This is a genomic window from Pseudoalteromonas sp. S4492 (assembly GCF_005886115.1).
Classification (GTDB): domain Bacteria; phylum Pseudomonadota; class Gammaproteobacteria; order Enterobacterales; family Alteromonadaceae; genus Pseudoalteromonas; species Pseudoalteromonas gelatinilytica.
In genome coordinates this window covers 1-115,343 of sequence record NZ_PNCP01000039.1, presented here as the reverse complement: position 1 = coordinate 115,343, position 115,343 = coordinate 1, and the positions used below count along the sequence as shown (strand labels likewise).

At 40.8% G+C, this 115,343-nt stretch carries 96 protein-coding genes (1 of these 96 running past the window's edge); 50 read left to right on the top strand and 46 right to left on the bottom strand.

Annotated elements, in window-relative coordinates:
• The 6 genes in view from CWC28_RS13160 to bcsR are tightly spaced (each overlapping or abutting the next) and all read right to left on the bottom strand, a layout consistent with a single transcriptional unit that may run on beyond the window.
• Positions 1-950: the start of a cellulose synthase subunit BcsC-related outer membrane protein gene (locus tag CWC28_RS13160; protein ID WP_138625252.1), read on the bottom strand. Its footprint begins 2,863 nt before the window's first position; the window shows 950 of its 3,813 coding nt (coding positions 1-950); the start codon lies at positions 948-950; the stop codon falls past the left edge of the window.
• Positions 941-2,056 carry a cellulose synthase complex periplasmic endoglucanase BcsZ gene (gene bcsZ, locus CWC28_RS13155; RefSeq protein ID WP_063700252.1) on the bottom strand — a complete coding sequence of 372 codons (1,116 nt, stop codon included), beginning with the start codon at positions 2,054-2,056 and terminating at the stop codon, positions 941-943. The genes CWC28_RS13160 and bcsZ overlap by 10 nt, the downstream gene beginning before the upstream one ends.
• Positions 2,056-4,305, bottom strand: a complete 2,250-nt coding sequence (bcsB, locus tag CWC28_RS13150; protein ID WP_105181110.1) for a cellulose biosynthesis cyclic di-GMP-binding regulatory protein BcsB — start codon at positions 4,303-4,305, stop codon at positions 2,056-2,058. The genes bcsZ and bcsB overlap by 1 nt, the downstream gene beginning before the upstream one ends.
• Positions 4,302-6,968, bottom strand: a complete 2,667-nt coding sequence (bcsA, locus tag CWC28_RS13145) for a UDP-forming cellulose synthase catalytic subunit (RefSeq protein ID WP_138625251.1) — start codon at positions 6,966-6,968, stop codon at positions 4,302-4,304. The genes bcsB and bcsA overlap by 4 nt, the downstream gene beginning before the upstream one ends.
• On the bottom strand, positions 6,958-7,680 hold the full coding sequence (gene bcsQ / locus CWC28_RS13140) for a cellulose biosynthesis protein BcsQ (RefSeq protein ID WP_063700246.1): 723 nt from the start codon (positions 7,678-7,680) through the stop codon (positions 6,958-6,960). Before bcsQ ends, bcsA begins: the two co-directional genes overlap by 11 nt.
• Complete coding sequence (gene bcsR, locus CWC28_RS13135) at positions 7,677-7,904, bottom strand: BcsR/BcsP family cellulose biosynthesis protein (RefSeq protein ID WP_063700244.1); 228 nt, start codon at positions 7,902-7,904, stop codon at positions 7,677-7,679. Before bcsR ends, bcsQ begins: the two co-directional genes overlap by 4 nt.
• Positions 7,905-8,025: 121 nt before the next feature.
• Between bcsR and bcsE the strand changes: the two genes are divergently transcribed.
• From bcsE to tyrR, 3 genes are all read left to right on the top strand, one after another.
• Positions 8,026-9,651 (top strand): cellulose biosynthesis protein BcsE, encoded by a 1,626-nt coding sequence (gene bcsE, locus CWC28_RS13130; protein ID WP_105174657.1) that lies wholly within the window; start codon positions 8,026-8,028, stop codon positions 9,649-9,651.
• 169 nt (positions 9,652-9,820) lie between these two features.
• On the top strand, positions 9,821-11,401 hold the full coding sequence (gene bcsG, locus CWC28_RS13125) for a cellulose biosynthesis protein BcsG (RefSeq protein WP_063700240.1): 1,581 nt from the start codon (positions 9,821-9,823) through the stop codon (positions 11,399-11,401).
• A gap of 95 nt (positions 11,402-11,496) precedes the next feature.
• Positions 11,497-13,053 (top strand): transcriptional regulator TyrR, encoded by a 1,557-nt coding sequence (gene tyrR / locus CWC28_RS13120; RefSeq protein WP_054561931.1) that lies wholly within the window; start codon positions 11,497-11,499, stop codon positions 13,051-13,053.
• A 66-nt stretch (positions 13,054-13,119) separates the two neighbouring features.
• Here the strand turns inward: tyrR and CWC28_RS13115 are convergent, their stop codons facing one another.
• Complete coding sequence (locus CWC28_RS13115; RefSeq protein WP_054561930.1) at positions 13,120-13,608, bottom strand: hypothetical protein; 489 nt, start codon at positions 13,606-13,608, stop codon at positions 13,120-13,122.
• A 109-nt stretch (positions 13,609-13,717) separates the two neighbouring features.
• Between CWC28_RS13115 and CWC28_RS13110 the strand changes: the two genes are divergently transcribed.
• On the top strand, positions 13,718-14,248 hold the full coding sequence (locus tag CWC28_RS13110; RefSeq protein WP_063700236.1) for a thioesterase family protein: 531 nt from the start codon (positions 13,718-13,720) through the stop codon (positions 14,246-14,248).
• 60 nt (positions 14,249-14,308) lie between these two features.
• Here the strand turns inward: CWC28_RS13110 and CWC28_RS13105 are convergent, their stop codons facing one another.
• The 9 genes from CWC28_RS13105 to CWC28_RS13065 form a co-directional block, all read right to left on the bottom strand.
• Positions 14,309-15,553: a DUF642 domain-containing protein gene (locus tag CWC28_RS13105; protein WP_063700234.1), complete on the bottom strand. Its 1,245-nt coding sequence runs from the start codon at positions 15,551-15,553 to the stop codon at positions 14,309-14,311.
• A 246-nt stretch (positions 15,554-15,799) separates the two neighbouring features.
• A complete protein-coding gene (locus CWC28_RS13100; protein WP_105174655.1) occupies positions 15,800-19,879 on the bottom strand; it encodes a poly-gamma-glutamate synthase PgsB in 4,080 nt (1,359 codons plus the stop codon).
• Positions 19,869-24,101, bottom strand: coding sequence for a hypothetical protein (locus tag CWC28_RS13095; protein WP_138625250.1), 4,233 nt, complete (start codon positions 24,099-24,101; stop codon positions 19,869-19,871). The genes CWC28_RS13100 and CWC28_RS13095 overlap by 11 nt, the downstream gene beginning before the upstream one ends.
• 26 nt (positions 24,102-24,127) lie before the next feature.
• Positions 24,128-24,871 (bottom strand): hypothetical protein, encoded by a 744-nt coding sequence (locus tag CWC28_RS13090; protein WP_105174652.1) that lies wholly within the window; start codon positions 24,869-24,871, stop codon positions 24,128-24,130.
• A complete protein-coding gene (locus tag CWC28_RS13085; protein WP_138625249.1) occupies positions 24,861-27,125 on the bottom strand; it encodes a hypothetical protein in 2,265 nt (754 codons plus the stop codon). The genes CWC28_RS13090 and CWC28_RS13085 overlap by 11 nt, the downstream gene beginning before the upstream one ends.
• Positions 27,112-30,225 carry a poly-gamma-glutamate biosynthesis protein PgsC/CapC gene (locus CWC28_RS13080; RefSeq protein WP_138625248.1) on the bottom strand — a complete coding sequence of 1,038 codons (3,114 nt, stop codon included), beginning with the start codon at positions 30,223-30,225 and terminating at the stop codon, positions 27,112-27,114. Before CWC28_RS13080 ends, CWC28_RS13085 begins: the two co-directional genes overlap by 14 nt.
• A complete protein-coding gene (locus CWC28_RS13075) occupies positions 30,225-32,117 on the bottom strand; it encodes a hypothetical protein (protein WP_063700216.1) in 1,893 nt (630 codons plus the stop codon). The genes CWC28_RS13080 and CWC28_RS13075 overlap by 1 nt, the downstream gene beginning before the upstream one ends.
• 9 nt (positions 32,118-32,126) lie before the next feature.
• Positions 32,127-34,340, bottom strand: coding sequence for a CapA family protein (locus CWC28_RS13070; RefSeq protein ID WP_105174648.1), 2,214 nt, complete (start codon positions 34,338-34,340; stop codon positions 32,127-32,129).
• A gap of 333 nt (positions 34,341-34,673) precedes the next feature.
• A complete protein-coding gene (locus tag CWC28_RS13065) occupies positions 34,674-35,327 on the bottom strand; it encodes an OmpW/AlkL family protein (RefSeq protein WP_105174647.1) in 654 nt (217 codons plus the stop codon).
• A 234-nt stretch (positions 35,328-35,561) separates the two neighbouring features.
• Between CWC28_RS13065 and CWC28_RS13060 the strand changes: the two genes are divergently transcribed.
• Positions 35,562-36,980: an MATE family efflux transporter gene (locus CWC28_RS13060; protein ID WP_105174646.1), complete on the top strand. Its 1,419-nt coding sequence runs from the start codon at positions 35,562-35,564 to the stop codon at positions 36,978-36,980.
• Between the two features lie 70 nt (positions 36,981-37,050).
• Positions 37,051-38,229, top strand: coding sequence for a succinyl-diaminopimelate desuccinylase (gene dapE / locus CWC28_RS13055; protein WP_138625247.1), 1,179 nt, complete (start codon positions 37,051-37,053; stop codon positions 38,227-38,229).
• Positions 38,230-38,284: 55 nt separating this feature from the next.
• On the opposite strand, the gene olsF is transcribed toward dapE, so the two are convergent.
• Positions 38,285-40,003 (bottom strand): bifunctional ornithine lipid synthase OlsF, encoded by a 1,719-nt coding sequence (gene olsF, locus CWC28_RS13050; RefSeq protein WP_063700207.1) that lies wholly within the window; start codon positions 40,001-40,003, stop codon positions 38,285-38,287.
• A 123-nt stretch (positions 40,004-40,126) separates the two neighbouring features.
• Here olsF and CWC28_RS13045 point away from each other — a divergent pair, with 123 nt between their 5' ends.
• Together CWC28_RS13045 and CWC28_RS22660 are read left to right on the top strand one after the other, a co-directional pair.
• Positions 40,127-41,047: a 2-hydroxyacid dehydrogenase gene (locus CWC28_RS13045; RefSeq protein ID WP_063700204.1), complete on the top strand. Its 921-nt coding sequence runs from the start codon at positions 40,127-40,129 to the stop codon at positions 41,045-41,047.
• Between the two features lie 97 nt (positions 41,048-41,144).
• A complete protein-coding gene (locus tag CWC28_RS22660) occupies positions 41,145-41,279 on the top strand; it encodes a hypothetical protein (protein WP_267894573.1) in 135 nt (44 codons plus the stop codon).
• Positions 41,280-41,341: 62 nt separating this feature from the next.
• Here CWC28_RS22660 and smrA read toward each other — a convergent pair whose 3' ends face one another.
• The 3 genes from smrA to CWC28_RS13030 all read right to left on the bottom strand — a co-directional run bounded on the left by smrA (position 41,342) and on the right by CWC28_RS13030 (position 43,124).
• Positions 41,342-41,923, bottom strand: a complete 582-nt coding sequence (gene smrA, locus CWC28_RS13040; protein ID WP_063700202.1) for a DNA endonuclease SmrA — start codon at positions 41,921-41,923, stop codon at positions 41,342-41,344.
• Between the two features lie 411 nt (positions 41,924-42,334).
• Positions 42,335-42,580: a hypothetical protein gene (locus CWC28_RS13035; protein WP_054551958.1), complete on the bottom strand. Its 246-nt coding sequence runs from the start codon at positions 42,578-42,580 to the stop codon at positions 42,335-42,337.
• 100 nt (positions 42,581-42,680) lie between these two features.
• On the bottom strand, positions 42,681-43,124 hold the full coding sequence (locus CWC28_RS13030; RefSeq protein WP_063700200.1) for a hypothetical protein: 444 nt from the start codon (positions 43,122-43,124) through the stop codon (positions 42,681-42,683).
• A gap of 151 nt (positions 43,125-43,275) precedes the next feature.
• Between CWC28_RS13030 and CWC28_RS13025 the strand changes: the two genes are divergently transcribed.
• Complete coding sequence (locus CWC28_RS13025; RefSeq protein WP_054561914.1) at positions 43,276-43,659, top strand: response regulator; 384 nt, start codon at positions 43,276-43,278, stop codon at positions 43,657-43,659.
• 99 nt (positions 43,660-43,758) lie between these two features.
• Here CWC28_RS13025 and rpsT read toward each other — a convergent pair whose 3' ends face one another.
• Positions 43,759-44,019 carry a 30S ribosomal protein S20 gene (gene rpsT, locus CWC28_RS13020; RefSeq protein ID WP_036967030.1) on the bottom strand — a complete coding sequence of 87 codons (261 nt, stop codon included), beginning with the start codon at positions 44,017-44,019 and terminating at the stop codon, positions 43,759-43,761.
• 243 nt (positions 44,020-44,262) lie between these two features.
• Between rpsT and murJ the strand changes: the two genes are divergently transcribed.
• From murJ to CWC28_RS12945, 15 genes are all read left to right on the top strand, one after another.
• The gene (gene murJ, locus CWC28_RS13015) at positions 44,263-45,843 is read left to right on the top strand and encodes a murein biosynthesis integral membrane protein MurJ (RefSeq protein ID WP_267894572.1); all 1,581 of its coding nucleotides are present in this window, start codon (positions 44,263-44,265) and stop codon (positions 45,841-45,843) included.
• A gap of 73 nt (positions 45,844-45,916) precedes the next feature.
• Complete coding sequence (ribF, locus tag CWC28_RS13010; protein WP_138625246.1) at positions 45,917-46,843, top strand: bifunctional riboflavin kinase/FAD synthetase; 927 nt, start codon at positions 45,917-45,919, stop codon at positions 46,841-46,843.
• A gap of 25 nt (positions 46,844-46,868) precedes the next feature.
• On the top strand, positions 46,869-49,694 hold the full coding sequence (gene ileS / locus CWC28_RS13005; RefSeq protein ID WP_063700195.1) for an isoleucine--tRNA ligase: 2,826 nt from the start codon (positions 46,869-46,871) through the stop codon (positions 49,692-49,694).
• A gap of 9 nt (positions 49,695-49,703) precedes the next feature.
• Positions 49,704-50,204, top strand: a complete 501-nt coding sequence (gene lspA / locus CWC28_RS13000; RefSeq protein WP_063700192.1) for a signal peptidase II — start codon at positions 49,704-49,706, stop codon at positions 50,202-50,204.
• Positions 50,201-50,641 (top strand): FKBP-type peptidyl-prolyl cis-trans isomerase, encoded by a 441-nt coding sequence (gene fkpB, locus CWC28_RS12995; protein ID WP_063700190.1) that lies wholly within the window; start codon positions 50,201-50,203, stop codon positions 50,639-50,641. Before lspA ends, fkpB begins: the two co-directional genes overlap by 4 nt.
• A complete protein-coding gene (ispH, locus tag CWC28_RS12990; protein ID WP_063700188.1) occupies positions 50,641-51,570 on the top strand; it encodes a 4-hydroxy-3-methylbut-2-enyl diphosphate reductase in 930 nt (309 codons plus the stop codon). Before fkpB ends, ispH begins: the two co-directional genes overlap by 1 nt.
• A 38-nt stretch (positions 51,571-51,608) precedes the next feature.
• Positions 51,609-52,634 carry a sensor histidine kinase gene (locus tag CWC28_RS12985; RefSeq protein ID WP_063700186.1) on the top strand — a complete coding sequence of 342 codons (1,026 nt, stop codon included), beginning with the start codon at positions 51,609-51,611 and terminating at the stop codon, positions 52,632-52,634.
• Positions 52,631-53,341, top strand: a complete 711-nt coding sequence (locus CWC28_RS12980) for a LytR/AlgR family response regulator transcription factor (protein WP_325051034.1) — start codon at positions 52,631-52,633, stop codon at positions 53,339-53,341. The genes CWC28_RS12985 and CWC28_RS12980 overlap by 4 nt, the downstream gene beginning before the upstream one ends.
• A gap of 180 nt (positions 53,342-53,521) precedes the next feature.
• Complete coding sequence (pilV, locus tag CWC28_RS12975; RefSeq protein ID WP_105174641.1) at positions 53,522-54,076, top strand: type IV pilus modification protein PilV; 555 nt, start codon at positions 53,522-53,524, stop codon at positions 54,074-54,076.
• Between the two features lies 1 nt (position 54,077).
• Positions 54,078-55,067 carry a PilW family protein gene (locus CWC28_RS12970; protein ID WP_063700182.1) on the top strand — a complete coding sequence of 330 codons (990 nt, stop codon included), beginning with the start codon at positions 54,078-54,080 and terminating at the stop codon, positions 55,065-55,067.
• Positions 55,055-55,537 carry a pilus assembly PilX family protein gene (locus tag CWC28_RS12965; RefSeq protein ID WP_058585470.1) on the top strand — a complete coding sequence of 161 codons (483 nt, stop codon included), beginning with the start codon at positions 55,055-55,057 and terminating at the stop codon, positions 55,535-55,537. The genes CWC28_RS12970 and CWC28_RS12965 overlap by 13 nt, the downstream gene beginning before the upstream one ends.
• Positions 55,538-55,552: 15 nt before the next feature.
• Positions 55,553-58,579 carry a PilC/PilY family type IV pilus protein gene (locus CWC28_RS12960; RefSeq protein WP_063700180.1) on the top strand — a complete coding sequence of 1,009 codons (3,027 nt, stop codon included), beginning with the start codon at positions 55,553-55,555 and terminating at the stop codon, positions 58,577-58,579.
• A gap of 430 nt (positions 58,580-59,009) precedes the next feature.
• Positions 59,010-59,522 (top strand): pilus assembly PilX family protein, encoded by a 513-nt coding sequence (locus CWC28_RS12955; RefSeq protein ID WP_233999198.1) that lies wholly within the window; start codon positions 59,010-59,012, stop codon positions 59,520-59,522.
• A gap of 11 nt (positions 59,523-59,533) precedes the next feature.
• Entirely contained in the window at positions 59,534-62,743 is a 3,210-nt protein-coding gene (locus tag CWC28_RS12950; RefSeq protein WP_063700177.1) for a pilus assembly protein, read from the top strand.
• 151 nt (positions 62,744-62,894) lie between these two features.
• Positions 62,895-63,320, top strand: coding sequence for a type IV pilin protein (locus tag CWC28_RS12945; protein WP_063700174.1), 426 nt, complete (start codon positions 62,895-62,897; stop codon positions 63,318-63,320).
• 6 nt (positions 63,321-63,326) lie between these two features.
• Here CWC28_RS12945 and CWC28_RS12940 read toward each other — a convergent pair whose 3' ends face one another.
• Both CWC28_RS12940 and CWC28_RS12935 read right to left on the bottom strand, forming a co-directional pair.
• Positions 63,327-63,866 carry a GspH/FimT family protein gene (locus CWC28_RS12940; RefSeq protein WP_138625245.1) on the bottom strand — a complete coding sequence of 180 codons (540 nt, stop codon included), beginning with the start codon at positions 63,864-63,866 and terminating at the stop codon, positions 63,327-63,329.
• Between the two features lie 72 nt (positions 63,867-63,938).
• Positions 63,939-64,487 (bottom strand): GspH/FimT family pseudopilin, encoded by a 549-nt coding sequence (locus tag CWC28_RS12935; protein WP_138625244.1) that lies wholly within the window; start codon positions 64,485-64,487, stop codon positions 63,939-63,941.
• A gap of 138 nt (positions 64,488-64,625) precedes the next feature.
• On the opposite strand from CWC28_RS12935, the gene CWC28_RS12930 reads away from it, so the two are divergent.
• Positions 64,626-64,964, top strand: a complete 339-nt coding sequence (locus tag CWC28_RS12930; RefSeq protein WP_054551748.1) for a P-II family nitrogen regulator — start codon at positions 64,626-64,628, stop codon at positions 64,962-64,964.
• 58 nt (positions 64,965-65,022) lie between these two features.
• Here the strand turns inward: CWC28_RS12930 and CWC28_RS12925 are convergent, their stop codons facing one another.
• Positions 65,023-65,781 (bottom strand): outer membrane protein assembly factor BamD, encoded by a 759-nt coding sequence (locus tag CWC28_RS12925; RefSeq protein ID WP_054551747.1) that lies wholly within the window; start codon positions 65,779-65,781, stop codon positions 65,023-65,025.
• A gap of 129 nt (positions 65,782-65,910) precedes the next feature.
• On the opposite strand from CWC28_RS12925, the gene rluD reads away from it, so the two are divergent.
• The 3 genes from rluD (at position 65,911) to clpB (ending at position 70,291) form a co-directional block, all read left to right on the top strand.
• A complete protein-coding gene (gene rluD, locus CWC28_RS12920) occupies positions 65,911-66,888 on the top strand; it encodes a 23S rRNA pseudouridine(1911/1915/1917) synthase RluD (protein ID WP_054551746.1) in 978 nt (325 codons plus the stop codon).
• 5 nt (positions 66,889-66,893) lie between these two features.
• Positions 66,894-67,616: a peptidoglycan editing factor PgeF gene (gene pgeF, locus CWC28_RS12915; RefSeq protein ID WP_105181094.1), complete on the top strand. Its 723-nt coding sequence runs from the start codon at positions 66,894-66,896 to the stop codon at positions 67,614-67,616.
• Positions 67,617-67,714: 98 nt separating this feature from the next.
• A complete protein-coding gene (gene clpB, locus CWC28_RS12910; protein WP_063700164.1) occupies positions 67,715-70,291 on the top strand; it encodes an ATP-dependent chaperone ClpB in 2,577 nt (858 codons plus the stop codon).
• A 60-nt stretch (positions 70,292-70,351) separates the two neighbouring features.
• Here the strand turns inward: clpB and CWC28_RS12905 are convergent, their stop codons facing one another.
• Positions 70,352-71,899, bottom strand: a complete 1,548-nt coding sequence (locus CWC28_RS12905; protein ID WP_138625243.1) for a methyl-accepting chemotaxis protein — start codon at positions 71,897-71,899, stop codon at positions 70,352-70,354.
• Positions 71,900-72,291: 392 nt separating this feature from the next.
• On the opposite strand from CWC28_RS12905, the gene gshA reads away from it, so the two are divergent.
• Entirely contained in the window at positions 72,292-73,866 is a 1,575-nt protein-coding gene (gene gshA / locus CWC28_RS12900) for a glutamate--cysteine ligase (protein ID WP_105181092.1), read from the top strand.
• Positions 73,867-74,001: 135 nt separating this feature from the next.
• A complete protein-coding gene (locus CWC28_RS12895; RefSeq protein WP_063700155.1) occupies positions 74,002-74,610 on the top strand; it encodes a transglycosylase SLT domain-containing protein in 609 nt (202 codons plus the stop codon).
• Positions 74,611-74,654: 44 nt separating this feature from the next.
• Here the strand turns inward: CWC28_RS12895 and CWC28_RS12890 are convergent, their stop codons facing one another.
• The 3 genes from CWC28_RS12890 to CWC28_RS12880 form a co-directional block, all read right to left on the bottom strand.
• Entirely contained in the window at positions 74,655-75,494 is an 840-nt protein-coding gene (locus tag CWC28_RS12890; protein WP_063700152.1) for a mechanosensitive ion channel family protein, read from the bottom strand.
• Between the two features lie 176 nt (positions 75,495-75,670).
• On the bottom strand, positions 75,671-76,939 hold the full coding sequence (locus CWC28_RS12885) for an HlyC/CorC family transporter (RefSeq protein WP_138625242.1): 1,269 nt from the start codon (positions 76,937-76,939) through the stop codon (positions 75,671-75,673).
• A 61-nt stretch (positions 76,940-77,000) separates the two neighbouring features.
• Positions 77,001-77,804 carry a cytochrome C assembly family protein gene (locus CWC28_RS12880; protein WP_063700149.1) on the bottom strand — a complete coding sequence of 268 codons (804 nt, stop codon included), beginning with the start codon at positions 77,802-77,804 and terminating at the stop codon, positions 77,001-77,003.
• A gap of 243 nt (positions 77,805-78,047) precedes the next feature.
• On the opposite strand from CWC28_RS12880, the gene ffh reads away from it, so the two are divergent.
• From ffh to tyrA, 6 genes are all read left to right on the top strand, one after another.
• Entirely contained in the window at positions 78,048-79,424 is a 1,377-nt protein-coding gene (gene ffh, locus CWC28_RS12875; protein ID WP_063700147.1) for a signal recognition particle protein, read from the top strand.
• Positions 79,425-79,659: 235 nt separating this feature from the next.
• The gene (gene rpsP, locus CWC28_RS12870) at positions 79,660-79,908 is read left to right on the top strand and encodes a 30S ribosomal protein S16 (RefSeq protein ID WP_063700145.1); all 249 of its coding nucleotides are present in this window, start codon (positions 79,660-79,662) and stop codon (positions 79,906-79,908) included.
• A 17-nt stretch (positions 79,909-79,925) separates the two neighbouring features.
• Positions 79,926-80,459 (top strand): ribosome maturation factor RimM, encoded by a 534-nt coding sequence (rimM, locus tag CWC28_RS12865; RefSeq protein ID WP_063700143.1) that lies wholly within the window; start codon positions 79,926-79,928, stop codon positions 80,457-80,459.
• Positions 80,459-81,226 (top strand): tRNA (guanosine(37)-N1)-methyltransferase TrmD, encoded by a 768-nt coding sequence (gene trmD / locus CWC28_RS12860; protein ID WP_063700141.1) that lies wholly within the window; start codon positions 80,459-80,461, stop codon positions 81,224-81,226. Before rimM ends, trmD begins: the two co-directional genes overlap by 1 nt.
• A gap of 33 nt (positions 81,227-81,259) precedes the next feature.
• A complete protein-coding gene (gene rplS / locus CWC28_RS12855; protein ID WP_063700138.1) occupies positions 81,260-81,619 on the top strand; it encodes a 50S ribosomal protein L19 in 360 nt (119 codons plus the stop codon).
• 458 nt (positions 81,620-82,077) lie between these two features.
• Positions 82,078-83,211, top strand: coding sequence for a bifunctional chorismate mutase/prephenate dehydrogenase (gene tyrA / locus CWC28_RS12850; RefSeq protein ID WP_063700136.1), 1,134 nt, complete (start codon positions 82,078-82,080; stop codon positions 83,209-83,211).
• A gap of 75 nt (positions 83,212-83,286) precedes the next feature.
• Here the strand turns inward: tyrA and nhaB are convergent, their stop codons facing one another.
• On the bottom strand, positions 83,287-84,867 hold the full coding sequence (gene nhaB, locus CWC28_RS12845) for a sodium/proton antiporter NhaB (protein ID WP_063700133.1): 1,581 nt from the start codon (positions 84,865-84,867) through the stop codon (positions 83,287-83,289).
• Positions 84,868-85,135: 268 nt separating this feature from the next.
• Here nhaB and fadR point away from each other — a divergent pair, with 268 nt between their 5' ends.
• Positions 85,136-85,849, top strand: a complete 714-nt coding sequence (gene fadR, locus CWC28_RS12840; RefSeq protein WP_054561887.1) for a fatty acid metabolism transcriptional regulator FadR — start codon at positions 85,136-85,138, stop codon at positions 85,847-85,849.
• Positions 85,850-85,904: 55 nt separating this feature from the next.
• On the opposite strand, the gene CWC28_RS12835 is transcribed toward fadR, so the two are convergent.
• Positions 85,905-86,786, bottom strand: a complete 882-nt coding sequence (locus CWC28_RS12835; RefSeq protein ID WP_138625241.1) for an NAD-dependent epimerase/dehydratase family protein — start codon at positions 86,784-86,786, stop codon at positions 85,905-85,907.
• 281 nt (positions 86,787-87,067) lie between these two features.
• On the opposite strand from CWC28_RS12835, the gene CWC28_RS12830 reads away from it, so the two are divergent.
• Complete coding sequence (locus CWC28_RS12830; RefSeq protein WP_063700129.1) at positions 87,068-87,673, top strand: peroxiredoxin C; 606 nt, start codon at positions 87,068-87,070, stop codon at positions 87,671-87,673.
• 68 nt (positions 87,674-87,741) lie between these two features.
• Here the strand turns inward: CWC28_RS12830 and CWC28_RS12825 are convergent, their stop codons facing one another.
• Positions 87,742-90,267, bottom strand: a complete 2,526-nt coding sequence (locus tag CWC28_RS12825) for a TonB-dependent receptor (RefSeq protein WP_240494345.1) — start codon at positions 90,265-90,267, stop codon at positions 87,742-87,744.
• A 265-nt stretch (positions 90,268-90,532) separates the two neighbouring features.
• Positions 90,533-91,012 carry an SsrA-binding protein SmpB gene (gene smpB, locus CWC28_RS12820; RefSeq protein WP_063700124.1) on the bottom strand — a complete coding sequence of 160 codons (480 nt, stop codon included), beginning with the start codon at positions 91,010-91,012 and terminating at the stop codon, positions 90,533-90,535.
• A gap of 133 nt (positions 91,013-91,145) precedes the next feature.
• Here smpB and CWC28_RS12815 point away from each other — a divergent pair, with 133 nt between their 5' ends.
• Together CWC28_RS12815 and CWC28_RS12810 are read left to right on the top strand one after the other, a co-directional pair.
• Positions 91,146-91,586 (top strand): type II toxin-antitoxin system RatA family toxin, encoded by a 441-nt coding sequence (locus tag CWC28_RS12815; RefSeq protein WP_054551726.1) that lies wholly within the window; start codon positions 91,146-91,148, stop codon positions 91,584-91,586.
• Positions 91,583-91,909, top strand: a complete 327-nt coding sequence (locus CWC28_RS12810; protein WP_063700122.1) for an RnfH family protein — start codon at positions 91,583-91,585, stop codon at positions 91,907-91,909. Before CWC28_RS12815 ends, CWC28_RS12810 begins: the two co-directional genes overlap by 4 nt.
• Positions 91,910-91,951: 42 nt before the next feature.
• Here the strand turns inward: CWC28_RS12810 and CWC28_RS12805 are convergent, their stop codons facing one another.
• Positions 91,952-92,314 carry an outer membrane protein assembly factor BamE gene (locus CWC28_RS12805; RefSeq protein WP_063700119.1) on the bottom strand — a complete coding sequence of 121 codons (363 nt, stop codon included), beginning with the start codon at positions 92,312-92,314 and terminating at the stop codon, positions 91,952-91,954.
• A gap of 117 nt (positions 92,315-92,431) precedes the next feature.
• On the opposite strand from CWC28_RS12805, the gene CWC28_RS12800 reads away from it, so the two are divergent.
• Complete coding sequence (locus CWC28_RS12800) at positions 92,432-92,749, top strand: GIY-YIG nuclease family protein (protein ID WP_063700117.1); 318 nt, start codon at positions 92,432-92,434, stop codon at positions 92,747-92,749.
• On the opposite strand, the gene CWC28_RS12795 is transcribed toward CWC28_RS12800, so the two are convergent.
• The 4 genes from CWC28_RS12795 to ilvC all read right to left on the bottom strand — a co-directional run bounded on the left by CWC28_RS12795 (position 92,750) and on the right by ilvC (position 98,402).
• On the bottom strand, positions 92,750-93,661 hold the full coding sequence (locus tag CWC28_RS12795) for a M20/M25/M40 family metallo-hydrolase (RefSeq protein WP_063700115.1): 912 nt from the start codon (positions 93,659-93,661) through the stop codon (positions 92,750-92,752).
• A complete protein-coding gene (locus CWC28_RS12790) occupies positions 93,603-94,787 on the bottom strand; it encodes a tetratricopeptide repeat protein (protein ID WP_063700113.1) in 1,185 nt (394 codons plus the stop codon). Before CWC28_RS12790 ends, CWC28_RS12795 begins: the two co-directional genes overlap by 59 nt.
• 84 nt (positions 94,788-94,871) lie before the next feature.
• Positions 94,872-96,785, bottom strand: coding sequence for a methyl-accepting chemotaxis protein (locus CWC28_RS12785; protein ID WP_138625240.1), 1,914 nt, complete (start codon positions 96,783-96,785; stop codon positions 94,872-94,874).
• A gap of 144 nt (positions 96,786-96,929) precedes the next feature.
• Complete coding sequence (ilvC, locus tag CWC28_RS12780; RefSeq protein ID WP_063700109.1) at positions 96,930-98,402, bottom strand: ketol-acid reductoisomerase; 1,473 nt, start codon at positions 98,400-98,402, stop codon at positions 96,930-96,932.
• A 146-nt stretch (positions 98,403-98,548) separates the two neighbouring features.
• On the opposite strand from ilvC, the gene ilvY reads away from it, so the two are divergent.
• The 6 genes from ilvY (at position 98,549) to CWC28_RS12750 (ending at position 104,058) form a co-directional block, all read left to right on the top strand.
• The gene (gene ilvY / locus CWC28_RS12775) at positions 98,549-99,451 is read left to right on the top strand and encodes an HTH-type transcriptional activator IlvY (protein ID WP_063700108.1); all 903 of its coding nucleotides are present in this window, start codon (positions 98,549-98,551) and stop codon (positions 99,449-99,451) included.
• Positions 99,452-99,657: 206 nt separating this feature from the next.
• Positions 99,658-100,707 carry a GGDEF domain-containing protein gene (locus CWC28_RS12770; protein ID WP_105174628.1) on the top strand — a complete coding sequence of 350 codons (1,050 nt, stop codon included), beginning with the start codon at positions 99,658-99,660 and terminating at the stop codon, positions 100,705-100,707.
• Between the two features lie 117 nt (positions 100,708-100,824).
• Complete coding sequence (locus CWC28_RS12765; RefSeq protein ID WP_476704243.1) at positions 100,825-101,709, top strand: MipA/OmpV family protein; 885 nt, start codon at positions 100,825-100,827, stop codon at positions 101,707-101,709.
• Position 101,710: 1 nt separating this feature from the next.
• Positions 101,711-102,097, top strand: a complete 387-nt coding sequence (locus CWC28_RS12760) for a DUF3019 domain-containing protein (RefSeq protein WP_063700104.1) — start codon at positions 101,711-101,713, stop codon at positions 102,095-102,097.
• A gap of 14 nt (positions 102,098-102,111) precedes the next feature.
• Positions 102,112-102,804: a response regulator gene (locus tag CWC28_RS12755; protein ID WP_063700102.1), complete on the top strand. Its 693-nt coding sequence runs from the start codon at positions 102,112-102,114 to the stop codon at positions 102,802-102,804.
• Positions 102,805-102,810: 6 nt separating this feature from the next.
• Complete coding sequence (locus CWC28_RS12750; RefSeq protein ID WP_063700099.1) at positions 102,811-104,058, top strand: ATP-binding protein; 1,248 nt, start codon at positions 102,811-102,813, stop codon at positions 104,056-104,058.
• 113 nt (positions 104,059-104,171) lie between these two features.
• Here the strand turns inward: CWC28_RS12750 and CWC28_RS12745 are convergent, their stop codons facing one another.
• The 3 genes from CWC28_RS12745 to CWC28_RS12735 form a co-directional block, all read right to left on the bottom strand.
• Positions 104,172-104,387 carry a DUF3820 family protein gene (locus CWC28_RS12745; RefSeq protein ID WP_062564309.1) on the bottom strand — a complete coding sequence of 72 codons (216 nt, stop codon included), beginning with the start codon at positions 104,385-104,387 and terminating at the stop codon, positions 104,172-104,174.
• Between the two features lie 138 nt (positions 104,388-104,525).
• A complete protein-coding gene (locus CWC28_RS12740) occupies positions 104,526-104,807 on the bottom strand; it encodes a hypothetical protein (RefSeq protein WP_063700098.1) in 282 nt (93 codons plus the stop codon).
• A gap of 284 nt (positions 104,808-105,091) precedes the next feature.
• Positions 105,092-106,663, bottom strand: a complete 1,572-nt coding sequence (locus CWC28_RS12735) for a cation:proton antiporter domain-containing protein (protein ID WP_063700096.1) — start codon at positions 106,661-106,663, stop codon at positions 105,092-105,094.
• A gap of 221 nt (positions 106,664-106,884) precedes the next feature.
• Between CWC28_RS12735 and CWC28_RS12730 the strand changes: the two genes are divergently transcribed.
• Together CWC28_RS12730 and CWC28_RS12725 are read left to right on the top strand one after the other, a co-directional pair.
• Complete coding sequence (locus CWC28_RS12730) at positions 106,885-107,628, top strand: sporulation protein (protein WP_054561870.1); 744 nt, start codon at positions 106,885-106,887, stop codon at positions 107,626-107,628.
• 66 nt (positions 107,629-107,694) lie between these two features.
• The gene (locus tag CWC28_RS12725; RefSeq protein ID WP_063700094.1) at positions 107,695-108,135 is read left to right on the top strand and encodes a GNAT family N-acetyltransferase; all 441 of its coding nucleotides are present in this window, start codon (positions 107,695-107,697) and stop codon (positions 108,133-108,135) included.
• A 30-nt stretch (positions 108,136-108,165) separates the two neighbouring features.
• Here the strand turns inward: CWC28_RS12725 and CWC28_RS12720 are convergent, their stop codons facing one another.
• The 6 genes from CWC28_RS12720 to CWC28_RS12695 all read right to left on the bottom strand — a co-directional run bounded on the left by CWC28_RS12720 (position 108,166) and on the right by CWC28_RS12695 (position 113,918).
• Positions 108,166-109,518 (bottom strand): sodium-dependent transporter, encoded by a 1,353-nt coding sequence (locus CWC28_RS12720; protein ID WP_063700092.1) that lies wholly within the window; start codon positions 109,516-109,518, stop codon positions 108,166-108,168.
• Between the two features lie 173 nt (positions 109,519-109,691).
• Entirely contained in the window at positions 109,692-110,981 is a 1,290-nt protein-coding gene (locus CWC28_RS12715) for a sensor histidine kinase (RefSeq protein WP_063700090.1), read from the bottom strand.
• Between the two features lie 12 nt (positions 110,982-110,993).
• Complete coding sequence (locus CWC28_RS12710) at positions 110,994-111,701, bottom strand: response regulator (RefSeq protein ID WP_063700088.1); 708 nt, start codon at positions 111,699-111,701, stop codon at positions 110,994-110,996.
• Between the two features lie 13 nt (positions 111,702-111,714).
• The gene (locus tag CWC28_RS12705; RefSeq protein WP_063700086.1) at positions 111,715-112,116 is read right to left on the bottom strand and encodes a DUF3019 domain-containing protein; all 402 of its coding nucleotides are present in this window, start codon (positions 112,114-112,116) and stop codon (positions 111,715-111,717) included.
• A complete protein-coding gene (locus tag CWC28_RS12700; RefSeq protein ID WP_063700084.1) occupies positions 112,106-112,945 on the bottom strand; it encodes a MipA/OmpV family protein in 840 nt (279 codons plus the stop codon). Before CWC28_RS12700 ends, CWC28_RS12705 begins: the two co-directional genes overlap by 11 nt.
• Before the next feature lie 166 nt (positions 112,946-113,111).
• Positions 113,112-113,918 (bottom strand): hypothetical protein, encoded by an 807-nt coding sequence (locus CWC28_RS12695; protein WP_063700082.1) that lies wholly within the window; start codon positions 113,916-113,918, stop codon positions 113,112-113,114.
• Positions 113,919-114,033: 115 nt separating this feature from the next.
• On the opposite strand from CWC28_RS12695, the gene CWC28_RS12690 reads away from it, so the two are divergent.
• Positions 114,034-115,185 (top strand): serine hydrolase domain-containing protein, encoded by a 1,152-nt coding sequence (locus tag CWC28_RS12690; RefSeq protein WP_063700080.1) that lies wholly within the window; start codon positions 114,034-114,036, stop codon positions 115,183-115,185.
• The last annotated feature ends 158 nt before the right edge of the window (positions 115,186-115,343 follow it).

Sequence of the window (115,343 nt, the reverse complement as noted above, 5' to 3'; positions counted from 1 at the left end):
AAGTTTAATAAACCTAGGCTATTGTATATTTCAGGATCTTGAGGACGCCCTCGCAGAGCTTTATTGAAGAGCTTTTCTGCCGTATCAAAGTGACGTTTTTCAAGTTCGACACTGCCTTTGAGCCATGCCTGATAAGCAGGATCCGCTTGCTTTTTTTGTTCAGCCAAATGTGCTTTTTTAAAGTCACTAAATTGCAGCTGACCTTTACTGCTTTTAGGGTAGGCAGCAAAGTAGTCTTGATAAGCAAGCTTAGTGTGTTTATTAAGCGGCATGTTTTCAAGCGCTGCAAGCCAAGCAAATTCGGCTTCTACACCATATTGATTGCTGTGTGCATAGTGGCTAAGTAGCTTAATGGCTTCTTTATTCGTTGGGTTCTGTTTTAATAGATGCCTTGCATAGGCAAGCTCAAAACGGCCACTATGAGGGTAGCGTTTCATTAAAGAACGATAACCGCGCAGTGCTTGTTGATACTGACTTGAATCTTGAGCAAGCCAGTTGATGTGCTCAAGCTCATATTCAATATTCGGGTAAGCAGATTTAAATAGGCGGTTGTATATTTGCACTGCTTCGCTGTACTGACCAGCTCTGGCACGAAGCCTGGCTTGTTGAACCACTTCTTTGTCTTGATTATTGACTCGTGCGAGCATAGTTAAGCTTGTTATACACGGATGCGACATCTTACTGAGCTCTGCTAAACGTGCATTGGCTTTATCGACTTCTTTTAGGCTATATAAAACACGCACCTCTGCGCATTGCACTTGGGTGTTTTTAGGTGCAATGCTTTGCAGCTTTTCTAAGCTGTCGCTCATCAATTGATTATCACGCTCAATTTCACCTAGTTGCACTTGGCTAATTAACCAATCAATTGATTGACTATCAAGGTCCTTGTTAACTGCTGCGGATGCACTGGAGCTTGCTAAAACTGCAGCAAGTAGCCACTTTATCGGCATTCATTGCTCCAGTTAGTTGTTAAGGCGCCGTTTTTATCAATACTAAAGCGTTTGTTCAATGCGCTATTACCAAATAAATACAACACGCTGTCGTAATAGCGGCTGGTGGTAAAGCGGGTGTCCATCATAATTTGCTGCTGTAACGCAGTGACAGCTTGTGATGCACTCTCTTCAGCAAGCAGTGGTAATAAAGCAGCAACAAAACCACTTGGGGCATTGCCAGCTGTACTGCCCGTGACGGCATTGGTTTCTAATGGCACTTTGCCTGAAGAGACTATGCTATCAATAAAGGGTTTAAACTGCTTAGCAAGGGCATTTTTATAAGGTGCATCTTCTGCCATCATGCTGGCCCAAAGATAAACGCGGATTGCATTGTAACTACCTGTGGCTGGCGTGCTTTTATCATGATAAAAGCCTTTTTCAACGCTGTAATTAACCCAGTCAGGGCTCATGCCTTTTGGTGCTGTATCTATTAATAACTGCGCCGAGTTATCGTGTAATGTTTGCCAAGGCGAGTGAGGGTATAAATGTGCAAATTGCGCAAAAATAAATAGCGGCGCATAACTTGGATTTAATTTCCAGCTACTGTCTTTTTCAAAGCCTGATGGCCCAGGTAACAAGGTCAGGCCAAGGTTTGGTATCTGCGCGGTTTCTTCACGAATAATGCGCTCAGCAAGCACTGAGCTGAGCACTGCGTAGCGTCTTTCATTCCATAAAATAGCCGCTTGTGACAGGGTATAAGCAATCCATAAATCTGAATCAGAAGCTGGATTAGAATCAATAATTTGCCCTTGGCTTTGTTTAATGCCCCATTGCCATGCTGGTAAACGGGTACTTAAATCACCTTCAGAAAGGTGTACTTCAGTCCATTCAAGTAACTTATCGAAGCTGGCTTTATCATTGGCAAGTAAAGCAAAGAATAACGCATAAGATTGCCCTTCTGAGGTGGTGATGTCGTATTCACTGCCTAAATCAATTACGCGTCCTTCAGGTGTAATGAAGTGGGTTTTAAAGTTATTCCACTGCGGCCAAGCGCTACAGCTTAATTGGGCTAAGGCACTGCTTGAAAAAACAAAAACGAATAGTAAAGAAGCGATAGTTTTCATTATGCCTGATCTCCTTCAGATAAACGTTTTTTGGTCAGTAGCGCAAGCACTCGCCACAACATAAATGAAATAAGTAGTAGTGTAAGTAGCGACAGAATCGCTAACAGGACTGGGCGGTCTGAAAAGTGGAACCAAATAAGTGTATGAATAGGCACATGACCAACAAAATACTGCTCATCTGTTTTAATCGTTTTGATGCCTTGGCTATTGATAATGGCGGAGCTTCCCATTATTTGAGCAGTTTTATCTTCATTTAATAAGGCATCAGTGAGTAGCGCATATGCACTTTCATTACTGGCAATTAAAGATACCACTGAACGGTCTGAATCGAATGGTGACTGAAATCCTGACATCACAGCTAAACGACCAATGCTGCTGATGTTTATTTTAATTTTTTCAGCGCCTTTTGTGTCGTATGCACCATTGTAGATAGCTTGATCAACAATGCGTTGGTTGTTGTTGATAAGCACACTTAGGGCGCTATCTTTGGCAAGGGATGTTAAGAATGAATCAGCCTTACCAATGATAATAATGTCCTTATCGTTTAGCGCTAATTGGTTACTTGGGAATTGAATTTCTAAACGGTGCGCAGGGTAGCCGGTAATAGCGCCTAAATGACCCGCAAAATTAAGCAATAAGCTAATCGCGTTAACCGAGGCGTTAGCTTCCATCACTAAAGTACTTTGGTGTAAATCGGCATATTTTGTAAATGGAAAACCACCACTTGCAAAGGCACGTAAGTTTGGCATGGCAATATAGTGATGGAAGTCACTCACATCAATCGTAGAGCTGCCGTCAATAGCGCCAAATTCACCACCGGCTGGAATGGCACTACATTCACCGGTTTTCACAACAGCAAAGTTAAAGTCATAAGTCAGCTGGTTATTTGTTGTTAAATCTAACCCTGTTAATTCAAAGTCTTGACGAGTTTGAGTTGGATTAAAATCTGATAGAAGCGGCAACAACGTATTGGTTGTTATTGTTTTACCGCCTTCGTTATCAAGAATAAAACCATCCACAAACTTACCGTTGATCAGCATGTTCAAACGCGACAACATGTTTTGTTCAACAGGTGTGTTGCGATAATTCAATGTAATCGGAATACCATTTTCACGCCAAGTAAATAAATCGGGTGCAAAGCGTAAATCTAAACGAACTGGCAGACCGCGATAACCTTCTGACTGCAGTTGAGTAGGGTATTCAATAAACTCATCAAAGCTCACTGGGCGATCAGAGCGCACCCACAGTGGGGCATCGTAGGCTTTTCTAAGTGGTAAATTGCTAATTGCATCAATGGTTGCGCTGCGACCTGTCATCACTTTATAACCAAAGACTAAACCAACAACGGCTTCTTTTAATTGCGCCGTGTCTTTACCTAAAACAAGCAGTACCTTGGCGTAACGGTGAGTTGGGCTGCTGATTATTTCGACTGTTGGTTTATCAACATTAGGGTAATTTAATAAAAAGTCAGGCTTGTTGTCATTGGTGGCAAAAACCACACTATGCTCTGTTGGGGTGGCATTGATTTGCACTGGGAACTGCGCTTTGCGCCATTTTGCTTGCGCGCCAAAAAAGCTTGATAAGGTTGTGGCAGCTTCTAACGTATTTTCATCGGGTTGTGATGCAAAAACGAATGGCAAAGTGACCTTATTGTAGTCGCGAGAGTCAAAAAATGGTGCAGGGAAATACTCTAACAAGCTTTCAAGTGCCAGTGCTTGACGGTCAATAGAAATACGGCTGCTTTTACTCAGCTCAGCCCAAATTGCATTACTATAATCATCCTGACAAACCATGTCGTAATAACCCACTAACTCAAAACGAATTTGGTTAAAGTCTTTAATTAATTTAGGGTTAAGCACGATGCTACGCTCAGCGACAGTGCCGATAGGCGTGTTCTTATCATCGATAGGCAACACAGTAACAAGATTTTCATTTAAGAAAATTTTTAAATGTGACACACGACCTATCAGGGATGGTGACGTGGTATATGAAAAATCGAGGGTTAGTTTTTTACCTAACTTATCAAGACGGTTCGTAAAATCAACGCGGGTACTATTGCTCACACCATCAAGTTTAAACTTGCTTAATCCAAGCTTTTCAAAGCTTAGCGTCATGCTTTCAATTGGCGCTTGTTCAGGATAACCATGATCAAAAATCGCTTTATTAGAAAGAGGCTCAGCACTTATCGCCCAGCCAGATAAGCTGAGTGTGATAACAGCGAATAACAAGGTTAAAAAAGTTCTTATCATGATGTTTTTAGTACTTTTGTTGGTTTTTTGGGTAATAACGACGCCACAAAGTACAAGACTCTTGATGCAAACGCAATCGCGGGTCTTAATTCATTTGGGGCATGGAAAATCAAGTTCTTAAAGCCTTTAATACTGGTATAAAAAACGTGAGAAAAGCTATACGAAGGCTTGTCGTGTTTAAAGTTTTCTTGCCAATCAAGCCAAGCATCAGCACGTGAGAAAGTGCATTGAATAAAGGCTGTTTGTTTTTCTAAATCTAAATCTCTGAGGGTCAGACCCAACTGCTTATCGCGGGTGTTACAAATATAGGTCGGGAATGAAAACTGTTTCAAGCCACGACTCATTAGCAGCTCTACCTTATCATTTACACGGCACAGATGATTGTGTTCAGTTTCAAGACCAACGCCATTATTTGAGTAGTCCGTAATTTTCACTTTAATGGTGCGGCCATTGGCTAGGCGAATAGCCGCAGGGAAATTTGCTTTGATACGGTGTGAGCTACGTACTTGTTTCGCTTCAGCGGCAACAGCCACAGCAGCACCCAAAATTATCACGTTATAGCTTGCCCACAGCATACTAATGACGAGTACGCCTATTTGTGAACTATCGCCGAAAAGCAATCTAAATACGCCGTAGGTCATACCTAACACGTTAACCAGTAACAAGATTATATAAGGCTTCGAAATCGTCCAGTCGTAGTGATCTTGCTTGTTTAAGCCACCTTTTTCGGTCACGTTAAACTTGCCCTTATTCGGGTTGATAAGCGCAACTGTAGTGGGTTTTAAAATATACCAAGCAAGTACTGATTCATAAACTTCGCCCCAAAATGAATAGCGGTACTTTCCTTGAATTCGGGAATTGGTGATTTTTACCTGTAACAGCGTTGGCACAATATAAAGAAAGATAGCAACAAACGGTGCATAGATAATTTGCGCATTGAAATAAATTAATGCCAGCGGCGCGGTTAAAAACACAATGCGCGGGATACCCGATAAAAAGTGCAACATAGCGTTTAAGTAACACAGTCGCTGTGCAATATTTAAGCCCTTACCAAACAGTGGGTTATCTAATCGGAATATTTGCGCCATGCCGCGTGCCCAACGAATACGCTGGCCAACGTGGGCAGATAAGCTGTCAGTGGCAAGGCCTGCAGCTTGCGGAATATTAATGTACGTTGTTTTGTAGCCTGCGCGCTGCATTCTAAGCGCGGTATGGGCGTCTTCTGTGACGGTTTCTACCGCAAAACCACCAATTTCTTCAAGGGCACTACGCCTTAACACAGCACACGAACCACAGAAGAAGGTTGCATCCCACATATCATTACCATCTTGGATTAAACCATAAAACAGCATGTTTTCATTAGGGATTTTTCGATGGTTCTTTAGATTGCGCTCAAATGGATCGGCAGAGAAAAAGTGGTGAGGTGTTTGTACTAAACACACTTTACTATCATTGATGAACTGCCCCATTGTCATCTGTAAAAATGAGCGAGCAGGGATGTGATCACAGTCAAAAATAGCGATGTAGTCACCATTCGTTACTTTCATCGCATGATTCATGTTACCGGCTTTGGCATGTTTGTTATCAGGACGAGTTAAATAACCAACACCAATTTGCTTTGCAAATTCTGCAAATTCAGGGCGCTTACCATCATCTAAAATATAAATATTTAGCTTATCTGCAGGCCAATCAATACTTTGCGCAGCAATCGTGGTGGGTTTTACTACCTCTAATGGCTCATTATAAGTCGGAATATAAATATCAACTGTTGGCCAGTTTGCTGTGTCTTTTCCTAATGCAATGGGCTTGCGGTGCAGTGGATTGATGGTTTGGAAGAAACCTAAGATCAGAACTAACCAAGCGTAACTTTCAGCAAGCAATAAACCAATCCCGAGTGCAAGGGCTAACGGGTCCCCCCAGTTCAGGGTATCTGTGTAGCGCCACCATAGATAACGTGTTGACGTTGTCACAGATAGGGTGATCATCACAATGGTTGCTATTTGTCCTTCAACACGTCTGAGTGAATAAGCAACCACCAAAATTAAACTAATGAACACTGCTTGTGCTTCAATACTAAATGGTACGGTGATAAAAACAGCTACAGCAAAAATAAGTAGGGTTAAAAACGCGACTTTTAAGGTGCTATTTTGCCAAATGGATGAGCGACTCACCGCTTTATATGATTTAGTTTTGGTTTGTTTTTTTGCGACTAACCAAAGTACTTTAAATGAGCGTACAAGCTTGCTGTCTGCCAGTCTTAATAAGCGTGCAGAGCGTGTTATTTTGCGCCAAGTTTTACGCTGTTCAATGGTTATGTGCTGCTGTGAGGTTGTGGTGGTGTTGAATAGCGCAAGATAAATACTTTGCAATACAATTCGAACACAGTTACTCGGTGTCAAAACAGGTTGAGATACATGGGGGTATAAACGCTGTAATTTATGTTTAATTTCTCGTTTTTTGTTGTTATCTAATTTAATAAATAATGACAAAAAAAGCACAAAGAAAGGCAGTAAAAATGCACCCAACAAGCTCATTTTATGTTGATTGTAATAACCATGAAACTTAATGAATACAAACCGTACAAGCGGCTTGGTTAAAACTAAGCTTAATAGCACTTTTAATAAGCGTTGCGATACACTTACAGAACTTATTTTATTGCTCATTCTGACTCGCACGGCTTACAAGCCAACCTGCTAGCGTTTCAAAATCGTCATTAGCAACGCTATACGGTGCACAGTTAATCGCCACATTGCGAAACGCGGTGGCTTCTTTGATCACTTCATCTTTGTTGATATATAAAGGCGCAATTAACGGCAGTTCACTTTGCCAAAGCTGCAATAGATCTGATTCAAGCTCAGAGGCAGAGTTATATTTATTAGTTAAAAAGTAATGCTGCCATGATGACTCTGCCTGTTTAAGTGTGTTTAAACGCTTGAAAGCAAAGCTGTGACAAATAGCATCACAATTAATAATCTCAAGGAATATATCGTCTTCATTTAGCGGGTAGCGATGCACATCGACATGGGCAGGGCAGTCAAATAAAAACCAGCTGTCATCGCTGTCATTAAGTTGCTGACAGCTCTCGATAATGCTCGAAAAGTCTAAGCCTAAGTTCGAGCGGCTACCATAAGGTAAAAACCTTACACCATCGTTATCTTGGTGGAACTGCTCACATGCTGAAGCGAAGTCTGGGTAATCGCTCCAGCCAAGCAGATGCTCCCAGGCAAGTCCAAGGTGTAGGCCTAAGTCGCCTTTAGGGTCTAAATCGATGGCATACACAGGCACATTTGATTTTCTTAAGGCGCAAGCAAGATTGGCCACAATCGATGTTGTACCTGTCCCGCCTTTAATTCCTTTTAAAAAAATCCGCTTCATTTATGAGTCTTTATTGCGCTTTTGTTAATTTTTTTAGTGCTCTGTGTTTGTGTCGTTGCTAATGCAATATCGTTAAGCAAAGGGTATTTTTCAATCGTTTTGCGATTTTTTTCGACATCAACAATTTCAACATAATCTGTTTCCTTGCCACCAAATTGACGTAACAACTTCTCAATATCATATTGAGTTAAGGTGTGTGAATTTTTTACTGCAAAGTCATTCATCTAAAAAACCGTAATGAGAAAAATTAGCTTAAAAATGTTCACGATCCATGGACATAATTTGCATTATATATAGAATAGCGTTTAAAACTAGTACTAAAGTATCTTTTTTAAGGGTTTGTTAGTGCCTCATTTAAATATTACAGGACTAAACGGAGCTTTCTCTGAGCTTAAGCGAGGCGCAAATTATGCTTTACTTGCCCCGCTAGATAATCAGCTATTAGAGTTAACAAGGCATCTTTTAACCAATCATAAAGACTCGGTTTTTTTGCTCTCTGAACAAGTCGAACTATTTTTCGAAGGAGAGGGAAGCGAGTTATTGTTCACTTTGTTCGAACAAGGGGTACTACGTCCTTTCCATTTACATCATAATGAGAATGTATCAAAAAGTTTGCATTTTTCCCGTGGTGTTATTAACGAAATAAAACAGTATGAGCAACTAAAAAACAGTACGGTTATCGTGCATGTCGATTCAGAGCAGTTAGTTTCCTTGAATGAGCAACAGCTTGGTGAAAAACTCAAGCTTTATCTGGCTTTGTCACAGTCAAAAAATGTCACTTTAGTGTTTTTAATGTCAGGAGCCCATGTCAGTGAATTGAGGCGCCAGTTGTTAGCTTTAAACCGTTTCTTTGACGGCTTAATTTACATGACTCAAGAAGCATCTATCCGTACCCTTGAGTATGATTATTGGTGCCACAAAGAAGGTGTCATTGCTGGACGCTCAGTCAATTTGCAGCTTTATGATGGTCAGCTTGCATTAATTGAAGAAGAGCAAGAAGCCGATGAAAAGTCGCAGCCAACGGCTCAAGATTTTGATGAAGACGAGGTATGGCTAACTCGCAGTGCTGTGCCTGAGGGGACAAAGCTCCCTGTTTTTTATAAAATTATTGATGACAATGATGCTCTTTTTTCTAAAGGGCTAACTAAAAAGTCAGCGACCTTAGTATTTGCCGTTAGCCGCTACACTGATTTAAAAGTATTAGCCAAAGATTGCTTCTCTCTTCGTAAAAAATGTGGTCGTCGGTTGAAATTGGTTATTCAAAATGTTGATGGCATTATTCGCCATCAAGATGAGTGCCTATTTTTAACCTTAGGGGTTAATCTTATTTTATATAGTTATTCTGAGCCTTCGCGATTACTGTCACAAATTCAGTCAATTCAAGGGTTTCAGTTTTCAAGACCCCTACCAAAATCGATTGATGATGTTCTAAAATACAGTGAAAATGTATTGGCTAAAGGGTATTTACCTCCTGTTAAATTCGCAGAGCAGGTTGCGAAGCATAGTGATTCTGCTGCCAACCTTGGCGTAAGCGGCGTACTTGTTTTGATGCAGCTTTTGCCACGTATTGATGCGATACACCCATTGCATTTATTCCATGTAAAGCGCGAAGGGGATATTTTTAGTTTTGCTGATGGTACGGTTTATCTTTACCTACATGCTTGTCGAGAACACGATGTTGAAAGCGCAATTAAGCATTTATTTAAATTACAGGTGAGTGACTTCTTTATGTCAAAAAATGTCATTGCTGATCATTTTTATATTCAGCAAGAATGTCGCCGCATGCAACGTCATTTTGCTAATACTGAAATAACAGACTTTACTCAGCAATTACAAGAAAATGTAAGCTATATTTTTGACGCAAAAGCATCAGATATAGCAAGTTTAAACACTGAAACACCGGAATTTAAAAAAGTGATTCGACCTATATCCGAGCCAGTAAAAGTGACCTTAAAAGGTGAACTATCATGAGCTTAAATCAGTTTTTTATAACTTTTATCATCGCAATGTTAATCGGCATTCTGCTGAGTAATACAGGTAAGTTATTGTTTAAAAAAGCAGTCGTGCTATACCGAAAACTAACATTTAGGCATGTATTATTAACGCCTTATACGCCAAGACGACTCAAAAAGGATAACAAGTGAGGCTTTCAGGATTAGGTTTTTGGAATTTATATTTTTTAGTTAAGTTTGTTCTGTATAGCCGAGGTGATATTTCGTTTGATTTATTTGCAAACTTAGCTTTTTTTGCATTTCTTGCTATCTCTTTTCAACATATTTGGTTGGCTCGCATTAAACAGATTCTGAGTGTGGTAATTGGTGTTGCCTTGTTGTATCACGATTCATGGTTGCCCCCGATTTCTCGGCTCACCAAGCAAGCTGGCAATGTACAAGATTTTAGCATCGGCTATTTTTTTGAGATCACGTCGCGCGTTATTAGTTTTGATTTGATTTTTGCGCTTTTCGCTTTGGTGGTTTTTTATTGGTTTACTGTAAAGTGGTTACGTTATACCAGTATTTCTATTATTGGTTTTCTTTATGCGTATTGGCTCGGTGGGTCAGCTGCAGATAATGAGGTTCCACCTCAGGTTGCAACCAATAGCCACGTTGTACAAAAACAAGTTCCCGTTTTAGTCTCTGACACTGCAGCGCAAAAGACGCCAGATCAACAGTTACAAGACTTTTACCAGCAGCAAAATTTATTACAAAGTCAGTTCCCAAATGCATTTAATGGCCAACCATTTGATGTCGTTGTATTGAATATTTGCTCTTTAGCGACAGCAGATTTAAACGCCATCGGTGTCGAACCCCGTAATCTGTTTGCTGATTTTGATATTTTGTTTAGCCAATTTAACTCAGCAACGTCGTACAGTGGTCCTGCTGCAATTCGTTTATTACGAGCAAGTTGTGGGCAGACAAGTCAAGAGCAACTATTCAAACCGGTTGACGAGCAATGCCAACTATTTACTAATCTTGCTGAACTTGGCTATAAAACCAGTGTGGCGCTAAACCACGATGGTCATTTTGATGACTTTATAGGTTTGATCAGGCAGTACGGCGGTGTGTCTGTGCCGAAACTGGATTTTAGTCAATTTAGTGCCGCGCAATATGGTTTTGACGGCAAACCGATTTATTCTGATGCAGATATCCTTACTAATTGGTTGAAAAAGCAAGGTTCTAGTGAGCAACCTAGAGCTCTTTATTACAACACCATTAGCTTACACGATGGCAATCAAATTGCGGGTCGCGAACGGATGAATAGCTTGGCAAGTTATCCGCTTAGACAGCAGCGCTTATTTAGCGATATTGATAAGTTTATAACTGAGTTAGAAGCACAAGGTCGCAACGTGCTGTTGGTGGTTGTGCCAGAGCATGGTGCGGCACTGCAAGGCGATAAACTACAATTTTCTGGATTACGTGAAATCCCGAGTCCATCGATAGTGTCGGTGCCTACGGCAGTAAAATTCATCGGGCCTGACATTAAACATAATGGGCTTAATGTTGTTGATGAGACAATGAGCTATTTTTCTCTTTCAGAATTAATCAATAACACGATGAAGCTCGATTTGTTCACAGGGACGGTACCCATTAATCGCGTGCTTGATAATTTACCGACCTCAGCCAAGGTCGCCGAGAATCAAGATACGGTTATGATGTACATAAAAGGGCAGCCTTACATTCAGTTGGATGGGGGAGAGTGGACCAAGTATCCGACTAATTAAGTTCTTTTGTCCAAAATTGTTTACAATAGACTACCCAGTTGCAGGGAGTTAGCGTATTATTCTCATACTATAGGTTCCCGTTTTTTGAGGATGTAATGCGTTTAGATATCCACTGTGCTGACCGAATTGGTATCGCACAAGAGATTCTCAATATCTTGGTGAGTTACCAGGTTGATTTAAAAGGCATCGAGGTAGATTCGGTTAATTGTCGAATGTACGTCAGCTTTCCGCCTATTGAATTTGAACAATTCCAAAAAATCATGCCATCTATCCGTTTGATAGATGGTGTGAAAGACGTTCGTACGACTGCATTCTTACCTTCTGAGCGAGAGCATAATGAGTTAAATACATTACTGCGTGCCTTACCTGATGGTGTTATATCTATTGATGCTAAGGGCTGGGTGCGTTTATGTAATGATGCTGCGTGTCGTGATCTGCAATTATCTGAAAGCGAAGTGATTGGCGCTAACATCAATAACTTGCTTAAAGGTTTTAACTTTACGCGTTGGCTTGAAGGCAAAGAAGTTCTTGGTCAAACTACCCGAGTTGAAGTCGCAGGTGAGGACTTTATTGCTGATATTCTGCCTATTTCAGTACCACAAGGTGCTGAAGGGGATGTGTTAGCCGGCGCTGTAATCAACATCAAATCACAAAGTCGCCTAGGTCAACAAGTCAGTGCGTTTCGTCGTTATGGCCAAGAAAGCTTTGCAACCATCCATAATTTTAGTACTGCAATGCGCCGTGTGGTTCGTGAAGCGCGTAAAATGGCACAGCTTGAAGCACCAATCCTGATTACTGGCGAAACCGGTACTGGTAAAGAGTTACTTGCTCGTGCTTGTCATTACGCCTCAAACCGCTCAGTAAAACCATTTATCGCTCTGTCGTGTGCTTCATTGCCTGATGATGTCGCTGAGTCTGAGTTATTTGGTTATGCAGGCTATGAAGAAAACGCGGCACCAAAACGTGGCGTTTTAGAGCAAGCTGATGGTGGCACTGTGTTTTTAGACGAAGTTGGTGAAATGTCGACTCAGTTGCAAACTAAGTTACTGCGTTTTTTACAAGACGGTACCTTCCGAAAAGTGGGTGATGAAAACGAAGTAAAAGTAAATGTGCGTATCGTAGCTGCAACACAAAAAGACTTACCTGCAATGGTGCAAGAGGGGACATTTAGAGAAGATCTCTATTACCGAATTAATGTTTTAACCTTAGAGATTGCCCCATTACGTGATAGAAAAGCTGATATTGGTCCGTTAGCAGAGCACTTTATTCAAAAGTATGCCCAGCAAAATGGTCATTCTGTGCCAGTGATGTCTGAAGATTGTTTACGCTTTTTACAAGATTATCCTTGGCCGGGTAACGTGCGCCAATTAGAAAATGCGATTTATCGTGCTGTGTCGTTGTTAGATGATAACGAACTGCGTATTGAGCACTTGCAGTTACCGACATTTACTCATGATCTAGGTTATCTTGAGTCTGACTTTGAAGGAACCTTAGACCAAGCGGTTAAACGTTTTGAGGCGACATTACTTCGCAAGCTTTATCCTGCTTATCCAAGCTCTCGTCAATTAGCGAAAAGGTTAGGTTTGAGCCACACCGCAGTGGCAAACAAGCTGCGCGATTATGGGATTAACCGTAAGACAGTGAAGGTTTAATTATATAGCTTAATTAAGCAAAAAAGGCTTAGGTAAAACCTAAGCCTTTTTCTTTTCGATTAAAAACTATTGCTTGGTACCCATGTCTTTGGTAACACCATCAATGGCGATACTTTTTATACCTTCATCGTCGAACTTAATAACAACACTGATGTTATTGCGGGCAAAAAAGTAGTCTCGATTATCAAGGCTGATAACATAATCACCTTTGACTGAATCGCTGAATTTGCGCTTTTCGAGTTTTAGGGTGTGATCAGCAATCTGCCAGTTGAAGCCTTCAATAAAGCCATTATTAAATTCCTGAACCCATACCTGTTGCTCGTCTTTGCTGAGTGTAATCGCCACTGAGTATGACTCAGGTAATGACATATCATAACTTTTATCACCAATAGTGAACTTTTCAGCATCTTGTTGCCAAGCAAAGCCAAATTTAAAGGCTTTTTCAACACCCGTTGGGTACTTTAAGGTTCCATCCCCAGCAAAGTTAAAATCTGCAAAGGCAGAGCTGGTAAATAAACTGGCTGAGAACAGAGTGACCAAACTAAATAATTTCATTAGGTTATTCTTTTTTTATACTAATATATGCACAGATTAGAGCAGAAAATTCGCCTTAGCAATATGCTGTGATACACTTTGTTCATTATCAACTGGTTAGACCTTTACTGTGAACCTCTATTTTCGACTAATACTGCTGTTTTTTAAAATTAAACGTAATCGTGATTATCAACAATTACTAGACACGATTGATATTGAATTCAAAGCGTTACCGACCGATTGCGATATTAACTTTCATCTGACCAATTCTCGCTACTTAGCAATGATGGATCTTGCCCGTACTTGGATGACTGAGAGAGTGGGCTTGCTAAAGCACATTATGAAGCGCCGCTGGTTCCCAATCGTTAACGCGACAGCTATTACCTACATTCGTGATATTAAACCAATGCAAAAGTACACCGTTAGTACACGCTTGGTTGGTTGGGATCATAAATACTTTTACATTGAGCAAAAGTTTCACTCTGAACGAGGCTTACATGCGATTGCTTATGTGCGCGGTGTATTTAAACGTAAACAAGGTGTTGTCAGCGTTGAAGAGATGCTTGAAGTTGCAGGTTTTAGTGGCGTAGCACCTATTTTGCCCGCAGAAGTGATGCACTGGAAAGAGATGTTAGAACAGAAGAAACTCACAAATAAGTGATACCTCAGGTTAGTTAAAAAAATGCCAGCTAAGCTGGCATTTTATGGCTTTATAAACAGTTTACTCTGCTGCGCAAACTGCTTCACTAACAAACGTTAAGTCGTTTACGTGTGCTGGGCCATCCATTACGAATGTCGCTTCAGCGGTATTTTGATCTAAGGTATAAATTTTCGCGTTTTCGCCGTTTTCTCTACCTGATATGTAAATTGTACCGTCATCTGCAATCGCAATGCCTGACGCCCAGTTTACACCGTGCTCACCGATTTGAGTTAACTCAAGGCTGCCTTCATCTAATGTGTAAAGTGCTTTACCAGTTAATACGTAAAGTACGTTGTAGTCACTTGAATAAGCGATGTCGCCATCAGAGAATGAGTCGCCTTCATACGAAAGCTTACCTAATACCGTTTTCTCGCCTGTAGTTAGGTCAAAATCATACATGTATGTCTTGCTTGTCGCACGTAAAGACAGACCGTCTGCAGTCACTGTTGAGCGGTAAATTGGGAATGATGTCGCATCTGCAACCTCAGCTTGCGTGTCGGTAGCTAAATCTAAGCTATAGATTTTTGACGCTTTGCTGCTGCTATCAAGCTGCTCCATGAAGTACAGCATACCGTCTTTGCTAGCAATATTTGATGCTGTATTGTTTAGACCAGCAACAACCGTTACAGCGCTTGATTCTGGGTTAAAGTGATACACATAGCCTTCAGTCTCAGAACCAAAGTTATTAATACCATATAAACCGGTTACAACTGCACATGGTTCAGGTACCTCAGTTACTACGACGTTATCGATGAATGCACCTACTGAATCAGATGTACCCGCGCCTGCAAAGCTCAACACTGAGCTTGCGCTGTCAGCTTCAACTGTAAAGCTGTATTTAGTCCAGCCTTTTGTGCTGCTGTTGACAACTGCTAATGATTCACCATTCCATAAAACTTCTGCTTTGTTTGTTTCTTCATTACCTACTACACGCGCAGAGTAATAAAAGCTCAATTCGTACTTTTTACCAGCTGCTGTCGCAAGAGCTTGTGTGATGCTGTAGTTAGATCTTGAATCTAGCTCAATGTGCTGCTCACCATCTTGTGCTGGAATAATCCCAAGTTTATTCGTTTGAATTTCAAATCTAGCGTTAGCGCTTCGAGTCCAACCAGGAATTGCATCAAATAACTGCCATTGACCATTGTGATCGGTCACTGTATCTGTATTTTCAAATGATCCGTTTTCTACTAAATTTGTGCCTGCCATTGCAATACCTGACGCAATAGCTAAAGGTAATAATGCTAGTTTAGTAACCAAGCTTTTCATGACACTCTCCGTTATGTGATTAACATAAAATTAATATTGAATAGTATAATTTTACTGCTTTAAAAGGCTTTTGTTCAATTAAGGAACAAGCCGTATTTGCGGTGATTTTACGTTTAATCGGTTAACTTTATGATTTGTAAAAGCTTGTTTTTTGATCGGAAATTTCTGATTTTTCAAGATTTTTTTACAGCTCAAAAAAACCAAACCCTTAAGTGTTAGGGTTTGGTTTTGGCTCTAATTCTAAAGTTAGTCCTGGTTTGACTTGTTCGCGAACCATCCAGACTTTTGATTGCGACTGAGTTTACCTAGTAGCTTAATCGCTCTTTCTAAAGTGATGCGTTGATCTGCAATATCACGATAAATTTGATTTGCGCGCTTTTTGCGTTTTACGGCAGCGCCAGCATCTAAAAATGATTCGATTAGTTGATTAAAGTATTTAACAGGTAATGATTGCTGTTGTTCCTGTTGTTGACTAGATTCATCTTCTTCTAGCTTTTCTAATAGGCTTGATATTTCTGCTTGGCAAAACTCATTTTGCGCAAGATGAGTTTTCTTTAAAACGGCTAACTGTTGTTTCATGTAGTCTATATCTATGAAATTGAAAGCAACAATCATGTTTAGCGTGGTAAGTGCTGTACGAAACTCTTTTGCTGAGCAGCGTTCATCAAATAAATGGCGTATGATTTGATGTATTTTCTGCCATTGTTGCCACGCATACACGTAGTTTAAACCCGCACCTTTAATGTTTTGCATGCCTACAATAACTTGATGTGTATTTGGCAGACCTAATTCGGCGATTGAAGTCGTTAGTTCATCAGCAGATAAATTACTGTTTTCATGCACTGTTAGTTTAGATTTAGTTATAGCTAATAAGCGCTCTTTTATTTCATTCGCATTACCAGCCATATTTTCTTGCAAAGTAGCCAATGCGTTTCGTTGAAACAGGTGACGGAAATTACACAAAATAACACTTATTTGTGAGTCTGAAATATCACCCAAAATTTCTTTTACACACGCTTTATTTAGTGTCCCTTCACTCAACGACATTAATTTATCAGCATTAGCGTGCCCAAAAGCATGTGCAAAACGAGCCTGGACTTGCTCTGTTGTGAGCAAGTTAAGTTGCACCTTCAGGCTTTCGAGATCTTCAATATCATTGTTTTCAATAAGCTTATCAATTCGTTCTGTTAGGGCATGAATAAAATAACTATAAAAGCCATCAACGTTGCTGCCTATCACTACAATTCGGTCAAAACGTAAATCATGGCTCAAAATATTCGCGAATACCTTCGAACGTGCAACACGGTCATTACGATTATTAATCAATGCAATGACTTGTGTTTTGGGGCAATCATTAAGCCTATAAAGGTCAAGTCTTCGCCAATTTTCGAGCGTTGCTAAACGTTCATTAGCAGACATACTATTTACAAAAGACTGCTCTAAATTGTTTATAGGGGCGCGAGGAAAGTGTTGTAATACGCCGATGTCAGGAATAATTCGCGCAGAGGTCTCTTTAAAAACATAGTCTTTACTGAGGCCAATGTGTTTGGCCATTTTGCATACTAAAGCAATATTTGCTGGATGCTCTTGGTATGGATAAAGCGCCCGAATATCATCAGTAATTTGTAAACCATCAGCCCAGTGTACTTGAATTAGGTTAGAATTTTTCTGTTTTGCATTAGTATCAAGTAGCGGCGCCATATTCTGTTCGCTAGTGAATACTAAACTTTTTTCCCCAATGAAATGGCTTGTTTCATTGGCAACATCAATACCTGTTGGCCCTAATATATCTTCATGATCTGGGTATGCATTGGTGATAGTTGAAAAGTTGTCTTGCATCCAATTGCGTAAAATTCTCACATAGCGTGGGGTTAAGCCCATGCATTCCCATAGAAAAACATCAGCTTGTACATTTTTTGCAAAATGTAAAACATCACTTTGCTCCCAAATACTGGCTTTATCAAAAGGTCTAAACAGGGGAATTTCGAATTGTTCACCACTTGCTCTGGCATAGATCATAGTTGCCTCGCAACCCGTCGTTTTACTAACGACTTTTAATGTGAGGCTACTAAATAACGCTGCTTTTAAACGCTCAGTTCCTGATTTTCCTCGTGTACCCCAACCCCCAATTGAAACAGGAATTTGAGCTCTATCAGACTTTATTTGGCGGCTTATCTTCACATGTCTTGCCCAAAAGTAGGCAATAAAGCTAAGCACAAAGAATATAAGCTGGCCTATGCTATTTTGGTAAATCGAATACGCATACTCTTTAAAGCTAGACCAAATATTAAACAGAAAAGGTGTAATTGCGAGCTTGTTGTATAAATGACTGATACTTGCTTCAACGGGGAAGGTGACATCTAGCACGCTGCCATATTGCTGAAATTCCAGCTTAAATCCTTTCTTTTGTAGTATTTCTAAAAAGTGTCTTTGCTCAACTTCAGAGCCATTACGCAACTCGTTTAATTTTTCAAAGTTAAACGATATCCAGCTATAACAGTAAAGTCGTTTAAAAAGGCGCTTTGGAGGCGTGACTATTAGAATACCATCGGGGGTGTAAGTTTTTGCCGACGTTTTTATGTGGTCTTGAGAAAGGCTACTTAATAGAAAGTCGAGTAATGGTAAGTGTTCACGAGCGCTAAATTGTTGTTCATCAAAGCGTGGTTCGCCAGGAACTTCCGTTTGACTAATTTCAGCCACTGTACTGCTAGGCACATGCATAAATGCACTCGGTTTTCTTGCTTGTAAGTGATTGTAGCTTTGGCGTTTATCAGTACTGGGTGTTTTGAATTCATGCCATAGTCGCCAAAAACGAAAGCCACGCTTGTAGCCATGCTGCACTTGCCATGATTTGTTATGCGCATTGACATTGTAGGCTTCGAAATTTTGTGCCTGATTGCTTAATAGCCGACCAAGAACTTGTTCATCCCAATCGGCTAAATTTAGATTATTTTGGGCGCTTAAGTCGACTTCCAACTGAGCCACTTGCTGCTGGTGCATAAAGCTGACAAGTTGTTCCCGTACTCGGCTGATAATTCGACGAATAGCGAGGCTCGGTTCATTTTCTAGGCGCTGATTTAAAAATTCCACAAACGATTTAAATAGGCTATTCGTTTGCTGCTCTGTCTGACAATCCACTTGCAGATTAAACATGATGCGAGGGCTTAATTCGAGTAACAAGCGCTTTTCAGCAAAGCTAACTGTTGCTTTTAATTGTTGCTGCCAAATTTGCAATCCTTGTCGGTGTTCACTAAACCGTGGATCGGCTAATTGTTTAATGAGGGTTAATCGTACAGCTTGCTGTGTTTCATATTGTAAACCCTCTAAGACAAGCTGTTGTGAGCATGACCAAGGTAACACTGCACATTGCTCGTAGACACTTTGTCTTACTCTTGGATATGGATGTTTTGCAAGTAAAAATAATAGTTTAACGTTAACCTCACTGAGGTTAAGTTGTTTGCTTATAATGCTAGCAAAGGCACTGAGTAAAAATAATTGCCTGCGGTCAATTTGCGCGCTGTCAGGTAGCTCCAAATCGATATGAGAGCGCATAAAGTAGCGTGTGAATGTTGGCCTTAAATTAATTAAGATTTCTAAAATATCGACCTTTGCTGCATGCGGTGTGGTAGGCTTTTCAAGAGAATGCAGCAGGTTTTCAACTAAATCTGCATTAAAGTCAGGATCATCCACATATTCACTGAGTAGTTGCACTTGATTAGCCAAAGCGCGAAAAATTGAATTGCGAATTGCTTCATTGTCCGTTTTTTCTAATAACGATAGGAAGAAGCTTTCTAAATTCAGGTTCAGCCATGACTGTGCAATTTCGTCAGCATGAATGCGCAAATATCGATTTGCTAAATCGCCGAGTTTCCCGATTAAAAATTTCAGTGATTGTTCAAGTTCGGAGGTTTTATCTTGGTAGCGATTAATCATTGCACCTTCGTCAAACCAGCGCTGAAAAGCCTCTTGATCTTTTTTGAGCTGTATACGGTCTGCACCTAAAATATATGCGTAATCAAGAATGTGAAACTCACGCTCGGCCTTTAACTCGGCATGGCTTAAGCGCTCTACAAAACGGCGATGATCGGTATCAAGTTTAAGCAGCTGATTCTGTAAAGTGTCAATTTTGTGTGTCAAAAAGGCAATTGCTTGCAGCAAAAGCCAATCATCTTCATCGTCGTCATCAGGTTGGTTTTGTATCAGCTCCCATTGGCTTAATTCATCAACCAGCTCACGATATTTTTGACGGTATAAATCTAACCAAAAACTGGCAATATCCGCAAAAAGCAATGTTTCTAGACGTTGTTTAAGTTGTTTACTGCTCATAATCACTGTGCTCTAGCAAATGGTTAAGTTGAAGTGCAGGGAAAATAATTTCATCATGAGCAAAAGGTGCAAAGCCGGTGTGCTGGTTATTACCCGATGAAAACTCGACACTAATATTATGATTGTTCCAGACCCAGTCTTGCTGCCAACTAAGTTTCAGCCAGCCATTTGTGAAACTGCCTAAATTAACTTGTTTTTGCCATGCAAAGCGAGTGATGTATTGCCACGTCGCAGTGGCTCTATGATCGTCAGCAAAGCGATAGTAGCTATCTAGGCCAACTTGAAAAATGTGGCCATGATAATATTGATTCCAACTTGAGTTGAATTTTAAGTAATCGAGACTTAACCAATCATCATTAGAGCCAGAAGAGACGCCAAAATTAAGGTAGTTATCAACCCAAGGTTGATAACGGTACTGGTAATAACTCAACCAGCCAGATGCATGATTTTCACGGTAGAAGTTGAAAATGCTCGAGTTGAGTTGCTCATCTGCTAGGTAATCATCTAAATCTGCGCTGCTATAGCGAATATAAGGGGTTACTTGCCATTGGTGACGGTGCACGGTATCGCGCTGCCAGGACTGACCAATACTGATACTTGCATCTAATGCATACTGAAGATCAAAGCTGTCATGACTAGGTTGCCAACGTGAGTTGATTTGTGTGTCGATATACCATGGGCTGTTTTCATCTTGCCAAGAGTGGTATCCATTTATGGCAAAAATATCAGCTTGGGTATCGCTCAGTGAGTAATAGCCTTCTAATTGATACCAGTGGTTATCATCATTGACTCGTAAGCGGGCACCTATATCTATTTCTTCACGGGCAGGAATATCTTCGGCACTTTGGAAAATTGTTTGCTGATCGTAGCGAATAAATCCCTGCCAATTTAATTCATCACTATGCAAGTTTACCTGCTCATTGATGATAGATGGCTGCTCTGGGGCTTGATAAGTGATCAGTTCAGGCAGCAAGGTTTTTGCTTGTGAATAAGGCGAAATTTTATTGCTTTGCTCACTCAGCTGCCAGCTATATAGGCGTACGTACTGCAACTTATCAGCAGTAACTTCAACCTTACCCGCAGGGTGGAAGAACCGCCTTTCTGTGCGCTTAAATTCATTCATTTCTTCTAACTTAATGAGTCTGTCAGCAGGTAACTTGGCCATTAAAGGCGTATCAGGTGTCACAGTGTAAAAGAGTAACGTTGTTGGCAGTGCTAAGTGTTGCCAGCGACCTGCAATATATTGCTCAGCTTCGATTGTTAGATGCTGCGATAGATAGGGGTTCAACCACCTGAGCGAAATGATATTGTTATCCAATTCACGTTTGTTAAATGTGAAAGGAATGCTTTGCTGTTCAGTGACTGACCAAATCTTTTGAACACTTGCTAATTGCAATGACAGGTTAGCAACATTTGCACGCGCCAACTCAGCAGTAGAGAAGTTAAATTTAAAACGGATCTGTTGCCCTTCAGTTTGTGCTAAATCAATGTTTAATGTGTGGAATGGGCGCAGTAGAATGCCTTCATTGGAACCTGCCTGTGTATTAAGCAGTGTAAAACGATCGGCAAAACTGCTTTGCGCAGTACTTTGCATATCAAATAATCGCGTACCAGCAAAGTCGAGCAAACTATCTAATGGCTGCCATTGACCATAACTTTCTATTCTGTTTTGTAAAAAGGTTGACTTAGCATCCGCATCTAAGGTTTCTAAGCGCTGTAGAAGTTGTGTGTATTGGTTATTGGTAAGGCGTTTTTTACTGAGTAAATAAAGCCCATTTAGTAGCAGGTCTGCTTGTGTTGCGTCAGCCGAGTAAATGAGCGACATAATATCGTTTGATGTAGATTTATTTGCTGCATCAGATACATAATCGAACTGGCTAAATAAAGACTCAGGAATGAAACTGATATCAAGATAACTCGTATGGTCAGCTGTTATTGTAAGCGCTTCTCCAGCTTGAAGGCGTACTACCAGAGTGGCTGCCACTGACGCTGCTTGTTGGTTTTTAACAAACAAGGTAGTCGCCGGTATATCGCTAAAAATTGGCATAAGTTTATGCTGATATTGGCTCTGTGCCATAAGCCAAGCCGTTTGATACTCACCGTTTTGCTTGGCTGCTGTGCGTGCCTTAATAACTAAATTAATAGGCGTTTGGGCAGTAAAAAACCACGGCATTGCTTCTGTGATGACGGTATTTTGTAATTTACCTTGGCTGTTAATGAAGGTTTCTTGCGAGCCCGCTTTTAGCTGATACCGAGCTTCATCAATAAAGGGGTGTGCACTTAAAGTCTGATAGTTTAGGGCTTTAAAGCTTTCAGAGACTTTAGTTGGCACAGTTGATGAGTAAGCAAGCCACGCAGCCAAACGATGCTTTTGCTGTTTCACAGCTAAATTAATCAAGATAGGCTGGCACTCTTTTATGGTTGTTAAGTTACCTGCACACAGTGCAAATAGTTTAATATCTTGACGTTCTGTTTGATAACTATCAATCAAGGCTCTTGCTGCAAATTGCTTCAGCTCTAATTGCTGTGTACTTTTGTATAACCCTTCTAAATAACTATTTGCTAAATGAAATTGCTGTTGTTCACGTAAAATTGCCACTCGAAGTTGCCAAGCCTGTTCTGCAATTGCTGTATCAGCATTTTGTGTCAGAGGCTTTAAAAATGCTAAGGCATCGAGTGGTGCGCTCGATGCTAAGTCTTTGGCTGTGAGTAATGATTGTTCTGCATTAAAGGCCGTGACGTTTTTACGTGCTGGCGCATAGGGCTCGATGGCCGCTAAATAATCGGCATGTTGTTTGTGTAGGTCATCTGCAATCAATTTTGATATCGCTGGGCGTAGATTCTTAGTACTGACTGCTTGTTGATATATCACTTCATCACTAGGCAGATCGGTCAGTGTTCTTGCATAGAGCGCAAATTCAATTTGATTCGACTGACTACTTAAGCTTTGAATAGTCAAAGACTGGCTGTTAAGCGGCACTGAAATTATTAATGATTGAAAGTCTTCTGTTGCTTTTAGGTTTACTAACCAGCTATTTTCACCTGAAGACAGCTTTAACTGGCTATCTTTAGTGCTTTTAGCAATTAAGGTTAGCCAAGGTGTTGCACGTTTTTTGCTTGATAAATCAAATAGCTGTGCTGACTGATTTAAAGTGGAAATGAGGCGAAGCTGTTGATTTATACGTGGATAAAACTGATCGTCAACTAAGCGTTGTTCAACGAGTTCTGAAACCATACGACTTTTAGTCTCCACTGCGCTAAAAGTGCGGTAACTACCCCAAAGTTGAGATTGCCCAGTCATCATTGATAGCAAGTTATTGTGACGTTTAGTGGCAAGAGGGTTATTTGCTGTAAATACATCATCACTAAATACGTGTAATGAGTGGTCGTTATAAACCGCTGAAATGGCATCATTTGCGACTTGGTACCAATAAGGTAGCAAGTGTTTTTCTTGTTCTTTTTCAGCAACATTATCATCATAAATCGCACGATGACTTTGCTCTAGTTTGATAAAAGCATCGGTTTTACTTTTTATCGTTAAGTATTGCCCCGCAGCAATTGCTAGGTACTCAGTATTTTCAAGGCCTAGCGACTGTTCTTTATATTCTAAGGCTTGACTATTAATGGTATTTATTTTGGCGACCAATTGTTTATCGACATACGCATAAACAACACCTTTTTCATCAGGTTGTTGCATATTTTGACGAACAGATAATTTAAGTTTTTTCGCCGCAGAGAAAAACAAGGTAACTTCGTCATCTTTGTTTAGTTGATAATAACGCTCACTACCTCGGCGATTTTTAGTTACAACGGAGGGCTTAGCAAGCGATAAAGCACGTCTAAAGCTATCTACATTTTGTGGTATATGACCAACCATGGCTGTGAATGTAGTATCTTCATCCAGATGATTTTGGATGGCGACAATTCGGTTATGGCCCATAGCTGGCAGCTGGCAACGTTTCGTATCGCAAAGTAAGTCACGATGCACTTGCAGTCGTTGTTGTATGTATTGTGTATTCCCCGCACTAATAATAAATTTATTAAGGTGATCAGGGGCAATGTCTAGCCAATGCCCTTTAGGAAGCCAAAGGTAGTGATGCTGTTTGGCATTAAAGCGCATATCTTGGCTGGTGGTAAAGGGTGCGAGCTTAGGCGAAGTTTGCAGCCAGATTGCAGGCTCAAGAACACCTCTATTTATATCAACAGCGTATGTAGGCTGCATTGAAAGCAGCAGTAAAATGATAGCAATTATGAAATAAGGCATTGGTTAAACAACTTTAATAGCTGGTTATTAGAAACTAATCGCTCACGCAACTGGCGACTTAACTCGATATGAAAAAATTGGCTGTTCTTTGGGGCCAGTGATGCAAGAATATTTGTCGTACCTCCGAGTTCTTTAACATCCAGGCCGTAAACCATCGCAGTGATCTTTAGCTGCTCGTTTAGACAGGCAGTTATTGCAATCGTCCGTGTACTAGGTATTACATGACCATTACTGATAATGGCATCTGCCTTTTTACCCTCAGGCGTTTTTCTGTTTTCTTTAGCAAAACCATGTAGTTGATAAATAGAGAATGATTCAACATGTTCAGCGTAGGCAAGAATAAAGGCATTACTCGCGCTTTGTTTATACTTTCCAAAGTCAATAAGTTCTCCATGTTCATCACGGGTGTTACGGTGTTTTGTGTTGCTTAAAAAAACTTGGCAGTGATTAAATAGTGCCTTTGCAATAGTATGAGTATGTTTGTCATAGAAGCGATGAGGTGCATAAGCAATACATTGTTCACCTTGCTGTCTATAATGAATTTCGCCGCCCGAATTTAAAGATTCATTAGCAACTAGTGCACCTTGTTTGGTAGTGAAGTGCGCAAGAGGATATTGCTGATCAGCAAGCCATAACTTTAAGTTCAAGGTTAGTTCATTCAAACTAGGTGTTGCGTGGCATGCGGATACAAACAACCACACTGCAATCAGCATCATTTTAGTTTTCATGGTTCCACCACCTTACCTTTTGCTCTTGCAGAGGGTATTCCTCAAGTACAGAAATCCACACTGTGTCAGTTGCTTGTAGTGTTAGTGAATGTAATTCAGCAATGTCATTAGTGATTGTTTGAGTAATACTCGGATAACTTGTTAATTGGCTATTTTTTGGGTGAATTAAAAATGCATCGAGTAATGCAGATTGGTGCAGCATAAAACGTTGCTTGGCGATGCTGTATTCACTGGTGAGCCCTGACTTGTAGTCAGCATTATGTGTGAGCGATAACTCAACCGGTTCGCTGCTATTTGCACGAAAGACTTTAAATACGACGCTCATAGGGCGCTGTTGTGCTGTAAACTCAAGTGTCAAAGGCGCACTTTTATCAAGCTGGTAAATACGTTGCTTAATCCAAGGGCGTTCTCCATACCAGTTTTGATAGATCGTTTTCGCCTGTGATTGCAATTGCTGCAATGTCTCCACCGATAACTCAGACACTGTGACTTCTTTACTGCTGTTGTTAGATAAGCGATAAACTAAGTTGTTGTCCTCAGAATCGTTATAAGGAGAGTAGTTATTTTTTTTGTATAAACCATAGTTAAAGACTTGTGGTGGCAACTTGGGCATAAAGTAGCGATCAGGGCTTAATACTAAAGCGACATTTGACAGAGGCAGTTTGTCAAATAGCTCTTTAGATTGATAAAAAGTTGTCACTAACTCCGGCTCTTTTGGCGGAGTAAAAGTACGAATATTAGTAAAGTGTGCTAACTGCGTTAACTCATAATGATTTGCAGCTCGTTGCTCATACCAAGCGGCAATATCGTAAAAGCCATTTATCGGTTCAGGTAAATATTGATGAGAAATTGCTCGTTGATAATTAAAATCAGCAAATCGAGATTTTAATCGAACGTAGACATCTTTCTCGGCACTAATTTTCAGGTGATGCGCATTATCAGGGGTACGTAAATAGTAGCTGTTGAGCATACCAACACGCTGCCTTTGTGTATTATCGGTGATCACGCGATCAAAATCGGATACGTCGCCTTTTAAAGTGACACTATAGTGCTCAATCGCCTGGTTATGTTCATCATAAATGATTACGCTGAGCTGATTCGTTTGTAAGGCACGAACATCAATATTGAGATTGCTACTTGGCTCTATATCAAAATTTACACTGGCAAATTCATTCACCAAATAGCTGCCTGCATAACTTGTTAAAATTGCGGCGCCTGATGCGGTTCGCCAACTAGTTAGTAATGGCTCTTCACTGCAAATAGTGACTAGCCCAGCATCAATCAGTTCTGTTTTATAATTATTGTTGTTATCAGTTACCGCGAAACTAATCGGTGTTGGCGCTTTAAATTGATGCTTATCGTGCCAAGTTAGCGATGGTAAATACTGATTTGAATTGACTGTGAAATTAAGGCTATCAGTGACATCTAGGCTAATGCTGGCGCATAGACCAAGTTCCGTGTAATAGGCACCTAAGTCGTGCTGCTGCATACTAAAGTCATAGGTCGTGACATTGTATGGCAGGGTTTCATACAAAATGTCAGATTTAAAGTCGATCCCAGGGATCCCTTGAGGTGCAATTTTTTGCCACCAAAATGCCATTGCATTACTAATTTCGGCGTTGGTAAGTGTGTTTTCGCCCATAGTAAGATAATCAGTGGCGCGTCTTCTTCTTTCTAAAGGGCGTTTAAGCCAGCTATTGAGAGGATCGATACTTTGTTCAGGCGTTTTGGCATGGACACGAACAACCACACCTTGTAGTGATTTTTCTTCTGGGATTAATGTTAAATCTAAAGTTTTTGCATTGGGGTAATGAGTAATTGGCAGATAAAAAGATTGTCCAGAAGCAACATTAAGCGATTGCTTATTCTCAATAATTTGTTTGATCTGTTGCTCTTCACTATTGTTAACTAGCTTTGAAGCGTGATGGTAAATTTTATCTAAAATCACATTACCTTTATCGTCATAAAGAACGTATTTAATTGCGTAATTTACCGGTAATTCAAGAAACACGGATTGGTCAAACACGGCATTCGATAGAATTCGTAATGAATGAGTACGCTGGTTAGAAAATGTAAAACGCAGTGGTTTTTCGCTGCTTAACCACTGTACATTAGAACGTGTTTCCGTATTGCTACGCGCATCCACGGGTTCCGCTGAGTCTAACCACACTAAAAAGCTACGCCCTGCAAACAGCACCGTGAAAAGTAATAACAAAATAAGCATTAGGGCGAATAAACGTTTAATTAAATACACGTTGACCTCCTCCCATTAGCTGATTAAATGCATGAACATCAATTAGTTGATTATTCGTCGGGTTGTAGATGGCAAGAATGCTATTGTTTTGCTTTATCATTAGCGCGAATTTATCAAGGTGTTCCAGTTTGATGGTTTGTAAACTACACGCGGTTATTTGGTGACAAAGATCTCGCAATGATGTGAGGCGTTGATTAGCGACATAGTTATTTACAAGTGTTTGTAGCTGTTGGTTTTTATTATGATCCAATGGTTGCCAGTTATAAGGCGATAAAGTAGCAAGGTTGATTACCTTGACCTTAGAGTTACTAGATATGGCTAATAAACGCTGCAACACGCTACTTTGATCCATCGAAAACTGTTGTTTAAAATCAGAAGCAAGCCACAAGGTTGCCAGCTCACTGTTAGCATTAAATTGCTGATAGCCAGATTGCGGTGAACTGCCAATTTCAAGGCCTCGTGTGGCTTGTTGTCCCATGACTGTTTGATAATTGACACCTAAAGCGATGAGCTCATTATCAAGCTGCTTCATTAAAGGAATCGCAGTATCACTTATTTGTGTTGTTGAGAATGCAATTGCATTTGGGCGTATCCATGAAGGTGCACTATGACTGCGAATTTGAATATTCAAACTAGGCTGATTTTGAGTAAAACGTAAGAAGCTTTGGTGAATGATATTGAATAAAGAGTCAACATTATCTGCAGCTAACACATTTGCTTGTGGATGAGCATAAGGGTGAGCACCTGCGACGAGTAAGTTTGCAGCATTCGCTCTGGCAAATAACTCACTAGCAAAGCTTAACGTATTACTTTCAAACAAAGGTCTAGGGACACTTAAGGTAATTGCTTCGTGCTCGGTTAAATTAAACAAGAAAATCCCTTGGCCTTGTTGTAATGCTACAGGAGTATCTAGCGGGCTCAATAGTAAATAACGTCCACTGTTGTTTTTCACAAGCCTCAATTGATAGCTTAAAAGCTGAGCGGTGCCATTAATTTGTTTTAGCTGATTTAGCATATCTTCATTCAGCGCATCTTTTCCGATGCGATCAATCAGCTTATAAAGTGGTGTTAAGACCTCGAACTCCCAAAGCGCTACCTGACTTTTAGAAAGTGGTTGATAGTCAAAACTGCCTTTTTTGCTTATATGGGCAGAAAATTCATCTACTATTTGATTGATTTCTTCATTTAATTCATTGAGTTGTAGGTTGCTGTAATGGAAATTCTCACGGTAAATACTGGCCAAAATGTTGGTGTAATTATCGCCATCTAGAAACATTTCAAACATTGAGCCAGAAAAATTTGAAGAAGGCAGACTGCTACTGGTTGCCGTACCAAAGAAGGTTGTTTCACTACCTACAAAGTCGTGTAGCTCGCGCTGACTAACGGAATGAGGTAATCGGTTGTAAATCCAATATTGACTGCTTGCTTGTGTGGCAGCATCTGAAAACAACGCTGAGGTATGGCGGTTAGCCTCTCTAATTTGTAGTATTTCCGTACCTTCTAATGCAGAAATAAAAGCCTGATAAAATGGGCTTTGTTGGTTTTCTTTTGCTAAGGTTTTTAGTGGTGTTTTACTTGTGCCGAATACCAAGGCCTTACTTTGCAGTTGTTCGAAAATAAGACCAGCAGAGTCACTGGCTAAACTTTCAGTAATGGGAAATGGCACGGTGACCAATAAAGGGGTTTTAGGATGTTTGTTTAAAACAAACAGTCCTCGCTGCCTATCTTCAATTGTATCAATCAGATAAATATAGTTTTCGTCACTTTGTAGTAAAAAGCCTATGCTTGTAAATAGAGGCGTGAGATCAGCAATACCTTGCTGCTCAATGATGGCCTGATCAAGTTTATACACAGCATATTTAAACTCAGAAACCGTTTGATTCGCTTTATAGCTACTGACGCTTACTTTATTACTTCGGCTTGTATATAGGTAACTTTTGTATTGGCTAACTTGCTGATTTAGCGTAATGACATGCATCTGTTCAGTTTCTGGTTTAAGACTCGGCGCAGAGAGCATCGAGGGTAGAAGCATAACGATAAAACCAACAATAATTGCAAGTAACCCACCCACGATAGAGGTTTGCAATGTTGCTCTGACAACAAGACCTAACGCATTCTTTTGATAGATCTTTAATGCCAGTAACGTTGCTAACATATAGCCAAACGCAAAGGTATCAGTCACTTTTATGGTAGGAAAATACCAAACCACAATGTAGTTAAGGATTAGTTTATAAATAAAGCCGATAGTGAAGAACAGCATTAATAATCTGGCACCTTCAATATTGGCGTGTTTAAGTCTGGTAAAGTGAATAAGCGAGCCACCGATTGCTAAAATTATGGCGGTTTCAGCAAATGAAGTCAGTAATTTACTAGGTTGGGTTAATTGCAGTGCCAACAGAGCTGGCAACATGATTCCGTTAAACTCCCAGCCATATTTAATATTTGCGCGAGAGGCTAGAAAAGCAGTAATGACAAGAATGATATAGGCTTTTGGGGCTGCAATGATGGACGCAGCGACTGCTTCGTACATAATACCCAAATTAGCAATACTAAAGTTTGTAAAAGGCATGAGTACAAAACGTACGAGAATAAATGTAATAAGTAACTGAATAAAGGTTACTTTTAAGCCATATTTAAAGCCTCCGTTCCACATTACATTTGCTGTTAAGGCGATAATGATAAGACCAAGCGAATAGAGCTGTGAAGCATAATCAAAGGTGATATCCCAGCGACTCAACTGATTAGCAATCACTGGCCAGAATAAGGTGTCCATACACACACGGACTAGAATACTTAACAATATGATGGCAAAAAAACGGTCACGACCAAACATTTGGCTGTAGCCAAATTTTTCCATCATATAGTGTGCACTGAATCGCATTAAGGCATAGACAACGATAGCTTCAATGATAATAACTGCTGCAGAGGTCGGGCTAATGATAAGCAAAGGGACTATATAACCTGGTACAACAAGACCCGTTAATGGAAAACCGAAGCGCAAGTTAAGCAAGCATACTACTGCGGTACCTACCCAAACTGTTGTGATAACAGATTGACCAAGGCCACTACCGGCAGGGAAGAGTGCTAACACAAAGTCCATTAAACTTGTCCCTCATTGCGAGCTACATGGTTTTCGATAAACTCGAATAATATACCTGACACTTGGAAAGGCTCACCGGAAGCTGCTTGTGAACCATCAGTATGAAGGGCTTTAATATTCAAGGTGTAACTTTGTTCTCCCAACTTTGCGGGTAAGGCTACTTCTGCTTTGTTCAGAGTGATATAACGTAATTTGCCCTTAGCAATTTCAGCGTCTAAGTCGCAGCTTTTGCAAAGTAAATCCAGTGCAGTCATTTCAAAAATGGCGAGTTGGTGCTGTTTGGCAAATTGCTCAAGGGATGCGTTTGTTTGAATCACTTGACCAAACAAATTAAATAGCACGGTTGCAGAGCGGGTGTGATTAAAGACCATTTCTAAGGTTGTTAGCTTTTGCTCCATTTCATTAATAGATTGTTTAACCTGCTCACTAATCGGCTCATGAAGCTTTAAGGTTAGCAACTGATTTAATAGGCTATTGTTACTCGCTTGAGTCGTTTTAAATATATGATAATGGAAAAGCAATTCAGCAACTTGCGCAGCGAATTTATTGACGTTTTTTTCAAACGCTTGCTGGTTGAAGTATTGGTTGGGGATAACAGATAATGCCCAAAAGCCACGGACGTCACCGGCATAAACCAAGGGCGCCATAAATTCGATTTCACCTTCTTTAATATGTGTAAAGAAGGGGCGGGTAATTTGTACAACCCCTAATGATTTTAGAGCTTTGCTGTAAGGTGTGCGCTTGTAATCACGGCGCATTTCTTGAATATCATCTAAATTACAATTAATTGCACGAATTTCAACAACACGATGATCATCTTCTTTTCGAGCAAGGAAAATTGATTTTTCTAAGTCTAATTGTTGGCTAATTAATTGAATGATTGGGTCCCATGGCGAAGCTTGCTCAATAAAGCTTTGTGGGATAAAACGACCCATCATTTTTTGTTGAATATTGTTTACAACGGTGTTCAGTTCATTATCTTCAGACATCTTTCTAACAATAATCACCCAAAATAAGGTGATAAAGGTCAGTACAATATATTGCCCGATAGGGATGAAAAGTTGGTTCATCTCAATGAATACATAACCTATTAAGCACCATAGCAGCACGCTGTTTAAGGCAATAATAAAAGAGTAAATAAGCGACAGCTTTTGAAAGCTAAAAAGCAGTACAAGAACAAGCGCAAGCTCAACGAAAATAGTCAGTAAGCTATTTAACTGTTTTACAGTCGTTTGTTTATCAATACTGTCAGCGAGGTAGGCTATCAGTAATAAAGGATCATTTAGGCCGTCGAGTTTTGGGGCATGAATGAAAACATTAAAAGCGGCCGTTTTTTGGCCAACGATAATGATTTTATTTTCAAGCTGCTCACTCATTACGTCTACATCGAGCACCCGTTCAGCACTAAACTTTGGTAGCGCAGTGACAGCTAAATCAAAGTCGATAAGTTGTACGTGTTCTGCATCGTAATTAAATATCTGCTGCCAAATACTTTTGCATTCAAGCTCATTTGATTGCGGAATGCGCATTTGATAAGTAGCCCAATTATCAATTTTTGGTACGCAAAATTCGTTCCCTGCGTAAGGGTAATAAACATTTTTTTGTTGTACTGCAACTAAAGGTTCATCAGCAAGCACTACAATCGCTCGCGGTTTATATTCAACTAATTTTTCAACGAGTTGCTGGTGATTTTCAGTTAAACTTGCGCTGCTGATCAGGACTACATTGGTTTGCTGAGTGTGACTTAGTGACTCTAAATTTTGATAGAAAAAAGCATTGCTAGCCTGAAAAAGGTTGAACACATTGCTTAACAAGACCACACAAAATAAGCTTAAGGTAAGCCAAAAAGCGCGCACGTTTTTTAAACGCAACAATTGTTGAACAGCAGACACATCTCCTCCTTAATCAAGTATTGTGAATGTAAGTTTTACATTCGTATCATTACTTGCTGAGATCTTTAAAAAGTCAAAACCGTGCATTTTCTCGGTTTGCCATAGTCCATTATCTAAGCTGATAGCATCTTGCCAGCTAATTAGTGCAACATTATCTAAGCGAGAGATTGCTTCACCTGTACTTGGTGCGTAATGCCTAAATTGTAGTTTTACGCCCCTTGGTGGAAGTTCTTTTGGTCCTAAAGTGAATTCATCTGACGGTAAACTAAAGTCATGGCTAAAAGCGTGCCATGCTTGATCACCCCCTTCACTTACATCAATTTTATGCTGTGAAAAAGTAAGGTCGTCAATTTCGGTTGTATAACTCAAAAGCGCATCAATTTTTCCACCGTTTTCTGCTTGTAAATAACCATAAAAAGAGAAGTCTTTACTCAGTAGTGGATCGCCATTTTCATCTGTGAGTTCCATCACTCGCATTGTGTGTCTAAACGGTATTATCGATGGCGTATTATCGAACTCATCTCTACTAGAGCACAGCGCTTGTATGCCTGCATAAGGTTTATCTGTACATGGAAATACACTGTCACTAGTATGATCCCAGCGGCTCACTTCAAATGCTTCGCTGTCGTTATCCCAATCTTCAAAATCGCCAAACACCATTATATCGCGTCCAAATACCGCACTGCTGAGCTCGCCGCTGGTTACTTCTATTGATGATAAAAATGCCGCCGATGAAGGGCTGTATTGTCGTAAGTCAATAATGTCGCTGCTGCCATCTACCTCAATCGTAACGTCAGTTGTGCTCTGTGTTGCTTGGTTTTGGCTGAAATAGACTTCACCATAATTATCACGAGGAATTAAAGTGATATTGTCATCAGAAAACTCAGCAAGGCGTCTTAATAAGTAGTGAGTTAGAAATCCTGTTGTGAACCGTGGTTTATAATCTTCAACAAAAATAGGATAAGCAAAAGCCCGGTTGACGGTTTGCGTATTGGTATTTAAATCGATCATTACTGCAACACCGAGTAAGGTATCAAGGCGAGGTTGATCAAAGACAAAGTTACCCAACCCCAGCACTGCTGGAATATCGTTATAAACAGCAAAACCTTGCGCCACATGAGGGTGATGAGCAATAAGGAGATCTGTATTTTGTTTTGATAATGCTTCAAAGCGACTGCCAATATAGCTTGAAGGTGAGTAGGTGTATTCATCTCCACCATGCATTTGGGCAATGATAAATTGCGAAGAATCCTGTTCTTCTAATGATGATCTAACGGTATCTGAGTTGGTTAAATTTGCAGCCCCGCCTTTTGTTAAATCAGCAATATAACTATATTCATGTTCTTCACCAGTAATCGAGGTAGCGGCAAATAACACCAGAGTTACATTATCGAGCGTTTTACTGACGGTAGTCATTGCTTGACTCTCATCAAGACCTGCACCGCTATGAAGTAAACCTGCATTGCTTACTTCAATGAGGGTATCTTCTAAGCCGGATTGCAAGTAATCGTAGATATGGTTATTTCCAAGACCAACATAATCTATGCCTATCTCAGTGAGCCCTTGTAGTGAGTCTGGTAGACTAAAAAAGCTAAACTCTTTGGTTGGATGGACGGTTGCAGGATTAGTCGTCACTGGCGACTCTAAATTTACAGACGCAAAGTCAGCATTTTGAAATAACGCTGCGACATCCGCAGTAATTGCAATGCTGTCTGCTCCTGCGGTATCTGGGTGGATCAAGGCATCAGTTACATCGGGAATAGACGTGCCCATGGTTTTTAAATTGGGATCTAAATAACGACGGCCAAACATAGTATCGCCAGCAAATAAAAGGCTTTTACTGCTCGATGCTTTAGTTTGGAGTTGAACTGTCTTTGTTGATGAGTCAGGTTGATTAACGACAATACTTGCTCGCGGAAAATATCCCGCTTGCTCAACCATAATCGCATGATTGCCATAAGCAAGGTTACTAATACTTATTGTACCATCGCTATCAGACTGATAGGTTTGCCCTGCTAAGGTAACACTGATATTGCTAAGAGGTGTTTGATTTTCATCGGTGATCGTAAAAGAAATATTTGCACTACCCGCAAGCAGCTTTTCGCGATCGCTGATTGCGACCTGCGTTTGCTCATCTGGTTTATCTTCGTTCGGGTCTTTTACCTTACATGCTGTTAAATTAAGACACGTAAGCAGAACTAAAGAATTAAAAAATATTTTCAACTAACGCCCCTCGTTATCACGCAATTTACATTCTATACGTCAAAATTATTATGGTTATTTTATAATTGCTGGCTAATAGGGACAACAATTGACCAGCTCTGAAAATTCAGATATTGCCTGCTCTTTGGCATTGTTTCGACGATATTTTATACTGGCGACTTAATAACCAATAATAAAGGTGTAGCTTAGTAAGTAAGTGTAGTTCAATTTTATTGGTTGGAGGAATTTGTCTTAGAATTTAGATAAATAGCAATTTGGTACTAGGAAGCGAGCGAAAATAAAAAAGGCCAATAAATGGCCTTTTTGTGCGTATGGGCTTTCACAAAATGAAAGTTAGAATTTGTATTTCACACCGAACATAGCAACAACTGGGTCAATTTTTACTGTTGAAGTTAGCGCTTTTGCACCGTCTGCATAAACAGTTGCGTCAGTTTCGATATCAATAAGTGAAACCATGCCATGCAGACCCCAGTTTTCACTCATCATGTAGTTAAAACCTGCTTGAGCTGCAATGCCGAAAGAGTCATCTAGTTTAACTTCTACATCGTCAGTACCTAGTGTTGCTTTTAAAGCCGCAGAAGGTTGCTCATCAAAGAAAGTTGTATAGTTAAGACCTACACCCACAAATGGACGGAACTTATACGTTGAGTCTAAAAAGTGGTATTGCGCTAAAAGTGTTGGTGGTAAATGCTTGATAGTCGCGATTTTGTTACCAGCTAAACCACCTGCGCCTTGAACATCATGACTAAATGGTGTTGCTGCTACTAATTCAATTACCCAGTTGTCATCAAGCGCGTAATCTACAGTAATACCTAGCTGAGTATCATCATCCGCACGTAGGCCTAACGTTGGCGCTTCATTGATTTTTGAGCTGTCGTTATCAGGGTTTACATTAATTGCACCTACGTTCACGCTTAAGTTTGCGTTTGCAACAGGAGAGAGTGCTAATAGTGAAGTAAGTAATGCAATGCTTAATTTAGTTTTCATGTTGTTCTCCGCGAACTACTTGTCTGATTTGGTTGAGGCTATTATTACCAAGTTGCAGCGGACAAAACCTGTTCTAGATCAAAGTTTCAAAAATGTTTGAACACAGTGAAGTCATTTATTGATTTAGATTAAGTTTTTAAACAGGTACGGCGAAAAAAAGATTGACTGTTATTGACTCTATATTCAGCTACGGCTGTTAAACTAAGGGTGTTGTTTGCTTATTAGGTGTTTTTCATGGCTGATCCTCAGCATTTATTTCTTCATGGCTCGATTTCAAAAGCGTTACTTAAATTAGGTATCCCGATCATCTTAATCAATATTTTGCAGTCTGCTTATCAATTAACAGATGCATTTTGGGTAGGGCGCTTAGGGGCGGAGCAAGTAGCTGCCGTTTCTGTCAGTATGCCTGTTACTTTTTTAGTGATTGCAATTGGTTCAGGTTTAGCGATGGCGGGGGCTATTTTATCTGCTCAGTACATGGGAGCTGGCCAGCAAGATAAGGTTAATCATGTTGCTGCGCAAACCATGTTAATGGTGACGCTTACGGCTTCGATGCTTGGTTTAGCAGGTTATGTGCTATCGCCATACTTTTTGACTTTGTTAGGCGTTGAAGAGCAAGTGTTTGGTGATGCCCTTAAATTTATGCATGTATCCTTTATTGGTGTTGTGTTTGTGTTTATTTATGCCATGTTCCAAGCCTTAATGCGTGGTATCGGGCAAACCAAGGTGCCACTGTATATAGTAAGCGGTACTGTATTACTCAATTTTGTGCTCGACCCATTACTGATTTTTGGGTTTGGTGATTTCTCTGGTTTTGGCGTAATGGGCGCTGCATTAGCCACACTTATCACGCAAAGCTTAGCGGCTGTTATCGGTGTCTGGGTATTTTTGCGGGGGCGTCATGGAATTCAACTTAAACTCTCAAGCTTTAAACCTGACTGGCAATATATGAAGCAAGCCTTCTTTTTAGGGGCACCAGGCTCGGTTGAGCTTTCAGCGAGAGCATTTGGTTTAATCATAATGTCGTTTTTGGTTGCCAGCTTTGGTACGCACACCATTGCTTCTTATGGTGTTGGCTCTAATATTTTGCAAATGGTGATGATCCCTGCAATGGGCCTTTCAATGGCTGTTTCGACCTTGGTGGGTCAAAACATGGGAGCAGGAAACCCGCAGCGTGCGGCACAAATAACACGCTTAGCCTCGCTTTGGGGGTTACTAGGCCTGACATCAGTGGGCGTGATTGCTTATTTGTTTGCTGAATACTTGGTGGCTTTTTTCATTCCTGATGATGAGTTTGTTATTGCTGGTGGCGCAGAGTTTATTCGCGTCATGTGCTTAACTTGGGGCGGAATAGGCGTGCAGCTTTGCGTAGTCGCTGCATTTAGGGCTTCAGGAAACATGCTAAATGCGATGGTTGTGTCACTGCTTTCGCAATGTGTTATTCAATTTCCTGCCGCGTATATTTTGTCTAAGCATACTTCACTGGGACCACAGGGCATATGGTATTCCTTTGCTATCACCAATGTACTTGTGGCAATCATTACTTATCTTTGGTTCGCAGCAGGTCGTTGGCAACGAACACAATTAACCAAAGAAGATAAAGACATAGCCAAGGTGACCCAAGAAACCCTCATTGAAGAAGGAAATCATTAATTTAAGTTTCACACTGCGGTCATAAACTCTCGTTGTAATAACCCAAGCTTTCTAACTGACTAGGGTTATTATGAGTTTGATATCAAATGCAGAGTTAGCAACGCACCTGTCGGTGCAATCTGAGGTGGTTGAAACATTACAAACCTTGCTCCGATTTAAATCGGTCACACCTGCTCAAGCGGGGGCAATTGATTGGCTTGAAAGTAATTTAAGCCAGCTCGGCTTTGATTGTGAGGTATTTAGCTTTAATCATGTTACTAATTTAATTGCTAAAATCACCTTTGGTGAAGGCCCTATCGTTTCTTTTTCTGGTCATATTGATGTGGTACCCGCTGCGCAGGGTGATTGGCGAGTTGATCCTTTTAGTGGCGAGATAGTCGATGGCAGTGTCTATGGCCGTGGCGCAGCAGATATGAAAGGCGGTGTTGCTGCTATGCTTTGCGCAACAAAGCGTTTTTTAGCGCAAAAGAGCAATAAACGCGGCACATTCTACTGGTTAATTACCTCAGATGAAGAAGGTGAGGCTGAATACGGCTCCTTATTGATTGCTGAGCGTCTAGCTAAACAAGGTGTTGTGCTTGATGGTTGCCTAGTTGGCGAACCGACGAGTCATTTGCATGTGGGTGATACCATTAAAAATGGCAGACGGGGGGCGTTGTCGGCTCGATTATCTATTCAAGGTAAAGCTGGGCATGTTGCTTATCCTGAAAACACCATAAACGCAGCACATTTAAGTGCAGAGGTTGTAAAGCGCTTAACGGCAATTAGCTGGCACAAAGATGAAGCCGGTTCGGCAACAACACTACAAGTAACTGGCATTAATATAGCCAATGTGGTGGATAATCTTGTTCCTGCTCAGTGTGAGCTAACGTTTAACGTGCGTTATAGTCATGGCTACAAAAGTAAAGACGTTAAAGAAGAAATTCAGTTTGCGTTGGCAGATTTAGCATCCCAGCTAACGCTTGTTTGGGAGCGCCCGTGCGAATCATTTTATACCTTGCATCAAGCCAGCAATTGCTTGTTGCAGCAGCTTGAACAAGCCGTGCATGAAATCACTGGCAGCTTTCCGATGCTTAGTACTAGTGGTGGCACATCTGATGGCCGCTTTTTTGCTAATGAGCATACTCAGGTGATTGAATGTGGCGTGAGAAACCATACCATTCATCAAGTTAATGAGCATGTCCCAATCGCAGACTTAATCACCATTGAGCAAATATATTCAGCTGCGCTTAGAAATATATTTAGTTAAAAATGAAAAAGTCGGCGAATATGCCGACTTTTTCCTTTTAGTTATTTTATAACGACTATTCTCGTGCCTGTCCTAAGTACCGTTTGGCCTTACTCGCTTTTACTTTATCTAAGTCGACAAGCACTAATCCATCAATGCAGTTATTAAACTCAGGGTCGATGCTAAAACTTAAAAACTGTACGCCACCAGGTTCGCAAAGCTCCGTGTATTGTTTGAATAAGGTAGGGACTTGCGCGCCAATATTGGCAAGTACATGCTTAAGTTCAACAAAGTCTTCTTTAATGTCATCCCCAGCAAATAACTGAGCACATTGTTCTTTTTGTGATTCGGTATGGCGATATTCATTATTGGGGATAGCTAACACTTGTTTAGCACCATAATAATGTTGGTAATAATGAACGAGGAGTGATTTTGCTTGCTCAGGGAGTGCGTTAGACACGCTGACTGCGCCAAACAAATAGCGGTATTGCGGGTATCGGTTCACAAATGCGCCGATGCCAAACCATAAATAATCTAGGCTTTTTCTACCCCAGTATTTGGGTTGCACGAAGCTGCGACCAAGCTCAATGCCTTTTTCAAAATACGGCGTCATAGCATCGCTGTAGCTAAATAGGCTATCGGTGTATAAACCTTTGCGGCCATGTTTTTTTATAATGTCTTGTGCGCAGGCAAGTCGGTATGCGCCAACTAGTTCAAGTTGTTTAGCATCCCAAAGTACAAGGTGTTGATAATCCATGTCGTATTTATCTATATCACGGCGTTTACCACTGCCTTCACCGACTGCACGAAACGCAATTTCACGAAGTCGTCCTAGCTCACGGAAAATCGGTGAGCTACCACAGTATTGGTATAAGTAAATTTTCATACCATCAGAGGTTTCACCTAATAATTCACACTCTTCAATGGCTTTTTTAAGGTCTTTCGTTGCTTCTGGGCTAGCAATGGGAGTTTGCGTTTTTAACGGCAGAGGTTTTTTAGTGATAAGTCGATACAACTGTTTTCTTATCAGCTGAGCTATCTCTTTATCTTTTAAATTCTCGATTAAATATGACTCAGGTGGGATAGATGCGCCAATTTCAAACTCTAATGATTTTTGTCGTTGTTTAAACATCTCTTTGACTAATAGCAAACTGGCTAATGGTTTATAGATCATTGAGGTGCCGTAAAATAACGGGCTGTTTTTCGCTTTGATGTAAATAGGCAAAATAGGTGCGTTGGCTTTTTTTGCCATACGTAAAAAGCCACTGTTCCATTTACAGTCTTTAATTCCCGTTGGACTTAAGCGCGATACCTCACCTGCTGGGAAAATTAATAACGCACCGTCTGATTTTAAGTGCTGTTGGATATTAGCCAGCTCTTTCTTTTTACTCGTTCCTGATAGGTTATCTACGGGAAGGAGTAACGAGTGCATGGGAGTGATAGACATCAGCATGCGGTTTGCAACGACTTTTAAATCAGGGCGCACACTTGATAATACTTTTATCAGCGCTAATGCATCGAGTGAACCAATAGGGTGGTTAGCCACGATGACGATATTGCCTTCACTAGGAATATGTTCCATTTGCTTTGGCTTGTAGCGCGTGTCAAAGTCAAGCTCATCAAGTACTTGCTCTACAAATTCAAGTCCTTGTAAGTGTGGGTATGCATCACCAAAGGCAACAAACTCTTGCTCATGTAATAAATAACCCAGGCCTTTCTTTACTAAGCCTTTTACTTTTGGTGAATTTTCTAACTGTGGTAAATTTGCTTCTATTACTTTATCAACACTGATCATACAAACCTCAAACATAAACGCATTCAGCGATGAGGTTAGGGTAAGAGTTCGCTGTGACAGTTAGGTTGCAGTTGTGTGACTTTTTAAAGAGCGCTTCGAGTACGAGGCAAAATGGAGAAGACAATGATTTTACTTGTAGCTGTAACAGGTCGAGATTGCAGCCAATTAATTGCTCGATTACAAGCGTTACTACCAGAGGTTGACGTGCAGCTTTGGTCTGAGTGCACTGATTATGAAGCTGTTGAGTTTGTACTTGCTTGGAATGCCCCCGCTGATTTATGGCCTAAGTTGGTAAATTTAAAAGCGGTTTCTTCATTTGGTGCAGGCGTTGATAGCATCGACTTAACGAAGGTAGCAGCGCATGTTCCCGTTGTTAGAATTGTTGATGATAACCTTGCTAATGATATGGCAGAGTATGTGTTGAGCCATGTATTAGCACACAAGCTTAGACTTAAAGAATATTATTTAAAACAATCAGCCTGCATGTGGAAGCCAAAGCGAGCGTATTCACATCAACATGTGGGTATCTTAGGTTATGGCGAACTAGGTAAAGCCTGTGCAAAGCGTTTACTCGCGAATGGCTTTAAAGTGAGTGCTTGGTCTAAAAGTGAAAAACACGACGCTGAAGTAAATACCTATTATACACAGCAGGGATTAGATGACATGCTTGGTCAAATTGATTATCTCGTGTGCTTGTTGCCACTTAACCAACACACTCAGGGTATCATTAACAAATCACTGCTAAGTAAATTGCAAAATCATGCGGTGCTTATTAATGTTGCCAGAGGCAAGCATGTTGTCGATGAAGATTTGCTCGAGGCACTTGATAGTGAGCAATTACGTGGCGCTACCCTTGATGTGTTCAGCGAAGAGCCTTTACCTAAGGTGCATCCTTATTGGTTTCATGAAAAGGTGACCTTAACACCTCACTGTGCTGCATTGTCAGATTTAGAGACTGTGACGCTGCAAATCGCGGGTAATGTCAAAAGGTTAATTGAAGGTGAAAGTCTAATAAATCAGGTTGATAGAACAAAAGGTTATTGACACATTACAAATTAGTTTAATATACACCTTGTTAACATCTGTAACTTTGCTATGCTGTTGTTGCTCAATAAAAAAACAATAATAAAAAAGAGGCGTTATGAAATCTAATCAAGGTGGAGCTAAATTTAGTCTAGTCGTAGTGTCAGTAATTGTTCTTGGTGTTTCAGCATGGTTTAATCAAGCGAATGCATCAGATCAGCCAGCTCAGGTTATTGAAGTTAGCCAATCATAACCAACCAATCACAATTAGTATGTGCAGCATGTATTGATGCTGCACTTTAATCCTTTATTCTCTTAACTTCTTTTTGAATGGATTTCTCTGTTCTCGTGTTTCTTCTCGTCTGACTTTTTAATCATCACATACGTTGCACCGCTACCACCATGATGCTTAAGGGCGCTATGAAAGGCTAAAACCGCTGGAATTTCTTGCAGCCACTTATTGGTGTAGCTCTTTAATATGCCCGGTTGAGATTTGTTTTTGATGCCAATCCCATGACGAATAAGCACGACACGAATATTTCGTTTGTGGCAGTCATCTATAAAATTAAATAACGTACTGCGAGCTCGATTGAGAGGTTGGCCATGCAAATCAAGTGTGGCATCGAGTTGATACTTAGCTAAACGAAGGTTTTTGTATACTTGGCCTTGTACGCCATCTTTTTTGAATGCCAGTATTGCATGGGGATCTAATAGCTCAACGAATTCACTGCGTAAATAATTCTCGTCAATTGCTAAATCACACTCAGCTGCTTTGCGTTTTTCTTGCTGAGCTAAAGAAGGGCCTAGTTTTGTAGAATCAAATTGAACAGTGTCATGTTTGAGAGGTTTTACGTCTTCCATTGATGAAAGAAATAAGTCGAAGTCGTTTAATGACATAATGTACCCCAAAATTTTCTATACCCAAACCATCTCAAGGTGCGAGTTTCAGTTGGAATTAAAAGCGATTTAGGCAAGGCATTGATTGCAAATAATAGTGGTTCTATTGTTAAAATCAATAACGCAGTATAAATCCCTTTTAAACCAACCCTCCGGGCGTTTCACAGGCACTCACTCTCATCGTTGTTACTTCTTAAAAGGGACTACCATTCTTGCAAAGTAACGCCTTGATATTAAGCACCTGTGAAACGCTGAATTCTGCATCTTGAGGTGGCTTGGGTATATATACGCCGTTTATGGTATCTCAGTTCAATTATTTTGTAAGTAAAAAAAAGCCCAAGCAGAGGGCTGCTCGGGCATAAAAGCTGATAGATGGGATAGCCTATTCTATCAATTTATCTTAGGAGAAGATTAACCTTGATTGATATTCAACTGGCCAAATGTGTAGACCTTGAATAAATAAAATGTATTGATCAACACCAAGCTCATATTTGAGATAACGCTCGATGACATGAGATCTAAACTAAACGATAAAAATAATAAACTACACGCGCTAATCGCCGCAAAACGCAGTAATGTAAGCTGGTTAATAAAAAATGCACCTAATCCTAGTGCAAGTAACGTTAAGTTTAAAAGCCAATCTAGCTCGTTTAGCATGGTCGTATCTGATCGTGTCTGTGTTGAAAAAGGAGCGCCATTATGGTGATCTTTTACACAGCTTTCAACCAAGTAATTTTTAATTTTCGGATTAGATTTTTTAATCCATTATTAGTTTTTTCATGGCAGCAAAAAATCCACTTTGTTCTGTCACACGATACTTCTGACAGGTGTCTGGGTTACGCTTATCTTGGCATAGGTAAATAACGTTGCGGCTAAGGTCTGCGCGGGGGCTCAGGGTTGAATCAAATAAGTTTGCACCATAGCCAAATACGCCAGGCCAAAATACACTTTGTGAGACCATGCCAAGCTTTTCATAAGTGATTAGCACGGGCTTTGGCGTAATTAGTAGAATTAATACAACCGCGGCAAGTGTATACCAACGTGTTTTGCTTTTTTTAAGTTCGACTTCAGGTGCGGCTTGTTGCCCAGCTTGTGCGCGCGCTTGTTGTTGATTTAAGGGTCTTTGGCGTTTTGCTTGCGTTGGTTTCTTTCGTGCAGGTGCTTTACCAAGTAAAGATTGTTTTTTTATTTTGTTAGACATAAAGCTTATCTGGCCTTTTAAACATAGGTCTCTATAATGAGATTATAACGAAGTTTTTGATATAATAGTCAAATTCAAATCACTTATAGCTTAAATGCGTTACACTCTTCAGTGCAATGAGTGTTTATCTTCATAGTTTAAGAGGAATAGTATGGATACGCAGCTTTCAATTCTTATTGTGGACGACGTAGGCACAGTTCGCAGTTTTTTAAATCAAACATTGATGCACCTAGGTATCGATAATGTGCGTGAGGCTTCTACGGCCGCGCAGTGTTTAAGCGCATGTAAAGAAAAAGAGTTCAATATTATCTTCTTAGATATTGAATTACCCGATGGTGACGGCAAAGAGATTATCTCGCAAATCAACGAAATTTCGCCTGAAGCGAATGTTGTGATGGTTTCGGCTCATTCAACGGTCGAAAACGTTAAAGAAGCGATTGAGAAGGGCGCTAAAGGGTTTGTAGTAAAACCTTTCACACCTAAGAAAATTGCCGCCATGCTGAAAAAGTTTTACCCAGAACTCGAAATTGTCTAGCTAACTGGTTTAATGAGGCATAGTGAAAACGTGCCTTGTTAAATTACAGATAAAAAAAAACCGGCATAAGCCGGTTTTTTTATATTCATCAAAAACAAATTATAGCGCTTTGATTTTAGCTGCTAAACGGCTCTTATGACGAGCTGCTTTGTTCTTGTGGATAAGACCTTTAGTTGCGTAACGGTCTAGGATAGGTGTTGCAACAGCGAATGCTGCTTGTGCAGCTTCTTTGTCGCCCGCTTCAATTGCAGCAACTACTTTTTTGAAGTAAGTGCGCATCATTGAACGACGGCTTGCGTTATGTTGACGATTTTTTTCGCTCGTAATAGCGCGTTTTTTTGCAGACTTGATGTTAGCCAAGGTTTGCTCCTAACAATCTTAAAATAAGCTTAATTTAAAGGCCGTGGAATATGCCTGTTTTTATCATGAATGTCAACGAAAATTTGACATCTCAAGAAAAACTGCTCCTTATAACGAACATCAATTTGCCGCTTTAGCAGTTAATATCGCCATTGTAACAAAGGGTCGGGTTCGAGCCTAGTGCTTTAAAGATATTTTAGGCATAATCGCCCATCTTAAAGGTTTTTTGATAATGGGTTTAAGGTGGCAAAAGGATTATTTCGTTCTGGAATGATTGTTAGTGCAATGACAATGATTTCACGTGTTTTAGGGTTAGTACGAGATGCTGTTGTGGCTAATCTGCTTGGGGCCAGTGCCGCAGCCGATGTGTTTTTATTTGCCAATCGAATTCCTAACTTTTTAAGACGTTTGTTTGCTGAAGGAGCTTTTGCTCAAGCTTTTGTACCGGTTTTATCTGAGATAAAAGAGCAACAAGGTGACGATAAGGTGAGGTTGTTTGTGGCTCAAGCAGCCGGCACCTTAGGCACCATTTTATTGATTGTCACCCTGTTTGGGGTGGTTGCCTCTCCAGTCATCGCAGCATTATTTGGTACCGGTTGGTTTATCGATTGGTGGCAAGGAGGCGAAAATGCCGAAAAGTTCGTACTGGCCAGTGCGCTGCTAAAGCTGACTTTCCCTTATTTGTTTTTTGTGAGTCTGGTTGCCCTGAGCGGTGCGGTTATGAACGTCTATAATCGCTTTGCTGTGGCTGCATTTACGCCTGTGCTGTTGAATGTATCAATTATCACGTGTGCTGTTTTTCTACACGATAAATTTTCGGTAGGGGCATACGCACTTGCCATTGGCGTGTTTGTGGGGGGCTTAGTACAGTTACTGTTTCAGTTGCCATTTTTGTACCGTGCCCGTATGTTGAGCCGCCCTAAATGGGGCTGGCAAGATGAAAACGTTAAGAAAGTTCGAAAGCTCATGCTACCTGCCTTGTTTGGTGTTTCGATAAGCCAAATAAACTTGTTACTCGACACCATGATTGCCTCGATGTTGATGACCGGCTCTATCGCGTGGCTTTACTACTCAGACCGTTTAATTGAGTTTCCTCTTGGCTTATTTGGTATTGGTATCGCGACAGTCATTTTGCCCGCATTATCTAAGTTACATAGCACTAATAGCACAAAAGATTTCCAGCTAACCCTTGATTGGGGTGTGCGCTTTGTTATTTTCTTAGGCTTGCCTGCCATGTTTGGTTTAATGGTGATTAGCCCGCTCATTATTACGGTTTTATTTGACCATGGCGCGTTTCAGGATGGTGAAGTTGATCATGTAAAAGCGGTTAGTTATGGAGTGATGGCCTACTCGGTAGGATTGGTTAGCTTTATGCTAATCAAGGTGTTAGCACCGGGTTTTTATTCACGTCAAGATACTAAAACCCCTGTAAAAATAGGTATTAAAACACTGGTGTTAAATATGGTGTTTAACATTATGTTGGCCCCCTTTATTGGCTATTTGGGGTTAGCGTTAGCAACCGCGATGTCGGCCAGTTGTAATGCCTATTTGTTGTATCATCAATTACGTAAAGATGGCGTCTATCAGTTTTCTGCGATGAGCCTTAGCTTTACCTTTAAGTGTTTGTTTTCAAGTTTATTAATGGCTGCTTCAGTGTGGTATGTTGGCCAGCAATTTGCGTGGAAAACATGGCACTTTAGTGAGCAGGTAGTGCTATTGACGGGGTTATTGGCACTTGCTGCTTTTGTGTACTTTGTAGCCTTGTTCATTTTAGGTGTGCGACTAAATACGATAAAAAGTGTTGCAACTACTGAATCAAACTAAAAAAAAGATTATAATCGGCGCTTCAAGCCCGATATCAATGTTTTGGGCTCGCTGATAAAGGCAAAAAGGTGGCATGGAGTTAATTAGAGGTATTCACAATATTCGCGCGCAGCATTATGGCTGTGTGTTGACCATTGGTAATTTTGATGGCGTGCACTTAGGTCATGCAGAAGTGATTAAAGGCTTGCTGCAAGACGCAGAAAAGCATCAATTGCCAAGTACCGTGATGTTATTTGAGCCTCAGCCACAAGAGTTTTTTGCTAAAGATAATGCACCTGCGCGTTTAACTCGACTACGTGATAAGCTCAGCTTACTAGCAAAGCTAGGTGTTGAGCGGGTGATTTGCATTAGCTTCAATCAGCAATTTGCCAATATGGAAGCAGAGCAGTTTGTCAGCCAAGTTTTGGTTGAAAAGTTAGGCGTTAAAGCGCTGACAGTAGGCGATGACTTTTGCTTTGGGAAACGTCGTCGTGGTGATTTTGCGCTATTAAAAACCATGGGCGCTGAGCTAAATATGGATGTGAAAAGTACTGCAAGTTTTCGTAGACTCAATGATAGAGTGAGCAGTACCCTTATTCGCCATGCGCTTGCTGCAGGGCAATTAGAAGATGCAAAAACCATGTTAGGCCATGGTTATGCAATTTCTGGACGTGTTATTCATGGCTGGGAAAAAGGTCGTGAGTTGGGGTTCAGAACCGCCAATATTGCGTTGAAGCGCCAAGTATGTCCTGTAAATGGTGTATTTGCAGTGCGAGCAACCGTTGGTGAAAAAAAATTATTTGGGGTTGCAAATATTGGCAACAAACCCACATTTAATGGAACACGCGCATTGTTAGAGGTTCATCTTTTCGACTTTGCGAAAGATATTTATGGACAATTTATGCACGTGGAGCTAATCAAGAAGCTTCGCGATGAGAAAAAATTCGAGACATTAACACAATTGACGGCGCAGATTGCAGATGATGTAACCGCCGCTAAACAGTGTTTTGGTTTAAATTAGGTAGCCGATACGGAAAGTAGGATTAATGAGCGACTACAAACATACTTTGAATTTACCGGAAACAGCGTTTCCAATGCGCGGCAATTTGGCACAACGTGAGCCAAACATGCTTAAAACATGGTATGAAGACGATCTTTACGGTCAAATTCGCAGCGCTAAAAAAGGTAAAAAAACCTTCATTTTGCATGACGGCCCTCCGTATGCAAACGGTGATATCCATTTAGGCCACTCGGTAAACAAAATTCTTAAAGATATTATTGTTAAGTCAAAAACCCTGTCTGACTTCGATGCACCTTACGTGCCGGGTTGGGATTGTCATGGTTTACCAATTGAATTAATGGTTGAAAAGAAAGTAGGCAAGCCGGGCGTGAAAGTGTCTGCTGCTGAGTTCCGTGAAAAGTGTCGTGAATACGCTAAAAAGCAAGTTGAAGGTCAAAAAACAGACTTTAAACGTCTAGGTGTATTTGGTGATTGGGACAAGCCTTACTTAACAATGAACTTTGACTTTGAAGCGAATGCGATTCGTGTTCTTGGTCGTATCATTAAAAATGGTCACTTACACAAAGGTGCTAAGCCTGTTCACTGGTGTACAGATTGTGGTTCAGCACTTGCTGAAGCGGAAGTTGAATATCAAGATAAACAGTCTCCAGCAATCGATGTACGCTTCGAATTTGCTGATCAAGATGCTGTAATCAATGCGTTTGAACTAGCTGAAGGCCATACAGGTACTGGTGCAGTGAGTACTGTTATCTGGACGACAACACCTTGGACACTACCTGCTAACCGTGCAGTAGCAGTTCACGAAAAGCTTGAATATGCCCTTGTTCAAATTGACGATGAAGGTGCACAGCAGCGTTTAATCTTAGGTTCTGAGCTAGTTAAAGATGCTATGGACCGTTATGGCTTTAAGCATTACCACGTACTAGGTTATGTGAAAGGTGCGGCACTTGAGAACTTACAGGTTGCTCACCCATTCTATGACTTCACAGTGCCTGTGATTGTTGCTGATCACGTTACAACTGATTCTGGTACTGGTGTTGTTCATACTGCACCTGGTCACGGTCAAGAGGATTTCGCGGCCGGTCTTGCTTATGGTTTAGAAGTGGCTAACCCAGTTGGTGCTAACGGTGTTTACTTACCTGACACACCAATGTTTGCTGGTCAGCACGTATTTAAAGCAAATGCGAGCGTTATTGACGTATTAACTGAAAACAATGCGTTATTACATCACCATGCGCTTACACATAGTTACCCACATTGTTGGCGTCACAAAACGCCAATTATCTTCCGTGCGACGCCACAGTGGTTCGTAAGTATGGACCAAGCTAACCTTCGTCAAGATTCATTAAGAGAAATCAAAAAGACTGAGTGGTTACCTGAGTGGGGCGAAAGCCGCATTGCAAACATGGTTGAAGGTCGTCCTGATTGGTGTATTTCACGTCAACGTACATGGGGTGTGCCAATTGCATTATTCGTTGATAAAGACACGGGTGCACTTCATCCGAATACACAAGAGCTTATCGAAGAAGCTGCAAAACTGGTTGAAAAATCAGGTATTCAAGCGTGGTATGACTTAGAGCCAGCAACTTTACTTGGCGATGATGCTGAGCAGTACATGAAAGTACAAGATACGTTGGATGTATGGTTTGACTCAGGTGTGACACACGCATGTGTGGTTGATGCACGTGAAGATTTAACCGGTCCTGCTGATCTTTACTTAGAAGGTTCTGATCAACACCGTGGTTGGTTTATGTCGTCAATGATGACATCGGTTGCTATCAATGGTCATGCGCCATATAAGCAAGTGCTAACACATGGTTTCACCGTTGATGAAAATGGCCGCAAGATGTCTAAATCATTAGGCAACGTAATTTCGCCACAAAACGTGATGAACAAACTAGGTGCTGACATCTTACGTTTATGGGTTGCATCAACTGATTTTACAGCTGAAATGACTGTATCTGATGAAATCTTTAAACGTTCAGCAGACCGTTATCGTCGTATTCGTAACACGAGCCGTTACTTACTTGCGAATTTAAATGGTTTTGATCCTAAAACGGATCAAGTTGCTATTGAAGACATGGTTGAGCTTGACCGTTGGATTGTGGGCCGCGCAGCTGAGCTTCAAGATGAAATCTTAGCGGCTTATGACAAGTATCAAATGCTACTTGTAACGCAAAAGCTAATGAACTTCTGTACTGGTGAGCTTGGTTCTTTCTACCTAGACGTTATTAAAGACCGTCAATACACAGCGAAAAGCGACAGTCATGCGCGTCGTTCATGTCAAACTGCGCTTTATCACATTGCCGAAGCAATGACGCGTTGGATGGCACCGATCTTAAGCTTCACCGCGCAAGAAATTTGGGAAGCATTACCAGGTGAGCGTGACAAGTTTGTATTCACTTCAGTATGGTACGATGGCTTGCAAGCCTCTTCACAAGGTAAATTCAGCAACGATGATTGGTTAACAATCCTAAACGTGCGTGATGAAGTAAACCGTGTGCTAGAAGCCGCTCGTAAAGAAGAAGTTATTGGTGCAACTCTACAAGCAAACGTAAACATTTATGCAGGTGAAGAGCTAAGCGCGAAATTAGCTGCATTAGGTGATGAACTGCGCTTTGTACTATTAACGTCAGGTGTGACAGTTGAAACTGTGACAGCACAGCCTGAAGGTACTCAAGTGACTGAGATTGATGGTTTATTCATTAAAGTTGCAGCAACAACCGCTGAAAAGTGTGAGCGTTGTTGGCACTACTGTGATGATGTAGGTGCTGATCCTGCACACCCTGAAATCTGTGGCCGTTGTGTAAGCAATGTTGACGGCGATGGTGAACAGCGTCAGTTCGCATAGGAGTTGTTTGTGAGCAAACTAGCCGGAAAAAGTGGCTTGGTTTGGTTATGGCTGAGTCTACTACTTTTAGTAGTAGACCATGCGACAAAAACACTTGTCGTTAGTACCATGGCCTACGAAGAGTCGATTGATATTCTGCCGTTTTTTAATTTCACTTATGTACATAACTATGGTGCGGCCTTTAGCTTTTTAAGTGATTCAGGTGGCTGGCAGCGCTGGTTCTTTAGTTTGATTGCAGTGTCGATCAGTGTGCTTTTAGTGTGGTGGCTGAAACGCTTGCCAGCGTCTAACAAAGTATTATGTTCTGCGTATGCGTTAGTATTAGCCGGTGCGATTGGCAACTTATACGACCGCATCGCTTATGGCTATGTCATTGACTTCCTGCATGTATATTACGAAAACTGGCACTTTCCTGTTTTTAATATTGCCGATTGTGCAATTTGTATCGGTGCCGCATTACTTTTATTTGATGCCTTCACAGGCGAAAGTCCTAAGGAGCAACGAGCATGAGCCAAGCTGTAATTGGTGAAAACTCTGAAGTGATCTTTCATTTCTCAATTAAGTTAGAAGATGGCTCAGCAGCCGATTCAACGAAGGTGCATAATAAACCTGCAAAATTGCGAATGGGTGATGGTAGCCTGACAGAAAATTTTGAAAAGTGTTTACTCGGTTTAATGGCTGGTGACAGCAAGTCATTTGCATTAGAGCCTGAAGATGCATTTGGTCAACCAAATCCAGATAACATTTATTATGTAGACCGCAGCAAGTTTGGTGCTGAGACCCCAGCTGAAGTTGGTAATATTATTGCCTTTACTCAACCTGATGGCACAGAGTTACCAGGTCTTGTTCGTGAAGTTCAAGGTGACTCAGTCACGATTGACTTTAACCACCCACTTGCCGGGCAGCGCTTAACCTTTGAAGTTGATATTTTAGAGGTAACAGGTTAATGGATATTTTATTAGCGAATCCACGCGGCTTTTGTGCTGGCGTTGACCGTGCAATTAGTATTGTGGAGCGCGCACTCGATATCTTTGAAAAGCCAATCTATGTGCGCCATGAAGTCGTTCACAATCGATATGTTGTTGATGGCTTAAAAAATCGTGGTGCTGTGTTTGTTGAAGAGCTAGATCAGGTTCCTGACGACAGCATTGTTATATTCAGTGCGCATGGTGTATCGCAAGCTGTTCGTAGTGAAGCAAAGCGTCGCGACCTTAAAGTGTTCGATGCCACGTGCCCACTGGTAACAAAAGTGCATATGGAAGTAACACGCGCAAGTCGTAAAGGCACTGAGTGCGTGTTAATTGGTCACCATGGCCATCCTGAAGTAGAAGGCACAATGGGGCAGTACGACAACGAAGCGGGTGGTATTTACTTAGTAGAAACCCCTGAAGATGTTGCTGGCCTAACGGTTAAAAACCCTGAAAACCTGTTTTACTGTAGCCAAACGACGTTATCTGTAGATGATACGGCAGATGTGATTGATGCACTTCGTACTAAGTTTCCGGCAATTGATGGCCCGCGTAAAGATGACATTTGTTATGCTACGCAGAACCGTCAAGATGCAGTCCGTGACTTAGCAGATAAAGTGGATGTGCTGCTTGTAGTAGGGGCTAAAAATAGCTCTAACTCAAATCGTTTACGTGAACTTGCTGACAAAATGGGCACCACTGCTTATTTAATTGATGATGCGAGTAATGTTGAAGCGGATTGGTTCAACAGTGTCAATGCAGTGGGTGTGACTGCAGGTGCATCTGCACCAGAAGTTTTAGTTCAACAGGTTATTACTCGTTTAAAAGAACTAGGTGGCAATCAAGTTGTTGAAAATCCTGGTGAAGAAGAGAACATAGTATTTGCCGTTCCTGTTGAGCTACGCTAATCTAAGCAAATAGTAGTCAACAGTTAAAAGAGGAGCCCATGAGCAAACAGCCAAATTCAAACGGCTTGCTGATTGCGGCTCTTTTTCAATCCCGAGGTGTCCTTGCCACCCTGATCGTCAGCCAAGTCATTGCTATTTTGCTCGCCTTCTCACCCATGAGTTTAGGTGATGTTTGGTTACGCCTTGCTATATTTAGCTGCTTTTTACATCTAATCTTTCTTTCTAGCTTGTCGATACTGTATGTGTGCCGAGCCTTACTTACAGAGCTGTCACATTCAAAGCAGCTATTTATTCTGATATTCACATTACTGGCATCAACGTATGTTTTTAGTTGGCTGTTTTTGTCAGTGTTTTCAGATGTGTTCGCTATGGAGTCGAGGGCTAACTTTATTGTCAGCAATTTACTGATCATATTTTTGGTAACGGCGCTATTCAGCCAATTTTTACTTATTCATAATCAAAAAGAGCAGCAAACTAAAGCGTTAGCGCAGGCTGAGCTTGATGCCTTACAAGCCAGAATACGCCCCCACTTTTTGTTTAATAGTTTAAACACAGCTGCTGAGCTGACACATTATGATGCTGAGGCGGCTGAACAAGCAATTTTAGCGCTGGCGGCGCTGTCACAGGCTGCTATGCGCAGTGGTAAAGCCATAAAGCTTGTTGACGAAATTACTTTGTGCCAACAGTATGTAGCCCTTGAACGTTGGCGCTATGGCGAACGCCTAGCATTAAGCTGGCAATTACCTGGCGAGTTGCCAGACATTGATATTCCGTGTTTAACAATACAGCCAATTATTGAAAATGCGGTATTTTATGGCGTCGAGCCAGCAGAACAAGGCAATATTTCTGTTGAAATGCATCAATCGGATAAAGCTTATACCTTTATTATAACGAATCCTGTAGCTGCAGAAGTGAATAACTCACGAACAGGAAATGGGATGGCACTGGATAATATCCGCCAACGTTTGGCGCTTTTCTATCAACAAAAAGCACAGCTGACGACCACAATTCGTGATGATGTATTTAGAGTGAAGCTGGTAATACCAAAGCAGAGGGATGCATGATAAAAGTTTTGATTGCCGATGATGAACCACTAGCAAGGGCACGTATAAAACGTTTATTAGCTGCGTATGAGGGTTGCACTATTGTTGGTGAAGCAAGTAATGGTGAGCAAGCAATTGAACTTTGTAAGCAACTACAGCCCGATTTAGTGATGCTTGATATTAATATGCCTAAGCAGTCTGGCCTTGAAGTGGCCGCAGAGCTAAAACAGTTTTCGATCCCGCCTGCAGTTATGTTTTTAACGGCCCATTCAGAACATGCTCTAACTGCATTTGAGCTCGCTGTTGATGGCTATTTAGTTAAACCTGTTTCTGAGCAAGCATTAGCTAAAGCAATGGCACAACTGAGTAAATTAAACCGTACTCAAGTAACTGCCCCCGAAAATAACTACATTAGTTATCAACTTGCAGGTGTAATACGACGAGTTAATGTAGATGATGTGGTTTGCTGTATCGCAGAGCAAAAATATACTCGAGTAGTGTTTTTTGAAGGTGAGGCACTTGTTGAGCAAAGTTTAAAGCAACTAGAGCAAACCTATCCGCTGCAGCTACTTAGAGTTCACCGTAATACACTTGTGAATAAGCAACATATTGTTAGCCTTAATAGCCCATCTTCAGGTGGGCATACAGTTACGATGAAGCAGTATGAAGAGCCTTTGACAGTTAGTCGCCGAGAGCTTAAAAATGTTAAAGCTGTAATGGGTAAATAATAACAATCTTCATTGCAGCATCTTATCTTCAATAATTACTTTCTTATTAGTCACTATCTAACTTTGAGCAAAGTTTAAGTACCGTTTATCGCGCATTTTGACCGCTCGTCCATATACAGATTGTTATTTATTTTTGCCGTAATATTCTTACGGTATGTAAAAGTATCTATTAACTTCATCATGATTAAACATTCTGAGCAGCAAGGCTTTACGCTTATTGAAGTACTTATTGCCTTTGTTATTTTAAGTTTTGGTTTGTTAGGTGCCGTGGCCCTGCAAGCAAAAGCGAAGCAGGCAAGCTTTGATTCTATGCAGCGTGCAGCTGCTGTAGCACTTGGTAATGACATTATCCAGCGTATGCGAGCGAACGACTCACCTGGCTTTGCAGCGTTATATAATGGCACTTTCGATAGTAATACAGCTCTAAACACAAGTTTGAGTTGCTATAACTCAGCATGTAGTGCTCAACAATTGGCAGAATTAGATAAACAACAATGGGTGCGTGCAATTCAGGCTCGTGAAAACACCGGTGCTTTAGACGATGCAACTGTGTGTATAAATAGCACCCCAGTAGCGGCAGGCAATGCGAGTGAATTTAATATTGAGGTTGTGATCAGTTGGCAAGGCCGTCAAGAGCTTAGTGCTAATAAAGATACCGCTGCAATTGATTGTGGTTCTAAAGGCGATAAGCGACGTTTGATTGTTCTACAAAGCTATATTTATTTAAGGTCTTGATATGAAAAAGCATAATGGATTTACTCTCGTCGAGATGATGGTTGCTTTATTCATCGGAGGTGTGGTGCTCGGCGGGGTGATGTTTACCTATATAAGCATGAAGTCAACGACTCGTGACACGATGACAATTGGAGAGCTACAAGAAACTGGCAGACTGGCTATGAATATCATGCAACGTGATATTGAACAGATTGGTTTTTGGGGCACGTTTTATGAAGACTCTTTCTCAGATGCAAATACAAACAGTTTAGGAAATCCCGGTAATGATTGTTCAGAAGGCCTTAATAATGGCAGCTTTCCAGATACAGCTGCAACCAGTAACTTTCGCTCCGTTTATGCAGTGCAAACAACCGGTAACTCAGCCCTTGGATGTATAAACAATGTTGAGAAAAATACAGATGTACTGCAAATTAAGTTTTTAGAAGGCTTACAAATTCAACCTGCCAATACTAGCGATAACTATTATTATTTCATCGCCGAGCAAGAGCTTGCAGAATTTCAGCGCGGCCCAATCGCGGCAGCGGCTGTAAATGGCAATGCCACGATTTGGCGCTATCGACATCATGTTTATTACATCGCCAAGCAAACTTACACCATTAATGACCAAAGAGTGTCTGTTCCTCTACTTCGACGTAAACGCTTAACTCCGGATGGGGGCATGACAACTGAAACGGTTATGGAAGGGGTAGAAAATATGCACTTTGTGTTTGGTCTTGATACTACAAATAACAGTCGTGTTGATACATATAAAAGTATCAGCCAGATGACCAACACTGATTGGGAAAATCGCCGTGGTATTTTGACAGTGCAAGTATTCTTACTTGTGAGATCGCTTTTACCAGATTCAAACCTTAAGTTGAAAAATCAAACTTATACATTGGGTGAAGACGCAAATAGCCGCGTTCTTACATTTGACGATAACTACCGACGCGCACTATTTACGACCACTATCCGCTTGAACAATGTTGGGGCAAACTTATGGCGCATTTAACTATGATGCATAAGCAACAAGGTGTTGTATTAATCGTTGCTTTGATCATGGTTATTGCGATAACCGGTATTGCTGTGACTTTGATGAGCAGCAGTAGTGTAGATATTAAAATCACAAATGCCGCTCAAGAGAGAGAAGCGGCAGAGAATGAATTAATTGGTGATGTACAAAACGTCATTGCTAATGAAGCAAAAAAATTAGGTAACAGCCGGTTTTTCTTTAGTAGAGGGCAAGTTCCTGAAACAGGCCTAGATCTAGGTAATACAAATGACACATCTAATACCATGTTTAACAAAAATGAAGGCCCTATGGCTTTAAGGTGCCCAAGACGTTTTGATGATACTGCAGGCTTAAGATGCAATATGGTTGAGATTAATTCAGTGATTGAATATGGCTCTAAAAGTAAGCATAACCTCACTATTACAACAGGGATTGCTCAAGAAATGCTGAGCTTAAATAGTGGAAATTAATGGAGTAAGGCGAGTATGAAAATGAAGTTAAACAGCCTATTTTTTATTTTTGCATGTGTATTTTGCCAAAACCTTTATGCTGAAGATATAGATCTATATGTAAATTATGACGTAGCGGAAGACGAAAAATTACGGGTCTTACTTGTTTTTGATACATCAAATAGCATGGCATTCTCTATAGAAACGGGCAAAGCCTGTAGAGATAAAGGAAAACTAATACTATGCCCTGAAGGAAGTCGTTTAGAAGTCGCACAGGAGGCGATGATTAAATTAATCAATGACAATACTGATATTGAGTTTGGTTTAATGCGGCTTATTAAAGGTACTGGTGGTTATATTGTCCATGGGATTGGAACAAATCATAATGCGATTAAAAATACTCTCAGAAATTGGGACATCACTGATCTAGAATTAGGGACCCCATTAGTTGAAACTATTACTGAAACATGGCGATACTTAATAGGAGATGACCTTTTTTTCGCGAATCTGGTTGAACCAGCTAAAAGAGATAGTTCAACAGAATCAAATGGTAAGTATATTTCTCCTTTCAAGCAGAACTTAGGTGATCCAGTACGATGCGATAATAGCGTAAATATTATATTGATGACAGACGGTGAACCTTACTATGATGTCGGTCAGGATAAATATATAGAAAACTTATATAAAAGTATTTATGGCACTTCACCTAAAAAAGTGGGTAATAGTCATTTACCCTCAATGGCAACAATTCTTCATGGTAAAGAGAATGAAAATAGGGATATATACCCTGAAACAAGTGTTGTAGATGGCGCAAATGTTTACACGATTGGTTTTGGTAAAGGCTTAGTTAAAAACGCAGGAGACATTTTACAGGCGACTGCTGATAATGGTGGCGGTAGTTATATTTTCGCAGAATCTGCAAAAGCGCTAAGTGATGCATTTGATAATGTTCTTACCGAGATTAGAGAGGTCAACTCAACTTTTTCTTCACCATCGGTAGCATCAAATAATTCAGATAAATTATCACATCGTGATGCAGTTTATTTTCCTATGTTTTTACCTTCAAACGATGCTCGGTGGCGAGGGAACCTTAAAAAGCTAAAAGTGTCTGGTGGTGTCGTAGTTGATGCCAACCTTGACTCCGCTCTTGGTAATGACGGGGCGATTTTATCAACAGCAAAAACATACTGGCAATCTAATAGCAATCTCATTGCTGATGGTGGATACGTTGAGAAAGGAGGCGTAAATGCTTATTTAGCTGAACAATCGAGTATCCCAAATAATGGCCGAAAAGTAATCACAAATTTATCGGGCGGTCGAATGCTCAATTTTACGGCTTACAGAGTCATAATCCATTATGGAAATCGATTTAAGGCTGCCGTTGATTTTGATTCAGATCCGGATGAAGTCTTTGATCTTATAAATTGGTCTCGTGGACTTGATGTTGATGATGAAGATCAGGACGGTTTAACAGACGATTCTCGTCATGATATTTTTGGTGATGTTCTGCACTCTAAGCCTGTGACGGTAGATTATGGCAACAATGATGTTCGTATTCTTATTGGGACTAATGCCGGTTATTTACATATGTTTCAGGACAAGAACGATGTTTTAAGTGAAAGCTGGGCATTTATGCCTGCGGAACTGTACTCAATTATTAAGCCATTACGCGATAAAAAGTTACACACAAAAGTGTATGGAGTGGATGGCCCAATAACCGTTTATTTTGATGACAAAAATGAAGACGGCATCGTTAATAATGATGACAGGGTATGGGCATTTTTCGGGTTACGTCGAGGTGGTAGTAGCTATTACGGTTTAGATATAACTAACCCTAATTCACCTTCTCTGATGTGGGGAGGGCCATTAAAAAGTAGTGATGGAAAATTTTTAGAACTGGCACAAACATGGTCTAAACCTCAAATTACATTTATCAACCTTAAAGGCTATGAAGATAGACCGCTATTGGTATTTGGTGCCGGCTACGACACGAATAAAGATAATTCAATCTCAGCAGATTCTAAAGGGCGAGGCTTATACATTGTCGATGCAGAAACAGGTAAACAAGTATGGGCGTTAACAAATTCAGAAGGTGGCTTTAAAGGTGAGCATAGTATAGCGTCTGACATACATTTACTCGATTCAGATTACGACGGCTACACTGACAGACTGTATGCAAGTGATACTGGCGGTGGGATCTGGCGAGTTGACTTAGCGACAAACAACCTAAAAAATTGGACGCACTTTCAACTTGCAAAATTAGGCAATAATAACCGCCGCTTTTTTTATGAGCCATATGTTTCAAGAACGTTGTTCAGTAAAGTAACAGAAACAACAATTGACGGTGAAAAAACTTACTCAAGAATTGATACTCCTTTTGATGCGGTATTGATTGGTAGTGGTGATCGTACAGATCCATTGAATTTAAAAGTCAGTGATAAGCTCTATATGATTCGAGATGTAAACACGGTAACTCGAAGCTTTGAAGAGGATGAAATTCCAGATTTAATTTGGCAATCAGATTTAATGAATGTAGATAGTGACCCGTTTGCCAAAGTGACCGACAGTTTGAAAGACTTTGTTGAATTAGAAGCTGATTTAGCTGAAAAAGATGGTTGGTTTTATAATTTAGGGTGGGGTGAAAAGGCAACTTCGAAAGCTACCGTGTTAGGGGGCGTTGCTTACTTTACTACCTATAAACCAGATACCAGTTCTTTATCGGATTCTCAGTGCTCAATTGCAGAAGGTCAAGGTTATCTTTATGCATTTCATCTTCACTATGGGACCAAAGTGTATGATTGGTTAAGAACCCCAACAGCGGCAGAACTACCAGATACACCAACTATGTATGTTGAAGATGGTGATGTGTATATATTTCCATTACCAAATAAAGACCCAAATTGTACTGAAAACTGTGAGAAAATTGAGGCTAAAGTAGTTAATGGGCCTACTCCTAGCGTTGACGAAAATGGCAATGTTCAGCTTTATGATGAGGAGCCACTTAAATTAGAAGTTCATCAAAGTTATATTTATAAGCAAGAACAAAATGATAATAGCCAGTGATTAACTGATTTGTTATTTTATTTTAATTTTAACTGAATCCTTCTTTTTCAACCCAGTTCTTCTGGGTTGATATTTTTATTTGTTTTTACTGTGCGCTGCCTTTATTTATATATTTTTTATAATGTTGTCTTGAAATATTTACAATTAACTTATTGTATATAAATCGCTTTTTACGCCTCTCTTTCCCCTGCTGTTAATTATTTGATTTTTAATGGCTTTTATTTCTTTATTCTTATCTGGTTTCTTGTTTTTAATTGGTAAATATTTTAATAAATAAGTGGAATGATATTGTATATTTATTATAATACTTATTGGTTAGCCTGAATTGGTTGTATGTTTTAAATTTAAAAACACTTTTTACCTGTCTTTTTATGCTGACTTAAATTATTACTAGGCGAAATGTAGATGAAATATCACGCGAAGGTTTGCTATGGAAAACTATCAAATTAATCAAAATGTAAAACACAGTGTTTCAAGTATGCACAAACAAAAAGGTGTTGTTTTGATTATTGCACTAATAATGGTTGTTGCGGTGACTGGTATTGCAGTGACCTTAATGAACAGCAGCAGTGTAGATATTAAAATAACGAACTCAGCGCAAGAGCGTGAAACGGCAGAAAATAGCTTAATTGGTACGGTGCAAAAAGTTATCGCTAATGAAGCTGCAGCAGGTGGCAACAGTGCTTTTTTAATGAAAGCATCTGAAATACCTGAAGGCGGTTATGGCATGGGGGATATGGATGGCGCATCTAACACTATGACAAATTTAAATAATGGTGCGCTAGATTTACCTTGCCCACGTAAATTTAACTTCACTGCTGGTGTGTCTTGTAACATGGTCCAAGTCGATACAACGATTACTTATGGCACTAAGAGTAAACATACCTTAACGATCAGCACAGGTGTTGCCCAAGAAATGGCTAGCCTAAATACGGGCGGTTAGTGGAGAAAGTGATGAATATAGAAAAAATTACTCAACGAATACTGCTATCTTCATTAGCAGTCATTAGTTTTTTGGGCCACGCCGAAGATATTGAGTTATATGTAAACCACAATGTTAACTTGGACGAAAAACCCCGAGTTCTTATAGTTTTCGATACCTCAGGTAGTATGGCATTTTCAACCAGCTCTGGTAACAGCTGTGGCTTCTCAAATGGTTTATATATCCCATGTTCAGATAGTCGCCTAGGGGTTGCACAAGACGCTATTACTAAATTGGTTGATGGTAACGATGACATCGATTTTGGCTTAATGCGTTTTAATAGCACTAATGGTGGCTATGTGCTAGCTGGCATTGGTTCACAAATATCGGCCTTGAAAACCACAATTGCGGGTCTTCCTGCCGATGGCGGGACACCACTGACCGAAACGCTATGGGAAGCTTATCTTTATATAACAGGGCAAAGTCTCTTCTACGGCGAAAAGGTTAATGCTGCTCTTCGTGATACTACAATAGAAAGAGGCACGCCTTATACAACATCAGTGCGAGTCTGCTCTGGTAAAGGTTGGAGTAAAGTTTGTTGGTACGAGCCACGTATTGAGTATACCTATTCCTATATTTCACCATTTGATAATTCAGAAGAAGTAAAACGCTGTGATAATTCAGTAAATATTATCTATATGACTGATGGTGACCCGTCGGCTGGCTCTGATAATGAACAGGACTCTAATATTAGTGCATTACACAAGTCGTACTTTGGTAGCTATTTAAGTGATGATGATAAAATTGCTGGTGTGTATTTACACAAGCTCGCAAAAGTTATTCACGGTACTGATGATGTTGAGGTGGATTTAAGGCCAACGACGACTGATATTCACGAAACAGGACGAGTTTATACCATAGGTTTTGGTAGTGGTATGAGTGATAATGGTAAGCGCTTACTATCTGAAACCGCAGCGGAAGGTGGTGGTAAGTACCTTCATGCTAATACTGCAGAACAACTTTCTGAGGCCCTTAAAAATACCATTACTCAAATTCGAGAAGTGAACGATACGTTCACGGCACCATCAATTGCAAGTAACAATGTTGACCAAACTCGTAGTCGCGAATCGATTTATTATGCGATGTTTTACCCTAAAACAGGTGCTCGTTGGCGTGGAAATCTGAAAAAGCTAAAAGTATCTGGCGACCAAATTACCGATAGAGATGGTAAGCAAGCTCTCAATGAAGATGGTTTAATTGATAAAGATGCAAAAACTTTTTGGCTGCCTAGCGGTGAGAGCGCTGATGGTAATTCAGTTGAGTTAGGTGGTGTAAACCTGTATTTATCTAACTCTTCGAGCGTGCCAAATGAAGGACGCAAAGTACTAACAAATGTCAACGGCCGCATGCTTAACTTTACCCGTTATCGGGTAGTGTTCCATTACGGAACTATAGCCAAGGCTGCCGTTGATTTTGAAGCTGATCCGGATGAAGTTGAAGACCTTATTAATTGGTCAAGAGGCCTAGATATTGATGATGAAGACAAAGATGGATCGACAACGGATTCGCGTAAAGACATCTTCGGTGATCCACTACATTCAAAACCTGTAACAATTGACTATGGTAATGATGATATCCGAGTTTTAATTGGTACTAATGCAGGATACTTGCATATGTTCCAAGATAAAAACGATGTACTGAGCGAAAGCTGGGCGTTTATCCCTCGAAGCTTGTATAAAATAATAAAGCCACTTCGTGATAACCAAGCAGATACCAAGGTTTATGGTGTTGACGGGCCAATCTCTGTATTTTTTGATGATAAAAATAGTGATGGCATCGTAAATGGATCAGACCGTGTTTGGGCATTCTTTGGCCTAAGACGCGGTGGTAATTACTACTACGGACTCGATATAACTAACCCAGACTCGCCAAGTCTGCTGTGGGATCAGCCAATTGTAGGTGGCACAGGTGACTTTAAAGAATTAGGGCAAACCTGGTCTAAACCTTCAGTTACTTATGTGAATCTAGATGGTTATAAAGACAGACCTGTGCTTATTTTTGGTGCTGGTTACGATACTAACAAAGACAATGTTATTCGTACTGATGATTCTCATGGTAGAGGTATTTTTATTGTTGATGCGCAAACAGGCAAAAAAGTGTGGGCATTAACGCCGAGTGAGAATGGCTTTTTAGGAAAACATAGTATCGCGTCAGATATCAGTATCTTAGATTCTGACTATGATGGTTACATTGATAGGCTATATGCAACGGATACGGGCGGTGATGTGTGGCGTGTTGATATGCCTTCTGATAGCCCAACAGATTCAGAAAACCCATGGACACATTTTAAATTAGCAAGTTTAGGGAGTGCGCTTTCAACGCAAGATCGCCGTTTCTTCTATAAGCCTTTGATTGCTAGAACCATGTTTAGCAAAGTTTCAGAAACAACGGTTGATGGGAAGGCAGTAACTACCCGTATTGATACACCATTTGATGCTGTGCTGATAGGCAGTGGTAACCGTTCTAAACCAACCGGTACAGTCACTAATGATCAGCTGTTCATGATCCGTGATATCAATACAGTTACTCAGCCTTTTTTAGGTAATGATGTACCAGCAACCATTACACAAGCTGACTTGATGAATATGGATTCTGATCCATTTGGCAATGCACTGGACGACGTGGATAAATTTACCGATTTAGAAATTGAGTTAGGTGAGTATCATGGTTGGTATTACAACTTATCTTCTGCTGGTGAAAAATCCCTTGCAGCAAGCACTGTGATTGGCGGTGTTGCTTATTTCACCACGTATACGCCTGCTTCAGCGACAGAAACGGCTAATCAGTGCTCACTGACGGGCGGCTCAGGAAGTTTATATGCTTTCCACTTACATTACGGTACAAAGGTGTATGACAGCTTAAAATTTACCACCTCGAATGATGTGCCAGATACGCCTCAACTTTATTTTGGTGTAGGTGACAGCTGTGTAGATGGTAATAGCGATGGTTATTGTGATGACAACACTGATGAAAAGGTTAAAGAACAAAGCCAGTTTTTAACTATAGGTCCAGGTATTAAAGGTGAGCAAAACCCACTGAAAGTACAAGAGATCCAAGGCCCTGGTTTAGTCATCGAAGACGGTAAAATTAAACTAGTTAGTGATGCAGTGCCAATTGGCTTTGGTTTTAAAACACAGCAAACCTTCATCTATAAGCAAGAGATAAACGATAATAGCCAATAATGGATTAAGCGACTGCTCTGCCTTACATGTTAAGGCAGAGCATGTACTGCTATTTGAATACCCGGCTTAATTGCATAATTATTGTTAGGCATCTATGATGAGAACAATGAGAGGTAACTCCTCTAAAAACAACTATATAGGTTTTTAAACTATGAACTTTATAAGAACAAAGGATCATAATGGTTTTACGCTAATCGAGCTGATGATTACCGTAGCTATATTAGGGATTATCGCGAGCATTGCTATTCCTAGTTATTTTGAGCACGTAAAACGTACAGCGCGAACAGAGGCAATTACTTCGTTATTAGATGCAGCTAATAAACAAGAGCAATACTTTGTCGATAATCGTGAATATACAAGCGCAATTGCTGATTTAGGTGTTTCTAGCTCTACAGAAAGTAACTTTTATACGATCACTGTAGAAGTAGACAATAGTGCGGGTACATTTGCATTTAAAGCAACACCTAAATCAGGCCCACCGTTACAAGATACCGAGTGTAAAACATTATCTATATCTGATACGGGTTTAAAAACATCAACAGGGTCTGCTGATTCAAGCACATGTTGGGGTAAATAAGCTTTATCAATTATCAGTTTGGCATTTATCAGTATCAATTAACCTGACCCGTCCAATTGGACTAACGCTTATAGCAAGCCCTTTGAGGCGTGCTTTACTATATTCTGGACAATAGATAAATTTCCCGTTACCTAGCCCCATCGGCATGCCTGATGGGCTAAATGTGACTGAATGACGTGGATAAGTCAGCATATCAAATTTATTAATCGCTTCGATTTCCATTAATTTGGAATCACCACTTTCAAATACACCAAGCTCACCTTTATCAACAAAAACAGTTAAAGATTTATGCCATATTTCCTTGTTGCAACGATTGTTTTTTAACGCGCAAAAGGTGACATGGGCATCATTTGTTTGCGCTTTGAGGCGAGTAAATTGCAAGGCTCTTTTTACCGTCTGCATGTTGCTATCTAAACGGTTTTTGGCCAGAAGTGGTTTATATTCAAATAAGGCGAAATGCAGCAGGAGTGATAAAATTGATAACACTACTAGGCTTTCAATTAACGTCGCTCCGTTGAGGCTGCGCAGAGTTGTAAGTGCCTTCATCCTTGAAGACTCCAAAATTGCGACTGTTTATTTAACTATAATTCGAGAGTGTGGGCTGTCAATTTACAAAGCTTAATTACAGACATCTGTCGTAGTGCCAATATATAAAGCAGTCCCTGAGGTAAATACTTCTAGTTGTTTGTTATTATCGTTATCAGCTTTTGAAGGGCAGTAAGTAAACGTTCCTTGACTTGACGAGAGCATACCGCTGGTATCAAAAATAATAGAATTATCACCAGTGAAATTTAACTGACTATTCTCTGGAACTTCTTCCATGACTCTTAAAATTACATCGCCTACGTTGGGGTTGTAAACACCATTTTGGTTTGAATCAAAGAACACAAAAACGCTGCCATTATCCCAATTTAATAAACAACGAGTGCGTATGTTGGTTTCTATGCTGTTGGTGTTACCACTACAAACAACAATGATCGCATCACTACTTGTTGCTTTTGCGCGTGCAAAACTGAGTGTGCGTTTTAACTCTAATAAATAGCTTTCGGCGCGGTCATTTTCTAGCATGTCAGAGCTATCCCAAAGAGCGATAACAGCAACAATACCGACAATGGCAAGCGTGACCATCAGCTCCAATAATGTAAAACCCCGTTGTAATGATTTCATTGTTGTCTCTATTTTGAATCACTTTGTTTAATAATATCATGATTGCTGATTTAATCACCGTAATTCATAGCTTTGTTTGCCATCAGCAATGGGATTGTCTAAAATCGAGGCAATCGAGAAATAATAAGTAACCCGAAAATGAAAAAAATCGAAGCAATTATTAAACCATTTAAGCTTGATGATGTACGCGAAGCATTATCAGATGTGGGCATCACAGGGATGACGGTAAGTGAAGTAAAAGGCTTTGGCCGTCAAAAAGGGCACACCGAGCTTTATCGTGGTGCTGAGTACATGGTGGACTTTTTACCTAAGGTAAAATTAGATATCGTATTAAGCGACGAAGATGTTGACCGTGCTATCGATGTTATCGTTAAAACATCGCAAACAGGTAAAATTGGTGACGGTAAAATCTTTGTTACTGACGTTGAGCGTGTTGTACGTATTCGTACTGCAGAAGAAGATGAAGACGCGATTTAATACTAATCCACAAACATTAAAAAAGGCGCCTCAGGCGCCTTTTTGCTTTTAGTCTATTTTAACGCTTATTAGCTTCACGTGTTGCTTTAGCGTGTTCACTTAGCTCAGGTAAACCAAGCTTGTTGTAGCTTTTTTCCATGATCTCAAGTGCTTGATCAAGGTAGCTACTTTGTGAGTAGTGCTCAACCACGTATTTACCACGGTTTGCTGCAGCAAGGTATGCCTCACGCTCATAGTAGTATTCAGCAACTTTTAACTCATAGCGAGCCATTTTATTAAGTAACCATACTAAACGTTTTTTCGCTTCTGGCGCATAAGCACTGTTAGGAAAACGTTTTAATAGCGTTGATAAGTCTGTAAATGCGACACGAGTACGGTTTGCATCTCTGTCAGCACGGTCTACACCAAAATATTCTTGGAATGCGTTTTCATCCGCTTTGATGTTTACCAAGCCACGCATGTAGTACATGTAGTCTAAATCTTTATGGTTTGGGTTTAAGCGAATAAAACGGTCGATTGTTGCGAGTGCTTGCTCAGTATTACCTGCTTGATAATGCGCATACACTAAGTCCATTTGTACTTGTTTTGATAAAGGACCAAAAGGGTAGCGAGAATCAATAGCGCTTAATAGCTCAATTGCACGGGCATATAAGCCAGAATCTAATGTTTGTTTTGCATCTTCATATAAAGCTTGCGCAGATTTATTAGGAACGCGTTGGATATCTTCTTGATCGGGTGCTGATGAACAGGCACCTAAGCCAAGTACAGATACTGAAAAAACTATGGCGAACGCACGTTTCCCTATTTTATTTATCATTTTATTTCTTACCTTCGATGTCTTCGGCTAGGCCAAGTGAGGAAAACCGAGTAAACTATACGTATTATATTAAAGCGATTCTAACCCAGTCGAGCACAGCTTGCACTGGTAAATTGGGTAAAGTTACTAATGTCAGAGCAAATTTCTCTCCAAGCCGAGGTTCCAATTGACCTTGGCGGTAAACGTCTAGACCAAGTATTAGCGCAATTGTTCCCTGATTATTCTCGATCACGTATAAAAACGTGGATTTTGGATGATAAAATCACTGTAAACGGTGAAATATTAAACACACCGCGCGAAAAACTACTCGGTGGCGAAATGGTGAGTGTAGAAACAACCATCGAAGCCCCTCGTGAATATGAGGCACAAAATATCAAATTAAACATCGTTTATGAAGACGATGATATTTTGGTAATTAATAAACCAATGGGATTAGTCGTTCATCCAGGTGCGGGTAACCCAGATGGCACGGTATTAAATGCTTTACTGCACCATTATCCTGATATTATTAATGTACCTCGTGCGGGAATTGTGCATCGTCTAGATAAAGACACCACTGGTTTAATGGTGGTGGCGAAAACAATTCCGGCACAAACACATTTAGTGTCTGCGCTACAAAAGCGTGAAAACTTCACCCGTGAATACGAAGCAATTTGTAATGGCACAATGACTGCTGGTGGCATGGTTGAAAAACCAATTGGTCGTCATGCAACAAAACGTACTCACATGGCCGTGCATGAAATGGGCAAACCAGCGGTTACGCATTATCGTGTTGCAGAAAAATTCCGTGCACATACACGCTTACGTTTACGTCTAGAAACAGGCCGTACTCACCAAATCCGTGTACACATGGCTTATTTAAACCACCCATTAGTTGGCGATCAACTGTATGGTGGTCGCCCACGTCCGCCTAAAGGCGCGACGCCAGAGCTGTTTCAAATGCTACGCGACTTTAAACGCCAAGCATTGCATGCTGTAAAACTATCAATTGCACACCCAATTACGGGTGAGTTAATGACCTGGCAAGCCCCTATTCCAGATGATATGGCAGCTATGACAGAAGCATTACGCGCTGATACTAAAGCAAACCCAAATATCGAGTTTTAAGCGTTATGATCACACCAGCATGGACTGCCCCAAACACTGTTAGTGCACTGAGTACGACCCGAAAGGGCGGTGTATCAGTTGCACCCTTTGATAGTTTTAATGTGGGTTTACATGTTGGTGATGATGAGCAAGCCGTGCTTGCAAATCGCGCGTTACTTACAAATCAGCTACCAAACCCCGCTGTGTGGTTAAACCAAACACATAGCAGCGATGTAGTCGTGATTGATGAAGAGTCTGATTTAAGTCTCGTGCGCTCTGCTGATGCGCTCTACACCCGCTTAGTAAAGCAGCCGCTTGCTATAATGACTGCAGACTGTTTGCCGGTACTACTTTGTTCGAGTTCAGGCGATGAAGTCGCCGCAGTACATGGTGGCTGGCGTGGTTTAGCGCAAGGTATAGTGGCAAACACGCTTTCGCATTTTCAAGCGCCAGCGAGCGATATTATTGCTTGGTTAGGCCCTGCCATTGGTCCTTCGCAATTTGAAGTCGGGCAAGAAGTAAAAGACTGTTTTTGTTCGCAAAACCCACTGCATCAACAAGCCTTTATAGCTAAACATGAAAAATACTTGGCTGATATCTACTTACTAGCACGCCAGCAATTGGCACAATTAGGCGTGGTCAAAATACACGGTGGTGAGCACTGTACCGTCACTGATAAATCACAGTTTTTCTCTTATCGACGCGATGGACAAACAGGCCGTATGGCAAGCTTGATCTGGCGCAATTAATACGCCTTTTTTGCGATTAAATTTTCTTCTTTTACTTGAACAAATCACTAAGCATACCCATTAATTAAGCAATTAGATTTTTTAATAGGTAAACCCTTATGCGTTTAGATAGATTTACAAGTAAATTTCAATCTGCGCTTTCAGATGCGCAGTCATTAGCACTTGGGCGCGATCATCAATTTATTGAGCCTGTGCATTTAATGTATTCATTGCTTCAGCAAAATGGTTCAAGTGTGCGTGCACTACTTGCACAAGCAGGTGTGAGTGCTGATGAGTTAAACACCAAGTTATCCCAAGAAATCGAAAAACTGTTTAAAGTTGAAGGTATTGGTGGTGATGTTCAGCTGTCAAATAACCTGATTTCGTTAATTAACTTGTGTGATAAGTATGCTCAAAAGCGAAAAGATAAATTCATTTCGAGTGAGTTATTTGTCCTTGCAGCGTGTGACGATAAAGGTCCATTAGGCGATATTTTTAAAGCGCTGAATATTACTTCTAGCAAAATTGAAGCGGCTATTGAGGCTATTCGTGGTGGTCAGAAGGTTGACGACCCAAATGCTGAAGAAACCCGTCAGGCATTAAAAAAATTCACCATCGATTTAACTGAACGAGCAGAGCAAGGTAAGCTTGACCCTGTTATTGGTCGTGATGACGAAATTCGTCGTACGATCCAAGTATTACAACGCCGTACTAAAAATAATCCGGTATTAATTGGGGAGCCGGGCGTAGGTAAAACAGCGATTGCTGAGGGCCTTGCGCAGCGAATTATCAATGGTGAAGTACCTGAGGGCTTAAAAAACAAGCGAGTATTATCGCTCGATTTAGGTGCGTTGGTTGCCGGTGCTAAATACCGTGGTGAATTTGAAGAGCGTTTAAAATCAGTTTTGAATGAACTAGCCAAAGAAGAAGGCCAAGTCATCCTCTTTATTGATGAAATCCATACCATGGTAGGCGCTGGTAAAACAGATGGCGCAATGGATGCGGGTAATATGTTAAAGCCTGCACTTGCCCGTGGTGAGTTACATTGCGTGGGTGCCACAACACTTGATGAGTATCGTCAATACATTGAAAAAGATGCGGCACTTGAGCGTCGCTTCCAAAAGGTGTTTGTTGATGAGCCATCGGTTGAAGACACTATTGCGATTTTACGTGGCCTAAAAGAGCGTTACGAGCTACATCATTCAGTTGATATTACCGATCCGGCCATTGTTGCTGCGGCGCAGCTGTCACACCGTTACATTAGCGATCGCCAATTACCAGATAAGGCAATTGATTTAATTGACGAAGCGGGTTCTTCGATTCGTTTGCAAATTGACTCAAAACCAGAGTCTTTAGACAAGCTTGAGCGTCGTATTATTCAGTTAAAACTGGAAGACAATGCATTGGCGAAAGAAAAAGACGAAGCGAGTCAAAAGCGCCGCACCGAAATGCAAGAACTGATCACTGAACTTGAAGCGCAATACCGCGAGCTAGACGAAGTGTGGAATGCCGAGAAGGCCTCATTGCAAGGCACGCAAGTAATTAAAGCTGAGCTTGAACAGGCGCGTCTTGATTTGGAGGTGGCACGTCGTGCCAGCGACTTACAACGTATGTCTGAGCTGCAATATGGTCGTATCCCTGAACTTGAGCGCAAACTTGACCTTGCTTCACAAGCTGAAATGCAAGAAATGAGTTTGCTTAAAAACCAAGTAGGTGAAGACGAAATAGCGGAAATTCTATCGCGCTGGACAGGTATCCCGGTATCGAAAATGCTGCAAGGTGAGCGTGAAAAGTTACTGCAAATGGAAGATCAATTACACCACAAAGTGATTGGTCAAGATGAAGCCGTTGTGGCTGTTGCGAATGCAATACGTCGCTCTCGCGCAGGACTTGCTGATCCTAATCGTCCAATCGGTTCATTCTTATTTTTAGGCCCGACAGGGGTGGGTAAAACTGAACTGACTAAAGCACTAGCCAGCTTTATGTTTGACACCGAAGATGCCATGGTTCGCATTGATATGTCGGAGTTTATGGAGAAACACTCAGTGGCACGTTTAGTGGGTGCGCCTCCGGGTTATGTTGGCTATGAAGAAGGTGGCTATTTAACTGAAGCTGTACGCCGTCGTCCATATTCAGTCATTTTATTGGATGAAGTCGAAAAAGCGCATCCTGATGTATTTAACATCTTACTGCAAGTTCTCGATGATGGCCGTTTAACGGATGGGCAGGGGCGTACCGTTGATTTTAAAAATACGGTGATCATTATGACCTCTAACTTGGGTTCAGATATTATCCAAGAGCAAGCGGGTTCAAATGATTATGCTGGGTTAAAAGAAAAAGTGATGGGTGTATTGGTGAGCCAGTTCCGCCCTGAGTTTATTAACCGTATCGACGAAACCGTGGTATTCCATCCGCTTGCTAATGAGCACATTAAAGAAATTGCTGATATTCAGTTAAGTAAGTTACGTGAGCGATTAACGGAAAAAGGCTACATTCTTGAAGTAACGGATGCAGCGCTAAATCGCATCGCTGAAAGTGGTTTTGATCCAGTCTATGGGGCAAGGCCTTTAAAACGTGCTATTCAACATACCATTGAAAACCCATTAGCACAGCGCTTACTTGGTGGGGATTATCAACCGGGTGCTATCATCCATATTGATGCTGACGAGAATGGTCTCGTTTTCTCTAGTCGATAATTGGTATTAAAAACAAAAAGCCGCATCGGTAATGATGCGGCTTTTTTGTATTAATCAGCTTTAAACTTTAAAGGTTAATAGCATATCGTTTACTTTGCGTGAGCCTTCAACAAGTCCCGCTGCATCTTTCGCTACGTTGTAACTATGCTTTAAGTTTTCTTCGCTATGACCTCTGATACTTTCAACATTTTCACGAATATCGGCGCTGACAACTTGTTGTTCCTCAGCAGCTGTTGATATCTCAGTGGCAAGACCTGATATTTCATTGATCTGTGCAAAAATGCTCGCAAGCTCAGTTTGTGTATGGGCGGTGGTATCAACACACGAGTCTGCTTGCTCTTTTGTTGATTGCATCACTTTAGACCAGCTAAATAATGTATCTTGAATCTCTTTAATCGAGCTATGAATTTGTGCTGTCGCATTTTGAGTGCGTGAAGAAAGTGCACGTACTTCATCTGCTACAACCGCAAAGCCTCGGCCATGTTCACCTGCACGTGCTGCTTCAATGGCGGCATTCAGTGCTAATAAGTTTGTTTGTTCGGCAATGCCTTCAATCTCACTCATTACTTGGCCAATTTTGTCTGCTTCGCTAGCAAGAGAATTCGCGGTGCTTGCTGCTTGTTCAACTTGGTTAGCCAGATCAGACACCATACTGCTGTTATCTTCAATATGCAGTTTGATATCGTTACAGCTTTGATAAGTTGTTTTAACCTTATCAGCAGTGTGATGTGTATTTGCAGAAATCTCACCAATAGTTGCACTCATTTGTGTCATTGCTGTAGCAATGTCACTCAACCGTTGTCCTTGTGCCGCAATACCTTGTTCTGTCAATGACGATTGTTTGTCTAAGTTAGTGGCGATATCTTTAAACGAGTACGTAGAGTCTTTCACACGACCTAATACAGTTCTGAGCTTAGCAAACAGCATTTGCTGATTGTAGGCAGCAATACTGAAAGGGTGTGAACCGCAATAGACGTAACGTGAGACAGAATCAAATTCTGCACGTTGCTGCTTTAAATGGTTTGGTGTAACAACGAGTTCGTCATAATTTAAAGCAAAAAGTAGGACGACAAGGGCACAGCCAGCTAAGGTAACCATCCACGAGGTAGTCAGCGCTAATCCAACCACGCCAGCAACCAATAAAATCGCAGACAATAATTGTCTGAGCGAAATATTCTCACGAAATGATGAGATAGATTTTCCATCATTAATTTTAGTGTACAGTGCCATCGCACGGGTTTTTAATTGCTCAGATGGTTTGGTACGTACTGATTGATAGCCAACTAATTGGCCATGTTCATAAATAGGCGTAACAAACGCATCGACCCAATAGTAGCGACCATCTTTACAGAGATTTTTTACCATGCCACGCCATGAGTGACCCTGCTTTAATTTATCCCACATCTCTTTAAATGCCGCTTTAGGCATATCTGGATGGCGTACAATATTATGATTTTTTCCGAGTAACTCTTCTTCGGTATAACCCGCAATAGTACAAAATTCCTTATTTACGTATGTGATTACACCGCGTAAATCTGTGGTAGAGACCAACTCCTGTTTTTCGGAGTATGTCACTTCTTGATTGATGATTTCTTGCCCACGACGCATATGAGTCCTCGAAATATACTTTTTTATGGTGTGCGGATTATAGTCTCAGAAAAATGTAAGGGAAGGGGGAACATATGGTTAACGGTGAAACTTTTAATAATTTCATCTTCCCTTTGATCTAAAACAATATCTTGCCTGAATTATTATGTTTAGCCTCAGTCTTTTATATTAGTTAAAAGGTCTAATATCCTCAAGAAATAAGCCTAAATTGTATTTTTCATGATTTTAGCATCAATGAAGTGCCACCAAAGCAATTGTATAATAGCATCCACAATGGCAAGATTGAGCTTCAAGTGTATAGGTACTGAATGAAACTGATTTTTCGCTCTTGAGTAATTATTTTTTGCCCCCATACACTTAGGATTACAGCCACGCGGCTCGAGGAAGCATTTTTGATAAAACATGATTTAAATAAAACGCTAGAAGCGTTAACGGCACAATTTCCTAACGCAATTAATGGGATTAAACGTGGTATCGAGCGAGAAGCTTTAAGGATCAAACCAAGTGGTGTTATTTCACAACAAGGCCATCCACAAGGCGTGGGTAGTGCTTTAACAAATGATCACGTCACCACCGATTTTTCTGAATCGCTTTTAGAATTTATTACACCGGTTAGTACCTCAGCAGAGCAAACCCTCGCTCAGCTTAAAGACCTGCAAAAGTTCACGCTTTCTCATATGGGCGATGAGCTGCTATGGCCTATCAGTATGCCATGCTTTATTGAACACCAAGATGATATTGTATTGGCGCAATTTGGTGATTCAAATATCGGCCGCATGAAAACACTTTACCGTGAGGGTTTGAAAAATCGCTATGGCAGCATGATGCAAGCGATTGCCGGTGTGCATTTTAATATTTCATTTCCTGAGAGCTTATGGCAAAGCCTGTATAGCTTAAATGGCAGTGAAGGAACACTCGCTGATTCTATTTCAAGTGGCTATTTGGGTCTTATCCGCAACTTTAAGCGCGAACTTTGGTTGATCAGCTTTTTGTTTGGTGCATCGCCAGCATTGTGTAACTCTTTCTTGCAAGGCCGTGAAACTGACTTACCTTTTAAAAAGCTAGGTAAAGGCACGCTTTATTTAGAAGTAGGGACTGCACTTCGTCTTGGTAATTTAGGCTATACCAACAGCGCACAATCGTCTCTACGTGTTATGTATAATTCATTAGAAGAATACGTAGCAGGTTTAAAAGAAGCGATTCATACCTCATCTGATATCTACAGCCATATTGACGATTACACGAGCGCAGAGCCAAAACAGTTAAACAAAAATATTCTGCAAATCGAAAACGAATTTTATTCTCCAATTCGTCCTAAACGAAATGCTGCATCGGGCGAAACCCCGACAGATGCATTACTGCGTGGCGGTATAGAGTACATTGAAGTTCGTGCGCTTGATGTAAACCCATTCAGTGAAACCGGTATCGATTTACAGCAAATTCGCTTCTTAGACGTATTCTTAACATATTGCTTATTGAACGACTCTCCAGAAATGGATTGGCAAGAACAAAAGTTAAGCACAACTAACCTTGATGCCGTTGTTAATGAAGGTCGAAATCCAGAGTTAACCCTCAACAAACAAGGCAACAAGGTTCGTTTGACGGACTGGGCTGCGGCAATTTTTAATGATTTAACAGCCGTTGCGCGTTACATGGATAGTGCATACGGCGTGAGCTATTACAGCGAAACCATTGCTGAGCTTGCAACCTGGGTAAACAGCCCTAGTAAAACTTTCTCTGGCAGATATGTCGGAGCACTGGCAAGTAAAAATCAAGATAATGGGCATTTCGCGTTAGCACTTGCAGAGCAATATAAACAAAATCATCTTGATGCTGAATATCAATTTTATGATCATGCTTTTTTAACCAAACAGGCATCTGACTCTGTACTTAAAGAACGTGAAGTGAAAGCGGCTGACAGTGTGTCTTTTACTGCATTTTTAGATGACTATTTTGCTAAAGCTTAGTAAGGTGAGGCATAAAAAAACGCAGCCTAAGGAGGCTGCGTCAAAGATTCTTCAGGGATGAAACAATGCTATACTGCTGCATTCATAAGTTCAGACTGACCTGATAAGAAAAAGTTCAGCGAGATCCATAAAAAAATGAAAAAAAGTATAATTATTTTATCGCTGGCCGCATCACTGGCTGGTTGTGCAACCGCTCCGCCAGAGCAACCTCATGATATATGTAAGATTTTTGAAGAAAAGCCTGATTGGTATTACGATGCACGTGATGCACAAGAAAAGTGGGGCTCACCTAAACATGTGCTTATGAGCATGATGTATCAAGAAAGCTCATTTCGTCATGATGCAGCGCCGCCAATGGAATATTTCTTATGGGTTATCCCAATCGGTCGTGCAAGCTCTGCCTATGGTTATTCACAAGCAAAAACACCAACGTGGTCAGATTACATCCGTGAAACAGGTAACAGTGGTGCGGATAGGGACGATTTTGACGATGCTATCGACTTTATGGCGTGGTTTGTTTACAAAACACATAAAGTAAATGGGGTATCTAAATGGGATGCCTACGCCCAGTACCTAAACTACCATGAAGGGTGGGGCGGCTACAAACGGGGTACCTATAAAAGCAAAAAATGGCTGATGAATGTGGCAAATAAAGTAAAGCATCGAGCTAGTCGTTATGGTGCACAACTTAAAAAGTGTGAAGCCGATTTAGATAAAAACTGGTTCCAACGTTTATTTAGTTAATGACTAAATAGAAAGCCCGCTTCAATTAGCGGGCTTTTTACTATCTATTTACCAGGAAACTGGTGAATATGGACATCCCTTTGCGGGAATGGAATCGTGATATCAGCGGCGTCAAAGGCAATTTTAACGCGTTCGTATAAGCCAAAATACACCGGCCAGTAGTTATCTGACTCAACCCACGCCCATACCAACATACCAATATGGCTTTCACCATGTTGACTAACATGGACTGTCGGTTTTTTATCTTCAATGTCTTTTAATACCAAATCATAATCATCAAGCACGCTCATTAACACGTCACGGGCTTTATGCACATCATCGCCGTAACTGATACCAAATTCGATAGCAACGCGGTGAGTTGGCTCTGCAAACTTATTTTTAACGCAGCCATTTGATAGCGTGCCATTTGGGATAATAATTTTTTCGTTGTCGTAGGTGAGTAAAACAGTGACAAAAATTTGTATCTCAACCACTTTACCCATGTAGCCTTGTGCTTCGATGACATCGCCGACTTTAAAAGGTTTAAAGAACAAGATAAGCACGCCACCTGCAAAGTTAGCTAGACTGCCTTGAAGAGCCATGCCCACTGCTAGGCCTGCTGCACCCAGCATAGCTATAAATGAGGTTGTTTCTATACCAATCATCGACGCGACAGATATCAGTAACAGTACTTTTAGAATGACTGAGATAAAGGAAACTAAAAAGTGCGTAAGGCCAACTTCGAACTTGACCTTATTCATTGATTTTTCGGCCATATTGGCAATTCTACCAATTAACCACCAACCTATAATTAAAACTAGGATTGCGAGGATAAACTTTGGCCCGTAAAGCATCAGCAATTCGATAGCTTGGTTATAGATTTTTTCGATTGATATTTCGTCCATTTTCATTCCTTGTTATATCAATGTATATGCAAAAGAAATAATAGTAGACGAATAAGGCTGTTGTGTGTGGCTTGCGTGGAGAAATACGAATTTTCAGATATTTTCGATTTGTCAGTAACAAAAAAGGAGTAACTAGCTACTCCTTTTTTCTAATTTAATGCCGGAACTGTTAACGGTTATTCTGTACGTTTACTTGGAATAACTTTAACCAGTTTCACCATATTTTCTTTTATTTCTAACACTTCGATTGGGTAACCCGCAATTCGTAAACTTAAGTTGGTATCTGGAATATCTTCCAAGTACTCAACGATTAAGCCACTGAGGGTTTTTGGACCATCGATCGGTAATTCCCAACCCATTTCTTTGTTTAGATCGCGAATGTTTGCACCCCCATCGACAAGCACTGAACCATCATCTTGCTCTGTCACTTCTTCACTTGGTGTGCGTGATTGTGTTGTCGTAAAGTCACCTACAACTTCTTCAAGGATATCTTCAAGCGTTACTAGACCTTGAATATCACCATATTCATCAACCACTAAGCCAATGCGTTCTTTCGATTGCTGGAACTTAAGTAATTGCGTGTTTAATGATGTACCTTCAGGAATGAAGTAAATTTCACGAACAGCACGCAGTAGTGATGGTTTATCGAACTGCTCTTTCGTTAATAGGCGTAATGCATCACGTGAGTGAATAAAGCCAACAGCATCATCTATTTGGTCACGATACAATAGTACGCGAGTATGCTGTGCATGCGTAAGCTGACGGCTAATAAGTTTCCAATCATCATTGATATCAATAGCAACAATTTCGTTACGCGGGATCATGATATCTTCAACGGTGACTTGTTCTAAATCTAAAATTGAAGTCAGCATGCTTTGGTGGCGAGCAGGTAATAGTGCACCTGATTCATTGACCACTGTTTTTAATTCTTCTTTACTTAAGCTGTGCTCTTCAATTTGTGCTGTTGTGATACCAAACAAGCGTAACATGCCGTTGGTCATCCAGTTTACGACAAGCACAAATGGGAAAAGAATTTTCAAAAGGCCTTTTAATACAATTGAGCTTGGGAAAGCGACCTTTTCTGGATAAAGCGCTGCCAGTGTCTTTGGCGTTACTTCGGCAAAGATTAAAACCACTAAGGTAAGTGCGCCGGTTGCAATGGCAATACCGAGATCACCATATAGGCGAATACCAATAATCGTCGCAACCTGTGCTGCAGCGATATTAACTAAGTTGTTACCAATCAAGATCAGACCAATGAGTCTGTCAGGGCGACTTAAAAGTTTGCTGACACGTTTCGCGGCACGATGATCTTCTTTAGCAAGATGGCGCAAGCGAATACGGTTAATTGACATAATTCCAGTTTCAGAACCAGAAAAATAAGCAGAAATAAGTATCAATAATCCCAGTATAATAAACAGGGAACTAGTCGATATGTCGTCCAACGATGGATCCTTTTTTTATAAATCAGTGCATATTAAGCTAGAGACAGCTTGCTGAGTCAAGTTAAAACTTATTTAGAATCACTTCTTGGATGAAACGGCTGCCAAAATAAGCAAGTGATAAGATAAAAGCGGCTATCATGATCGAAAACACCACAGGCTTACCACGCCAGCCTTGACGCAAATGTCCCACAGTAACAACCGTGAAAATCAGCCATGCAATTAACGATAAAACAGTCTTATGAATAAATTCACTCGCAAACATACCTTCTAAAAAGATAAATCCAGAAAGAAGTGCAAAAGTGAGCAAGATAGTGCCGAGTGTGAGTAATTGATAAAGCTGACGCTCAACCACCATTAAAGGAGGTAAGTGGCTGTGTACAATTGCCAAGTCTTTGCGTTTTAAACGCTTATCAATAAAGTAGAACTGCACGGCGTAGAGTGTTGATATGATCAATACACAATAGGCCAACAGCGATAACGAAATATGAGTGACTAAGCCAAGTTCGACATCGATTGAATGTAAAATCACATGATGCGGTATAAATAAACTGGCTAAAGTTAGTATGGCTGCAAAGCCATAAACTACGGGCAATAATAATGTAGCAGGGAATTTAAGGGATACTGCCGTCACGGAGACCACAATGACCCAACAGGTTAATAGTGCAACGTTGACGATACTCAAATCTTGTCCGTCAGCACGAAATACAGAATTAACCAGCAATAACATATGAGCAAGGATAGCCACAGTGCTGAGTATCACCGTGAGTTTTTGGCTTGGACCTTGTTTGTGGAAAAGACGTGAAAGCACATGCGACGTTGCTAACACATAAAACAAACTAGCAATAATAGTTAAACTAATAATCATCGTGTTTTGGCCACTTAATTTATATCGATAAATCCTTGTCTCTTTGATGCCATTGTATTTTATAGCAAGGAAAAAGCATAGAGTTTGTAAAAAGAAACTCAAACAGCGCACTTGAACACTGTATTGTCGACCACCATTTACGGTATACTGCTAGGAATTAAATTTTAATATTGCCTGTATGGTCGTCAAACTTGTCTGTTTTATGTACATTGCAGGTGAAACACGTTTTATCGGAACCTTTACATGTTTGAGAATCTCCAAGAACGCTTAGGTAAAACCTTAAAAAATATCAGTGGCCGCGGACGCCTAACTGAAGACAATATAAAAGATACATTACGCGAAGTCCGCATGGCATTTTTGGAAGCGGACGTTGCCTTACCTGTTGTTCGTGAGTTTGTTAAGCAAGTTAAAGAGCGCGCAGTTGGTGTTGAAGTAACGAAAAGCTTAAGCCCAGGTCAAGTCTTTATTAAGATTGTTCGTGAAGAACTTGAAAAGGCCATGGGTGAAGCAAATGAAGAACTGAGCCTTAATGCACAGCCGCCAGCGGTAGTGATGATGGCGGGTTTACAAGGTGCGGGTAAAACCACCAGTGTTGGTAAATTAGCTAAATTCTTAAAAGAGCGTAAAAAGAAATCTGTATTAGTTGTGAGTGCCGACGTTTACCGTCCTGCGGCAATTAAACAGCTAGAAACACTTGCGAGTGAAGTGGGTGTTGAGTTCTTCCCAAGTGACATCTCACAAAAGCCAGTCGATATTGCGACGAATGCTATTTCACATGCGAAGAAGAAATTTATTGATGTGGTGCTAGTCGATACCGCAGGTCGTCTACACGTTGATAGCGACATGATGGATGAAATTAAAGCACTACATAGTGCAATTAATCCAATCGAAACTTTATTCGTCGTTGATGCGATGACAGGTCAAGATGCTGCAAACACCGCAAAAGCATTTGACGAAGCGCTGCCGCTAAGTGGTGTGATCTTAACCAAGACTGATGGTGACGCCCGTGGTGGTGCTGCATTATCAATTCGTCACATTACTGGTAAGCCAATTAAATTTATGGGTGTGGGTGAGCGCACTGATGCACTTGAACCATTCCATCCAGACCGTATCGCTTCGCGGATCCTAGGCATGGGTGACGTACTTTCATTAATCGAAGAAGTCGAAATGAAAGTCGATAAAGAGAAAGCGGCTAAAGTTGCAGAGAAAGTATTTAAAGGTGATGGTTTTACATTAGAAGATTTTGCTGAGCAACTTCGTCAGATGAAAAACATGGGCGGTATGATGTCGATGCTTGATAAGTTACCGGGCATGCAAAACCTTCCTGATGCTGTTAAAGGCCAAATGAGTGATAAAACTTTTGTACAAATGGAAGCAATCATTAGCTCTATGACACCAAAAGAGCGTGCTCGCCCTGAAATCATCAAAGGTTCTCGTAAAAAACGTATTGCTGCAGGTTCTGGTACACAGGTGCAAGAAATCAATAAACTGCTTAAACAGTTTACGCAAATGCAGAAGATGATGAAGAAGATGAAAGGTAAAGGCGGCATGATGAAAATGATGCGCGGCATGAAAGGAATGCTTCCGCCGGGAATGCTAGGCGGCGGTCCTAAGTTCTAAGCATTCATGCTTTCATTAAAAAAGGAGCAAGTCGCTCCTTTTTTAATGGATAAATTATGCATAATTGTTACGCTGATGTAATATCTAACGCTCAGATCAGTGTTTAATCAACTTAACTTACATTTTGCCGCAGTTCTTACTTGCAATATTACAAAAAACTCGTACAATTCCCCGGCTTCCCATATTGGGGAGTAAATCTTATTAATGAAAACAGTCAATCTATGTAGAGGACGGTATGGTAACTATTCGTTTGCAACGTGGTGGCGCTAAAAAACGCCCTTTCTATCAAATTGTGGTTGCGGATAGCCGTTTCTCGCGTGACGGTCGCTTCATCGAGAAAGTAGGTTTCTTTAACCCTATCGCTGCAGGTCAGGAAGAAAAAGTACGTTTAGATTTATCTCGTGTTGATCACTGGGTAGGTCAAGGCGCATCTCTTACAGATCGCGTAGCTAAGTTAGTTAAAGACGCTCGTAAAGCGGCTTAATAGGCGTAAGTGTAACCATGAGTCAAGAGAACACCTCGATTATTACAGTAGGAAAGCTCGGTGCCCCATATGGTATAAAGGGCTGGCTTAAGGTGCATTCATTTACTGATGATCCCGAAGGGATCTTCGATTTCAGCCCATGGTTGATAGGGCAACAAGGTAAATGGCAGACCTTAGAAGTGGTCGACTGGCGTCGCCACAACAAAGGCTTTATCGCTAAAGTTGCGCAAGTAAACGACCGAGACGAAGCAATGGCTTTGACCAATGTAGAAATCTCAGTAGATGCAGCGCAGCTACCAGAATTACCGCAAGGTGAGTTCTATTGGCGAGATCTCATCGGCATGTCTGTTGTAACCGATAAAGGTTATGACTTAGGTATTGTTGATGACCTAATGGAGACAGGGTCAAATGACGTTTTGGTTGTGAAAGCAAACAAAAAAGATGCATTTGGCCAAGCAGAACGTTTAATTCCTTTCTTAACAGATTCTGTTATCAAAGAAGTTAAGCATGATGCGAGAGAAATTACCGTAGACTGGGACCCAGGGTTTTAATGTCACAAACGAGTTCATTATGGGTTGGGGTTATTAGCCTTTTCCCGGACATGTTTGATGCGATTACCACCCAAGGTGTTACAGGTCGCGCAGTTAAAAATGGTCTAATCGACTTTAACTGCTGGAATCCACGTGACTATGCGACTGATAAGCATAGAACTGTGGACGATCGTCCTTACGGGGGCGGTCCTGGCATGTTAATGATGGTTGAACCATTGAAACAAGCTATCCTTGACGCTAAAAAGGCGGCAGGTGATGGCGCTAAAGTAATTTATATGTCCCCGCAAGGGCGCAAATTAGATCAGCAAGGTGCAACTGAGCTTGCACAATCAGAAAAGTTGATTCTAATTGCCGGTCGCTATGAAGGTATAGATGAGAGAATCATAGAATCATACGTTGACGAAGAATGGTCAATTGGAGATTTTATTCTGAGTGGTGGTGAATTACCCGCTATGACGCTAATTGATGCAGTAGCACGATTAGTTCCAGGTGTGTTAGGTCACAATCAGTCAGCAGAGCAAGATTCATTTTCGGATGGATTGCTTGATTGTCCACACTATACACGGCCAGAGACATTGGATGATAAACAGGTGCCTGCTGTATTACTCAGTGGAAACCACCAAGAAATCGCTAAGTGGCGCTTAAAGCAATCACTTGGTCGAACTTGGCTTCGTCGTCCTGACTTGTTGCATAACCTAGCTCTGACTGAGGAGCAAGCGGCACTACTTGCAGAATTCAAGCAAGAGTACCAACAAGCTTGTGGCTAGAAGACAGTTACACCTAGGAAAGTGAGAAATATAATGGCAAAAGTAAACCAAAACATTATTAAAGCGCTTGAAGAAGAGCAGCTTAAATCAGACGTACCAGCATTCGGCGCTGGTGATACAGTAGTTGTACAGGTACGTGTTAAAGAAGGCGAGAAAGAGCGTCTACAGGCCTTTGAAGGTGTTGTAATCGCTAAGCGTAATCGTGGTCTTCACTCAGCATTCACAGTTCGTAAAATTTCGAGCGGTGAAGGTGTTGAGCGTGTATTCCAAACGCACAGCCCTCTTATCGATAGTATCTCAGTTAAACGTCGCGGTGCTGTTCGCCGTGCGAAACTTTACTATCTACGTGAGCGTTCTGGTAAATCTGCACGTATTAAAGAGAAACTTAACTAATACGCGCGTTTTTACTACGCAAAATAAAACGGGTTGCAGCCTCTGGTTGCAACCCGTTTTGGTTTTTAAAGCGAAAATTTCTCATCACTCCCTTCTCTATAGCATCTCTGTAAACACTTCGTCTTTGCAGCATTCTATATAATACCAATCCGCAATAATACTTAATCATTTTGAGGGATTAAACCTGTCGCTACCTGCGTTAAAAATTTCTGATTTAGAACAACTAAATAACGAAATTTTTGCCTTGTTATCAACGAGGTTTTATTGCCTCAAAATAGACCACTTTATTAAGCGAATTGGTATAAATCATTTTGTTATTGATTAGCAGCCGGTACATTAGTGTTGTATCTTGCTAGCCCTTTGTACTTCAGTCTTTATCCTGTTACTATAATTCGTATTGAAAGCTTTACTTTTTCGTATATATAAATTTACGTTTTTAGGGTTTGAGGTGTAATAACGTGGTAACAGTGAATGATCTAGCTGATTTAAGAGCTGGAATAGATGAATGTGATGCGCAATTGGTGGCATTACTGGCTAAACGTAATGGTATAACAGAAAAAATTGGGGCAATTAAACAACAAATTGGCGCACCATTACATGCACCTGATCGTGAGGCAGATTTACTTGCTGCTCGTCGACAAGAAGCTGTCGCTCAAGGGGTTAATCCTGAGTTAGTGGAAGATATACTTCGCCGTATGATGCGTGAAGCATATCAAAATCAGCAAGGTAGCCTTGCTTGTGCTGCACCTCAGTTATCGCCGATAGTGATTGTTGGTGGTGAAGGGGCAATGGGCCAGTTATTTGCTCAGCAGTTTAAGCGTTCTGGTTATGAAGTTCGTATTTTAGATAAAGCACAACAAGCACAAAGTGAAGCGATATTAAAAGGGGCTAAATTAGTTCTTGTTAGTGTGCCAATTAATGCGCTTGAGCAAGTTGTTGCCGCATTACCGACGCTTGATGATGATTGTTTGTTAGTTGATATTACCTCGGTTAAACAAAAGCCTTTAAAAGCACTTATGGCAGCTCATAGCGGTCCTGTCGTGGGATTACACCCCATGTTTGGTCCAGATATTTCGCATTGGGTTAAGCAAACGGTCGTTGTCTGTGAGGGACGCAATCATGAAGTAGCGCAAGGTTTATTGGCACAATTACAGGTGTGGGGCTGTCAAGTTGTTGAAATGGATGCTAAAAAACATGATGAAGCAATGCAGATCATTCAGGTAATGCGCCACTTAACGACTTTTGTATACGGGCAGTTTCTTGCAAAGCAAAGTCATACACTCGCAGAGCTTCGTAGCTGTTCATCACCTATATATCAGCTCGAGTTAATGATGGTAGGGCGCTTATTTGCCCAGTCACCTGAGCTTTACTCTGACATTATGCTGGCACAATTCGATGATGTAGAGTCACTACTGGCTAATTACCAAGAAACCTTTGCTGAAACGCTCGAAAAGCTTAAAGCAGGGGATAAAGCATCATTGATTGCAGCCTTTGCTGATGCGAAAGAATACTTCTCAGATGCGACAGCACATTTCTTAACGCAAAGCCGCAGCTTACTCAACAAAGCAAATGACGCAAAGGTACTCGATTAAATAGTGCTAATCGATAAAAAAGCCCGCAACTAAGCGGGCTTTTTATTATTTCAAATTCTCTTGAGTCTCACCAATCTAGTGTCCACTTACTGAGCCGGGTAACGCACCTGTGTGGTGGTTAATTAAGCCCCATTGATACAGCAAGTCCGTCATGTCTGAAAGGCTGAATAAAGTCATACTTAAACCGACAATCGTCAACACGATGGTATAAGGTAGCGCCATGTAAACCATGCGGCCATAAGATAGCCTTAACACAGGGGCTAACGTTGATGTAAGCAAGAATAAGAACGCAGCTTGTCCATTTGGGGTGGCAACACTTGGCAGGTTGGTACCGGTATTGATTGCTACAGCTAACAAATCAAACTGATCACGAGTAATTTGACCTGCCTGTAATGCAGCAGCTACTTCATTGATATACACAGTGCCGACGAAAACGTTATCGCTGACCATCGACAGAATACCGTTGGCTATAAAGAACATCACCAGTTGTAGCTGACCCTCAAAGGTCAGAACCCAAGATATTACAGGCGTGAATAAATGTTGGTCGATAATCACCGCAACAATCGAGAAGAATACGCACAGTAAGGCTGTGAATGGCAAGGCTTCTTCAAATGCTTTACCAAGCTGATGCTCTTCAATGATACCGGCACTGGCTGTTGCAAAAATAATTACAGATAAACCAATTAAACCAACTGTTGCCAAGTGAAGGGCCAGACCAATGATCAACCAAACAGCAATAAAAGCTTGAATAGCTAAGTTCACTTTATCGCGTGTAGTGCGTTTTTTCTCAAGCTTTTTAGCGTGATCAGCTAAAATCGTGTGAATTGGTGCAGGTAGTTTTGCACCATAACCAAATGCTTTAGTCTTTTCGAGTAAAAAGGTTGTAGCAATACCGGCAATCATCACAGGCAATGTGATTGGCAGCATACGGAAGAAAAATTCGCCGAATAACCAGCCAGCACGCTCAGCAATGATTAAATTTTGTGGCTCACCCACCATAGTACATACACCACCTAAAGCTGTACCGATTGATGCATGCATTAATAAGTTACGTAGAAAAGCACGGAACTCTTCAAGTTCTTGACGGTTTACTGGGCGCACTTGGTTGTCATCATTAATATCATGCTCACTGTTTGAGTCTTTACCAGATGCCACCTTATGATAAATGCTGTAAAAACCCATTGCGACCGCAATGACCACAGCCATTACCGTTAACGCATCTAAGAAAGCAGATAAAAATGCGGCTGAAATGGTGAACGACAGTGATAACACGGTTTTACTACGCACCGAGACAACAAGCTTTGTAAAGATATACAAGAGTAAATCTTTCATAAAGTAAATGCCTGCAACCATAAAGATAAGTAGCAGAATTACATCGATATTTTGAACTATTTCATGTTCAACTTGGCCGGCGGTCGTCATCCCAATAAACAACGCCTCTATTGCTAACAAGCCTCCTGGTTGCAGAGGGTAGCATTTCAGTGCCATTGCTAATGTGAATATAAACTCTAAAACTAGCACCCAGCCAGCAACATAGGGATTAAGTTGAAATAAAATAGGGTTAATCAGTAAAAAAGCAACAATGGTGTATTTATACCATTGTGGCGCTGTACCCAAAAAATTCTTAAATATTGCTGTCAAAATGCTTTGTTGCATTGATGTACCCCAAGGTTGAGCTTTATTATTAATGCTAAATTAATGCAGATGTTTCTAGCTGTAAATAGATACTGTTTAATATTTTAGTATATCTAAAGTATTGTTGTTTGGTGCGCTTTTAAGCCAAAAGGTCATTTATTTACCTAGATCTTCTAGATTTTTATGCACACCAGAGTTAGTTTACTTGTTAGTTGCTGATCATCTGGTACAATCAGTGGGTTGATCGCCAAAGGCGGTAAAAGTAGTTGCTAACTCAAGTGGAAATTGAATGAGAATTTTTAAAGCGAAAAGCCCAGCAGGTTTTGCTGAAGAATACATTGTTGAATCTATTTGGAATGGTGACTTTCCGCCTGGCTCAATTCTTCCTGCTGAACGTGAATTGTCAGAACTGATTGGTGTCACACGTACAACGTTACGTGAAGTACTTCAGCGTCTAGCCCGTGACGGTTGGTTAACAATCCAACATGGTAAACCAACTCGGGTAAATAACTTCTGGGAAACTTCAGGTCTTAATATTCTAGAAACGCTAGCACGTCTAGATGAAGACAAAATGCCAGAGCTAACTGATCAATTACTTTCGGCACGTACGAATATCAGCGCGATTTACACTCGTGCAGCAATCAAGCTAGCGCCAGAGCGCGTTATTGAAATTTTATCGCAAAGTGAAGAGCTTGAAGACAGTGCTCAAGCATTTGCTGATTACGATTATAAAGTTCATCACGAATTGGCTGTCGCAGGTAATAACCGCATTTACGTGCTTATCTTAAATGGCTTTAAAGGCTTCTATTCAAAAATTGGCTGCCATTACTTCTCTGATTCACGTACACGTGAATTAGCACGTCAGTTTTATAAAGATTTAACTGAATTGGCAGAGCGCCGTGAACATGACGGTGCGATTTCTATGATGCGTAAATACGGTCATCAAACAGGTGAAATCTGGCAGCAGATCCGTGGTGACATGCCGGAAGATATCATGGACTAAGTGTCTAATATTGATCTATTATTTTAAGAACCCAGCGAAAGCTGGGTTTTTTGTTTTAGTTATTTTTAAGCACCGGAAGCACTTCAGCGCTTTCATCATCAAGCATCGCTAAAACACTGTTAAAATCATGTTTGGGGTACCAGCCTAGTTGCTGCTGCGCTTTAGTTGAATCGTATACTCGGTCCAAACTAGTTGGTAATGGCCAGCCTCGCTGCTTGAAAGCACCTGCTAAAGTAGGGATCCGTTCTGCAATGAGTTTATCTGCTTGCCTATATATTTGCTGGCAATCTTCTTTTGAATAGGGCGTAACGCCGGAAATGATGAAGCGATTAAAACCATTGAGTTTTTTCTCAATCGCACATAAATGTGCATGAGCAACATCACGCGCGTCTATACCTCTACTATTGCGAAATAGCGCCATAATATCAGCAGGTTCAGGAAAGCAGCGAGACATTTGTAAAACCGTGATAGGCAATGTGTGCTTTATTGAAATCGCCTCAAGTTTGGCTTCTGCGGCAATTTTAGTTTTATGATAAATAGATTTTGGCTTTGGTATAACCTGTTCGGTTATCCAGCCAGTTTTACCTAATGGTGTGGATGCTGAACCATAAAGCGCTGTGGTGCTGGTAAAAATAAACTGTTTTACACCAGCTTCTATTCCTAACAATGCAAGTTGTTCGGTCGCGTCCACATTTATAGTGTAAAAATTATCATCAGAGTGCAAGCCAACATGTGGGGCATGTAAAGCAGCTGTGTGTATTATCACATCTACGCCATCTAGCGCTTGTTTAATTAAATCATGATCACGTATATCCCCCACATAATCAGCAGTGGAGCAGGGAGTTTTATCTAAACCAACCACATCATAACTTGTCATTAACTTAATATAGATTGCACGTCCAACATGACCTGCTGAACCTGTGAGCAGGACTTTTATTTTCCTACCTAGTGATTCGCGTCATGCATATTTTATCAGATCTTAGCCGCTGATTTTGCAGCTATTGGCTACTGTTCTATTTTGGGAATCGCTCAATATGGTTACGAATCAATTTTTCCGATTGAGCATATCGCTTTTTTCGATTGTTCATTTGTCTGTAACCTCATTAAACTATCTTGCAAATTATCAATGCTTACTCTTGGTTTTTGCTATTTAGTAACCATATCTAAGTGAGTATTGCATAGGCAATTGGAAATAAACTCAAATATTTGGAGATAAAAATGGGTGTATTAGTTGGCCGTCAGGCACCAGACTTTACTGCAGCAGCTGTTCTTGGTAACGGTGAAATCGTTGAAAACTTCAACCTAAAAGAAACTATCAAAGGTAAAAAAGCAGTTATCTTCTTTTACCCGTTAGACTTCACTTTCGTATGTCCTTCTGAGCTAATCGCTTTCGACAAACGTTTTGAAGAGTTCCAAAAGCGTGGCGTTGAAGTAATCGGTGTTTCTATCGATTCACAATTCTCACACAATGCATGGCGTAACACTGCCGTTGCTGACGGTGGTATTGGTCAAGTTAAATATGCACTAGTTGCAGACGTTAAACACGAAATCTGTCAAGCATACGACGTTGAGCACCCAGAAGCTGGTGTTGCTTTCCGTGGTTCTTTCCTAATCGACGAAGAAGGTAACGTACGTCACCAAGTAGTTAACGACCTTCCTCTAGGCCGTAACATCGACGAAATGCTTCGCATGGTTGATGCACTAGCGTTCCACAGCGAGCACGGTGAAGTATGTCCAGCTGGTTGGACTGAAGGTAAAAAAGGTATGGACGCAAGCCCTGCAGGTGTTGCTAAATTCCTTTCTGAAAACGAAGGCGACCTATAATTTAGGCCTAAGTTAAAGAATTAAAAAAACCCGCCAATTGGCGGGTTTTTGATTTAAGCTCAACGAGGTTAATTAAAACGCATTGTTAGTTTAGTATAGAAATAACGACCACGTGGGTTATGTACGCTTGATACATAGCCATATAAATCGCTATCACCATCACCGATTGCAAACGGAGGATCTTCATCAAATACGTTGTTAATACCAACAGATAACTTTAACTTCTCAGAAAAGTTATACGCAGTTTGGAAGTCCACCAATGTTTGTGAGTCGACAGTTCGAGATGTATTGCTATCAAAATCTAGATTACCATCGAAATCAATGTCAGGAGTGTCTTCAAATTCACCAATGTAACTTACATTAATGTTTGTATTGAAATCACCCATTTCCCAGTTTGTTGAGAAAATCCAACGGTTTTCAGGGTAACGATACTCGCCAGTGTAATCACGGCCATCTTTCTTAAATTCGTTTTGGTAAGCCCACTCTAAGTTGAATTTTAAGAAGCCGTAATCGTTCATTGCATGTGTATAGTTTGCTGATACATCGACACCAGACACTTCTTGTGATGATACGTTCTCGAAGGTACTGTAAACCTTTTGAATTACACCTAAACTTAAACCATTTTGCGGCGCTAAACGCACACAAACAGTGCTGTTTTGATCGTTACAGTTTTCATCATAGATTGGGCCAAACTCTTGTTCGTCGATCTTGTTGTCTTGCGTTATGCTCCATACATCGATACCGAAGCCAAATTCAGCAGTTGGTGCCCAAATGAATCCCACATTCCAAGACTCTGATTCTTCAGCTTCAAGGTTCGGGTTACCCGCAAATTGGATATTGTAATCTAGGGCGTTACAGTCAAGTCCAGTTGCCTGACAGCGGTAAGTATCTACAAAGAACTGACTTTCTTCCGACGGACCTAAACCAATTTGTGCCAGTGAAGGCGCGCGGAAACCTTGAGCCCACGAACCACGAACAGTGATCGAATCTGTTGGTGCCCAACGAACAGCCACTTTAGGGTTTGTTGTTGAGCCAAAATCGCTGTAGTCATCGTATCGACCTGCTAATTGAAGCTCTAGGTTATCAGCTAACGGAATTGAAAACTCAATATAAGCTGCGTATTGGTCGCGTTCAGCAGCGGCTGATACAGACTCAGTACCAAAGATTAAACCACGTTGGAATTGATCGTCTGGAATATCGCTTACATCTTCTTCACGGTATTCAATACCAGCAGCCATCATTACTACATCATCGCCAAAGCTAAATGCTTCGCCACTGATATTTGCATCAAATGAGGTCATATGAGACTCACCACGGCGTACTAAGCTTGTAGTAATACGGTCAATAACTGCTTGGTCATTATAGGTGCCACCAAATGGGTTATAGTTACCTGCATCGATTTCTTGTTGCAAGAAATCAGTGCGCACCCAACCTTGGCTTCTGTCACCCGTTTGCATTGATTTACTGCGACCTTTTTGAACTGCAGCTTCCCAGCTCCAATCACTGATCTCACCTTTTAAGCCTGCAACAAAACGCAGCGTATCTGATTCAATATCCCATTGACGAGGGCCGGCGTCTACGGTTCTATAACGACCAATTTCGATATCTTGGCCAAATGGGTTATTTGGATGACTTGCTGGTACGGTTAAACCGGCATCTTCATCAAGAGGCGTCGGTGCACCTGCAGCTTGCGAACTATTGTGTTGTACTGCAACCTCTAAGAATGCCGATATGCCATTATCAAAGTTATATTCAAACTGTGAAATAGCACCAACACGTTCAGATGCAGGGGTTACGTAACCATACGGGCCGTAGTCAAATAAGCAGCTGCCACTTGCAGTTGCATTTTCTGCCGGACAGGCCGGATCAATGGTTTTTTCGCCATCTACATAAAAGTAGCCCGGGAAACCACGCGATGAGCGAAAATCCATACCACCGTATGGTTCTTGATTTGCTGTGCCCAGACGACCCATTTCATCAGAAGAGAGTGCGGTGTTGTTGAAGTAATCAATAATAATTGATGCGCTGCTTTTCTCTGTACTGGTACCCCAAACTAGGCTTGCTGTTTTTTCTTCATAACTCGGTCCATCAGTGCCACCATATCCAAGGTTAACCTCTAGACCGTTAATATCTTTCTTTAAGATAATATTAACTACACCTGCAACTGCATCAGAACCATAAATAGCTGATGCGCCATCCTTTAAAATATCGATACGCTCAATCGCAGAGACAGGGATTGAGTTGATATCAACAAATGAATTAGTAATGCTTTCAGCAAAAGCGCTAATAGATACACGACGGCCATTAATAAGTACCAATGTTGCGTCTGAGCCTAAGCCCCGAAGGCTGACAGCAGCAGCACCATTAGCTGTAGAGTCTTGGTTATTACCGCGAGTAGAGAAAGTACCATTACCGGCAACAGGCATACGCTCTAATAGTTGTTGTAGGTTGTCGTAGCCCATGTTATCGATGTCTGCACGACTGATTGATTGAACCGGTGATGGCCCTTCAATATCAGAGCGCTTAATGCGAGAACCTGTAACTTCAATACGTTCGACCTTTTCAGCTCCGTCTGACTCTGCAGCAGCAGACATAAAACTTGTGCCTGCTAATGCTGCAACTGTAAATGCATAGAGAGGTCGTTGTATAAAGCGATGAGTGTTCTTCATATATTTCAATCCTTGTATAATTGTGAAAGTATTGTGAATTAATCACAGCAAAGATTGATATCATGTAAATGTAGGTGATTGAAATAGCAAAAAAGTATGGGTTTATTAAAGGGGTAGGGTTCTTAAGTAGGGAAAGTCAGGACTGGTAAGGGGTACGAGCCTACCAAAAAGGTTAGGCTCATTTCATATATTAAGCTTTATGCTTCATTAGGCGTTCTTTTTCACGTGCCCAATCTTTATTTTTTCCGTCTTCACGTTTGTCGTGCATCTTTTTACCTTTAGCAAGGTGGAACTCCAACTTCACCCAGCATTTTTTCCAGTACATTGCAGTAGCGATTAATGAAAATCCGTCGCGTTCTGTTGCACCGATTAGACGATCGATTTCACGCTTATTTAAAAGTAACTTACGATAACGAAGTGGATCGCAGATTACATGAGTAGAAGCACTGTTGAGAGGCTGAATTTGACTGCCAAGTAAAAATGCTTCGCCGTTTTTAATGTGAATATAAGTCTCAGAGATGTTTACTTTACCAGCTCGGATACTTTTTACTTCCCAGCCCTGTAGTTCAACCCCTGCTTCGAACTTATCGTGTAAAAAATACTCATGACGCGCTTTTTTGTTAAGCGCGATGGTATTACTTGTCGATTTAGATGATTTTTTCTTAGCCATAGTGGCTCATATTATACGTAAAAACAGCGTTTTTACATCGCTTTTTTAAGGCTTTGCAGAAATTTTCGCATCACTAAAATTTGGGGAAATAGCTAAAGCTTGCTAAAATTCGCCGACAAAGTTGGGAGTGAATATGCCGCAGATAGAAAAAAGTGCGCTGGTAATGTATAGCAGCAAAGAAATGTTTGATTTAGTGAATGATGTTGATGCTTATCCTGAGTTTTTACCACATTGTTCAGATGCAAAAATCATTACTCAGCAAGCCAGTGGCATGACGGCCAGTTTGGAGATCTCAAAAGCGGGTTTAAAAAAGTGGTTCACGACTGAAAATACTTTTATTGACGAACAAACGGTTGCCCTTCGCTTAGTTGATGGCCCTTTTAAAAAGTTGCAGGGTAAATGGCACTTTTTACCGCTGGACGATAAAGCATGTAAAGTGCAGCTTCACCTAGAATTTGAATTTGCCAGTAAACTCATTGAGCTTGCGTTTGGCAAAGTGTTTAACGAAGTGGCTAAGAACATGGTTAATGCATTTACACAACGCGCTAAAACGGTATACGGAGTTCGCCCATGATAACGGTAGAAGTGGTGTTTGCTTTACCAACAACAGCAACCAGTTTATTAGTAGAAGTGCCAGTAGGTACTACTGCTGAGCAGGCGGTTATTAAATCTGGTATTATCGAGAAGTGCCCTGAAATTGATGCAAATGATTTAACTCTGGGTATTTGGAATCGCACATGTAAGCTTAATCAAGAAGTGAAGCAAGGGGATCGTATTGAGATTTATCGACCTCTTATTGCGGATCCGAAGGATGCACGTAGACGCCGAGCTGAAAAAGCCAAAGAAGAAGGCCGAGCTAATAAAATTACAGGCGGGCGCCCACTTAATAAGGCATAAAAAAGGGTAGCTTAGGCTACCCTTAATTAATTCGAATTAATATTACTCTTGTTCTAACGGTGTATTAAATTCGCTAGGTTGCTCATAATCACCCGATAATGAAACAAGCTTATCATTTTCAAAGTTAATAACGAGCGATTTACGCTGTTCGTTACTACGGTCGATATTAAATACATACAGGTAATGCCAAGTATTGTTATCGAAAGAGTCTTCAGCGACAGGCTTTCCTAGTACGTAAAGAACTTGCTCGCGAGTCATATTAACACGTAGCTTATCTACATCTGATTGCTCTAAGAAGTTACCTTGTGGAATATTGATACGGTAAACCCAGCTTGAACACCCTGCTGTAGCACTTAAAGTAAGGGTAAGTACTAACCAAAAAGAAAAAGTTTTAAACGACTGCATTATTTGTTTGAATCCTTATTTTTTATACACTGCATGATACCGATTAGTCACAGAAGGTAAAACCCTTTTCAGTAATTGTTTTTACTGAAATGCGATTAACAATCACGAGGCACAGATTTGACCACAACAAACCCAGAAAGTTTACAGCAGCCTATAAAAAACAACGATAATTCAGAGACTCTGTGGCATTTGTATATAGTGCAAACACGTTTAGGTCATTGGTACACTGGGATCAGCACCAATGTTGAAAAGCGTTTTATGCAGCATCAAGCAGGGAAAGGAGCTAAAAATCTAAAGGGAAAAGGGCCTTTAACACTTGTCTATCAACAACAAGTGGGCAACCGAAGTGAAGCTACTAGATTAGAAATTAACGTAAAAAAACTCAATAAAGCGCAAAAGAAGCAGTTCGTCTTAACATCTGAACTACCGAAGTAACTAGCTAGGTAGCTTTTCGACAAATTCAGCTATTTTTTTCATCGCAGATTCAAATAGAGTAAAGTCGATGTGCGCCGTTGTGTCGGTACTTTGGTGATGGTGTTTGTCATGCCCTATGCCAAAGTAAATGTAAGGGATCCCCGCCTTAGCGAATGAATAATGATCGCTTGCTCTGCGCCAATCGACATTGAGGTCAAATAACCGATTTAGTCTTGCAGATGAACTTGTTGCCATAAAGGTTATTTGTTTATCCGATAGGGTTTTAATGTCAGTTTGATATTGTGCTAATGATTGATTATCTAAAAACGCATAGATACGTGGCTTTCTTGGGTTCACAACGAGCATATCTAAATTGATATTAAGTTTTATCTCGTCTTTATTAAGCGTTGATACTAAATATTCGCTACCGTGCAGGCCATTTTCTTCTGCGTCGGTTGCTACAAAAACTAACTGATATTGTTTAGGCTTTTCTGCAAAGTAACTGGCTAAATACAATAAAGCAGCAACACCGCTGGCATTGTCATTGGCGCCCGGGTAAAGCCGACTTCCTTTTTGCCCTAAGTGATCATAATGGGCTGTAAAAATGATTTTTTCACACTTCTCGCAATGACTACTTTTGGTCGCAACAACGTTCCGCCCAAAAGCCTTGCCAAAGAGCCCTGACTGATAAGCAAATGTTTGCTCATCAACAGTGTAACCAAGTGAAATAAAACGCTCAGAAATAAACTCAGCGGCTAACTGAGCGCCTTGAGTCGCCGTTTTTCGCCCTGTAAATTGAGCTGATGTTAGCGTGACGACGTCTTGCTCTAAGTTTGTATTGGCAAAAGCTTGCCCGCAGTGAAGCAGCAGGGCACTACTGGTAATGAGTAAGCTTAGCTGTATGCGAGCGAAGCGCTTGTAATTTACCTTCATAACGCTGTTTATCATGATCAAAGTCTGCTTTGTCGTTTGCTAATGTTAAGTGCTTTTTAGCAAGCTTTAGGTCACCTAATTGGTAATAGGTACGTGCTAAACCAAAATCAGTATCATGCAGAGTGGGGTTTAAGTCACGGGCTTTTTTGTAGTGCTTAATGGCATCTTGATAACGGGCTGTTGTATAGGCGTCATTACCTAAAGAAATATGATAATAGGGGTTTGCTTGGCGCTTTTTATCAAGCTTGGCTAATATTGCTTGGCCGAGGTCTTGGCGATCAGTGAGGTTATAGAGCCTTGCTAAATTACCCAATGCGGTGTTGTTATCTGGATCTAAACTAATCGCGTATTGGTAGGCCGTTTCAGCATTTTCATAATCATTTGTTAATCTGAATAACACCCCGAGGTTGCCCCAAGCGCCTGAATAGTTGCTATCAATATCCACAGCCGCTTTGTAATAGCTAAAAGCAATATCATAATCATGCTTTAACATCGCTGCTGCGCCTTTATTGTTATAAAACATCGCTGTGATGCGGGCTTTATTAATGTTACTGGTTTTAAATGCTTCTTGGCGGCTATTTGGGTCAAAATCTATGATTAAAGAGCGTTCTTCTGGATAAATGACTTTACGATTTACCACTTGTTTCTCAGACTCTCTTACTTTTAAGTTGATATGACCGGTAAGTAAATTAAAGCCATTATCAAGTGCCCAATACTCTGGAATGTGTACTTTTTGAAATTGCCCATCAAGGCCAAGGTATTCCGCAAGGCTATACGCTAAAATCGATAACGATAAACAGTTGGCGTTTAAATTTGAATAGGCTTGAGTGGCCGTTAAGGTAGCGCCAGATTGATAGGACAACGAAGCATCACCATTTTGCAACAAAAATTTGAGTAAACGCTTAGTGCTTTGCAGTGACCGACTGTCTTTTGGAAAGGCACTATCAAGTTGTGTCCGAACATGTTCGCTCAGAGCAAAGATCTCTTCTTGAGTTTCAACCTCAATGGGACTGAATTCAGTACTTTGCGTTAAAGCTAGTGGGGGAGGTGCTGATTTATTTTCTGTGCTACTACACGCGGTTAATAAGCAAAAGCTTGATACTAAAACGATGGTAAATGATTTCATCTGACCCTCTTAATTCTTGGCCTAATACCATTTAAGTATAGGCCGTGAATGAAAAAGGGTCAGTGTTAACTGTTACAAAACGTGTCAGCGTTTATCGAAGGTAGCAACAAGGTCGTCAAGGGTTTGCGCACTGTTCGCTAAGTCTTTGATTGCTTGCTCACTGTCGATTTGTTCACGCATAACATTGTCACTAATATCACTTATTTGCTCAATGTTACGGCCCACATCTGCCACTACGTTACTTTGCTCTTCGGTCGCAGTTGCTATTAATGTCGCCATATCGTTTATTTCATTAGCAGCATCGTTGATGGCATTGAGTAATTCAACTGAACTTTGCATTGCATCAACACTCAATTGAGCTTGCGATTTCGAGTGGTTGATGTGATTAACCACTAAATCAGACGTGTTCGTTAGCTCACTGATCATGGTTTGAATTTCAGTTGTTGACTGTGACGTGCGATTTGCAAGTGCTCTTACTTCATCTGCGACAACAGCAAAGCCTCGACCATGCTCACCGGCACGAGCAGACTCAATCGCCGCATTAAGTGCTAATAGATTAGTTTGCTCAGAAATCCCTCGGATAGAGTCAACGATACTAGCAATAGCTTGCGTTTTGTTGGCCAGCTCGTTTACTTGCTCGGTGATATTATCGATATCACATGCCAGCTCTATTATTGCTTCTTTACTTTGCGTTACCTGAGTATGGCTTTGTTCAGTGTTCTGCTTACTATTCTCAGTGAGCTTAGCCGTGTTCGCTGCACTTGAGGCAATTTCTTGCACTGTCGCACCCATTTCATTAATCGCCGCAGCAACCGAGATAGTTTGCTCTTTTTGATTATCAAGCGCTTCAGAGTTCTTCTGTGCTTGTTTAAATACATGCGCTGCACTTTGTCGGATTTCACTACTTTCTTGGGCAACTTGGCTGATTGCAGTTTCAATTTTAGAGATAAATTGGTTAAAGCCTGCAGATAAGTTAGCAAGTTCAGGCTGCTCGGAAGCAGGTAAACGATAAGCTAAGTTTGCATCGCCTGAACCTAAACGCGTAAATAACTCAGCCATTTTCGACAGCGGCGATGAAAGCGTACGAGCAAGCACTAAACCGGCAAAGCTTGCGATCAGCGCAATGACGATTGCAAAGCTAATAATTTGCCATTGTAAAACTTGGATACTCGAAAACACTTCATGCTTAGGTACTTGGGCAATAACAAATAAATCCGTGTTTTGAATTGGGCTTGCTGCCACTAAGGTTGCTTCACCATTAAGATCAATTTCTTGTAAATTGAAGTCGCTTTGCGTTAGCAGTGTACGCGTGATGCCCGGTTTATAAACGTCATCCAATTTAGCTTTAGCGACTTTGTTCTCGTCTTTATGAAGTTGAATTAGCCCGTTTTTGTCTGCAACAAATACAAAGCCTGTTTTTTCAATTTGGAAGCGTTTTAGCATGGCCTGCATATCGTCAATGCTTTTAGCAAGACCTGCTAAACCAATGCCATTAGTTTGCTGGTGGTTAACAAACATTTTTACATCAGTGGGTGATTCTTGATAAATACTGATAGAAAAAGGCTGCGCAGTTTTGGTAAACGCAAAAAACCAGCCATCTTGCTCTTGCGTTAAAACACGTAAGAAGCCGTCTTGGTTCCAATATTGTGCCGTTTCACGATTAGCCCACGAAGCAGTTGCTAAATCGTATTGCTTAACAAGTCGGTTAAGCTCTTTTAGCAGTGTTTTATCATCAGTATTGCCTGAACGCGCCCACTCTAATACAAATTCGTTACTAGAGAGTTGCTCAGCGGCACTGATCATTTGATTTATATCGTGAGTAATATAGTTATCAATTGCTTGAAGTTTGCTAGGTAGCTCAGATTCAATCATTCGTTGTTCGATGATTTGTTTTGCACTGTATATCGCTGTTGCGCCGATTAACGCAGCAACAATGAGCGCAATTGAACTGCCAAGCAGTGTAATTTTTTTAGTAATGGTGAGTTGATTTAACGCCATGAAAGTGTCTTAGTTTACAACATTTAAGTCAGTAATTTTAGCATACACTTTATAGATGACGAATCAATGTAGGGACAAAAAAAAAGCCCAAAGCATATAAGCAATTGGGCTTGGTTTCTAACAAGCGAAACTTACTTTCCAGGGTTAAACAATTTTCTTCATTGCTGACATGTAACCACGTAGCTTGCTACCAATGATTTCAACCGGGTGCTCGCGTAGTGCTTTATTCACGGCAATCAAGGTTTGGTTATCAACTTGGTTGCTAGCACTATCAAGACCTTTACCAATCACATCAGTGTCGATGTCTTTCATAAAGTCTTGTAGAAGCGGTAAACACGCGTGGTTGTATAAGTAACAGCCATACTCTGCAGTATCTGAAATAGTTCGGTTCATTTCGAAAAGCTTCTTACGCGCAATAGTGTTTGCGATAAGCGGCGTTTCGTGTAGTGATTCATAGTAAGCAGATTCAGCGATGATACCTGCTGCAGTCATGGTTTCGAAGGCAAGTTCAACACCTGCTTTAACCATGGCAACCATTAAAATACCTTGGTCGAAGAATGCTTGCTCGCTGATTTCTTGGTCAGTATTTTGTTGCTTTTCGAATGCAGTTTCAGCTGTTTCTGCGCGCCATGCTAGTAATTTTGCGTCATCTTCAGCCCAGTCAGCCATCATACCGCGTGAGAATTCGCCGCTGATGATATCGTCCATATGCTTGTTATAAAGTGGGCGCATTATTGTTTTAAGCTCTTCACTTAATTCAAATGCTTTCACTTTTGCTGGGTTAGATAAACGGTCAAGCATGTTAGTCACACCACCATACTTAAGTGCTTCAGTGATCACTTCCCAACCATATTGGATTAGTTTTGATGCGTAACTTGCATCAATGCCTTTTTCGACCATTTTATCGAAGCAAAGTAGTGAACCTGTTTGTAACATGCCACATAGAATCGTTTGCTCACCCATTAAGTCAGACTTAACTTCTGCAATAAATGATGATTTTAGTACACCCGCACGATGGCCACCGGTACCTGCTGCATATGCTTTCGCTTGCGCTAAACCATGACCTTGAGGGTCGTTTTCTGGGTGAACAGCAATTAATGTTGGTACACCAAAGCCACGTTTGTATTCTTCACGTACTTCTGAACCAGGGCACTTAGGTGCAACCATGATCACTGTTAAGTCTTCACGGATCTGCATGCCTTCTTCAACAATGTTGAAACCGTGTGAATAAGCAAGTGTTGCGCCTTGTTTCATTAACGGCATGATGGCATTAACAACAGCCGTATGTTGTTTATCAGGTGTTAGGTTTAATACTACATCTGCTGTTGGGATAAGCTCTTCATAAGTACCTACGGTAAAACCATTTTCAGATGCGTTTAAGAAAGATTGACGACGCTCAGCAATCGCTGATTCACGTAATGTGTAAGAAACATCTAAGCCCGAGTCACGTAAATTTAAACCTTGGTTAAGGCCTTGTGCGCCACAACCGACAATAACGAGTTTTTTCCCTTTTAAAGCATCTACGCCATCAGCAAATTCTGATGGGTCCATGAATTCACATTGCGCTAATTGCGCTAACTGCTCTCTTAAAGGAAGAGTATTAAAATAATTCGCCATTGTTAGTGTCCTATAAATACAAGTTTGTTAGAAAATCAAAGAACCGACGTAGTGTTCTTTGTATGTGTTAACACTATGCAATTTTTAACCTTGCGTAAAATGATATATTTGAATTAAAGTATTTCATAAAATGAAATGGTGACCGTATGGATCATAAACATCTTAATTATTTTTTAGCTTTAGCTAAGACGCTGCACTTTGCCAGAGCGAGTGAGCTTTGCCATATCAGTGCGCCAACCTTGAGCCGTAACATCAAACAACTCGAAGAAGAGGTTGGGGTGGTATTGTTCAATCGGGATAATCGTACGGTTAAATTAACCCGCGAGGGAGAGTCATTTATTGAATACGCCAATGCGACGCTCGCTAACTGGCATCGTTTCAAAGCAAATGTACAAGAGCCGCAACAACATATTTATGGCAATGTCAGTATTTATTGTTCCGTGACAGCCTCATATAGCTTTTTGCATCAAATACTCGAGCAACTGCGAATGCAACACCCACATATAGAGATAACTCTCAATACCGGTGATCCCGCTCTTGCCATAAACCGCGTATTAGATGGTCATGAAGCGATGGCGATTGCCGCTAAACCAACAAAGTTGCCAGGGCAAATAGCGTTCACCAGTATTGGCTATTCGCCTTTGGTTTTGATTGCACCCAAAATTGCTTGTCCAATTAGCGATAAGCTTTCAGCAAGTGAGCCAATTGATTGGTCAGATTTAGAATTTATTGTTGCAGAGCAAGGTTTATCAAGGCAGCGGCTTGAGCAATGGTGGCGTAAAAAAAATATTCACGGTCGAATTTACGCGCAGGTTGCAGGCCATGAAGCCATGGTTTCTATGGTGAGCTTGGGATTAGGTATAGCCATGGTGCCAAAAATTGTACTGGATAACAGCCCGCTAAAAGATAAAGTACAAATAGTGAGTGATGCAGAGCAGACAATTACGGGTTTTGAAATTGGCCTCGCTGTTTTGAATAAAGAGCGCCACGATCCCGCACTCAATGCAATTTGGAGTATTGCTCAATCGCTTACTCAGCAAGCGATTTAACTTACTTTCTCGCAACTAATACTTTATTGTGAACAATATTATATTGATACAAATATCCTAATTTTGCTTAGGTATTTAGTATTGGTTTTTGTAAAAAAAGTTCGTGGTTTTTGCTGGTTTTGCGTTTGCAAAATCCTTTTTCATTGATTTTTTTAAAGGGGTTGATACCGTATTTTAAAATAATAAAATTTTCATGGCGTAGACTCATGATACTCACAGCGCAAGCCGACCATTCTTTAAGCTACTCTAGCCACTGTTTGAAGTTAGCTATCCCGTTTATGGTGAAATATAAAATGCCAATCACGCCACTCAATTACGCGCTTTGGTATTGCTACGTGAGTGAAAAGAATCAAGATTTAAACAAAGAACTTGATAATATTATTAAAAAATATAAAACCTGTGATCATGAGCAAGCGAAGCGACTCTTCAATAAATACCTTTCTAAAGACGATCTAAGTCTGTTTTATCAGCTCTCCACTGGTTTTAATAATGTCGTTGGCAAAGTGCACCAAGACATCAATGAGGCATTAACTTATTCCGCTGAATTTAATCTGGCTCTACAAGAGTGCCGTGAAACGTTAAATAAAGCAGACATCAGCCAAGAGAGTGGTTTTGATGACGTGCTGGATTGTGTTGAACGCTTAAGCGATGAATCAGCGGCACTGCAAAGCCGAGCTCAAGATTTTCAAAATCAGCTTGCGATGGCATACTCTGAAATTACAGAACTAAAACAAGAGCTTGTTAGGTCACGAAGTAAGGCAGAAAAAGACCCTCTGACAGGGCTTTATAACCGCGGTAAATTTGATGAAGATATCACGCGGTTTTGCCAAACCAATGACTTAGCAGAAGTCGCTGTCCTTACTATGGTTGATATCGATCATTTTAAACAATTTAACGATACATTTGGTCATCAAAAAGGAGACCAAGTTTTGCGTGCAGTGTCTGCAAAACTCCTTAAGCATGTTTCGAGTGTCGGTCAAGCTTATCGTTATGGGGGGGAAGAGTTTTGCTTCACCGCGCAGTTTGCAAGCATCAGTGATATGACCAATTTCACTCAACAACTACGTCAAGCTGTAACCAAATTACAAATCAAAGACCCTAACTCTAACAAGGTGTTAAGCCAAGTAACCGCTAGTTTTGGTATTGCGATAAAAGCTAAAAATAGTAACCCAGAACAACTTATAGCAAAAGCTGATAAAGCGCTCTATTTAGCCAAAGAGCATGGCCGAAATCGTATCGAAATCGTCGAAGAGTAACAAACTTAACCGATATATGTATCAAATTTGTGAATAGTTGTAACCTTGCAACGACAGTTTGTTCACATCTTGGTATTATGTTCTTATTGCAGAAATCTCTTTGGTCGTACAATAACAATGAAATCTCAAACGATCAGGATGTGCGCAGTGGTGTATGCCTTGTTTGGCATGCTATTGAGTCAAGCAAGCGCTGATGATTCAACGCGCACTGAACGTGAAAGCCGTGTGGCAAATCAACAGATTGATACCCAGCAGTGGCACCTAAGTATTAATACCGGAGCAGGGGTGATCACGAATCCCCTTCATGGTGGTGATAACTTACCTTTAATCGTGTTGCCTGAAATCGCTTTTTATGGTGAAAAATGGTTCTTTGATAATGGCCGTTTAGGTTATTCATTCCAAGAAAGCGATACTCATGTTGTTAATTTCGTTACTGAGTTCAACCCTGAGACTCGTTTCTTTATTGATTTTCATCCAAGCAATGTTTTTGCACTGCAAACATCGAATAGCTTTATTGTTGAATCGACCACCAGTAATGAACTGGCAGAAAAGTCGGTATCGACGAACGATATTAAAAAAAGACGTTGGGCCTTAGATGCCGGTATTAGTTATCACTATATACACAGTAATCATGTTATTTCTTTACAAGCACTTGCTGATGTCTCTGGTGTTTATAAAGGTCTGCGTAGTGCCTTGCAATGGCAATCACATCACCGGATAGGGAATTTATCAGTCGCACCTAGCCTGGGCGTTTGGTACAAATCAGCCAGACTAAATGATTATTTTTATGGTTTATCGGCTAAAGAGTCCTCATATGGGGAAATAGATGTTGGCAGTAGCTGGCAACCTTATGCTAAAATCGACGCCCGTTGGCCCCTGAGTGAGGCCAACTCTCTTCGTTTTCATTTAGCATATTATGACTACTCAGCCGTGGATGACAGTCCGCTTTTTGAACACACGTACTCGATGACTGCATTTATAGGATTCAATCATATTTTTTAATATGAAGTATTTTGTTTTTAGTCTGTGTGTGTTTGCTGCTGTTATTTGGGCTACCCCAAGCCATGCGCAAGCGACTCAGTTTGATATCACGCCAAAAGTGTGTGTTGTATTACAACAGCACGAATTTTGTGATCTTGAGTTAAAAGTTAGCTGGCAAACAGCACAACCTCAAGATCTGTGTCTGTTTCAAAATAATCAGCAAATTCAATGCTGGAACGACAGTAACAAAGGGCTGTACAGCCATAAAGCGCGGGTTCAGGTTGAAACAATATACTCCTTAGTCAATCCGCACACGGGGAGCAAAATAGCGACCGCAAAAGTCGAAGTGCAAAGCACCGAAGCAAAAACAACGAGGCGTAGATTACGCTCACCGTGGAGCTTTTTTTAATTCAGGAGCAACCAATGGCAAAGATTTTACTTGTTGAAGATGATCTCGGCTTACAGCAGTTAACACGTGATTACCTTCAGCATAATGGGTTGGATGTTGCGGTCCTTGAACGCGGCGACGAAGTATTTGAATACCTAGAAAACAACCCCGTTGATTTAATGATTTTAGATGTGATGTTACCGGGTAAAGACGGGTTTAGTGTGTGCCGCCAGGTACGTGATAAATTTAGCTTACCTATCTTAATGCTGACTGCAAAAGGTGAGGACTTTGACCAAGTGATTGGCCTAGAACTCGGCGCAGATGATTATGTTATTAAGCCTGCTGAACCACGCGTTTTATTAGCGCGCATTAATGCGCTGTTACGCCGTGGACAAGCTAGCACTAAAGCACCTGAAGAGCTGAGCTTTGGTGATTTAAGCATTGATAAAACCAGCCGCATTGTTACACTTAAAGGCAATGAAATTACACTTACATCTCATGAGTTTGAGTTGCTTTGGTTACTGGCGTCAAACGCAGGTGAAGTGTTAAGTCGTGAACACGTGCATCAACATATGATTGGTCGTCAATATGATGGTTTAGACCGTACAGTTGACGTACGCGTGTCACGTATCCGTAAGAAACTAGGTGATAATAGTGATAAACCATACCGAATTAAAACAGTTTGGGGGCAAGGTTACCTCTTCGTATCTGATGCATGGGATATGTAATCATTAATGGGGAAACTATTTGCTAGCTTATATCTTTATATAATAGTTTCTCTGTTTCTCGTTAGTGGGGTCATAGAACAGTTATGGCCCTACGAAGAAACTCAACAACAAATTGCCCTTGACCAAGAGTTTGGTAAATCCCTTTGGTTATTAAGCCAAACTGATAATGGCTTAGCAAAACTTCAGCAAGAATTTGCAAGTGAGGTCATAAATCTCACTGATCTAGCACTCCCTGATGACCTAAAAACACAGCTCAACAATGACCATTACCTGTATTTGTTTAATCAAGAACAAAAAGTGGTTTGGTATATAGCCCTTAATGACACACAGCTTTTACATGTAGGCCCTTTGTCTGTATCCAATCCTAATTTTAGCTCTGTTTGGCCCTACTTTTTATTATTGACCGTGATTGGCGTGCCAATAGGGCTATGGAGCCTATTGCTGTGGCGCGATTTTAATAAACTTACTCTTGCTTGTGAGGCAGTAGGAGGGGCACAAGACTTTGAACTTCACGATGCCTCTAAATCATTTTTTCTGCCGATTACGGATACACTCAACGCGATGCAAGAGCGCATTCAATACCTTCTGGCAGCGCAGCAAGAGCTGACTTCTTCCGTTTCGCATGAATTTAGAACCCCCCTTGCGCGGTTAAAGTTCGCTGTTGCGATGCTTGAAGAGCAAATCGAGAATGAAAAATCCTACACTTACATTGATAACATGCAGGCAGATATTGCAGAGCTTGAAGCACTGGTGTCAGAAATGCTTGAATACGCGCGACTTGATTCACACCAACCAAGCTTAAAGCCCCGTTCCTGTGACCTGACAGCGCTTATTAACAGTGTGGTGAATAAGCTTGAGTTTGCTACTGATATAGAGGTCGCAGTGAGTGCTCCTAAGCTGCTCTACTACGAGTGTGACGAGCATTTTATGGCGCGTTGTATTCAAAACCTATTAGGTAATGCACAAAAATACGCAAATCATAAAATTCATGTCAGCCTTGAAGAGTTGGGTGATTCGATACAAATAAGTGTTGAAGACGATGGTCCTGGGATCGCTAAATCTGAATGGCAAAGTATTTTTAAGCCATTTACTCGTTTAGATAAAAGTCGTGATAAGAAAACCGGCGGCTTTGGATTAGGGCTTGCCATTGTCGCTAAAATTGTTAGTTGGCATCAAGGGCAGTCTGAGGTGTGTGATTCACCATTAGGTGGAGCTAAATTTACGATTCATTTGTTTAAAAGTAACTCGCTTTAAATTACAGGCATAAAAAAAGCGCCTAGGGCGCTTTTTAAAGATTAAAACCAAAAATAAACAAGTAGCAAAGTAATAGACCGCGGCTATTTATAAAAGTTCGAAAAAATATTTAATTATTTTTCATCTAATAATGGCATTAGCATTTTTTCGAGGCCATTGAGCTTCACTTCATACATCATCGCCAGTTGTGCACCTAACTGAGAGTCTGGAAATCCTTGTTGTTTAAACCACACTAAATACGGTTCAGGGAGCAACAATAAAGGGCGACCAGCATATTTTCCAAATGGCATCTTGGTATTTATGGCGCGTTTGAGTTGAGCTGTATCCATCTTTATCTCAAAGAAATTTTAAAGTCAGATAATACGGTAAAAAGGGGAGAGAAAATAGGCTGTGACGGGCAAGAAACAGCCTATTTAGTGAGGGATGTAGGCCCTCTAAATTACAACCACTAAATCGATTACAGCAGTTTAGTGTAGTTGGTAACGACGCTTTTTCGTAAAGCCAAGCTGTTTTAGCTTAACGACGATAGTCGGGTCGTCAATTCGCTCAGGTGTTTCACTGTCACGAAGAAAATGATCACTTGGTACTTGATATACATCGAGCATCTTGTTGAACAGCACCGTTCTGATATCCATTGCAGTCATGCCATTCTTTTGTAACTCATCAAGTTGCTGCTGAATATCTGAAAGTTTCCCGGTACGTGCATCATCCGTGTTTGCTAAAAACTCGTTGGTAAACTTATTTTTCATTTAAACAACCTCAATCCATCTAACAAGTGCTGTGAAATAAACAGCGGTACAACAACACTGTTAAACTTTTTTGTGTTAAAAATAGATACTTAGCTAAGCATCTTGAAATTAATTCTACTCTTTTTTTTAGCCTGATTGCTAATCTGGATGTAAAGCTTTGTAAATAAGCTTGACCCAATAGGGGGACTGATTTGATTTGCTAAGAAAACTAGTTAGCCAACTAACTGAATACAGTGAAAATAATTCTCAGTACCATGAAAAGGTACCGAGAATATTTTTTTACATTAAGAGAAAAGTTTTTGTTTTACATGCTCAGCGAAGCCGCTACCAGCTTCTAAATAGAAGTTATATGTGGAATCAACCCCCATATCTTCTAGTTCTTTTTGCTGATCTGGGTAGTTTGCAATGGCTGTCACCTGACCTTGATAGCCTGAAGCTCGAAGTTGTTCCAACGCAAATATATTTTGCATATGCTTTGGCATTGCAAGCATCACCATACCCACATGGGAGTGATTCACTCGCTGCCAAAAGTCTGGGTCAGTTGCATCGGCTAGTAACACTCGGCGGCCACGTTTAATGTGTTTTTCAACCACATCAGGCTTGATATCAATGCCCGCAACGAGATTTGGGTGTGTTTGACTGATTGTTTCATAGGCACCCGTACCAATGCGGCCCATTCCAAATATAACGATTTTAGTGTCATTTAGATTTACCGGCAGCTCTTCTGCAAGGCGGCTGTTACTTTCAAATTTAAGCAACCAATGTTCAATTTTTACATACACTTCATTCGAGCGTTTATTTAAAGGCGATGCGAGTATAAAGGTGATTGACACAGCGATAGCCATAACGGCGAGCCATTCAGACGTGATTAGATTGCTAGTGGCTGCAACAGCGCAGACAATCAAGCCAAATTCACTGTAATTAGCTAAGCTAAACGCGCTTAATAGTGAAGTACGGGCACGTAATTTGAAAGCGTTTGTCAGCACATAATAAAGTGCAACTTTTAATGGCAAGACTAAAATTACGATGAGTGCAACAATCACTGCGTTGCTGGTCAGCTCTGCATTCAAACCAATATTTAAGAAAAAACCAACCAGTAATACGTCTTTTAAATTAAGCAGTGATTTTGATAGCTCACCAGCTTTTTTATGAGACGCGAACATCATACCGATGATCAACGCACCTAAATCACCTTTAAGGCCTGCAAACTCGAAGGCTTGATAACCAATAATCAGCGCAAAGAAAAAGCCAAACAGGGGCAATAACTCACCGTGTTTTGAGCGATTTAATACCCAGAACATCACAGGGCGTAAAATAGGTAAACCAACCAATAATGCCAAAGCCCAAATGTTCGGGGCCTTACCAGTACTGATGGCTAAGAATATGACGGCAAAGATATCTTGCATAACTAAGATACCAATGGCGATTTTACCATGGAGGCTTGCCATTTCACCGCGTTCTTCAAGTACTTTTACTGCAAAAACGGTGCTTGAGAAGCTAAAAGCAAAACCGACTAACAATGCACTTTGCCAAGTAAGTTCGTTAAATAAAGGTAGTGCAAGGGCTCCTAGCAACAACATAAAACCACTGAAGAGCGTACTGCTTAAAACAATATGCATTGAGGCGGGCGCCCAAACTTGTGGTTTCATTAAGTTTGATACTTTGAGCTTAAGACCGATGCTAAACAATAACAAAGTAACACCCAAGCTTGCCAATGTATTCAGCAGCTCGGTTGTCTTATATCCATATAGGTTGAGTGCAAAACCCGCTAATAAAAAGCCGATAAGAGGAGGCAGCTTTAGCTGGTAAACAGCAAAGCCACAAACGAACGCGGTAGCAAAGTAAATTAGTTCCATAGTTTTTCTTTTGACTTCATTTGTTAGAAGTGTAGCGAAATATTTGTTGTTGGAAAACAATATCAGACAGTAAGAGTTCAAAAAATAAGCACTTATACATGATTTATTGATTAATCCGCCAAAAGCATCATTTTTTCGCTGACATTAGCTTTTAATTGTGGTTAAGATGCATTAACAAAGGAATTTAAGCCATAGGTTAGAAGCTGGCTTAAGGAGAAAAGATGTTTAAGAAAATCCTTGCATCAGTAGGTATTGGTGCAGCAAAAGTTGACACTGTACTTGAGACAGAGCATTTACAACCGGGTCAAAAATTTAATGCCGTTATTGTTATTAAAGGCGGCGATGTTGATCAAGACATATCGGGTTTAGACTTAGCTCTGATGACGCGTGTTAAAGTCGAAGGTGAAGATGGTGAGTACTTTACAAACCATGTGATTGAAAAGTGGCGAATTACAGATATCGGCACGATAGCAGCAGGTGCTGAAAAACATATTCCATTTGAAGCACGCCTGCATTCAGAAACACCGATCACCGAAATTAACGCTGGTTATAACCAATCACATGTGTGGCTTGAAACAGGCCTAGATATTGATTTAGCCCTTGATCCCACTGATCGTGATGCACTTCACATTTATCCTAATGATGCGGTGAGCACGTTAATGGAAGCGATGGATAGACTTGGCTTTAGTTTAGTCAAAGCGGATGTTGAAAAAGGCTTCTTAAGAGCGCCGACATTCCAGTCACATTCGGGTTGTTATCAAGAGCTTGAGTATCGTCCAAATAGCCGAAGCCTGTTTGGCTTACAAGAGATTGAGTTGTCGTTTGTGCCTGAAGCACATAAAACCCATGTACTCATTGAGCTTGATCGTGCCTTTAGAGGGGATGGTTATGTCGATTTAACGATTGAGCATGATCATGTAAATCTATCGCAGCTGTGTGATCAGCTAGAACGATTATTTGCTTAAAGACTAACGACTGAATAGCGAGTTAAAACCCAGCTACGGCTGGGTTTTTTGTCTTCATAAAGGAGCATTATGTTTTCTATTAAAAGTTATAACGAACTCAGTAAAGATGAGTTATTTGCCATTTTACGAGTGCGGGTTGATGTATTTGTGGTAGAGCAAACTTGCCCTTACCCAGAAATTGACGAAGTGGATAACAATGCGCAGACCCAACACGTGTTCTTGTTTAAAGGTCAGCAGGTGGCAGCCTATGCACGATGTTATAAAAAGAATGAGCAATTTAGCGCATTTGGTCGAGTGCTGGTTGCAGAGCAATTTCGTGGTGAAGGACTCGCAACCAAGCTGGTGCAAACCGCGATAGATACATGTAAAGAGCATTGGCCTGATAAAGCGATTATGATTGGTGCTCAGTGTTACTTAACAGCGTTTTATCAGCAATTTGGTTTTGAGAATGTGGGGGATGATTACTTAGAAGATGGTATTCCACATCAAGATATGTGTTTGAAGTAGCCTAATGGCCACTTCAAACATAAACATTGATTAGCTCAACAGTGAGTTAGCAAATACCAGTGCAATGGCAAGTGGGCAAATAAACTTGATGTACCATGGCCATACTTTCCAGAAGAAACTATTTGCAGCTTCCGGGCATCCTTGTTGAATTTCTTTTAGTAACGACGCGCGATGCCAAATCCAACCAACGAAAATACAGCACATTAAGCCAAGAACAGGTTGTCCAATCTTCGTGGTTAAGGTGATCACAAAACCAAATAGCGTGCCTAAGTTAAAGACAATTGTAAAACTAATCAGGGCAATAATACCGCCAATGATCCAAGTTGCTTGTACACGCTTTAGCGCAAAACGCTCAACAGCATAAGAAACGGGTGCTTCTAGCATCGAAATTGATGAGGTTAACGCTGCAATACTCATTAACGCAAAAAAAGCAAAACCAACAAAAATACCAACATTGCCCATACTAGTGAAAAGTGCCGGTAGTACTTGGAATACAAGCGTATCTTCAGAAAGTAGTGCACCTTCTGCTGAGAAAATCTCAACGCCCTGCGCCTGTGCTACATACATTGCAGGAATAATAAGTAAACCGGCTACAAAGGCAATAAACACATCGATTAAAGTCACATAAGCGCCTAACGATACTAGGTTTTCTTTTTTGCTGATGTATGAGCCGTAGATGATCATTACGCTAGTACCAAGCGACAATGAGAAAAATGCTTGTCCTAACGCATTCACTAATAACTCAGGGTTTAAAATCGATGAAAAGTCTGGCACTAAATACGCTTTTAAGCCTTCCATTGCGCCATCTTGAGTCATTACATAGATGATTAGTATAAACAAAATACCTAACAGGGCAGGCATTAAGCGCTTAGACCATTTTTCAATGCCGTTTTCGACGCCTTTAGAGATAATCGCAACGGTTAAAATAATAAATGCGGCAGTAAATATAAGGTTTCTTGATAGTGACTGCTCACTAAGCCAAGCGCCAGCGTGCTCTTGACCCGCTAATTGTGCAACAGGTTCAAGTGTTGCACTTAGCATCCAACCTGCCACGATAGCATAGAAGCTAAGGATGAGACCGGCACAAATAATACCGCCAAAGCCCACCATGAAGGCGAACTTCTTTTGCCATGCTTGATTCGTTACTTTTCGAAGTGAAGTGACGGCATTAGCTTGACCGTGACGACCAATCACTAACTCAGCCATTAAAGCAGGGTAAGCAAGGCAAAATGCTAATATTAAATAAGCCACTAAAAATGCGGCACCGCCATTACTTGCAGTTTGCGTTGGGAAACCCCAAATATTTCCTAAGCCAACAGCAGAGCCTGCTGCAGCCATAATAAATCCAAAGCGGGAGCTGAACTCCCCACGTGATGCGCTCATATTATTGTTACTTCTCTATTTGTGACGGCGCTGACAATCTACTTGAATTAACGCTAAATAAAAAGGGTTAATCATCCGCATTTTCGTTGTTCTTGGTTATGTGCGAGTTGTCAGCTTAGATTTCGTGCAATTGCGCATTACAATACGAAACAATTAACACAATTGAAACCGCTTTAGTGGCTTTTATTTTGAATTGAAAGAGTAAAACACGCGCCACCTAGCTGCTTACTTTTTGATACTTCGACCGTACCATGATGCCAATCAACAACTTTTGCAACGATAGCAAGCCCGAGCCCGTAGCTTTCGCCATCTCTATTGCGATGCGTTTGTTCTTGGAAAAATGGACTAAATACTTTTTGCCAGTTCTCTTCGCTGACACCCGGGCCGTCATCTTCAATTTTAATCATAACGGACCCACTGGTACTCGTAGCACTGAGTAAAATTTCTGATTCAGCAAAGTCGCAAGCATTACTTAATAAGTTAACAATGGCGCGAGCTAACCAGTGTAAGTCAGCACAAATATCACCGCCTTCAACGTGGTGATTAATACGCAAGCCCTGTTGCTCAAGCTTAGGCTCAATCTGATGGATTAAAGTCAGAATATAGGTTTCTAGATCAGAATGATTAAAGGTCAGTTGATTCGCTTTTTGCTCAAGGGTTGCAAATGCTAGATAGCTTTTTAGCATTGACTCCATTTGATCTAAGTCGTTTTCCATTCGTGCAAGATACTCAAGGCGCTTTTCGTCATTACTACAATCTTGCGCTGCCTCTAGGCCAAACCGTAAACAAGCGATAGGTGTGCGGATATCGTGAGATAAACTCGATGCCATCAACTTATTCTCATCAAGAAGTTTTTCAATTTGACTCGCCATGCGGTTAAATGTCAGCTCAACATCTTTGATATAGGTAAAGTGAGATACGTGAATACGACTTTTTAAATCACCTTTAGCAAAGCGCTTTGCTGCTTCATTCAAAACGGTTAAACGCTTGGCGAGTGGCGCAATAATAAAGCCCATAAATATGCATAACCCTGCATAGAACAACAAGGTCAGTAATACATCGTTGCCTTGCTCATGCGTTAAATCTTTATCTAAACGCATTTTTAGATGATGCGTATTAAGTGCTGCATCACTGTAAAGTAAATAATAGCCTTGTTGATCTTCGAGGATAAGGCCGCTCGGTTGGGTTATTTGTGATAATAGTGAATGGGGAAGTGCAAGCGATTGTGTCGGACGATATTCAAGTTGCACTGCAAAGTCTTGATTAATATCCGTGATAGCTTGCTCGCGCTGTTTAGCGTCAAGCTTAGCGAGTTGCTTTGCAAACCCTTTAATCATTTGTGTTTCGCTAGAAAACACATCTTGGGGTGTTTGGGTTTGTTGGCTAAAAGCATCAATTAGCCAACCCAAAACAATGATTGAAAGTAAGGCGCTACCGAGTAGCGAAATATAAAACTTTTTCACAGGCGCGAGTCGTTATTGCCAAGCGGTGGCAACGAGTAAATAGCCTTTGCCCCAAATAGTTTTAATTTTTTCAGGGTGCTGTGGATCATCATTAAACTTTTTACGTAATGATGAAATTAGCACATCAACACTTCTGTCCAAGCCATCATATTCACGCCCTTTCGTTGCCTTAAATACCGCATCACGAGAAACCACTTGGCCTGCATTACTTGCTAAATAGTGGAGTAAAAGGTACTCAGCGCTTGAAATATGGACCTCTTCGTCTGCTAGGTAAACTGTGCGTGACTCCGTATTGATTGATAACTTACCTACATTGATAAGCTCAGAGTTTGTGCTTGATTCGTGTGTATCTGACTTAGAGCGAAGAGCCGCTTTTATGCGTGCTAGTAAAGCGCGAGGGCGAACGGGCTTCATCATGTAATCAGTCGCACCTACTTCAAGGCCAATCACTTCATCCATTTCATCATCACGCGCTGTTAGCATGATAATCGGGGCCTGATAAAACTGACGTAAATCACGGCATACACTAATACCATCTTGGCCTGGTAGCATAATATCTAACAACACTAAATCTGGATTTGTTTTGCGGACTTGCTCAACGACTTGGTCGCCACGCTGGCATAGTGTCGTTTTGTAGCCTTGTTCAACTAAATATTCTGCAACCCAATTGGCGAGAGAGATATCATCTTCAACTAATAAGATAGTTCCGTAATGTTCCATTATTTACTCCTGCTTAGAACAGTCGCCAACGACGTTTCTTCTGACGATTTTTATAGACCCACTGTAATTGTATTTCAGTGCTTGCGACAACCTTACCGTTATCACTACTTATAAGTTCAAAACCAATGGTTTCTGCTGAATCAAATTGGTATCTAAATAAGCCTTTTTGTTGCATCAACCAACATTGCATTATGTGCTTGCTCTGTGCGTTGCGTAAGCAATAATTGCCAATTTGTTGCTGATGCCAAGTTATATCAACCTCAGCATAGCAATTTCTGCCCTCTCGTAGTGCAACGCACGTATCGGGCAGGGCAATGAGTGCATCTTCAACTTTTTTCTCACCTTCTGGCTGTTGCTCGGCCAGCAATGGCCCTGACAGTAATAAGGTAAAGCACAAGTAATACTTAGAAAACATAACGCACGCCTACCTTGGCTTTATGCTGATACTCTTGAGAGATAATAGGGCTTTGGTGAATATCGTTTGAAAACCAAGTCGATAACCAACCAGTTAAAAACACCCAATGTCTGTTAATTGGGTATTCTGCATGAAATTCAAAAATAAGACTGTAAGAGGTATCTGGGCTATATACAGGGCGAGTTGCCAAGGCTTCAGAGTCTGAAATTCCGAAGTAGTAATTTGTAAAGTCTTCTGAGTAGGCACTTAAACCAACGCCAGAGCGAAACTCCCAATTCCGCCAAGGGATAATCTGGCTAAAAAACGAATTCATTACCCAGCCATTGTGTGCTCCCGACACGTCATGTAAGTACTCAAATGAAATTTGCGAGTTTTCAAAGCGGCGCGATAAACGAAGACCTACATCAAAATCGTAGTCGCGCGTTCTAATACCTTCGAGCTCTTTAATGACGTCATTGCCGTAAATGTTTAAGCCTGTTTCATCAAAGCCTGATTGAATATTAGTACCGACAATATCTAAGCCCCATTCAAATTTATCGATAACGCTGTAACCTAAGGTTAAACCACCACTGAGTTGGCTTTGATCGTAATCGAGGTAAAAGCTGTCGTAAGAAACGGCGAGGTGAACATCTGGCTCTATGCCATCATTGTAAGAATCCATGCCTACAAGGTAAGAATCTTCAATGTAGTACCCTAAACCTATGCCCCAGTCCCATGCAAAGCCTTGGCTTGGTTCTAAAGTATTGTCTGCATAATAGCGGTTACTTGCTTGGCTTGTAGCGCTAAGCAAGGTTAAACACGTCAATAATAGGGCACTGTAAACTCGCAACGTTGCATCCTTGTCTGTGAGAAAGGGTAATAGCTTATAGTATATTGTTAAGGAGTTCCTGTAATCTGTAAAAAAATGTAGTAGCAGAAATTGGAAGTGTAAGAAAGTGTTACGAATTCAAAGAGGGGTGCTGCTTGCCTATGGGCAGACAAACAGCGTATTCAAATTACTGCACTTTTATTTTATCGATTAAAATGCTGCTCAAGTAATACTGCATCATAGGTGTAAGTGCACTAATTTCTGTTCGGTTACAGGGACCTTGCTCTTTTTTAAAGGCGTTCATTCGTGTAATCGTTTGGTAAGCTGGAATCGTTACGTCTTGATTAACACGCGCCATACGAGCTTGTTCAGAGTTTTGCTCGTGCACAAAACTCGCAACTTCTAATTCATTCTTTATTAGTTGCTGTTGTTCAAAGCTATAAATTAGCGGTTCACGGTGAAAGCTTGCGCTATCTATTGATGATTTTGCAAACCAAACAACGTCACCGGTTTTTTTGTGGGTAAGGCGCATACTTACCTGACCTAAAATCGTTGCACATTGCTGAACAGGGAACTGTTTTGCTACTTCTTCGAATAAAGGCAGTGGTTTTTCGGGTTTCACCAATTTATATTCTGTGTCTTCAATGAGCTCAAGGTCTAACTGATGAATTGATAGGGTATAGTCAGCTTGTGCGCCTTCAGCGACAACCTTTAATTGCTTTGCTGTCAGTGCTTCAGTGATTTGCGAATAAAGTGTATCTGTTACACTGGTTTTATCAGCAACGATGCTCACCGTTTGGTTTTTACTTACAGCATGTGCAGGTAATTGTACTGATTTTACTTTAGGCGCCGCATGCCCTGTTTGATACTCAACTTGAAAACGTTGGCTCTGTAAGCTAGGTTTTTTTGGCATAGCAAGTAATGGTGCAGGTTCAGGTTTTAAAGCGCAACCGGCTGAAATTAAAGTAAAAAACAAAACTACAAGTAAGCGCATAAAGATTAATCTACCCATAAATATTTAAGATTAAGCGTATTGTACGTTAGTCGAGACAAAAGTTCATGATAATATGTGATCAGAAACTTCCTAATCAGACTTAAAAAAATAAATAATGAAGTACAGCTTATCCTTAATACCTTTTTTCCTTTGTTCTTTATTACTGCTCTCAATGAGTAGTGAAGCTGCTTCGAGTGATAAACAATGGCAAACTTTCGTTGCTGATTACAATAAACACCTTACCCGTAAACTACGCAGTAAAGGAATTCCGGGCGGATCTCTGGCAATTGTTAATATTGGTCAGGATGATTTTATTCGTGGCATCGGGCGAACAAAAATTGAAAATGGTCGTAATGTTGATAAGCATACCCGGTTTCGTTTAGCGTCAGTTTCAAAAACCTTTGCGGGTTCTTTAACTGCAAAGCTGGCTGCACAAGGGGAATTTAATATTGATGATCCTATTAGTAAGTTTATTCCCGCTTTTGCTAACACTGCTTATAAAGATGATTTAAAAATTTACCATATACTCAGTCATTCTAGTGGCTTGGTGCCTAATGCGTACGATAACTTAATCGAATCGCGGATGAGTTACCCCGATATCGTTGCGCAACTATTAACCGTTGAGCCTATCTGTAAACCGAGCGAATGCTATGGGTATCAAAATGTGATGTTCAGTTTGATTGACTCTGTCATTTTTCGATCAACTCAGATGGATTACTCACATTGGATTTCTGAATATATTTTTGCGCCATTGAAAATGGTCGATGCCAGTGTAGGCTTTGATGAGATGGTGAAAGACGATAACTATGCACATCCTCATGTACGCGGCCGAAAACGTTGGTATACATCACGATTAAAGAAGAACTATTACAAAGTCCCCGCAGCTGCGGGAGTGAATGCCAGCGCAAATGATATGGCTATCTGGTTGAATGCGCAGCTAGGGCAGTACCCAGATGTATTACCGCTAGAAGCATTAATAAAACAAACGCGTCCTTATACTCACACCAAAAAAGAGACTCGTCGTAGAGTTTGGCGCGAACATGTTAAAGATGCTTATTACGGGCTAGGCTGGCGTGTATATAACTATGATGATGAAGTGCTGTATTACCATAGTGGTTGGGTACAGGGGTATCGCAGCGATATTGTGGTATTTCCGCATCTGAATATAGGTTTTAGCTTAGTGCTAAATGCAGAAACGGGTTTGATCAATGAATTAACTACCGAGTTTATCAACCGGGTACTTAAGTACACCCGAGAACAAAAATAGTGCGAGTCAAAATGTTTAGTTACAAATTCGTGAAAAATTATTTTTGCCAATAAAAAAGCCAGCATTTTAGTGGGCTGATACTTTATTAGGGATCTGAATACTCAGATCCCTTTTTTATTTCAACGTGAAATCAAATGCTTAGCCATCAAGATATGTCG

What these genes read in the sequence shown, in the direction of transcription:
- bcsZ (WP_063700252.1), bottom strand. Translation starts at nt 2,056, where the DNA reads ATGAAAACTATCGCTTCTTTACTATTCGTTTTTGTTTTTTCAAGCAGT.
- bcsB (WP_105181110.1), bottom strand. Translation starts at nt 4,305, where the DNA reads ATGATAAGAACTTTTTTAACCTTGTTATTCGCTGTTATCACACTCAGC.
- bcsA (WP_138625251.1), bottom strand. Translation starts at nt 6,968, where the DNA reads ATGAGCAATAAAATAAGTTCTGTAAGTGTATCGCAACGCTTATTAAAA.
- bcsQ (WP_063700246.1), bottom strand. Translation starts at nt 7,680, where the DNA reads ATGAAGCGGATTTTTTTAAAAGGAATTAAAGGCGGGACAGGTACAACA.
- bcsR (WP_063700244.1), bottom strand. Translation starts at nt 7,904, where the DNA reads ATGAATGACTTTGCAGTAAAAAATTCACACACCTTAACTCAATATGAT.
- tyrR (WP_054561931.1), top strand. Translation starts at nt 11,497, where the DNA reads ATGCGTTTAGATATCCACTGTGCTGACCGAATTGGTATCGCACAAGAG.
- CWC28_RS13115 (WP_054561930.1), bottom strand. Translation starts at nt 13,608, where the DNA reads ATGAAATTATTTAGTTTGGTCACTCTGTTCTCAGCCAGTTTATTTACC.
- CWC28_RS13105 (WP_063700234.1), bottom strand. Translation starts at nt 15,553, where the DNA reads ATGAAAAGCTTGGTTACTAAACTAGCATTATTACCTTTAGCTATTGCG.
- CWC28_RS13100 (WP_105174655.1), bottom strand. Translation starts at nt 19,879, where the DNA reads ATGAGCAGTAAACAACTTAAACAACGTCTAGAAACATTGCTTTTTGCG.
- CWC28_RS13095 (WP_138625250.1), bottom strand. Translation starts at nt 24,101, where the DNA reads ATGCAGCCTACATACGCTGTTGATATAAATAGAGGTGTTCTTGAGCCT.
- CWC28_RS13090 (WP_105174652.1), bottom strand. Translation starts at nt 24,871, where the DNA reads ATGAAAACTAAAATGATGCTGATTGCAGTGTGGTTGTTTGTATCCGCA.
- CWC28_RS13080 (WP_138625248.1), bottom strand. Translation starts at nt 30,225, where the DNA reads ATGGACTTTGTGTTAGCACTCTTCCCTGCCGGTAGTGGCCTTGGTCAA.
- CWC28_RS13065 (WP_105174647.1), bottom strand. Translation starts at nt 35,327, where the DNA reads ATGAAAACTAAATTAAGCATTGCATTACTTACTTCACTATTAGCACTC.
- CWC28_RS13060 (WP_105174646.1), top strand. Translation starts at nt 35,562, where the DNA reads ATGGCTGATCCTCAGCATTTATTTCTTCATGGCTCGATTTCAAAAGCG.
- dapE (WP_138625247.1), top strand. Translation starts at nt 37,051, where the DNA reads ATGAGTTTGATATCAAATGCAGAGTTAGCAACGCACCTGTCGGTGCAA.
- olsF (WP_063700207.1), bottom strand. Translation starts at nt 40,003, where the DNA reads ATGATCAGTGTTGATAAAGTAATAGAAGCAAATTTACCACAGTTAGAA.
- CWC28_RS13045 (WP_063700204.1), top strand. Translation starts at nt 40,127, where the DNA reads ATGATTTTACTTGTAGCTGTAACAGGTCGAGATTGCAGCCAATTAATT.
- CWC28_RS22660 (WP_267894573.1), top strand. Translation starts at nt 41,145, where the DNA reads ATGAAATCTAATCAAGGTGGAGCTAAATTTAGTCTAGTCGTAGTGTCA.
- smrA (WP_063700202.1), bottom strand. Translation starts at nt 41,923, where the DNA reads ATGTCATTAAACGACTTCGACTTATTTCTTTCATCAATGGAAGACGTA.
- CWC28_RS13035 (WP_054551958.1), bottom strand. Translation starts at nt 42,580, where the DNA reads ATGCTAAACGAGCTAGATTGGCTTTTAAACTTAACGTTACTTGCACTA.
- CWC28_RS13030 (WP_063700200.1), bottom strand. Translation starts at nt 43,124, where the DNA reads ATGTCTAACAAAATAAAAAAACAATCTTTACTTGGTAAAGCACCTGCA.
- CWC28_RS13025 (WP_054561914.1), top strand. Translation starts at nt 43,276, where the DNA reads ATGGATACGCAGCTTTCAATTCTTATTGTGGACGACGTAGGCACAGTT.
- ribF (WP_138625246.1), top strand. Translation starts at nt 45,917, where the DNA reads ATGGAGTTAATTAGAGGTATTCACAATATTCGCGCGCAGCATTATGGC.
- ileS (WP_063700195.1), top strand. Translation starts at nt 46,869, where the DNA reads ATGAGCGACTACAAACATACTTTGAATTTACCGGAAACAGCGTTTCCA.
- fkpB (WP_063700190.1), top strand. Translation starts at nt 50,201, where the DNA reads ATGAGCCAAGCTGTAATTGGTGAAAACTCTGAAGTGATCTTTCATTTC.
- ispH (WP_063700188.1), top strand. Translation starts at nt 50,641, where the DNA reads ATGGATATTTTATTAGCGAATCCACGCGGCTTTTGTGCTGGCGTTGAC.
- CWC28_RS12985 (WP_063700186.1), top strand. Translation starts at nt 51,609, where the DNA reads ATGAGCAAACAGCCAAATTCAAACGGCTTGCTGATTGCGGCTCTTTTT.
- CWC28_RS12980 (WP_325051034.1), top strand. Translation starts at nt 52,631, where the DNA reads ATGATAAAAGTTTTGATTGCCGATGATGAACCACTAGCAAGGGCACGT.
- pilV (WP_105174641.1), top strand. Translation starts at nt 53,522, where the DNA reads ATGATTAAACATTCTGAGCAGCAAGGCTTTACGCTTATTGAAGTACTT.
- CWC28_RS12970 (WP_063700182.1), top strand. Translation starts at nt 54,078, where the DNA reads ATGAAAAAGCATAATGGATTTACTCTCGTCGAGATGATGGTTGCTTTA.
- CWC28_RS12965 (WP_058585470.1), top strand. Translation starts at nt 55,055, where the DNA reads ATGGCGCATTTAACTATGATGCATAAGCAACAAGGTGTTGTATTAATC.
- CWC28_RS12960 (WP_063700180.1), top strand. Translation starts at nt 55,553, where the DNA reads ATGAAAATGAAGTTAAACAGCCTATTTTTTATTTTTGCATGTGTATTT.
- CWC28_RS12955 (WP_233999198.1), top strand. Translation starts at nt 59,010, where the DNA reads ATGGAAAACTATCAAATTAATCAAAATGTAAAACACAGTGTTTCAAGT.
- CWC28_RS12950 (WP_063700177.1), top strand. Translation starts at nt 59,534, where the DNA reads ATGAATATAGAAAAAATTACTCAACGAATACTGCTATCTTCATTAGCA.
- CWC28_RS12945 (WP_063700174.1), top strand. Translation starts at nt 62,895, where the DNA reads ATGAACTTTATAAGAACAAAGGATCATAATGGTTTTACGCTAATCGAG.
- CWC28_RS12940 (WP_138625245.1), bottom strand. Translation starts at nt 63,866, where the DNA reads ATGAAGGCACTTACAACTCTGCGCAGCCTCAACGGAGCGACGTTAATT.
- CWC28_RS12935 (WP_138625244.1), bottom strand. Translation starts at nt 64,487, where the DNA reads ATGAAATCATTACAACGGGGTTTTACATTATTGGAGCTGATGGTCACG.
- CWC28_RS12930 (WP_054551748.1), top strand. Translation starts at nt 64,626, where the DNA reads ATGAAAAAAATCGAAGCAATTATTAAACCATTTAAGCTTGATGATGTA.
- CWC28_RS12925 (WP_054551747.1), bottom strand. Translation starts at nt 65,781, where the DNA reads ATGATAAATAAAATAGGGAAACGTGCGTTCGCCATAGTTTTTTCAGTA.
- rluD (WP_054551746.1), top strand. Translation starts at nt 65,911, where the DNA reads ATGTCAGAGCAAATTTCTCTCCAAGCCGAGGTTCCAATTGACCTTGGC.
- pgeF (WP_105181094.1), top strand. Translation starts at nt 66,894, where the DNA reads ATGATCACACCAGCATGGACTGCCCCAAACACTGTTAGTGCACTGAGT.
- clpB (WP_063700164.1), top strand. Translation starts at nt 67,715, where the DNA reads ATGCGTTTAGATAGATTTACAAGTAAATTTCAATCTGCGCTTTCAGAT.
- CWC28_RS12905 (WP_138625243.1), bottom strand. Translation starts at nt 71,899, where the DNA reads ATGCGTCGTGGGCAAGAAATCATCAATCAAGAAGTGACATACTCCGAA.
- CWC28_RS12895 (WP_063700155.1), top strand. Translation starts at nt 74,002, where the DNA reads ATGAAAAAAAGTATAATTATTTTATCGCTGGCCGCATCACTGGCTGGT.
- CWC28_RS12890 (WP_063700152.1), bottom strand. Translation starts at nt 75,494, where the DNA reads ATGGACGAAATATCAATCGAAAAAATCTATAACCAAGCTATCGAATTG.
- CWC28_RS12880 (WP_063700149.1), bottom strand. Translation starts at nt 77,804, where the DNA reads ATGATTATTAGTTTAACTATTATTGCTAGTTTGTTTTATGTGTTAGCA.
- ffh (WP_063700147.1), top strand. Translation starts at nt 78,048, where the DNA reads ATGTTTGAGAATCTCCAAGAACGCTTAGGTAAAACCTTAAAAAATATC.
- rpsP (WP_063700145.1), top strand. Translation starts at nt 79,660, where the DNA reads ATGGTAACTATTCGTTTGCAACGTGGTGGCGCTAAAAAACGCCCTTTC.
- rimM (WP_063700143.1), top strand. Translation starts at nt 79,926, where the DNA reads ATGAGTCAAGAGAACACCTCGATTATTACAGTAGGAAAGCTCGGTGCC.
- trmD (WP_063700141.1), top strand. Translation starts at nt 80,459, where the DNA reads ATGTCACAAACGAGTTCATTATGGGTTGGGGTTATTAGCCTTTTCCCG.
- rplS (WP_063700138.1), top strand. Translation starts at nt 81,260, where the DNA reads ATGGCAAAAGTAAACCAAAACATTATTAAAGCGCTTGAAGAAGAGCAG.
- nhaB (WP_063700133.1), bottom strand. Translation starts at nt 84,867, where the DNA reads ATGCAACAAAGCATTTTGACAGCAATATTTAAGAATTTTTTGGGTACA.
- fadR (WP_054561887.1), top strand. Translation starts at nt 85,136, where the DNA reads ATGAGAATTTTTAAAGCGAAAAGCCCAGCAGGTTTTGCTGAAGAATAC.
- CWC28_RS12830 (WP_063700129.1), top strand. Translation starts at nt 87,068, where the DNA reads ATGGGTGTATTAGTTGGCCGTCAGGCACCAGACTTTACTGCAGCAGCT.
- CWC28_RS12825 (WP_240494345.1), bottom strand. Translation starts at nt 90,267, where the DNA reads ATGTCTGCTGCTGCAGAGTCAGACGGAGCTGAAAAGGTCGAACGTATT.
- smpB (WP_063700124.1), bottom strand. Translation starts at nt 91,012, where the DNA reads ATGGCTAAGAAAAAATCATCTAAATCGACAAGTAATACCATCGCGCTT.
- CWC28_RS12815 (WP_054551726.1), top strand. Translation starts at nt 91,146, where the DNA reads ATGCCGCAGATAGAAAAAAGTGCGCTGGTAATGTATAGCAGCAAAGAA.
- CWC28_RS12810 (WP_063700122.1), top strand. Translation starts at nt 91,583, where the DNA reads ATGATAACGGTAGAAGTGGTGTTTGCTTTACCAACAACAGCAACCAGT.
- CWC28_RS12805 (WP_063700119.1), bottom strand. Translation starts at nt 92,314, where the DNA reads ATGCAGTCGTTTAAAACTTTTTCTTTTTGGTTAGTACTTACCCTTACT.
- CWC28_RS12795 (WP_063700115.1), bottom strand. Translation starts at nt 93,661, where the DNA reads ATGAAGGTAAATTACAAGCGCTTCGCTCGCATACAGCTAAGCTTACTC.
- CWC28_RS12790 (WP_063700113.1), bottom strand. Translation starts at nt 94,787, where the DNA reads ATGAAATCATTTACCATCGTTTTAGTATCAAGCTTTTGCTTATTAACC.
- CWC28_RS12785 (WP_138625240.1), bottom strand. Translation starts at nt 96,785, where the DNA reads ATGGCGTTAAATCAACTCACCATTACTAAAAAAATTACACTGCTTGGC.
- ilvC (WP_063700109.1), bottom strand. Translation starts at nt 98,402, where the DNA reads ATGGCGAATTATTTTAATACTCTTCCTTTAAGAGAGCAGTTAGCGCAA.
- ilvY (WP_063700108.1), top strand. Translation starts at nt 98,549, where the DNA reads ATGGATCATAAACATCTTAATTATTTTTTAGCTTTAGCTAAGACGCTG.
- CWC28_RS12770 (WP_105174628.1), top strand. Translation starts at nt 99,658, where the DNA reads ATGATACTCACAGCGCAAGCCGACCATTCTTTAAGCTACTCTAGCCAC.
- CWC28_RS12765 (WP_476704243.1), top strand. Translation starts at nt 100,825, where the DNA reads ATGAAATCTCAAACGATCAGGATGTGCGCAGTGGTGTATGCCTTGTTT.
- CWC28_RS12760 (WP_063700104.1), top strand. Translation starts at nt 101,711, where the DNA reads ATGAAGTATTTTGTTTTTAGTCTGTGTGTGTTTGCTGCTGTTATTTGG.
- CWC28_RS12755 (WP_063700102.1), top strand. Translation starts at nt 102,112, where the DNA reads ATGGCAAAGATTTTACTTGTTGAAGATGATCTCGGCTTACAGCAGTTA.
- CWC28_RS12750 (WP_063700099.1), top strand. Translation starts at nt 102,811, where the DNA reads ATGGGGAAACTATTTGCTAGCTTATATCTTTATATAATAGTTTCTCTG.
- CWC28_RS12745 (WP_062564309.1), bottom strand. Translation starts at nt 104,387, where the DNA reads ATGGATACAGCTCAACTCAAACGCGCCATAAATACCAAGATGCCATTT.
- CWC28_RS12740 (WP_063700098.1), bottom strand. Translation starts at nt 104,807, where the DNA reads ATGAAAAATAAGTTTACCAACGAGTTTTTAGCAAACACGGATGATGCA.
- CWC28_RS12735 (WP_063700096.1), bottom strand. Translation starts at nt 106,663, where the DNA reads ATGGAACTAATTTACTTTGCTACCGCGTTCGTTTGTGGCTTTGCTGTT.
- CWC28_RS12730 (WP_054561870.1), top strand. Translation starts at nt 106,885, where the DNA reads ATGTTTAAGAAAATCCTTGCATCAGTAGGTATTGGTGCAGCAAAAGTT.
- CWC28_RS12720 (WP_063700092.1), bottom strand. Translation starts at nt 109,518, where the DNA reads ATGAGCGCATCACGTGGGGAGTTCAGCTCCCGCTTTGGATTTATTATG.
- CWC28_RS12710 (WP_063700088.1), bottom strand. Translation starts at nt 111,701, where the DNA reads ATGGAACATTACGGAACTATCTTATTAGTTGAAGATGATATCTCTCTC.
- CWC28_RS12705 (WP_063700086.1), bottom strand. Translation starts at nt 112,116, where the DNA reads ATGTTTTCTAAGTATTACTTGTGCTTTACCTTATTACTGTCAGGGCCA.
- CWC28_RS12695 (WP_063700082.1), bottom strand. Translation starts at nt 113,918, where the DNA reads ATGCGCTTACTTGTAGTTTTGTTTTTTACTTTAATTTCAGCCGGTTGC.
- CWC28_RS12690 (WP_063700080.1), top strand. Translation starts at nt 114,034, where the DNA reads ATGAAGTACAGCTTATCCTTAATACCTTTTTTCCTTTGTTCTTTATTA.